This window comes from Chryseobacterium sp. OV279 (genome assembly GCF_900128945.1).
Classification (GTDB): domain Bacteria; phylum Bacteroidota; class Bacteroidia; order Flavobacteriales; family Weeksellaceae; genus Chryseobacterium.
This window is the reverse complement of record NZ_FQUD01000001.1, coordinates 1353450-1468792: the sequence shown is the minus strand read 5'-3', so window position 1 is coordinate 1468792 and position 115343 is coordinate 1353450. Positions and strand designations below refer to the sequence as shown.

At 38.1% G+C, this 115343-nt stretch carries 107 protein-coding genes (1 of these 107 only partly in view); 39 read left to right on the top strand and 68 right to left on the bottom strand.

The annotated features are described in order from the left end of the window. The 4 genes from BUA72_RS06630 to BUA72_RS06615 all read left to right on the top strand — a co-directional run. A protein-coding gene (locus BUA72_RS06630) for a LysM peptidoglycan-binding domain-containing protein (protein WP_072922266.1) crosses the window boundary here: on the top strand, positions 1 to 1097 show its end. The gene continues 9802 nt to the left of window position 1, outside the view; only the last 1097 of its 10899 coding nucleotides appear in the window; the start codon falls outside the window, past its left edge; its stop codon occupies positions 1095 to 1097. Between the two features lie 1204 nt (positions 1098 to 2301). Next, the gene (locus BUA72_RS06625; RefSeq protein WP_072922265.1) at positions 2302 to 2775 is read left to right on the top strand and encodes a hypothetical protein; all 474 of its coding nucleotides are present in this window, start codon (positions 2302 to 2304) and stop codon (positions 2773 to 2775) included. A gap of 182 nt (positions 2776 to 2957) precedes the next feature. Further along, positions 2958 to 3584, top strand: coding sequence for a hypothetical protein (locus tag BUA72_RS06620; protein ID WP_072922264.1), 627 nt, complete (start codon positions 2958 to 2960; stop codon positions 3582 to 3584). A gap of 288 nt (positions 3585 to 3872) precedes the next feature. Next, positions 3873 to 4319: a GNAT family N-acetyltransferase gene (locus tag BUA72_RS06615; RefSeq protein ID WP_072922263.1), complete on the top strand. Its 447-nt coding sequence runs from the start codon at positions 3873 to 3875 to the stop codon at positions 4317 to 4319. 770 nt (positions 4320 to 5089) lie between these two features. Here the strand turns inward: BUA72_RS06615 and BUA72_RS06605 are convergent. From BUA72_RS06605 to BUA72_RS06590, 4 genes are all read right to left on the bottom strand, one after another. After that, complete coding sequence (locus BUA72_RS06605; protein WP_072922261.1) at positions 5090 to 5674, bottom strand: hypothetical protein; 585 nt, start codon at positions 5672 to 5674, stop codon at positions 5090 to 5092. A 524-nt stretch (positions 5675 to 6198) separates the two neighbouring features. Continuing rightward, a complete protein-coding gene (locus tag BUA72_RS06600; RefSeq protein ID WP_072922260.1) occupies positions 6199 to 7737 on the bottom strand; it encodes a toxin-antitoxin system YwqK family antitoxin in 1539 nt (512 codons plus the stop codon). A gap of 253 nt (positions 7738 to 7990) precedes the next feature. Beyond that, positions 7991 to 8596: a hypothetical protein gene (locus BUA72_RS06595; protein WP_072922259.1), complete on the bottom strand. Its 606-nt coding sequence runs from the start codon at positions 8594 to 8596 to the stop codon at positions 7991 to 7993. A 28-nt stretch (positions 8597 to 8624) separates the two neighbouring features. After that, positions 8625 to 9023 carry a hypothetical protein gene (locus BUA72_RS06590; RefSeq protein WP_139259551.1) on the bottom strand — a complete coding sequence of 133 codons (399 nt, stop codon included), beginning with the start codon at positions 9021 to 9023 and terminating at the stop codon, positions 8625 to 8627. 767 nt (positions 9024 to 9790) lie between these two features. Here BUA72_RS06590 and BUA72_RS06580 point away from each other — a divergent pair. The 3 genes from BUA72_RS06580 (at position 9791) to BUA72_RS06570 (ending at position 13278) form a co-directional block, all read left to right on the top strand. Next, positions 9791 to 12028: a sensor histidine kinase gene (locus BUA72_RS06580; RefSeq protein WP_072922256.1), complete on the top strand. Its 2238-nt coding sequence runs from the start codon at positions 9791 to 9793 to the stop codon at positions 12026 to 12028. 9 nt (positions 12029 to 12037) lie between these two features. Next, a complete protein-coding gene (locus BUA72_RS06575; protein WP_072922255.1) occupies positions 12038 to 12667 on the top strand; it encodes a response regulator transcription factor in 630 nt (209 codons plus the stop codon). A 125-nt stretch (positions 12668 to 12792) separates the two neighbouring features. Next, positions 12793 to 13278: a hypothetical protein gene (locus BUA72_RS06570; protein WP_072922254.1), complete on the top strand. Its 486-nt coding sequence runs from the start codon at positions 12793 to 12795 to the stop codon at positions 13276 to 13278. 99 nt (positions 13279 to 13377) lie between these two features. Here the strand turns inward: BUA72_RS06570 and BUA72_RS06565 are convergent, their stop codons facing one another. From BUA72_RS06565 to BUA72_RS06550, 4 genes are all read right to left on the bottom strand, one after another. After that, positions 13378 to 13884, bottom strand: a complete 507-nt coding sequence (locus tag BUA72_RS06565) for a hypothetical protein (protein ID WP_072922253.1) — start codon at positions 13882 to 13884, stop codon at positions 13378 to 13380. A gap of 210 nt (positions 13885 to 14094) precedes the next feature. After that, positions 14095 to 14943, bottom strand: a complete 849-nt coding sequence (locus tag BUA72_RS06560; RefSeq protein ID WP_072922252.1) for a helix-turn-helix domain-containing protein — start codon at positions 14941 to 14943, stop codon at positions 14095 to 14097. A gap of 82 nt (positions 14944 to 15025) precedes the next feature. Then, positions 15026 to 16531, bottom strand: coding sequence for an amidohydrolase family protein (locus BUA72_RS06555; RefSeq protein WP_072922511.1), 1506 nt, complete (start codon positions 16529 to 16531; stop codon positions 15026 to 15028). Positions 16532 to 16685: 154 nt separating this feature from the next. Further along, on the bottom strand, positions 16686 to 17813 hold the full coding sequence (locus BUA72_RS06550) for an alpha/beta hydrolase-fold protein (RefSeq protein ID WP_072922251.1): 1128 nt from the start codon (positions 17811 to 17813) through the stop codon (positions 16686 to 16688). Between the two features lie 315 nt (positions 17814 to 18128). Between BUA72_RS06550 and BUA72_RS06545 the strand changes: the two genes are divergently transcribed. Continuing rightward, entirely contained in the window at positions 18129 to 18569 is a 441-nt protein-coding gene (locus BUA72_RS06545; RefSeq protein WP_072922250.1) for a hypothetical protein, read from the top strand. 190 nt (positions 18570 to 18759) lie between these two features. Here BUA72_RS06545 and BUA72_RS06540 read toward each other — a convergent pair whose 3' ends face one another. Next, positions 18760 to 19917: an acyltransferase family protein gene (locus tag BUA72_RS06540; RefSeq protein ID WP_228407842.1), complete on the bottom strand. Its 1158-nt coding sequence runs from the start codon at positions 19915 to 19917 to the stop codon at positions 18760 to 18762. Positions 19918 to 20088: 171 nt separating this feature from the next. Between BUA72_RS06540 and BUA72_RS06535 the strand changes: the two genes are divergently transcribed. Both BUA72_RS06535 and BUA72_RS06530 read left to right on the top strand, forming a co-directional pair. Further along, complete coding sequence (locus BUA72_RS06535) at positions 20089 to 21147, top strand: sensor histidine kinase (protein ID WP_072922248.1); 1059 nt, start codon at positions 20089 to 20091, stop codon at positions 21145 to 21147. After that, positions 21144 to 21842 carry a LytR/AlgR family response regulator transcription factor gene (locus BUA72_RS06530; RefSeq protein WP_072922247.1) on the top strand — a complete coding sequence of 233 codons (699 nt, stop codon included), beginning with the start codon at positions 21144 to 21146 and terminating at the stop codon, positions 21840 to 21842. Before BUA72_RS06535 ends, BUA72_RS06530 begins: the two co-directional genes overlap by 4 nt. Before the next feature lie 135 nt (positions 21843 to 21977). Here the strand turns inward: BUA72_RS06530 and BUA72_RS06525 are convergent, their stop codons facing one another. Together BUA72_RS06525 and BUA72_RS06520 are read right to left on the bottom strand one after the other, a co-directional pair. Then, positions 21978 to 22478 (bottom strand): GNAT family N-acetyltransferase, encoded by a 501-nt coding sequence (locus BUA72_RS06525; protein WP_072922246.1) that lies wholly within the window; start codon positions 22476 to 22478, stop codon positions 21978 to 21980. Between the two features lie 23 nt (positions 22479 to 22501). Further along, positions 22502 to 23065, bottom strand: a complete 564-nt coding sequence (locus tag BUA72_RS06520; RefSeq protein WP_072922245.1) for a hypothetical protein — start codon at positions 23063 to 23065, stop codon at positions 22502 to 22504. A 415-nt stretch (positions 23066 to 23480) separates the two neighbouring features. On the opposite strand from BUA72_RS06520, the gene BUA72_RS06515 reads away from it, so the two are divergent. The 5 genes from BUA72_RS06515 (at position 23481) to BUA72_RS06495 (ending at position 26915) form a co-directional block, all read left to right on the top strand. Further along, positions 23481 to 24041 carry a hypothetical protein gene (locus BUA72_RS06515; protein ID WP_047451887.1) on the top strand — a complete coding sequence of 187 codons (561 nt, stop codon included), beginning with the start codon at positions 23481 to 23483 and terminating at the stop codon, positions 24039 to 24041. An 81-nt stretch (positions 24042 to 24122) separates the two neighbouring features. Continuing rightward, positions 24123 to 24824 (top strand): ABC transporter ATP-binding protein, encoded by a 702-nt coding sequence (locus tag BUA72_RS06510; protein WP_072922244.1) that lies wholly within the window; start codon positions 24123 to 24125, stop codon positions 24822 to 24824. Between the two features lie 9 nt (positions 24825 to 24833). After that, the gene (locus BUA72_RS06505) at positions 24834 to 25871 is read left to right on the top strand and encodes a hypothetical protein (protein ID WP_072922243.1); all 1038 of its coding nucleotides are present in this window, start codon (positions 24834 to 24836) and stop codon (positions 25869 to 25871) included. A gap of 91 nt (positions 25872 to 25962) precedes the next feature. Beyond that, entirely contained in the window at positions 25963 to 26409 is a 447-nt protein-coding gene (locus tag BUA72_RS06500) for a hypothetical protein (protein ID WP_072922242.1), read from the top strand. Between the two features lie 86 nt (positions 26410 to 26495). After that, the gene (locus BUA72_RS06495) at positions 26496 to 26915 is read left to right on the top strand and encodes a toxin-antitoxin system YwqK family antitoxin (RefSeq protein WP_072922241.1); all 420 of its coding nucleotides are present in this window, start codon (positions 26496 to 26498) and stop codon (positions 26913 to 26915) included. 114 nt (positions 26916 to 27029) lie between these two features. On the opposite strand, the gene BUA72_RS06490 is transcribed toward BUA72_RS06495, so the two are convergent. The 4 genes from BUA72_RS06490 to lpdA all read right to left on the bottom strand — a co-directional run bounded on the left by BUA72_RS06490 (position 27030) and on the right by lpdA (position 32173). Further along, the gene (locus BUA72_RS06490; RefSeq protein WP_072922240.1) at positions 27030 to 27830 is read right to left on the bottom strand and encodes a patatin-like phospholipase family protein; all 801 of its coding nucleotides are present in this window, start codon (positions 27828 to 27830) and stop codon (positions 27030 to 27032) included. A 291-nt stretch (positions 27831 to 28121) separates the two neighbouring features. Beyond that, positions 28122 to 30062, bottom strand: a complete 1941-nt coding sequence (locus tag BUA72_RS06485) for a S9 family peptidase (protein ID WP_083544125.1) — start codon at positions 30060 to 30062, stop codon at positions 28122 to 28124. Positions 30063 to 30140: 78 nt separating this feature from the next. Then, positions 30141 to 30755 (bottom strand): PH domain-containing protein, encoded by a 615-nt coding sequence (locus BUA72_RS06480; protein WP_034732120.1) that lies wholly within the window; start codon positions 30753 to 30755, stop codon positions 30141 to 30143. Positions 30756 to 30784: 29 nt separating this feature from the next. Beyond that, positions 30785 to 32173: a dihydrolipoyl dehydrogenase gene (gene lpdA, locus BUA72_RS06475; RefSeq protein ID WP_034750188.1), complete on the bottom strand. Its 1389-nt coding sequence runs from the start codon at positions 32171 to 32173 to the stop codon at positions 30785 to 30787. Between the two features lie 278 nt (positions 32174 to 32451). On the opposite strand from lpdA, the gene BUA72_RS06470 reads away from it, so the two are divergent. Next, positions 32452 to 33336 carry a hypothetical protein gene (locus tag BUA72_RS06470; RefSeq protein ID WP_047451895.1) on the top strand — a complete coding sequence of 295 codons (885 nt, stop codon included), beginning with the start codon at positions 32452 to 32454 and terminating at the stop codon, positions 33334 to 33336. Between the two features lie 134 nt (positions 33337 to 33470). Here BUA72_RS06470 and BUA72_RS06465 read toward each other — a convergent pair whose 3' ends face one another. The 13 genes from BUA72_RS06465 to BUA72_RS06405 all read right to left on the bottom strand — a co-directional run bounded on the left by BUA72_RS06465 (position 33471) and on the right by BUA72_RS06405 (position 47186). Next, entirely contained in the window at positions 33471 to 33725 is a 255-nt protein-coding gene (locus BUA72_RS06465; RefSeq protein ID WP_072922509.1) for a hypothetical protein, read from the bottom strand. A gap of 141 nt (positions 33726 to 33866) precedes the next feature. Continuing rightward, positions 33867 to 36530, bottom strand: coding sequence for a glycoside hydrolase family 3 N-terminal domain-containing protein (locus BUA72_RS06460; protein WP_072922239.1), 2664 nt, complete (start codon positions 36528 to 36530; stop codon positions 33867 to 33869). Then, positions 36530 to 37972: an alpha-L-fucosidase gene (locus BUA72_RS06455; protein ID WP_083544124.1), complete on the bottom strand. Its 1443-nt coding sequence runs from the start codon at positions 37970 to 37972 to the stop codon at positions 36530 to 36532. Before BUA72_RS06455 ends, BUA72_RS06460 begins: the two co-directional genes overlap by 1 nt. Before the next feature lie 379 nt (positions 37973 to 38351). Further along, entirely contained in the window at positions 38352 to 39056 is a 705-nt protein-coding gene (locus tag BUA72_RS06450) for a YqjF family protein (protein WP_072922238.1), read from the bottom strand. A gap of 168 nt (positions 39057 to 39224) precedes the next feature. Beyond that, on the bottom strand, positions 39225 to 39689 hold the full coding sequence (locus tag BUA72_RS06445; RefSeq protein WP_072922237.1) for an SRPBCC family protein: 465 nt from the start codon (positions 39687 to 39689) through the stop codon (positions 39225 to 39227). 26 nt (positions 39690 to 39715) lie between these two features. Then, on the bottom strand, positions 39716 to 40075 hold the full coding sequence (locus BUA72_RS06440) for a hypothetical protein (RefSeq protein ID WP_139259549.1): 360 nt from the start codon (positions 40073 to 40075) through the stop codon (positions 39716 to 39718). Between the two features lie 78 nt (positions 40076 to 40153). After that, on the bottom strand, positions 40154 to 40555 hold the full coding sequence (locus BUA72_RS06435) for a hypothetical protein (protein WP_034727946.1): 402 nt from the start codon (positions 40553 to 40555) through the stop codon (positions 40154 to 40156). A 7-nt stretch (positions 40556 to 40562) separates the two neighbouring features. Beyond that, a complete protein-coding gene (locus BUA72_RS06430) occupies positions 40563 to 40907 on the bottom strand; it encodes a hypothetical protein (RefSeq protein ID WP_072922235.1) in 345 nt (114 codons plus the stop codon). A gap of 68 nt (positions 40908 to 40975) precedes the next feature. After that, positions 40976 to 41479 carry a GbsR/MarR family transcriptional regulator gene (locus BUA72_RS06425; protein ID WP_072922234.1) on the bottom strand — a complete coding sequence of 168 codons (504 nt, stop codon included), beginning with the start codon at positions 41477 to 41479 and terminating at the stop codon, positions 40976 to 40978. A gap of 140 nt (positions 41480 to 41619) precedes the next feature. Then, a complete protein-coding gene (locus BUA72_RS06420; protein WP_072922233.1) occupies positions 41620 to 42540 on the bottom strand; it encodes a hypothetical protein in 921 nt (306 codons plus the stop codon). Next, on the bottom strand, positions 42540 to 43973 hold the full coding sequence (locus BUA72_RS06415; RefSeq protein WP_072922232.1) for an MBOAT family O-acyltransferase: 1434 nt from the start codon (positions 43971 to 43973) through the stop codon (positions 42540 to 42542). The genes BUA72_RS06420 and BUA72_RS06415 overlap by 1 nt, the downstream gene beginning before the upstream one ends. 404 nt (positions 43974 to 44377) lie before the next feature. Beyond that, positions 44378 to 46657 carry a TonB-dependent receptor plug domain-containing protein gene (locus BUA72_RS06410; RefSeq protein ID WP_072922231.1) on the bottom strand — a complete coding sequence of 760 codons (2280 nt, stop codon included), beginning with the start codon at positions 46655 to 46657 and terminating at the stop codon, positions 44378 to 44380. 10 nt (positions 46658 to 46667) lie between these two features. After that, entirely contained in the window at positions 46668 to 47186 is a 519-nt protein-coding gene (locus BUA72_RS06405; RefSeq protein WP_034727966.1) for an RNA polymerase sigma factor, read from the bottom strand. A gap of 220 nt (positions 47187 to 47406) precedes the next feature. On the opposite strand from BUA72_RS06405, the gene BUA72_RS06400 reads away from it, so the two are divergent. The 3 genes from BUA72_RS06400 (at position 47407) to BUA72_RS24385 (ending at position 49135) form a co-directional block, all read left to right on the top strand. Further along, positions 47407 to 48609 (top strand): C1 family peptidase, encoded by a 1203-nt coding sequence (locus tag BUA72_RS06400; RefSeq protein ID WP_047451914.1) that lies wholly within the window; start codon positions 47407 to 47409, stop codon positions 48607 to 48609. A gap of 175 nt (positions 48610 to 48784) precedes the next feature. Then, on the top strand, positions 48785 to 48943 hold the full coding sequence (locus tag BUA72_RS24390) for a bacteriocin-like protein (RefSeq protein ID WP_156122744.1): 159 nt from the start codon (positions 48785 to 48787) through the stop codon (positions 48941 to 48943). Between the two features lie 30 nt (positions 48944 to 48973). Beyond that, complete coding sequence (locus BUA72_RS24385) at positions 48974 to 49135, top strand: bacteriocin-like protein (protein ID WP_175548859.1); 162 nt, start codon at positions 48974 to 48976, stop codon at positions 49133 to 49135. A gap of 211 nt (positions 49136 to 49346) precedes the next feature. On the opposite strand, the gene BUA72_RS06395 is transcribed toward BUA72_RS24385, so the two are convergent. Then, entirely contained in the window at positions 49347 to 50408 is a 1062-nt protein-coding gene (locus BUA72_RS06395) for an NADH:flavin oxidoreductase (RefSeq protein ID WP_072922230.1), read from the bottom strand. Between the two features lie 124 nt (positions 50409 to 50532). Between BUA72_RS06395 and BUA72_RS06390 the strand changes: the two genes are divergently transcribed. After that, complete coding sequence (locus tag BUA72_RS06390) at positions 50533 to 50919, top strand: winged helix-turn-helix transcriptional regulator (RefSeq protein WP_072922229.1); 387 nt, start codon at positions 50533 to 50535, stop codon at positions 50917 to 50919. Positions 50920 to 50928: 9 nt separating this feature from the next. On the opposite strand, the gene BUA72_RS06385 is transcribed toward BUA72_RS06390, so the two are convergent. Together BUA72_RS06385 and BUA72_RS06380 are read right to left on the bottom strand one after the other, a co-directional pair. Further along, a complete protein-coding gene (locus BUA72_RS06385) occupies positions 50929 to 51204 on the bottom strand; it encodes a hypothetical protein (RefSeq protein WP_139259547.1) in 276 nt (91 codons plus the stop codon). Between the two features lie 157 nt (positions 51205 to 51361). Further along, a complete protein-coding gene (locus BUA72_RS06380; RefSeq protein WP_072922227.1) occupies positions 51362 to 53794 on the bottom strand; it encodes an alpha-ketoacid dehydrogenase subunit alpha/beta in 2433 nt (810 codons plus the stop codon). Between the two features lie 134 nt (positions 53795 to 53928). On the opposite strand from BUA72_RS06380, the gene BUA72_RS06375 reads away from it, so the two are divergent. Then, positions 53929 to 54225: a hypothetical protein gene (locus BUA72_RS06375; RefSeq protein WP_228407841.1), complete on the top strand. Its 297-nt coding sequence runs from the start codon at positions 53929 to 53931 to the stop codon at positions 54223 to 54225. Positions 54226 to 54408: 183 nt separating this feature from the next. After that, a complete protein-coding gene (locus BUA72_RS06370; protein WP_139259545.1) occupies positions 54409 to 55200 on the top strand; it encodes a hypothetical protein in 792 nt (263 codons plus the stop codon). 74 nt (positions 55201 to 55274) lie between these two features. Here BUA72_RS06370 and BUA72_RS06365 read toward each other — a convergent pair whose 3' ends face one another. The 6 genes from BUA72_RS06365 to queA all read right to left on the bottom strand — a co-directional run bounded on the left by BUA72_RS06365 (position 55275) and on the right by queA (position 61341). Next, positions 55275 to 56207 carry a polyprenyl synthetase family protein gene (locus tag BUA72_RS06365; RefSeq protein WP_072922507.1) on the bottom strand — a complete coding sequence of 311 codons (933 nt, stop codon included), beginning with the start codon at positions 56205 to 56207 and terminating at the stop codon, positions 55275 to 55277. Between the two features lie 298 nt (positions 56208 to 56505). Further along, positions 56506 to 56667: a bacteriocin-like protein gene (locus BUA72_RS24380; RefSeq protein ID WP_175548858.1), complete on the bottom strand. Its 162-nt coding sequence runs from the start codon at positions 56665 to 56667 to the stop codon at positions 56506 to 56508. A gap of 146 nt (positions 56668 to 56813) precedes the next feature. Then, on the bottom strand, positions 56814 to 57692 hold the full coding sequence (locus BUA72_RS06360) for a hypothetical protein (protein ID WP_072922225.1): 879 nt from the start codon (positions 57690 to 57692) through the stop codon (positions 56814 to 56816). Between the two features lie 471 nt (positions 57693 to 58163). Beyond that, complete coding sequence (locus BUA72_RS06355; protein WP_139259543.1) at positions 58164 to 59102, bottom strand: sterol desaturase family protein; 939 nt, start codon at positions 59100 to 59102, stop codon at positions 58164 to 58166. 77 nt (positions 59103 to 59179) lie between these two features. After that, positions 59180 to 60214, bottom strand: coding sequence for a dual-specificity RNA methyltransferase RlmN (rlmN, locus tag BUA72_RS06350; RefSeq protein ID WP_072922223.1), 1035 nt, complete (start codon positions 60212 to 60214; stop codon positions 59180 to 59182). Positions 60215 to 60291: 77 nt separating this feature from the next. Next, positions 60292 to 61341 carry a tRNA preQ1(34) S-adenosylmethionine ribosyltransferase-isomerase QueA gene (gene queA / locus BUA72_RS06345; RefSeq protein ID WP_034727984.1) on the bottom strand — a complete coding sequence of 350 codons (1050 nt, stop codon included), beginning with the start codon at positions 61339 to 61341 and terminating at the stop codon, positions 60292 to 60294. A gap of 182 nt (positions 61342 to 61523) precedes the next feature. Here queA and BUA72_RS06340 point away from each other — a divergent pair, with 182 nt between their 5' ends. From BUA72_RS06340 to BUA72_RS06325, 4 genes are all read left to right on the top strand, one after another. Continuing rightward, positions 61524 to 62216 (top strand): AIM24 family protein, encoded by a 693-nt coding sequence (locus BUA72_RS06340; RefSeq protein WP_034727986.1) that lies wholly within the window; start codon positions 61524 to 61526, stop codon positions 62214 to 62216. A gap of 177 nt (positions 62217 to 62393) precedes the next feature. Further along, positions 62394 to 63791, top strand: coding sequence for a Gfo/Idh/MocA family protein (locus BUA72_RS06335; RefSeq protein ID WP_072922222.1), 1398 nt, complete (start codon positions 62394 to 62396; stop codon positions 63789 to 63791). Continuing rightward, positions 63781 to 64686 carry a sugar phosphate nucleotidyltransferase gene (locus BUA72_RS06330; protein WP_072922221.1) on the top strand — a complete coding sequence of 302 codons (906 nt, stop codon included), beginning with the start codon at positions 63781 to 63783 and terminating at the stop codon, positions 64684 to 64686. Before BUA72_RS06335 ends, BUA72_RS06330 begins: the two co-directional genes overlap by 11 nt. After that, complete coding sequence (locus BUA72_RS06325; RefSeq protein ID WP_072922220.1) at positions 64677 to 65711, top strand: phosphotransferase enzyme family protein; 1035 nt, start codon at positions 64677 to 64679, stop codon at positions 65709 to 65711. Before BUA72_RS06330 ends, BUA72_RS06325 begins: the two co-directional genes overlap by 10 nt. Positions 65712 to 65993: 282 nt before the next feature. Here the strand turns inward: BUA72_RS06325 and BUA72_RS06320 are convergent, their stop codons facing one another. The 4 genes from BUA72_RS06320 to BUA72_RS06305 form a co-directional block, all read right to left on the bottom strand. After that, positions 65994 to 66485, bottom strand: a complete 492-nt coding sequence (locus tag BUA72_RS06320; protein WP_072922219.1) for a DNA-deoxyinosine glycosylase — start codon at positions 66483 to 66485, stop codon at positions 65994 to 65996. Positions 66486 to 66728: 243 nt separating this feature from the next. Further along, positions 66729 to 68723, bottom strand: coding sequence for a S9 family peptidase (locus BUA72_RS06315; protein ID WP_072922506.1), 1995 nt, complete (start codon positions 68721 to 68723; stop codon positions 66729 to 66731). Between the two features lie 256 nt (positions 68724 to 68979). Continuing rightward, a complete protein-coding gene (locus BUA72_RS06310; protein ID WP_047451937.1) occupies positions 68980 to 69324 on the bottom strand; it encodes a phage holin family protein in 345 nt (114 codons plus the stop codon). Positions 69325 to 69436: 112 nt separating this feature from the next. Further along, positions 69437 to 69859 carry a PaaI family thioesterase gene (locus BUA72_RS06305; RefSeq protein ID WP_034728002.1) on the bottom strand — a complete coding sequence of 141 codons (423 nt, stop codon included), beginning with the start codon at positions 69857 to 69859 and terminating at the stop codon, positions 69437 to 69439. A 250-nt stretch (positions 69860 to 70109) separates the two neighbouring features. Between BUA72_RS06305 and BUA72_RS06300 the strand changes: the two genes are divergently transcribed. After that, positions 70110 to 70553, top strand: coding sequence for a hypothetical protein (locus tag BUA72_RS06300; RefSeq protein WP_228407840.1), 444 nt, complete (start codon positions 70110 to 70112; stop codon positions 70551 to 70553). Positions 70554 to 70660: 107 nt separating this feature from the next. On the opposite strand, the gene BUA72_RS24810 is transcribed toward BUA72_RS06300, so the two are convergent. After that, complete coding sequence (locus BUA72_RS24810; protein WP_410493283.1) at positions 70661 to 70819, bottom strand: bacteriocin-like protein; 159 nt, start codon at positions 70817 to 70819, stop codon at positions 70661 to 70663. A gap of 125 nt (positions 70820 to 70944) precedes the next feature. Further along, positions 70945 to 73071, bottom strand: a complete 2127-nt coding sequence (locus BUA72_RS06295) for a type IA DNA topoisomerase (RefSeq protein WP_072922217.1) — start codon at positions 73069 to 73071, stop codon at positions 70945 to 70947. Between the two features lie 345 nt (positions 73072 to 73416). Here BUA72_RS06295 and BUA72_RS06290 point away from each other — a divergent pair, with 345 nt between their 5' ends. Next, positions 73417 to 73965, top strand: a complete 549-nt coding sequence (locus tag BUA72_RS06290; protein WP_072922216.1) for an REP-associated tyrosine transposase — start codon at positions 73417 to 73419, stop codon at positions 73963 to 73965. A gap of 172 nt (positions 73966 to 74137) precedes the next feature. Here the strand turns inward: BUA72_RS06290 and BUA72_RS06285 are convergent, their stop codons facing one another. From BUA72_RS06285 to BUA72_RS06260, 6 genes are all read right to left on the bottom strand, one after another. Then, positions 74138 to 74836 carry a M17 family peptidase N-terminal domain-containing protein gene (locus BUA72_RS06285; RefSeq protein ID WP_072922215.1) on the bottom strand — a complete coding sequence of 233 codons (699 nt, stop codon included), beginning with the start codon at positions 74834 to 74836 and terminating at the stop codon, positions 74138 to 74140. A 25-nt stretch (positions 74837 to 74861) separates the two neighbouring features. Continuing rightward, positions 74862 to 75737: a pirin family protein gene (locus BUA72_RS06280; RefSeq protein WP_072922214.1), complete on the bottom strand. Its 876-nt coding sequence runs from the start codon at positions 75735 to 75737 to the stop codon at positions 74862 to 74864. Between the two features lie 836 nt (positions 75738 to 76573). Next, complete coding sequence (locus BUA72_RS06275; RefSeq protein WP_072922213.1) at positions 76574 to 77158, bottom strand: Crp/Fnr family transcriptional regulator; 585 nt, start codon at positions 77156 to 77158, stop codon at positions 76574 to 76576. Positions 77159 to 77167: 9 nt separating this feature from the next. Then, positions 77168 to 77479 carry a hypothetical protein gene (locus BUA72_RS06270; RefSeq protein ID WP_072922212.1) on the bottom strand — a complete coding sequence of 104 codons (312 nt, stop codon included), beginning with the start codon at positions 77477 to 77479 and terminating at the stop codon, positions 77168 to 77170. A 40-nt stretch (positions 77480 to 77519) separates the two neighbouring features. After that, positions 77520 to 79130: a Na+/H+ antiporter gene (locus BUA72_RS06265; protein WP_072922211.1), complete on the bottom strand. Its 1611-nt coding sequence runs from the start codon at positions 79128 to 79130 to the stop codon at positions 77520 to 77522. A 247-nt stretch (positions 79131 to 79377) separates the two neighbouring features. Next, positions 79378 to 79671 carry a GNAT family N-acetyltransferase gene (locus BUA72_RS06260; RefSeq protein ID WP_072922210.1) on the bottom strand — a complete coding sequence of 98 codons (294 nt, stop codon included), beginning with the start codon at positions 79669 to 79671 and terminating at the stop codon, positions 79378 to 79380. A gap of 617 nt (positions 79672 to 80288) precedes the next feature. Between BUA72_RS06260 and BUA72_RS06250 the strand changes: the two genes are divergently transcribed. The 5 genes from BUA72_RS06250 (at position 80289) to BUA72_RS06230 (ending at position 86573) form a co-directional block, all read left to right on the top strand. Then, a complete protein-coding gene (locus tag BUA72_RS06250) occupies positions 80289 to 81284 on the top strand; it encodes an EamA family transporter (RefSeq protein WP_072922209.1) in 996 nt (331 codons plus the stop codon). A gap of 21 nt (positions 81285 to 81305) precedes the next feature. Next, positions 81306 to 82334, top strand: a complete 1029-nt coding sequence (locus tag BUA72_RS06245; protein WP_072922208.1) for a methionine ABC transporter ATP-binding protein — start codon at positions 81306 to 81308, stop codon at positions 82332 to 82334. Then, a complete protein-coding gene (metI, locus tag BUA72_RS06240) occupies positions 82327 to 82983 on the top strand; it encodes a methionine ABC transporter permease MetI (RefSeq protein ID WP_034728027.1) in 657 nt (218 codons plus the stop codon). Before BUA72_RS06245 ends, metI begins: the two co-directional genes overlap by 8 nt. 87 nt (positions 82984 to 83070) lie before the next feature. Next, positions 83071 to 83889, top strand: a complete 819-nt coding sequence (gene metQ, locus BUA72_RS06235; RefSeq protein ID WP_072922207.1) for a methionine ABC transporter substrate-binding lipoprotein MetQ — start codon at positions 83071 to 83073, stop codon at positions 83887 to 83889. 422 nt (positions 83890 to 84311) lie between these two features. Beyond that, entirely contained in the window at positions 84312 to 86573 is a 2262-nt protein-coding gene (locus BUA72_RS06230; RefSeq protein ID WP_072922206.1) for a glycoside hydrolase family 3 C-terminal domain-containing protein, read from the top strand. Between the two features lie 310 nt (positions 86574 to 86883). Here the strand turns inward: BUA72_RS06230 and BUA72_RS24180 are convergent, their stop codons facing one another. Beyond that, on the bottom strand, positions 86884 to 87279 hold the full coding sequence (locus BUA72_RS24180; RefSeq protein WP_072922205.1) for a hypothetical protein: 396 nt from the start codon (positions 87277 to 87279) through the stop codon (positions 86884 to 86886). Positions 87280 to 87379: 100 nt separating this feature from the next. Between BUA72_RS24180 and BUA72_RS06220 the strand changes: the two genes are divergently transcribed. Further along, on the top strand, positions 87380 to 87718 hold the full coding sequence (locus BUA72_RS06220; RefSeq protein WP_072922505.1) for a cupin domain-containing protein: 339 nt from the start codon (positions 87380 to 87382) through the stop codon (positions 87716 to 87718). 190 nt (positions 87719 to 87908) lie between these two features. Here the strand turns inward: BUA72_RS06220 and BUA72_RS06215 are convergent, their stop codons facing one another. From BUA72_RS06215 to BUA72_RS06180, 8 genes are all read right to left on the bottom strand, one after another. Further along, entirely contained in the window at positions 87909 to 88097 is a 189-nt protein-coding gene (locus BUA72_RS06215) for a hypothetical protein (RefSeq protein ID WP_139259541.1), read from the bottom strand. A gap of 334 nt (positions 88098 to 88431) precedes the next feature. Next, positions 88432 to 88986 carry a DUF2652 domain-containing protein gene (locus BUA72_RS06210; RefSeq protein WP_072922203.1) on the bottom strand — a complete coding sequence of 185 codons (555 nt, stop codon included), beginning with the start codon at positions 88984 to 88986 and terminating at the stop codon, positions 88432 to 88434. Between the two features lie 58 nt (positions 88987 to 89044). After that, the gene (locus BUA72_RS06205) at positions 89045 to 90463 is read right to left on the bottom strand and encodes an efflux transporter outer membrane subunit (RefSeq protein WP_072922202.1); all 1419 of its coding nucleotides are present in this window, start codon (positions 90461 to 90463) and stop codon (positions 89045 to 89047) included. Positions 90464 to 90480: 17 nt separating this feature from the next. After that, on the bottom strand, positions 90481 to 93621 hold the full coding sequence (locus BUA72_RS06200; protein ID WP_072922201.1) for an efflux RND transporter permease subunit: 3141 nt from the start codon (positions 93619 to 93621) through the stop codon (positions 90481 to 90483). 9 nt (positions 93622 to 93630) lie between these two features. Continuing rightward, entirely contained in the window at positions 93631 to 94776 is a 1146-nt protein-coding gene (locus BUA72_RS06195) for an efflux RND transporter periplasmic adaptor subunit (protein WP_072922200.1), read from the bottom strand. Between the two features lie 240 nt (positions 94777 to 95016). Continuing rightward, positions 95017 to 95934, bottom strand: a complete 918-nt coding sequence (locus BUA72_RS06190; RefSeq protein ID WP_047453945.1) for a helix-turn-helix domain-containing protein — start codon at positions 95932 to 95934, stop codon at positions 95017 to 95019. A gap of 88 nt (positions 95935 to 96022) precedes the next feature. Next, a complete protein-coding gene (locus BUA72_RS06185) occupies positions 96023 to 96769 on the bottom strand; it encodes a metallophosphoesterase (protein WP_072922199.1) in 747 nt (248 codons plus the stop codon). Positions 96770 to 96842: 73 nt separating this feature from the next. Continuing rightward, the gene (locus BUA72_RS06180; protein ID WP_072922198.1) at positions 96843 to 98231 is read right to left on the bottom strand and encodes an MFS transporter; all 1389 of its coding nucleotides are present in this window, start codon (positions 98229 to 98231) and stop codon (positions 96843 to 96845) included. 142 nt (positions 98232 to 98373) lie between these two features. Here BUA72_RS06180 and BUA72_RS06175 point away from each other — a divergent pair, with 142 nt between their 5' ends. Both BUA72_RS06175 and BUA72_RS06170 read left to right on the top strand, forming a co-directional pair. Next, entirely contained in the window at positions 98374 to 98844 is a 471-nt protein-coding gene (locus tag BUA72_RS06175) for an Lrp/AsnC family transcriptional regulator (protein WP_072922197.1), read from the top strand. Between the two features lie 382 nt (positions 98845 to 99226). Next, positions 99227 to 99994 (top strand): methyltransferase domain-containing protein, encoded by a 768-nt coding sequence (locus tag BUA72_RS06170; RefSeq protein ID WP_072922504.1) that lies wholly within the window; start codon positions 99227 to 99229, stop codon positions 99992 to 99994. 54 nt (positions 99995 to 100048) lie between these two features. Here the strand turns inward: BUA72_RS06170 and BUA72_RS06165 are convergent, their stop codons facing one another. Next, complete coding sequence (locus BUA72_RS06165; RefSeq protein WP_083544122.1) at positions 100049 to 100564, bottom strand: hypothetical protein; 516 nt, start codon at positions 100562 to 100564, stop codon at positions 100049 to 100051. A 17-nt stretch (positions 100565 to 100581) separates the two neighbouring features. Continuing rightward, complete coding sequence (locus tag BUA72_RS06160) at positions 100582 to 101634, bottom strand: hypothetical protein (RefSeq protein ID WP_072922196.1); 1053 nt, start codon at positions 101632 to 101634, stop codon at positions 100582 to 100584. A 565-nt stretch (positions 101635 to 102199) separates the two neighbouring features. Between BUA72_RS06160 and BUA72_RS06155 the strand changes: the two genes are divergently transcribed. Then, on the top strand, positions 102200 to 103372 hold the full coding sequence (locus tag BUA72_RS06155) for a T9SS type A sorting domain-containing protein (RefSeq protein ID WP_139259539.1): 1173 nt from the start codon (positions 102200 to 102202) through the stop codon (positions 103370 to 103372). 82 nt (positions 103373 to 103454) lie between these two features. Here the strand turns inward: BUA72_RS06155 and BUA72_RS06150 are convergent, their stop codons facing one another. From BUA72_RS06150 to BUA72_RS06130, 5 genes are all read right to left on the bottom strand, one after another. Continuing rightward, complete coding sequence (locus tag BUA72_RS06150; RefSeq protein WP_072922194.1) at positions 103455 to 104519, bottom strand: PD-(D/E)XK nuclease family protein; 1065 nt, start codon at positions 104517 to 104519, stop codon at positions 103455 to 103457. Between the two features lie 148 nt (positions 104520 to 104667). After that, positions 104668 to 105390: a siderophore-interacting protein gene (locus tag BUA72_RS06145; RefSeq protein WP_072922193.1), complete on the bottom strand. Its 723-nt coding sequence runs from the start codon at positions 105388 to 105390 to the stop codon at positions 104668 to 104670. Positions 105391 to 105471: 81 nt separating this feature from the next. Next, a complete protein-coding gene (locus BUA72_RS06140; RefSeq protein WP_072922502.1) occupies positions 105472 to 106344 on the bottom strand; it encodes an AraC family transcriptional regulator in 873 nt (290 codons plus the stop codon). Between the two features lie 160 nt (positions 106345 to 106504). Continuing rightward, positions 106505 to 108043, bottom strand: coding sequence for a T9SS type A sorting domain-containing protein (locus BUA72_RS06135; RefSeq protein ID WP_072922192.1), 1539 nt, complete (start codon positions 108041 to 108043; stop codon positions 106505 to 106507). Between the two features lie 239 nt (positions 108044 to 108282). Beyond that, positions 108283 to 108918: a LysE family translocator gene (locus tag BUA72_RS06130; RefSeq protein WP_072922191.1), complete on the bottom strand. Its 636-nt coding sequence runs from the start codon at positions 108916 to 108918 to the stop codon at positions 108283 to 108285. Between the two features lie 715 nt (positions 108919 to 109633). On the opposite strand from BUA72_RS06130, the gene BUA72_RS06120 reads away from it, so the two are divergent. Together BUA72_RS06120 and BUA72_RS06115 are read left to right on the top strand one after the other, a co-directional pair. Continuing rightward, the gene (locus BUA72_RS06120) at positions 109634 to 111973 is read left to right on the top strand and encodes a TonB-dependent receptor (protein ID WP_072922189.1); all 2340 of its coding nucleotides are present in this window, start codon (positions 109634 to 109636) and stop codon (positions 111971 to 111973) included. Between the two features lie 3 nt (positions 111974 to 111976). Beyond that, a complete protein-coding gene (locus BUA72_RS06115; protein WP_072922188.1) occupies positions 111977 to 112786 on the top strand; it encodes a DUF4249 domain-containing protein in 810 nt (269 codons plus the stop codon). A gap of 116 nt (positions 112787 to 112902) precedes the next feature. Here BUA72_RS06115 and BUA72_RS06110 read toward each other — a convergent pair whose 3' ends face one another. From BUA72_RS06110 to BUA72_RS06100, 3 genes are all read right to left on the bottom strand, one after another. Continuing rightward, positions 112903 to 113847, bottom strand: coding sequence for a hypothetical protein (locus tag BUA72_RS06110; RefSeq protein ID WP_072922187.1), 945 nt, complete (start codon positions 113845 to 113847; stop codon positions 112903 to 112905). Positions 113848 to 113923: 76 nt separating this feature from the next. Next, positions 113924 to 114388, bottom strand: a complete 465-nt coding sequence (locus BUA72_RS06105; protein WP_072922186.1) for a hypothetical protein — start codon at positions 114386 to 114388, stop codon at positions 113924 to 113926. Further along, positions 114315 to 115280, bottom strand: a complete 966-nt coding sequence (locus tag BUA72_RS06100; protein WP_072922185.1) for a glycoside hydrolase family 19 protein — start codon at positions 115278 to 115280, stop codon at positions 114315 to 114317. Before BUA72_RS06100 ends, BUA72_RS06105 begins: the two co-directional genes overlap by 74 nt. Positions 115281 to 115343 lie beyond the last annotated feature (63 nt).

Here is a 115343-nt window from a genome sequence, read left to right as displayed (position 1 = left end):
ACCGTTATCTGAAACTGATTAATGCTCAATCAGATAACAGCGATACTAATCTGGCGAATGCTTATTATGCATTACAAACGATGGTTACTTTATCCAATAACCTTGCTATTGCCTGGAGTGAATTCAACAGTCTGCTTTTCGGTAACCCTAACAGCAATGGTACTGCCCGGGCCTACGATTTCATCATCCGTCAGACAGATGATACTGATTTCGACAACCGCCTGCTGGTGACCATTGTACCTTCTGTGGATATGTCTGCCAGTGATCTGTTGTTATATCGTGGTACTAAAGCTGTACTGGAAGCAGAACTGCCGCAAACCCCTTACGTAACGATTGACAACTATACAAAAGTGAATGCCACCGATAAGAAAGGCGTGCCTATTCCTAATGCGTATTGGTATCAGGCCGCAGATAAAACCTATCTGTCATGGGAAGAGTCCTTCAATATTCCATCGCGCAATGTCAATGTAGATGCGCTGAATGTTCTACAGTTCCAGTATGCCTGGGCAGGTCTGTCTATTATACGTAACGAGGACCTAGTGCCTTATAATCCGACAGTGAACGACTTTATTTACCGCACTCCGTTGGTAAGGTTCTCCAATAAGCTGATCCCACTGCTTAGCAGCGACGATACGTTTGATATTGCAAGGATTAATAATGATACAGGACTGAACCTACCACTTGCCCAGCAATTGGCCAACTTCTTCAGTACGTTCTTTACGTACGATGAACTGGCAGAGCAATTGGTGAAACTCAGCGTATCATGGAATTATCCTCTGCTGGCCTCATCAGGAGATCTGCTCCCTGCGATAGAACTGCCTGTGTTGCTGGCAGCACCGTTCACTTTCGAGATCCCAACGGATTATGAGATTCCTGCCGGAGGATGCCAGCCGTCTTTCAGCGACTCCGACCCGTTTGTGTGCCGTCTGGCCAATACGCTTAAAACATGGTATAGTCAGCATCAGCCTGTCAACAACGGGGCCTGGCTGCAGATCGATATAGCTGTTTTCTCATCGCTCAGCGAAAGCAAGCTGCCGCTGATAGAGCTTAAAGACGTTATCCTCTATTATAAGAATATTACAGATATGAATGCTTAATAAAGCTTTAATTTCAATATATGAAGTATACCAAAAACCCTTGCTATTGTGAGGGTTTTGGTTTTTATTTACTGATTCTCATGATTTAATACTGAGTAAAAAGTGTGTAGAATGCTTATTTTGTTTGTAGTTATGTTATTTTATTCGAAGTAAAAATTTTAAAGATGAAACGCTTTTAAACACGAATTTCACGAATGGGTTCACAAATAACACTACTTATGCTATGCAAATAAATTTGTGTAATCAGCGGGATCTGTGGGAGATTTTGACGCAAAGTTCTTTTGAAGGTTCTTGATAATTTTAAGGAAAGCAAAGATCGTGGCTAGGCCAGTGATTAAGTTAAGGTTACAACATCTGCTTAGGTTTTAGCATTTTAATAATCGCAAAGAAAAACAAAGGTTTTTTGAAATGAAGCTATTTTAATAAAGAGAAACAAAGGCATTTCATTTAAAAAAGTAAAACAATACCATACTTCAACCAATTCATTCCTTTTAAAACAGAGTGGAACAAAAGTTCAGAATAGAATCTTTGTATTTCGGAAATAAGTGAAACGCCTTTGTTTATCTTACTGAAGGAAATTTAATCACCTCTTTGTTTTTCTTTGCGTGAAAAAAAATTCTATATGGTTTAGCTACATTTTATCACCTTGGAACTAGAGGGAAATTGGACAGTATGTAAAGTTTTTTTTAGACGCAAAGGTCTATTATAACTCTTATCATTTTAAGAGGAGCAAAGGAGAGGATTTCATCGCTGATTAAGCGGACGGATAAAACATACGCTTAATTGAATCAATCAAAGATTGATTCTCTCTTTGCCTCCTAAACTATACGGTATTGAAATAAACCTTTGCGTGAATAAAAATTCTATATGGCTTAGCTACATTTTACCAACTTTGAAACTTAGAGAAAATTGGACATTACATAAAGCTTATTTTTTTAGACGCAAAGGTCTTATTATAATTCTTATGATTGTAAAGGGGAGCAAAGAGGGGCGATTTCATCGCTGATTAAGCGGACGGATAAAAACGTGCGTTTCATCGAATTAATTAAGGATTGATGATTTCTTCGTCTATTGGACTATAAAGTAGTGTTTAAATAAACTTTTTGAGGCAGAAGTGAGGCGCTTGCGCCATTGGAGGGATTTTTTTAACAGGATCTTACAAAAGAAAATGCCAAATATTCCGTTTAATTCTTAAATTTGGCCCATGCGAAAGAATTTTTATCTCATCATCATATCATTTTGTCTTAGCAGCTGCTACACGTACCAGGTTAAAAAGCCAGCGGATCCGGCGACCGACAATAAGCAGGACTCTAAAAGGAATGCAACTCTTGCTAATAATGCTTCTTCTGAGCAAATGAAAAGTTCAATAGCGGAATCCCAAAGCCAGAGTTCACAACCAGCACCTGTTCCGATCAATGTTCAGGAGAAACTTGCTCCTAATAAGAAATTTAAAATTGACGTTGATGGCAAGAGCTATAAAATCATCGTTGACAAGTGGGAAAGCGACAGTCTGGTGGCCCACCCGATTAGTAATCCTAAAAAAATTCTGAAATTCCATAAGAACCAGATCAATAGTGAGAAAATTGCAGAAAAACGTTTTTCACAACCTATCGCTGATATTATTACGGTGACTGCTTATGCAGGAATTGGGGTTTTAATCTGGTCGCTTCTAAAATAGGTTTCAAAAACAATATATATCATAAATCCTGACGAGAATTAGGATTTTTTGTTATTTCACACACTATTGCAAGAATCTGGTTCGTACCGATTATAGTTCATGGACACAAGCGGGACACTTGAGTCAGCAGTGGCTTAATCAAGATTGATGGGCTTTATATACTAGAAAATAATTAAGATTTTATGACAACAATACATTCTATTAAAGAAACAATATTTCATGAATTTGGTCACCTATTAGTATACATTGTCGCAAATAAAAATTCTGAAACTCATATTGGCAATGTTAAGACTGTACAAATAGGATTAAACAAAAACAAAATAACACCAGACATAAATCTTTATTATTTTGATCCTATGCAACAAAACCTCCATATTTTCAATAACTCTAAAAATATAAATAGAACAATATATTGGGTCATATTACAATTTTCAGGGTGTTTATTTGAAAGTATTTATGATGACATTGATTTCAATAAACTCTTTTGTTCTAGAGTTGAATGCCATGGAAAAACCGACTTCGATAACATATACTATTTTAATATAAAATCTTTTTTTAAAATAACTGATACTGATATTGAAAGAATAAAATCTAATTATTTAGAAATTCTGTACAGACACAATATTTTTGAGAAAACAGAAAAATATTTAGAACATTTTTTAACAATACATGGTAGTAACCCACAATTAGGTTTTGATTCTGATGATATTGAAACATTACTAGAAGAAATGGAACAGTGGATAATTTCAAACGAATTTATATCTGATTTCAATTGGTTAGTAGACAATGAAAGCAAAAACTTCCTATAGCTAATAAATATTTAATCAATAGTAATATATATAGCTATAAAAGCCCAATTTGATAAATACTATTATTCATCAAATAGATAAATAGCTAAAAATCTCCCCGATCCGCCGTCTTTGCTTAAATAAAAAAGAACAAAACAATACCTAAAAACCTCACCAATTTATTCACTTCTGTTTAGCAGAATATTATAATTCCTAGCTCAGAACTATTCATACGATAATCTCTAATGTAATATCCCAAAACCACAATTCCAAAATTTCCCGTATCTTCCCACTACCCAACACCTATTTATGAAAATCATCAATTACACCAAAATTTTCAGAGAAGATTGTATTCAAATCTTTAAGAGTAATCAACCTAAATTTTTTGCGAGCGAAGAATTGCCGCTCTTTGAAAGCTTTCTGGATGATGATACCGAAGAGAACTACTTTGTGGTAAAAATCGATGGTCAGATAGTAGGATGTGGTGGCTTTTTCCTGGATACAAGGGATCATCTTGGAGGATTATCCTGGGGAATGGTTCACGCCGATTACCATGGAAAAGGAATTGGAAAAGCCTTTACCCAATATAGAATTGACTTGTTAAAAAAAACCTACCCTTCTATTCCCTACAAAATTGAAACCTCTCAACATACCGCTGAATTTTATGAAAAGAATGGGTTTAAAACGGTAGAGATTGTCCCGGACGGATTTAGTAAAGGGATTGATAAATACACGATGATCATGGACGTGATTTAGCCTTACTGTATTCCAACCATTCTGCAAAGTTCAGGTACATACGGTGATTAATAGTTTCAGTCACAAAAACAAAAATCCCTCAACTCATCGAGGGATTCTAAATATATCAATTACTAAATCCTTTACTTCAAATTCAGAAAGTAAAACTCTTACTCCTTCTTTACTTCATCCGTTTATCTAATCTTTTGTGCCAAAATTTCCCTATCATAAAACCAATCGACGGAAATAGAAAAGAACTGCACATTCCAATCAATAAGAAGGTAAAATCATCATCGAACAATGGAAGATTTAAAAAGCCTAAATAAGTCCAATGCATATTTAGCCAATAATGCATCAGAAAAAAGCCTAATGTCCAATTGTCGCCACCGAATATAGAAGCATTTCCAGTGCCTCCATTTGAAATGATATACCCCAATATTAAAAGCAGATTGACGAAAAATATCCAAAGAACAGACCGGTATTTCATTTGATGTTTCGCATTAAGAAATCCTCCATAAATGGTCATCAATAAGGCTATCATGAAACATACTGTCCGTGAAGCAGACAAATTTTCAACACCGGACAAGGCAAAATTCCATCCTAAAGGAATGCATAAAAGATACAGCAGCATTGAATAATTGATCTTCATCGTTTTTATATGGCTTTAAATTCTTTACAATAGGAATTTGGTTTTGGATACCTACTCTTACTTCTTCCAATAATACTTAAAAGTTTTTAAGTTTTTGGGGTTCCCCTGAACACTTATTAAAACTTGTATACATCCGGCTATTCTACTCCTGCTGTATCCATTCAAATTTCCCGTCTTTCAAATAGATGATGCCGCCGCCACAGGCTTCTTCCTGATGGATAAAAATCCCGTCATTGGGCAGTTTGATTTTATCGGATTCCTTTACCTCTTCATCGCTCATGATGTCTCCATTTTCATTGACGTTATTCCAGTAGATTTCACCTTTGGGCGCTTTTTCAAACACGCCGACCCAATCGATATCATCAAATCCCTGACCCAAAATCTCTTTTCCCATTCCGAGATATTCCACTTTTTTGTTGCCGAACATAATTTCCAGGCCGTATTTTTTATTGTCTGTGTTTTGAACGATTTTCACCGTGTCCGGTAAATGGTCTCCATCCAAATCGCAGGAAATTGTATTTGGACTGTGTTTTTTTGATAAAACGATGTGGTCCTTTGTATTGAGATTTGATTTTGGTGAATGACTTTCCTGCGATTGGCTGGATGGTTTATGATTGGTGGGTTTTCGGGTTATTTCGTTTTTGGGTTGTTCTTTTTTATCGTTCTGACAGCTTGAAATGGTCATGGCAGCGAGAAGGGATAGGGTTAAAAGTCTTTTATTGATCATGGTATCTGGTTTATGGCGTGGTTTCAAAAAGGTACTTTAATATGAGTTCGGGTTAAGATTTTTTTTAGATCTCAGATTTCAGACATCAGATTTCAGATATGGAAGTAGAGATTTGAGATTTTTTTTTTGAATTTTAGCAGTTCATTATGTTTCGGGATGCGGGGTTTAAACCAGGAACGGCCTTTCAAATCCGTATATTGGATCAACTTCAAAATTTGTGGAACTGATAAGCTTTTTTTGACGCAAAGAAACTGATGATCCTGTTAATAAAGGGAAGCAAAGGCGGAATCAATTTCATTGATTCGATTAAGCGGATTTTGTATACCGATAGCTTCATCAGTGACGCAGTCACATTCTTTGCCTTCCTCAAAACTAAACGTTAAGAAGACGAAGCTTTGCGTTTAAAAAAGCTTATCGGCTCACCAGTTTTGCAATTGATCCCAAATTCCTTACCTCTTGCCTCTGAAACTCATCACTCATCATTTATAACTTATAACCTATAACTCTCTTAAAATCAGTTTACTTTATAAAGATTCATAAAATTCATACTGAAGATCAGCTTCTGTGATCAATGTGTTGAGCGGGCTGTAAAGATCTGTCTCTTCCATTTCTGCAAGGACTTTAGACTCCTGAATTAATTTCCCTTCAGGGTTAGAAATTTTGATCAGAACCCACTTTCCGCTGCGCTCCAATTCTTTAAAACCGTATTCAGATTTGTATTTGATTTTTCCGCTTTGAAGGATGCCATCTTTTACCACCGATTTATTGGCTGCCTTTCCTTTCACATACTGAACAATCTGCCCTGTGAAACCATCCTCCTGTTCCAGCGGCTGGCTGTAGGTGTATGCAATAGCGCCGTTTTCATCATAAATCGTAGAATTATATACGGTCTGATTTGCATTAATCTTTGTTTCCACTTTTAATTTCCCCTCCTCTCTGAAAGATTTTAAGTATATTAAAAGACCATCTTTATACTGCTGTTCAGCAAGTTCCTCGTACAAAGTTCCATCATAAGGCATACCCTCTTTATAAGTCACTGCCCCTTTTAACTTTCCGTCCGGATGATAATATCTGATCTCCTGGGGCATCTCATCTTTTATAACCTGTTCGGTAGATAATTTTCCATTTTCATCAAAAAATTTACTCAGGACTAAAGATCCGTTTTTATAAACATCGATAGCCGAGAATCCGGAAAATTCATAATTAAACTCATAATCCTCGCCGTCCTGTGGCTTGTAATACTCAATTTCCTTATCATAAATGTAAGTAAGGTTACCGATCTGCTTACCCGTTTCATCATAGGTTTTCTGATAGCCTCCTTTTTTGTTTTTCTTTTCTTCCTGAAGAATTCCACCGTTTTTGGAGTAGATGGTCGTTTCCGTTACGATTCCGTCTTTGTTCTGCTTTTCAATTTTGGAAACTTTCATTGGGTCCTGATAATACTCCACCATCACCTTATCACTGGAATTCCCGGTGCTGTTTGATCCAATATATTTCCCTTTATCGCCATAGTATTTAGTTTCAAACAGTTCTTCTTTACTGTTGCTGATGGTTTCATAGCGGATTCCTTTAATATCTTCATCATATACAACCGATTTGAAACTGTCGGGAGTATCATACGTGGTAATCGTATTGTTATAAGACATTTCTTCCGGGTTTTTATAGTTGTAGATGGTCCCTGTAAAAGTACCGTCTGCTTTATAAACCAAATCCTCCTGCACTCTTCCCTGATGATCAAAAGTCTTAGCCGGTCCTACCTGGTTACCTCCGGAGAATGTCCCTGTACTCAATACTTTGCCTTCCGCAGTGTACCAGGTTATTTTACCTTCATAGACTTCATTTCCCGGTGTAGCATCAGAAACAAGGCCTTCCATCTGAAGTGTTCCGTTCTTATAAAAGTCTCTGATTAAAGTAAGTTTTCCTTTACGTTCTGTTTCCCGGTAATACTGCATTTTGCTCTGAGTGGTTTTCTCCCAGTTTTCATCAAAGTACAGTTTTTCCTGTGCACTGACGTGGATGCTTATGATCAGGGCAAAAACCGCTGATGTAAATAATTTTTTCATATTTTTTTAATGGTTTAGACAGGGAATTTCACCTCCTCTCATTATAGTTCTGCATCATCTTTTCCGGATCCATAGAAAAATTTCATCATTGTGTTTTGGTCCGAAATAATTATAAACAAAGATCTGTAAAAGCATCATCGTATAAAATCCCTGCTTTCAGCTAATTTGTGTCCTTACCTGTTTCGAAATAAAATGATAAAGGGGAAATCGATGGATGAGTTTTACAGATCTTATTTGTTTTCATGGTTTATTTTTACCGCTTTTCAAATTTACCGGTTTCCCTGATGAGGTATGACGAGTTTATGATTTCTGATCGTCTCGATGCTCTATAAACGTTGCGCACCGAGATGTTAGAACTGGAAATCGAGCTTGTGGTCGAATTCGAAAACCTTGGACTTCCATCATAAGCAACCAGCAGTTCATCAATTTTTTTATAGTTTCTATCAAACGTTACCATGAGCGTTTTAAGTTCACTGTCCCTGTCCAGATAAGTCAATACAAAAGTTTTGAAGTTTCCGGGAAAGGACAGCTGGTAATTTACTGTAACGTTTTTACCGAATTTCAACCACTTCTGCAAACCCAGCTTTTCTACCTGTTCATTGGACAGTTTAGTATACACTCTTTCTGAAGGATGTTTTTTTCTGTATGCTTCATCAAAAGTCTCAAACCTGGTGGTTTCCGATACCGGTAATTCTTCCATTGGAACGTTCATAAAAGAAAACTGAGCATTTACTGAATCATTACGAGCAGCCTGAGCTTCATTGATGTATTGATTTTCTTTGTTCTCTGAATTCTTTATTTTTTCCTGGCAGGAAATCACTGTTCCTAATAACAAAAAATTAAAAACGGTCTTTCTCATTGTTTTACTGTTTTCTCTTGCGACGGTTTTAACAATCAAACTGAATGGCTATTTCTGCTGCTTTTTTAATCAACTTTCCTTTTTTCGCCTGGGAAGAAAGATAGAGAATCACCCGTTCTTCCTCATAATCTCTGTTGGCCCCGAAAATAAAATCTGGTTTTCCATCCTTGTCAATATCTCCTATGAAAAGCAGTTCAACAAAAGTATCATTGAATGATTCTTCCTGTAAGAACAAGGTTTCCGGAGCATTATTGGCTGACAGATAAAGCTTATAATCCTTTACATTCTGATAGAGCTCCTCTCCTTCATCCGTGTGTACTTTTTCTGATGACAGCACTTTTCCTTCTGCACGCAATGTATATTCTTCATTTCCAAAGCGGAATTTCAGTTTTTCTGTTGGCCAAATTTTATTTTTTGTAATTTTCACTGTCTTTATTTCACCCAATGTCAATTGTGAATGGCCTATGAGTAAAAGACTGTTATTTTTAGAATGAATGATTTTCGTAGAATCTCCTGAACATTCAGAAAACCCTTTTGTGACGGTATAATCAGCTTTACCCAAATAAAATTTTCCGTCCTTTTGATATAAGTCCAGCCAATCCTTTGCAAGCCCGTTGACTTCATTGTCTTTTCCAAAGTCCCGGTACTCTTTAGGGAAAAGAATACTGATAGGTTCCGTTGGTTCTTCAACCGGATTTTGTTTCAGATCTGTTGAATCTTTACTAAGCTGAACCTGTTCCTGAGGCGGTGCTGTTTTATTTTTTGTTTCCTGCTTTTATCTTTACAGGAAATCGTCATGAATAAGGGTAAAAAAATCAAAATTGTTTTCTTCATTGTTTTGCTCTTTATTGATGATAGGCTTCCAACGATGGGCACACCTTCCGAATCAAAATTACATTTATTCATCTCCATTTTGATTATACTATTTGTCTTCACAAATACTAAAGGCAAATTTGTGCAAAAAAATGATGATAAAACATCCCTGTTTTCAGCCAATTTGTTCAGTTTGGTTTCATTCCTGAAATTAGCTGAAAACAGGGATTGAAAAAACGCAGAAGAATAACGAGTTTTGGCTTTATCTATGAAGGGGCTCATCTATGACGGTATTCACTGTCATTTTATTTAAATTGAATATGAAATATAACCCGTGAGAAACCGCAAAGTAATAACTTTGCCTTCTCTATATCCTGAACAATGCTGATTAATTTTTTTTCCTTTTTACGCTTCCCCATTCTCTTTCTATGTCTTGTCTTGGCGGGTCATGCTGCATCAGCTCAGGAAGTTTCCAACAGCCCGGAACAGCTGTACAAAAAGTACAAACCGGGAAGTACCCAGCGAATGATGATGACCGGCAAATATGCACAGGCTCTATTTTTCAATAAACAGGAAGATAAAGCGATTGCCATTTTAAATGAAAATATTTCTTATGCTAAAAAGGAACCGGATGGAAAATATGCGGCTTATTTATACATTATTTCAGCAATCAACTACAGACTGCTGGACAATGTTAAAGCCTATGAAAATGCATCCAGACTCGCCCAATTTTATGAAGCAAAAACAAAAGATCAGGAAGCAAAAGGCTATGTAGCCTATGGATTGGGCTGGATCCGTGCCCGCAATAATAAAGAAGCTGAGGCGGTCCGCTATTTTTTAAAAGCCCTCTCGCTGTATGAAAAAGCGCCCAATTCTGAAAGTTTAAACAATAGAAAAGCATCGGTATACCGTGAATTGAACAGTATTTATGCCGACTGGAATGAATACCAGCTGCAGGAGAAATACAGTAAGCTATCCCTGGAAATTGCCTTACAGCAGAAAGATCCCATGAACTTGTTCGATTCTTATATGGCGATGGGCTATATGTATGAAAAACGCTATGAATCTACCGACAATAAAGCTTTTATCAACCTGGCAGAATCGTATTATCTCAAAGCAATAGAGACGTATAAAACCAATAAGGCGCGTATGCCTATTCCGTCTACCCTTTCTTTTGTAGCGATCAATCTGGCTAATCTGTATTTAAATTATTTCCCTGAATCCTACAGAGACAAAGTGCTGTATTACGCTAATTTAGCTAAAACCCAAGGTACCGCAACAGGAAATCATGACCACGCAGCGTCCGCAAATGGTATTCTGGCAGAATTAGCTTTGCAGAATGGCCATCAGGAAGATGCGAAAAACTATCTGATGACGGCATTGGCAGAATCGGAGTATAATAATATCGAAGATCCGCAGATCAAGCTTTCTATTTTTGAAAATCTTTCCCAACTTTTTCAAAATGAAAATAATTTTAAAGAAGCCATATTTTACCAAAAGAAATATATAGAAACCTTTAAGCAGATTTATGATCAGAAAAATACAGCCTTGGGTAAAAGATTGGAAATCCAGTATGAAAGGGAAAAGCAAAAGCAACAGTTGCTCCGTCTGCAATTAGCCTCTGAAAAGCAGGAACAGCGTCTCAAGGAAATGAGCTGGCACAGTCTGCAGCAGGCTCAGAAACTGGAAAACCTGGAATTAACGAAAGAAAATCAGTTTAGAAAACTGGAATTAACTGAAATAGAAAACAGCAAAAAAGCTCAGGAACTTCGTTTATCACAGCTGGAATCCTCTAATAGAAAACGGGAAGTGGATCTGTATAAAGCCCGGGTGGATTATAAGGAGAAGATCAATACCTTTTATATCGGACTGATTGCTTCTGTTTCTTTACTGCTCATTTTGCTGCTGTATGCGTATTTTCAGAGGACAAAAAGCATTAAGCAGAAAGAAAAATTACATCTTCTTGAAATGGATAAGGTGATACAAGACTCAAAAATATCCAATCTTACACTGATGCTGGAAGGTCAGGAACAGGAAAGAGGAAGAATAGCCCGGGATCTGCACGACGGCCTCGGAAGTTTACTGTCCGGGACCAAAATGAATCTGTTTTTATTAAAGGATAAATCCAGCGATCACCATCAGCCACACATAGAGCGGTCCATGGCGCAAATCGATATCGCAGTGGACGAACTTCGCCGTGTTGCGCATAATCTGATGCCGGATCTGCTGCTGAAATATGGTCTTCAGGAAACCTTGATGGAATATGTTTCCCGAATGGCGACTCCGACACTGGATGTTGATGTTCAGTTTCTACATTATTCAAATCAGCTGCCATTGGAAAGTCAGCTGCTGGTGTACAGGATTATTCAGGAATTGGTCAATAATGCCGTAAAACATGCCACTGCAGAGCAGATCATTATTCAGTTTATCGAAAATGAATCCGATTATGTGATTATCGTGGAAGATGATGGAGAAGGTTTTGACACCAAGATCCTGAATCACGCTCATTCCGCAGGATTTCACAATATCCGTTCACGCGTTGAGTTCCTGAAAGGCACTCTGCAGATAGAATCCCAGATCCATATTGGAACCAATATTGAAATTAAATTTCCAAAATAAAAACAAACCATGATTAAAATTGCTATAACCGATGATCACCCATTATTGCTGGAAGGCTTAAAAAATATTCTCTCTCAACAGGAGAACTTTACGGTCGTCGGATGCTACTCTTCAGCAAGTGAACTCCTTACAGGACTGGACAACCAGATTATAGATGTTTTATTACTGGATATTAACCTTTCCGATAGTAACAGTATAGATTTAATTAAACCTATATTGAAAAAATATCCGGCTACCCAGATCATGATGCTGAGTGTACATAATGAATTTGCCGTCATCAACAGTACTCTGGAAGAAGGCGCTATGGGCTACATCCAGAAAAATGCGCTGGTCACGGAAATCATTTTGGGCATACAAACGATCCTTAAGGGTGAGAAGTTCCTGTGCAATCAGACCCAAAAAATTGTAGAGATGAAAACGAATTCCGGATTGAATGCAGTCCCCAAATTAACCCGCAGAGAAAAGGAAATCTTACTGGAAGCATCTTTAGGCCTTACCACCATTCAGATAGCCGATAAGCTGTTTATAAGCCCACACACGGTAGAAAGCCACCGCAAAAACCTGATCGTTAAATTCAAAACCACCAACTTAAGTACGGCCATAAAATTAGCCATGGAATACGGATTGGTTCGTCCGTAAGGAGTTAATCATGTTATGATTCAATTCAACTTCTTATTTTCTTTATTTTAATCTGGATTAATTAAAAATAACTTTCCGATGTGACCTTTTTTGACTATTTTTACGTGATAATATGTAAACAATATATGAGAAGAATCGTATTTGCAGGAATAGTGACTTTAGGAGGATTTCTAACAGCAAAAGCACAATGCACTACCGTATCCGCCATTACAGAAAATTTTGATGCGTGGAAAGAGATGAACAAATGCTGGACTGCCCAACAGGGAAAAGCAATGCTTTACGCCGGAGACAAAAAAATCATATTTTATTCGATGACCAACCCGGGAGAAAATATGTATTTAGTAACTCCTAAAATTAAAGGAGGAAATTATACACTGACTCTTGATGTTTCAGATAACGGAGGAGAAACTACTCTGGAACTTTTCTCTGTAAGCAATGCATCCGATGCAAAATCGTTTGTTTCAATTGCTAAGCCATCCAAGATAACAGGAGATAAAAAAACATTTGAAATTACTTTACAAAAAGACACTCATTTGGGTCTGAAAGTAATGCTGAATGGAATACATCAGGCCGTTTATGTAGATAACTTTTCTTTGAAACCTAAAAAATAAGTCGCTTAAGATTTATTCTTTAGAGATACATAAGAGGCTGCTTCAATTTTGAGACAGCCTCTTTTCGGTTTTTATCAACTGCATTGGATTTCAATTCTACTAACCTTCCAAATACACCGAAGTCTCTTTATTAACCTTTTTTTGTCTGAAGTACTGGTAAACAGACCCGGCGATAAAAAGGATGAAAAGAAACAGAAGCGTTTTACCAATAATCGGATCTGTGATATCTTTTGCTAAAGGATGTCCAACCGGTACGCGGGTAAAAGTTTCATTCACTGTTGGCACCAGCGAAAGAAAAAAGCTGAAGGAAAGAAGGAAATTCTCAAAATAACGGGCTCTCTTACTGCTCTCCTTTTTTGAAAACAGAAAATACGCAACAGCTATTAACAGAATAATAAATACCGAAAAAGCATGTCCCGCATTAAAGCCTCCATGTTTCGAGATCCCCAATGCGGTGACTGAAGTAATCAGTGTTCCGTAAAAGTAAATCTTCCCTGATAATTCCTTTAAACTGATTTTCCCATATCTGATAAATCCCACTAATGCTCCTGCAATAGAAGCAACGCCAATGACCGTATGGAAAATTCCTAAACCTGATAGTCCCATTTTTATAATTTTTTTAATATTAATTCCTTTATTTTCCCTTTATCCTGTATATTGAAGCTCAAGGGAACACTGCAAAATTGCGACAGAAAAAAGGAAAGGGTTTTGTGATTCCGTTCAATTATTTGGCATTTTAGTCCATAAAAAAAGCAACCTCAAATACATTTTAAGATTGCTTTTATATAAGCTTTGAAGAGCTATACTCTGTTCTTTTTATCTGTTTTCCTGACGGTAACTGGATGGACTGGTATTGTATTTATCACTAAAGCTTTTCGTGAAATTCGCGAGATCATTGAACCCGCAATCAAACGCAATATCAGTGATTCGCTGGTCAGAAACCACCAGGAGCTCGGCCGCTTTTTCCAGTTTTTTATTTTTAATGTAGCTCGCAGGAGTGTCATTATACAGTTTCGCGAATTCCCTTTTGAAAGAGGATACACTCAGGTTATTTCGCTCGGCCAGTTCTTCTATGGTGAGCTGCGAAAACAGATTGGCTTCAATAATCTGCTTAAAAGTATACGTCGCAGGAGAAAATAACTGTGATAATATCAGCTGCACGGCTTCAGCATTTTTCGTTTGTGACAGCAGTAAAATAATCTCCTTTAATTTTAAAACAAGAATATCTTCATTGACCAGAGACGGGTTTTCAAAATAAAATAATAAGCCCTCCACATATTTCTGGATCAGAAAATCATTATTTATTTTTTCATTGGATTGGTTGGAAACCCTGTTTTTTGGAGATTGCAGCAGTAAGGGTAATTCTCTGTCATAAATTTTCTTCAGGATTTCAGGATAGAATGTTACAATGACAATTTCACAGTTTTCCTGAATGGCCGGGTTATGGATCTGCTTTCCTGAAGTGATACAGTTCAAAAACAAAGAATAACTGGCAGGGAAATTAATTTCCTCGCTGTCAAGCTTATATTGAAATTCTCCCTGTAAAACATAGAGAAAACAGGCCTGCTCATTCACAGGAAAATCAAAATGGAAGGGTGAAGTCAACGCCACCTTTTGCATGAAAGTCTTCCCAAAAAGGTCGTACTTTTTATAGTCATTTACCATAAGTATTCTTTTTGAGTTTAAAAGTTTACCCTGAGTAGCAGATCAGATTTCCAACTGAGAATCCGAAGCCCGTTTTGATGCATTATTTGAGTTTCTGATTCGTTTTTTGAACAAAATTGTCCCATTGCTGATTCAGGTGCGTTAAAGCTTTCTTTTTTTCACTTTCATTCAGCGAAGAATAGTTGATTGAGTTGAAAACGAGTTTTTTCAGCGCTTTTACATCAAGTTCCCAATAAACAAAAGCCACCCAGAAATCATAGCCAAGGCCTTCGTATCCGTAAACACTCGGGTCATCGCTGTTGATGGAGCACTGGATTCCATTACTCAACAAAACTCTTGCAGGATGATTTCTCATATCACTGACATATCCTAAAACCTGGTTACTGATCGGACTTACCTCAACCAGTTTGTTTTGTTTTTTGATCAACTCCATTGTCTTTGGAAAATAGATCAGGTTTAAACCATGTCCAATCCTTGGGTTGTTCAATACAGACATATCCAGAATATTTTTATTAAACACTGAATTACTTTCACCTGCATGAAGGAAAAGAGGCATTTTTACGCCATACTTTTTACTCAGTTCATCCAGTTTCACCCAGTTTTCTCTGAAAGAATAAACACTGTTCCCGGCAGCCTCATCCGCCACAAGGTCAAAGCCGGAAATCATATCCGGAAATTCCTTTTTAAGTTGAAAGGCTGTTTCAAGCTGCTTTTCAATACTTTTCGGATCTAAAAATTTAAAACTTGAATAAATTAATTTTAAACTGAATTCCGGATGTACTTTCTGTATTTCTTTAACGACATCCTGTAAATCCGTAATAGAAGTTTTCAACGGATACTTTCCATGTTTAAAATCATAAAGTTCTTCAAAAATATACCTGATTTCTACATGCTGGACATTGTTTTGCATCAAATCCATAAAGCCTTTTTTATAGTATTCCTTAAAAAAAGGACGGTAAGGCAGGAGCAGGCTGATTCGTTTAAACCGTTTCTCAAATTCAATCCAGTAATCGGTATACGTACATAGCTGATCCCGCTTCAGGATAAGGAGCTCCGCCAGTTTCTTTTCAAAATCAGGATCTGAACTGAGTTTTTTATCAAGACTCACAAATCCTTCCGGAATTTTTCCCTCAAAAAAACCTAATTGACCGAAGATAAACTGATCATTATCCGCCTGATCATACACATACGCTTCTTTATACTTTCTGGCCGTTGCAATCACCCATTTCACATCGGTGAACCCTCCGCTGTGCGTATGCAGCAGACCTCCTTTGGGCATTGACTGGAAGATTTCGAATAGTGTACTTCTTTCGATCAATGGTTTTAGCTCCTCAAAGGAACTGTTAAACAGAGATATCTTCTGTTTATTTGTATCGGTAAGAAGCTGTTTTCTCAGCTGAAATAATTTTTTATCCAGTGCTGTTTCAGCATCAGACAGGTGTATATCGGCATCAAAGGCTAATGCTTCATTTTGCTGTTTCAATGCCATCCATTCCTGCTGGTAAGTGGATTGTCCGTTCACTTTATGCTGGCATCCAAACAAAGGAAATCCAAAAAGTAAAATATAAGTGAGATACCTTCTCTTCATAATATTGAGATTTGCTGTGCACCGTTGACTGTGCTTAACAATTAAAAAAAAATAGAGGTCTGATAAAACTCTATTCAAAAATATAATAAATTTTTCGAGTACAGGAAGTTCCATCCAGCCGTATGCAGATTAATCTTAAGTATTTTGTTTTTTTTTACTTAAAAATCTTTTGTGTAAACTGATACAGGGATCTTCTCCATGTGAGCCATTCATGATAGGTTTCGGGAGATTCATAAAAGAAATAGGGATACTTATTCTTATTTAAAAAAGTGGTCAGTTCCTTATTAAACTGAAAAAACCGCTTATCTTCCTTCTCCCCGATTCCGATAAAGAAATAAGGCTTTTTGCCTGACTTCAATAAATTACCGATAGGAAGTTCTTTGAAAGGTTCACTCTCTGTCCCTTCATAAATAACTGGACTGAACACCCCGATCGCAGAAAACATTTCCGGATGACTGCTTCCGATCAGCATGGCCTGATAACTTCCGCGGGAGAGCCCGGCGATTGCTTTTTGAGTAGTCGTTTTGTATTTTTTTTCGATGTATGGAATCAGTTCCCCGACAACGATTTTGTCTAAGTTTTTGGAAGAAAGAACCGTTCTGGGAAAATCATCCGGCATTTTTTCCTGGTCCGGATTCAGTGCCACTCCATAATCCATCACCACGATCATTTCCTTCGCCCTTTTCTCCGCAAAAAGATTGTCCAGAACATTTACAATATAACCTTGTTTTTCCCATCCCGTACTATCTTCGCCGGTTCCGTGATACAGATATAAAACGGGGAATTTCCTAGACCCGTAGCCGGGAGGAAGATATACTTTAAAATTCCTGTTGCCCTGTGTAATTTTCGAATGTAAACTGTCATTAACGATTTTTCCGTGCTTTACATTTTTCTCAAAGAAAAAATCTTCTCCGGATGGCACTTCGATACCGCTGGTTGGCTGGCCGTATCCAAAATATAATTGTGTATTCGGGTCATTTGTGCGCTGCCCATCCACATTAAACCAATAATAATGGAATCCGATGTCCATAGCCGAAGTGGAAACATTCCAAAAGCCGTTCTTCCCTTTTGAAACCGAAGATTGTATACTTTGCATTCCGTCACCACCCTCTAAAGCTACAGATTTTGCATCCGGAAAATACACCTGAAATTCTGCTTTTCTCTGTGCATCTATTTTCGGAAATTCTTTCCCCGGTAAAGCTGTTAAAGAGGTTTTATACGTTTGAGAAAAAACGACAGAAGAAAATAAAATGAGGAGTAAGGATATTTTTGGATACTGCATTATTTAAGTTTTAAGAGATCAGAAAAACAGGTAGCTTTCATAGCTGGAAAGAGTCATTGCCTGGGAAGAATCCCCCTACTGCCGATGTAATTTCTGTTATCTTATTCAATTTAAGAAAAATATTTATTTTTTGCAGCATATTCTGTGAAAATACGGCTATTTCCCACTGTAAAAGGTTGATTCATTCCTTACTTGCAGAGGTGAAAAATATATCCTATTTTTCCATTACACTAAGAATGAACAAATTGTAGGCTTACGATTGTTTATTCCAATGCTGCAGCTATGATCAACAGGAATAATTTAAATTGATTAGAGATGAGTTTAAAAATATGTTTGGCAAAAAAAGTGCTGATCTTTTATGCGGTTCTTGCTCCGTTCATTATGATCGGATCACTATACAATTTAATCGACGGCATTATTTTACAGAAAACTCCAACCTATCGCGTTGGTCTTTTCAGCTTATTTGGATTTGTCATCATGCCGCTGCTGCTGATCGTGACCTACATCAAAAACAAATGTGAGATTTCAGGAAATGGTATAAGGATTGGTAAAATTGATTATCCATTTTCCGACTATCATTTCAGTATCAGAGAAAAGGAACTCGCTTTTAAGGACAGGCCACTTACTTCCCTGCTCAAAAAAAAGTATCAGGTACTCGTTATACAAGCAAAAAACACCCATGAGATCATTCTCGAAAAAGACCTTGATGTTTTCGAGAAGGATATTGAAAACATTAGAAAGGCACTGCCGGGATAATTTGAGTTGCGGGGTGCGGGTTTCGAGTTTGAGCGTCGGAGGGTTTGAGGGTTTTGGAGTTGGGTAGCTTTGTTAGTTGTTGGTTGTTGGTTGCTAGTTTCTAGTTGCTGGTTATAGTAATTAAGTTAATGAATCATAGTCTGATGTCTGATGTCTGAAATCTGATGTCTAGCATCTTGGCTCTTGATTCTTAAATCTCCCTGCTTTGTTTTTCAACTACCTTACTCAAACATAGACGCTTAAGCTTTGAAGACGGCTTTTCAATGACAAATCTATATAAAAGTCCTACGGCGATACATCCTGCCAGACATACCAAAAGACTGATATTGTCAGAGGTTTCCAATCCCAATTTTTCAAGCGCATACTGAATCATATGAATAATGCCTTTATGGGAAAGATAGATGGCATAAGACAGTCCCGCCAACTCTTCTGTGATGTATGATTTCGATCTGAACATAAAAGAAGATCTGGAAATAGCTGACATTAAGATAATTCCGTAGCTGAGGGCCACCAACGTGAACCCGAAGACAGAAGCCTCCTTAGAAACCTGATCATTACAAATCCAGAATGCCAAGCCGAGCAGGATAATTCCAAGAATAAAAAGTCTGTTCCCGTTGTCATGAACTAAACTTTTAAACCCAGCTGAATACTGCATCAAAAACCCGATTATCACTCCAACGGCAAGACCATCCAGACGCATGTGCGTCGGATAATACATTTTCATATACCATATCTTCCAAAAATGATCAGTGTTAAATATAGGAACAATGGAATTTTCCCAAATGAACCATCTGGCCGTTAAGGAAAAGATAATGAGTGCGCCTGCAAAAATCGCTGTATATCGGAAAACTTTTGTTTTTATCGCTGTCAGAAGCAGCAAGGGAAGAAAAAGATAGAACTGCTCTTCAATACATAAGGACCACGCATGTGAAAACGTTCCCCGATTAATCACATCCAGCCCGTAATTTTGGGTAAATGTGATAAATTTCCACCATGAACCCAGCGACTCCCGTTCCCTGAAAAACGGAAATGCAAAATACAGGAAAAGCGTAAAAGCATAAGGCGGAATGATCCTGAAAAACCGCTTGGTGAAGAAGCTCTTTAAACTGATCCCACCACTCTTTTCAATTTCTTTAAACAACTGTCCTGAAATTAAAAATCCACTCAGCACAAAAAATAGATCCACTCCGGTCCATCCGAATCTGCCTATCGTATCAATCCAGACAGGATGTTTAAATGCGCGGTAGTGATACATTAAAACCAATACAATAGCTAAAGCTCGTAAGTGATCCAGTCCGTAAAGTCTTTCGGAGGAGTGAAGGTCTGCAGGCATTATTTTTTCTTGCAAATATTGTCAATTACACTACCTATTTTAACCAATAATGACAGAAAACATTGGTCCGGATGCCAACTGTACGATTTGCTGTCTGAACTGCAATTACAACTTTCCGTCATCAATTCTATTCATTTTATCAAATAATCAGCACTTGTAGCGCCGGATTTTATATTTTTGAAGGCTATGAAATTTGGACAGCAACATCACCTAAGGCAGAATGTCTATTTTCAGCTGTTCTTTTGGACGGCTTTATTCTTATTCGGAATTGTGAGAGATTACGGAGAATATGACGGCAGTATGTCTTCAACGACTCTTATTTACAATTTCTGCCACTGGATATTTCAGATCGCCGGAGCCAATTTCATCTATTACATTCTGATCCGAAACTTCTTTGACCAGAAAAAACATATTACCTTTTCTTTGTATCTCGTTCTCAGTTTATATCTTATTTCAGTGATGAACAGGATCTTTATTGTCTATGGGGCAGAACCTTTTTTCATTGATGAACCTCAGGACAGTTTCTACAGCATTTTCACGGATATCCGGTATCTTTTGACCCATTATACTTTTTCCCTCATTAGCGCAGCCTTTATTTTTATCTCAGTGATGTTTGTGATCCGCTACAGAGATGAAAAAGAAAACACAGCACAGCTGCTGAAGGAAAAGGCAGAACTCGAATTAAAATCCCTGAAATCCCAGCTGAACCCACACTTTCTGTTCAATACTTTGAACAATATTTATGCGCTGTCACTCAACAATTCGGAGAAAACTTCAGAGTCGATCAGTCGGCTTTCGGATATTCTGGATTATATTCTGTACAAAGGTCCTAAAAATGAAATTCCGGTCTCAGAAGAGCTCGCTGTTATTGATCATTATATCGAGCTGGAAAGTCTCAGATACAATAAAGAAAGGCTGAAGATCAGTAAAGAAATCAATCTCAATTCTGCAGCCACAATTCCTCCGCTTTTGTATCTGACATTGGTGGAAAATGCTTTTAAGCATGGAGCAGGAAAAAGCAAAGATCGGACAGAAATTAAAATTGATGTTTCCTCAGATGAATCGTATTTAATTTTTAAAATTGAAAACACCTGTAGTAACGATGAAACCAATGATCCCGAAGGAATTGGACTTAAAAATATTGAAAAACAGCTCAAACTTCATTATCAGGATCATTTTGTATTCAATGTTTCAAGAGAAAATCATACTTTTAAAGTAGAAATAAAAACGCCGGCAGCTTTATGATCAACTGTATTATTGTAGACGATGAACCTCTGGCAGCCACATTGCTGGAGAAACACATTTCCAGGATCGGCCATTTAAAACTGGTGGGAACTGCTGAAAATGCTATGGATGCCTACCAACTTCTGCAGACAAAATCTGTCGGGCTTATGTTTATGGATATCCAGATGCCTCATTTAACCGGAATTGATTTTTTGAGATCGCTGTCGCAGAAACCGCCTACTATTTTTACGACGGCTTACCGGGATTTTGCGATTGAAGGTTTCGAACTGGAAGCCGTGGATTATCTTCTGAAACCTATTACTTTTGAACGCTTCTTTAAATCGGTGGAACGGGTTTTAAGGCACAAAAATGATACTCAGGAAGATTTCATTATGCTTAAAACCGAAGGTATGACCCGGAAAGTTCCCATTCGTGATATTGTCTATTTTGAAAGTCAGGGCAATGATATTAAAACGGTTCTGGTAAACAATGAAAGTATTATTTCAAAGGCTACAATGACCGATCTGGAATCTGTTTTATCAGGAAAAGGATTGGTAAGGATTCACCGTTCATTTATGATCAATACTCAGTTCGTTACTGCTTTTAACACGAATGAAATTGTTCTCGGCACGTATCATATTCCCGTTGGAAGAAGCTATAAAAATGAATTTGATGCTTTTGTAATCTCAATTTCTAAAGGTTCTGTTAATCAGTAAGAAATTTCATGAATTTAATTAACCATGTCAAGGTTTTCAACCTTGACATGGTTAGCAGGACGGTCAGGAACTAAGTAGGTTCAGGTTTCCTGAATATCACAAATAAATAGCTTTAATCTCGCACTCAGGTTACATTTAATTGCGCTGGATGACGTAGTAAGCCAGTTCACCATCCGGTCTCTTCAGGTTATCTATACGTATGAAACCCGCCTTTTCCAATACTTTTTGTGAACCTATATTGTCCAGATCAGTCACGGCTACGATATCGCCTCCTTCGGTATTTAAAAGAGAATATTTGACTAAAGCACGGCTCACTTCCGTTGCGATACCTTTTCCCCAGTATTTTTTTCCTAACGTATATCCAATTTCAATCTGTCCTGTTGCATCTGCAAAATTTCTCACCAGACACATTCCGATAAAATCATTATTTTCGGAACTGAAGATTCCAAAACGTCCAAAGGGGCCTTTCGTATAATCTTCCAATGCTATTTCAAACATTTCCGCATACTGTTCAGGTGAACGGTAAGGAAGATACCGGGTCACCTCTTCATCTTCAAAAAGATCACAAAAAAGGTTTTGTTCTTCCGGTAAAAACTGACGGATCGTAAAATTCTGATCCTGATGTAAAATATTCATATTTCTTGTTGTTTTTTTGATATTCAGTATTTAAAATATTGCCCGAACCATTGTTCAAAATGTTCTTTGTTCTTGTCCTGAGCAGCTTTGATCAGCTCATCCGGTTCTTCAATCTGAGCTAAACCGTAATCCCCAGCCATCCATTTCAGGTATTCACTGAGGTCTTCGCTTTCCTCGTAATCTTCTTCATCCCTGTAAAAATAAGCGCTGTCAAAATCAACGGTAATTTCGGTATCATAAGTAAGCAAATGAAGCAGCTGAAGGATATTTTCGGCAACAATATGCACACCACCTTCATCTCCGAAAATAACAACGGGCATTTGGTTTAAAGCTTTATCTGTTCCATCATTCCAGATAGCATAAAATGAACCGGAGCCATTCGCCTGGGCGAAAGGAAATAAGCTCGCTAAAAAATGGTCATCTTCGCTCCAGCTCTTCAGTCCGGACTTATCATCGATCAAAACACCAAAACCCTGGCTGTAATTTTCTCCGGAAGAGATATGGTTTTGGAAGTAGACCAGTTTTTCGAGTTCAACGGGGATTTCTTTTAATCCTAAGTTTTCTTTAAATTCTGCGATATCGATCATGGTGAATGAATATTAATGATGAAACAAAAATAATGGTAATTTCATTCTATTTCGTAGCCCTATAAAAAATATTTTCTGCTCCCGTAAGTATTCAAAGACTTATTCCGTGTTCATTATCAGGATAATATGGAGCATTCCACTCTTTCAAATTGATTTAAAACCTACATCATTTCATTTATTTCAATACAATAAATCAATTACAAAACATTTAATATTATTCTTGTAAATCATCTCTATTAGCTTAAATTTTATATTTGTATCTGAACAAAAACACCTTTATGACATGCATAATATGGAAAAGCGATCACACCATGATATTAAAAAAAAGTATTACTTTTGCTTAAGAATAAATGTTTTTAGCATTTTTATTATTAGTTTTAATCCACCAATTTATAAAACATTAAAATCCCTCCACATGAGAAAAATAATTCTACTCATTACATGTATGTTCGGCGTTTCAGTTTTCTCACAGATCAAAGTGTTGAAAAACGAAAGCCTGGTGGAAATTGGCAAAGATAATTCCGTAGGTTTATATAAAAAAGAGGATAAATTTACCATCAACTATCAGGATCTCAACACCAGTAACCTGAACACCATCAGATCTTTTTCATTTCAGAATCTGGACGGTGACGTATCCGGTCTTTATAAACTGATCATGGATGGCTTTATCACTACTCCGGACGAAAACATTATCCTGGAACTTCCCAATGACATCATTGAACTGCATTACGAAAAAAACTATGGTCAGCCGACCGTTCAGTTTATCCAGTATATCAATAAAAACCGTAAATACGTTGGAAAATCCCAGTTTTTAAATAAAAAACAGGTGGAAAAAGTATTCGGAAAAGTCAATGGAAAATCTGCCATGTATGAAAAGCCTGGAACCATCAATGGTACAAAGACAGGTTCCAATCAGGCATCTACTGCTGCTCCGTCTTCAAATGGCAACAGCAAGAACAAAAAATCAAAGAAATAAACGTATTTTTTTCAATATTACTGAACTCATTCATCCGAATGAGTTTTTTATTTTTACTTTTGCAGAAAGACATTAAGAATTATGCCGCTTCAGATAATCAATTTAACCAAAAAGTTTGGAGAACAGACTGCACTAGACAACATCAATATTTCTATTGATCAAAATGAGATCATCGGTCTTCTGGGTCCAAACGGAGCCGGAAAATCCACGCTGATGAAATCCATTGTCGGGGCACTGAAAATTGATCAGGGCGAAATCATCTTTAACGAAATGAATATTTCCGAAAACGAGATTGAAAGCAAGAAGAAAATAGGTTTCCTTCCCGAAAACAATCCACTGTATCTGGAAATGTACGTCAGAGAATATCTTCAGTTTGTGGCCAACATTCATAAAATATCGGCAGCCAGAGTAGATGAAGTGATCGAACTGGTGGGAATCACACCTGAAAAATCGAAAAAAATCAGTCAGCTGTCGAAAGGATACAAACAGAGAGTTGGTCTTGCACAAGCCATCATTCATCAGCCAGACCTCTTAATTCTGGACGAACCTACCAACGGACTGGATCCGAACCAGATCATTGAGATCAGAAATGTTGTGAAAGAGATCGGTCAGCAGAAAACGGTTCTTCTGTCTACCCACATTATGCAGGAGGTGGAAGCGTTGTGCTCCCGAGTTATTCTGATTCATAAAGGAAACATTCTTCAGGACTGCCCTATTGATGAATTTAAAGGCCGATTCAACAGCCTGGAAGAAGCTTTTGCCAGCTACACCGCCGTTTCTTAAGTTCATTCCATGGAAATACACATCACTCACGGACAGGGCATTATCAAAGCTCTGTACGATGGCTTTGCCAGCTGCTTAATCATCCGACGTCCTGTGGCCGTCAACTGGCCGGACTCCCGTGGAAGTGTGGGTGAATATTATGCCGTGTCTGAACTTTCTGAAAAGGAAAAGATAACCTTTGCTGATGGTCTTAATCAGGCACTTGTTGATGGAACAGAAGCCGAAATCATGATGGGTATTGAAGATTTTCTTAAACTTTTTGAAAATGGTATCTATCAGGTCAATCTGGGTAAAATTCCGTACGATAATTCCAATTTTTACATGAGCAGATCTTTACCTGTTGATGAGCATACGAATGATCAGAAATTTTCCGGATGGTTCTACCCTTTTGATGATTTTAACTATCTGTATACGCTGGAAAGTAAAAGCATTGATCCTGAAAGAACGGAATACTACATCGATCTGATCAGAAAAGGAGGCCGCCCAAAACCAGTTATATTTTACAGCCTCTACCATCTGGATCCGATGCTGAGCTGTGCTTTTGTACTGGACGGCCATCATAAAATAGAAGCTTATACCCGTCTAAAAATGGACATCCCTGCTGTTTTTATGGTAAAGGATAATAATGACTACAGTTCTGCTTCAGAAATTATGCATGGAGCCTATCATCTGCTTCAGGATGTAGAGTTTGAACACCTTTTTCAGAATAATGAGGATAATCTTCCTCATATCAATTTCCTTAACGATGAAGTCCTGACTGATGCTTTGGATAAAATATTAAAAGAATCGGAAAGAATTGACATCCCTGTCATTGAAGTGCTGATCAGGCATCATACATCCGGTCTGCCGGAGGATAAGATATGGCTTAACCAACGTCTTGAGTCTTTAGCAGAAAATATACACCTCAGCTTTTTTAATTTCAGAAAAGGTCTCAACGTCTACTTTCCTCAGTATATCGAAGACTATAAAGCCAATACCTGGTTTCTGAAAACCCTAAGAAACACCATGGAACTGAATACATGGATCAATGATACCATTTTACGATAACCAAAGTGATTTGCTGATTAGAACTGCGAACACATCATCAAATGGCTTCATATTTGATTGGGTTTAAACCTAACCAATAACCCACCATCCAATGATCAAACCGATTTTATTAGGAGCCTTCTGCATTACTCAGTTTTCTTTAGCTTATGCAGCAGAAAAACCAGCGATAACCACTCAACCTCTTCATCTTTCCAATGAGGTACAGCCTTTCCAGAAAGTACCCAAAACATTGATCATCAAAACGAAAAAGTTTAAGATCAGAATTGACAAACAGCCTAACGGAAAATACCTTTACCAATCCTGGGCAGCCAATGCCAAAATCACTTCAAAGCCAAGTATGATCATCAGTGACGGGGAATTGATTCCTGACGGTTCGGGAGGAAATTACTATTTCAGCTTTGTGAATGAAGGCTACAGCTATCAGGTCTGGAGGAATTATCTTACCGATTCAGCTTCCAAAGCACCTTATACTTTGGTTGTAAGTGACGAAAATGACCGTGAAGTGGTACGTCAGGATGCGGTTGTTGTTAAACAGTAATGAGCTGGACAACAATTCTCAGATCCTAAATAATATATCGTAGTTTTATTACCATTTTTCAAATTCACAAAATGATATAAAAAACTATGAAAACATTTATTTATCTACTCTTTATTCTATGTTCTTTTTTAAATTCTTGTGCACAACAAAGATTTGAGAAACCGCCAAAACCTGGAAAAGGAAAGGTATACAAAAATATATTGCCTTCTAAGCGAAAAATGTCATATTATTTTAGTTCAGGAGCACTTAAGAAAAATTCTGATAGTTTATATTGTTGGCAAATAGATCATGAATGTCACATAATTGATGGAAAAACGAAACTTTTCACCTACTATCAAACCTCAGGTGACGACAATCCTATGCTTGTCCCTTATGATTATGCAGAAGGAGAATTTTTAGAAGGAAAATATCAAGGAATCTGGAAGTATTATGATGAAAAAAGAAAGGTTATAAAAAAAGAAAAATGGGATAACGGAAAATTGATATATAGAAAAGAGTTTAAATAAAATTTACCCAAGAACTTCGAACCAGCAACTGGCAACTAGCAACTAGCAACTAGCAACTAGCAACTAGCAAATCTACCCAACTCTCGAACCCGCAGTCCGTAACAACCCTCAACCTCAACTCCCCGATTGGCGCAATTCAGATCGGAAACCGCTTGTGTCATAGCTTTCTTCTGCCGCCTGGTATCCTACATTGAAAATCTCTTCCAAGCGATCTTTTCTACGCTCAAAAGTTCCATAACTGGACAGTTTTTGGGAGGAAATAAACCAGTCGCAATAATCGAATTTTCCTTTTTCTATTCTGTAAGAAAGAAGGTCATAGGAACGGGAAACAATGGCTTTGATTGATTTTAAGTCGTTGATATCAATGTTATGGGGAGGAGAAACAAAAACACCGATCAGTTTGTCACATTCTTCTCTGATGATATCTGCGGGAAAATTATTAAGAACACCTCCATCACAGTACATTTCATCGCCGATGATGTAAGGTGTCGTCACTCCGGGAATGGAACATGACGCAATAATAGCATCTACGACTTTGAAGTTTTCGTCAAATATTTTTTGGGTTCCGGAAACCAGTTCTGTGGCAACAATTTTCACTTCCTTATTCAGATCACCCAGTTTCATATCATGGAAAATAGGTTTAAGATAATTCCTGAAAATAACCGAAGAAACAAGCCCCGGCTGATTAAACGTAAAATGTTTCCAGTTGAAAAAGTACACTGAATTGAAGAACTCTAAAATTTCGTCCGGCGTTTTTCCGACCGCATACAAACATCCTACAATAGATCCCGCACTACAGCAGGACAGCACATCTACATCGATTTTCTTTTCGTTCAAGAATTTCAACACTCCTGCATGGGCAATCCCTTTGGTACCGCCTCCAGACAAAACCAGTCCTGTTCTCTCAAAATTCATAGAATAAATGTAAGGAATCGGGGTGAGAAAATGAGGTTAAATTTTAGAAATCTCATATTTTAGAACTATTCTAACAGATAGCTTCTGTTAAACTCTGCTTAAAATTAATATCGGAGCTGGAAGAGGGAAGAGGGAAGAGGGAAGAGGGAAGCTGGAAGTTACTATTGGACATTCATTTTAAAACTTTCCATAAATTCAATGAAACATTCTTAAAAATTGATAAAACTCAATTCGAGTTATATTTTAGCCGTTCAATAACTTCCCTCTTCCAGCTTCAGACCTCCTACCCTTTTATTTCAACAAATATTCCTGCATAAAACGAATCACCGCAAGTCGCTGGAAATCTACATTTTCTTTTTTTCTGAATCCGTGTCCTTCGTTTTTAGCCTCGAGATACCAGACTGTTTTGCCCTGAGCTTTCAGCTTGTCTCTCATCTGAACAGCTTCCGTCACCGGAACTCTCGGGTCATTGGTTCCCTGGATGATAAACATCGGTTTTTTGATCTTGTCAATATTGTTCAGAGGAGCAATTTTAGTAAAGAATTCAGCCATTTTAGGGATTCTTTCGTCACCATACTCTACCCTTCTCAGATCTCTTCTGTATTCTTCTGTATTTTTAAGGAAAGTATTGAAATCAGAGATTCCAACGATGTCTACAGAACATCTGATTTTATCGGCATATTCGTAAGCGGTAGCGAGGGTCATAAAACCACCGTAACTTCCACCCATGATCATAATTCTGTCTTTGTCCAGTTCAGGCTGTTTTGCGATCCAGTCCAGAAGGCTTCCGATATCTTTTACGGAATTCATTCTCAGATCCCAGTTATCTGCTGCAATGAATGTTTTTCCGAAGCCTGAAGATCCTCTTACATTAGGATAAATCATGGCCACGCCCATTTCATTGGTGAAATAGTTGGAAGAACCTATAGATGATGCCATAGACTGCCCTTCCGGACCACCATGGATGTTAATAATCACCGGTCTCTTTCCTGTAAATTTAGAAGGTGCAGGATAATAGAATCCAGAGATTTTCATATTATCAAAGCTTTTCCATTCGATCAGTTTGGGAACGGACATATCTGCCGGCTGCATTTCACCCTGTTCACTTTCTGTCCATCTTTCAATATTCTGGCTGGCCATATCCATTTTATAAACATCCGATCCGGAATTGGCTGCAGATCTGGAAAAATAAAGCGATTTCCCGTCATTCGAAAACTTAACTCCACCAATCAATCCAACCGGAAGCTGGCTTACCGGCGCATATTTTTTGGTTGCCGTATCAAGAATATATAATTTATTGATTCCGCTCTCATTTGTGACAAAAGCAATCTTAGACTGATCTTCAGACAAATCATAATCTTCAACGTTCCATGGGATGGATGACGTCAGATATTCGGTCTTTTTTGTTTTTAAATTTAAAACGGCCAGTCTGCTGAATTCATTATTCCGGTCTGTCACATAAAAAATTTCATCCGCATTTTTACTGAAAGAAGCACCACCCTGCACCACTCCTTTTTCTTTCCGGTCGGTAATAGGTTCCAGCTTTTTGGTTTCCAGATCATAGATGTACAGGTAAGAATCGTTGGCAGAAACATATTCTCCAATCAAAAGCTTTTTACCGTCCTCGGACAGATCGGAGATTCCCCAGCCGCCACCTTTTACTTCAAGGATAAGCTGTGTATCTTCAGGTTTTAAAGGATTCATATAATAAATATCCCTGTCGCCACCGTTTCTTTTCGTAGATGAAAAATAGAATCCTGAACCGTCTTTTTTCCACTTCATACCGCCATTCTGGGATCTTCCGCCATCGGTAAGCAGTTTGGACTCCAAGGTTTTAAGATCAAGCTTAAAAAGCTGTCCGAATTCATTTCCTCCCGTATCTTTCGTATAAATAAGGTATTCCCCTTTTACAGGCTCGTAAGATGCTGAATTGACAGGTTCATCAAAGAACGTGATCTGTTTTCTCGCTCCCATTGGAACAGAGATTTTATGAAGCTGGTTGGTAGAAGCAAAACGGGTCACTGCAATGATTTCTTTCCCATTGGGATGAACGCTTGCAACCCCTGCATTTCTGCTTTCGGAATATTTTTTAATCGCCTGATTCAGATTTTTAGGAATCGGCAGAATATTCTCGGCAATGAGGTTTTCATTGGGACTTACAAACTCATTTTTCGTCTGTGCAGAGAGTATTCCGGCCAATGACAGAGCAAGAATGATATAGTTGTTCTTCATTTTTAAAATTTTTCCTGAATTTACAAAAAAACCACAGACGAAATGTCTGTGGCTGGTATATTAAGAGGTAAGATCTTCTTAATTATTGATATACTTTTCAAAGATGGCCGAGAAATCTTTCTGATTGTATTTCTCATAGCTGCTCCTAGACCAGTTGAAAACATATTCATTTACATGCTGCAATTCCTGGCTTTTGGATACATTTTCCTGCTTTCCGGCCGCAACTGTTGTAATTGCTTTCTGAAGGCTGTCTACAGAGAACCCTAAAATCGACTGATTATGGTGTACTTCCTGCTGAATCGCCAAAAGAGCTTTGTAAAGATCTTTTAACTGATCGATCTGACCTTTGCTTACACTGATCATCAACGGAACATTTCCGATATGGAATGAAATTTCCACGTCAAGATCAATCGTTCCCGCAGTCTGTAACGCTATATTGGAGAAAGGAAACTGATAATATTCGTACCTTCTTAAAATTCTCTTTTTGTCCAGAGCACTGGCTCCGTCGATATGAATTAATGCTCTGTTGGTAAAGCAGTATTCATCTCTTTTAGATTTGATTAAGAAGAAAATTCTTTCATTATCTTCCGATAAAATATAGTCGTCCGAGTCTACTTTGTCATAGTCCTGAGAAGGGATAATTTTCCCGATATCACCAAGACCCAGTGCTTCTGCAGCAAGTTTTTTAAACATCTTTGAATACGTTATTAGTTATGTTTGAATTAGATGTGGATCACTTCACCGTAAGCCGCTGCTGCTGCTTCCATAATGGCTTCAGAAACTGTTGGGTGCGGGTGGATCGATTTAATGATTTCATGACCTGTAGTTTCCAGTTTTCTGGCAACCACTGCTTCTGCAACCATATCTGTAACGCCTTCTCCGATCATGTGGCATCCTAACCATTCACCGTATTTAGCATCAAAAATTACTTTAATGAAACCATCTGTGTTTCCGTTAGCAGTAGCTTTACCACTTGCAGAAAGAGGGAATTTACCTACTTTGATCTCATATCCTTTTTCTTTAGCCTGCTTTTCTGTAAGACCTACAGAAGCTACTTCAGGGTGACAGTAAGTACATCCAGGGATATTGCCATAGTCGATTTTCTCAACGTGCATTCCTTTGATTTTTTCTACACAAGTGATTCCTTCAGCAGAAGCGACGTGTGCTAAAGCCTGAGTAGGAATAATATCACCGATTGCATAGTAACCAGGAACTGAAGTTTCGTACCATTCGTTAACCAAAACTCTTCCTTTATCTGTCTGGATTCCCACTTCTTCCAATCCGATATTTTCGATATTGGCAGCGATTCCTACAGCAGAAAGTAAAATATCAGCTTCAAGGGTAATGGTTCCGTTAGCAGTTTTTACAGTAGCTTTTACGCCTTCACCGCTGGTGTCAACGCTTTCTACAGATGCATTGGTCATGATCTCGATTCCTGTCTTCTTAAGAGATTTTTCTAAGTGCTTAGAAATTTCTTCATCTTCTACAGGAACGATGTTTGGCATAAATTCTACAACGGTTACTTTAGTTCCCATTGTATTATAGAAATCAGCAAATTCTACCCCGATAGCTCCGGAACCTACCACAATCATAGATTTCGGCTGCTCAGGAAGAGATAATGCCTGTCTGTATCCGATTACTTTTTTACCATCCTGAGGAAGGTTTGGAAGTTCTCTTGAACGTGCACCTGTTGCGATAATGATATTTTCTCCTGCATATTCAGTTACTTTACCATCTTTATCTGTAACAGACACTTTTTTACCTTTCTGAACTGTAGCTGTACCAAGAATCACATCGATCTTGTTCTTCTTCATCAGGAATTCAATTCCTTTGCTCATTTTGCTGGCTACCCCACGGCTTCTCTGGATTACGTTTGGAAATTCAAAACTAGCTTCCACCTTATTCAGACCATAGTCTTCAGCGTGGTTGATATAATGAAAAACCTGCGCAGACTTCAATAAAGCTTTCGTAGGAATACATCCCCAGTTAAGGCAGATACCTCCTAAGTTTTCTTTCTCGATAATTGCAGTTTTGAAACCCAATTGTGCTGCTCTGATGGCTGTAACATAACCGCCAGGACCGCTTCCGATGACAATGATATCGTAGTTCATTATTTTAAAAATTTTTATGCGAATTTAAGGAAAAATATTGGATGTTTTATGTTCTGGCATTTCATATTTCACTGAACACTAACTTGATTTCGCCGGCTGCCGGTGAACCCATTTTCCATAAACGCATTTTTTTTATCAAATATTAATTACTATTCTAAAATTTAAATTCACACAAAAACATCACATTACAGTGATGTACTATCACAAGAAGTAAAATAATCATTTGTAAATGAATACAGTATAATATTTTTCTTTATTTTTGCAGAAAATCCAAACAAATGAAAACAAAGAATTTAATTTTCGCTTTTCTTTTATGCAGTTTATTCTTCAATGCACAAGTTGGCATTAGAACCACGACTCCTAACAGTACTTTAGCTGTTGCCGGATCTCTGGGCGCCGACTATAAGCAAATCACTGCTACTGCGTACAATATTACGGCTACAGACCACTACATCACGTATGACGGAGCGGCCAATGCTACATTTACCCTTCCTGTCATCGGAACCGGAACGAGCAGCTATACGGGAAGAATTTATAAAATAAAGAATATCTCTGCGTCCGGCATTACGCTTCAGGCATCCAGCGGGAATACTCTGAGAATCGATAATACGCCTGTGACCTCTTTTGTAATCCCTACAGGTGCTTATGCTGAAGTAGTGAACAACAGCAATACAACGGGAGGAACCTGGGATCTTTCCTTTACCGTGCTTCCGAAACCCAGCAATGTAGACATTTACGGGGTACAGCTTTCTATTCCTCCTCACGGGAATGGTAGTCCGGGAGTCAGTGACTGGACTAACCATACGGTAACATCTTACGATACAGGAACCGGAACAGATGCGTGGTGGGTGATCAGCAAAGCTTCCACAACTTATGGTCACACAGCCTCCTTTTCGAATACCAGCCGAATGACCATCGTGTATGAATACCAAGGTCCGGCTTTCAATGTCACCAATATGTACCCGATTTTAACCGCGGGAAACAACTCCAGTTTTCCTGATGTTTTTACCGCTTCTTTTGTCAGTCTAGCCAATGTATCAGGAAAAACAAGACTTACAGTCTCTGTTGCCCGTATTGACTTTATAGGTCTTAACGGAGGTAATAACAGTAACTGGACGGGGACTTTCCTTCTGAATTTACTGTTGGCGAGGAAATTATATTAAAGTTGAGGTAAGACTAAAGCTAAGATTGACTTAATATCATATAAAAGCCGTTTCATTTTGTGTGAAACGGCTTTTTATATTGTGTCTGCTTTCCGTTTTTAAACGGATTTTGTATCATTTTTTGAGATTGAATATTACATTTTTCTCAGCAATTTTTTCTGGCTCTGGTATTTTTCATTCAAAGCTTTTAGCTGATCACGTTTCATCTTTTTAGTGGCAAGCGGGTGATTCAAAATGAGTTTTTTCTCTGTATTGTATCTTTTGTCCAGCTCTCTTGATTTGATATTAATCAATTCACTTTTAGTTGGTGGGGCCGGAGGACTTTTTTGGGCATTAACATTCATTGATAAGCCTAATAACACGACTGTTGATATCAAAAACTTTCTCATGAGATTTATTTTTTTTGAGTGGTTTAAATAATCAATTTTTATCATTTAAATTCATTCAGGTTTCAACAAATATTACATATATCGTACCATAGCGATCATTTGAATTAAAATTCCACACTTTTTTGTGTCAAAAAGGAGAAATTATTCCACTTCAATATTCCTTTTCAAAGGCAGGTTTTTAGAAGAATTTCCAACCATAATCCGGTAGGTGCCTTTTTCTACGATCCACTTCATCTTTTCATCCAAAAACTGAAGGTCTTTTACGGGAACTTCAATTGTCACCTGTTTGGATTCTCCCGGATTCAGATGAACCTTTTTTAATCCTTTCAATTCGATAACAGGTCTGGAAACTGATGCCAGCAGATCTTTTACATACAACTGAATCACTTCACTTCCGGCTTTTGATCCAGTATTTTTAACCCAAACTTTTGCTGTGATGGTTTCATTCTCTGAATATTTTGTTTTGTCTAACTGCAAGTCAGACATTTCGAAAGCAGTATAGCTCAGTCCAAAACCGAACGGATATAATGGCTCTCCACTCAAATCATGGTAGTCATTTCCTCTTCCTGTTGGATGATGATTGTACGTCAACGGCAATTGTCCCTCTTCCACCGGAAATGTGATGGGAAGTTTTCCGGATGGGTTTTCTGCTCCAAACAATACTTTTGCCACCGCATTTCCCCCTTCTTCACCCGGATACCAGACATCCAGAATTGCTCCTACTTTATCCTTCCATGCCGTTGTTTTTATAGCAGAACCACCTACCAAAATTACAGTGACAGGTTTGTTTAATTTAGCAACCTCTTGAATCATTTTTTCCTGATTTCCCGGAAGACTCAGTGAAGAACGGTCCTGAAATTCGCCTTCATGAATGCCTGCCGTGATGATGATATGATCTGCATTCTGCGCCATTTTTAATGCCTCATCAAAGTCTTTCTGATCATTTTCAATGCCATAATTCCAGATCAGTTCAATATTTGCTTCGCCCCTGTTTTCATGGAACTCGATGACGATATCATACTGTTGGTCTTTAACAAAATCCAGAGATATTGTTTTAGTAGAATAACCCAGTTTTTCCCATTGGTCAATCACCGGTTTTCCGTTTAAATACAATCTGAAACCATCATTTCCATGCAGTCCCAACTGATATTTTCCATTTTCTGGAGCTTTCAGTTTTCCTGTCCACCGAATACTATAATTGTCAGGTTGCAGTTTTTCAGGGTCCGGAGAATATAGTGTCCATTTAAAGTTGATCTGTTCATCCTGCCTTTCAAAAGCCGGTGTATCTTTTAAAACGCTGTTGGAAAAATAACTTCCGTGTAATCCTTTTTTGTTCCCGAATGATAAAAGGTCGGCGGGAACTGTTTTAAAGTCCTTCAAATCCCACGTAATCCCTTTTGCATATAGGATTTCTATATTTTTATCTTTGGTGAAATTTTTAATGCCCTGCAGAATACTTACTTTATTATTTCCCGGTCCGGAATATCCGCCCAACCTTGCATCAGCGGCATCTGTTCCGATAATAGCTATCCTCTTTACAGTTCCGGAAACGGGAAGCGTTCCATTATTGTTTTGTAGCAGAACAAAAGACTCAAGTGCAGCCTTTTCGGCTAATGGTTTATGATTGATCTTTTTTAATTCCTGTATTTCTTTGACCGAGACATAAGGATTTTCAAAAAGTCCCAGTTCAAATTTTGCCCTAAGCACTCTTGTTACAGCATCATTTATTCTGTTTTGTGAAATTCTTCCGTCTAAAAATGGTGGTATAAAAAGTTTGTAATGCTGATAGTCTGTCTGAAATATCACATCCAATCCTGCATTGATGGCCTGTGCTGAAGCATCATCATAATCCTTTGCTGTAAAATGCAGTACATTCGCTCCTCCTACCGCACTGGCATCACTGATCACAAAACCTTTAAAGTTCCATTCTTTCTTTAATTTATCTGTGAGCAACCAATGATTGGCCGTTGAAGGTCTTCCGTCCAACAGGTTATAAGAAGTCATGACCGATCTGCTTTTTCCCATTGCAAATGCTTTATCAAAAGGAACGAGGTGATTTTCTTCAAGATACCGCTTACTCCAGTGGATCGGATAAGAATCTCTGCCGCCCTCTCCTACATTGGCTAAAAAGTGTTTTGGAGTGGTAATGATTCCCTGATTTTCAAAAGAACTTACAAAACTAACGCCCATCAATGAAGTTAAAAAAGGATCTTCGCCATAAGTTTCCTCTGTACGCCCCCATCTGACATCGCTGGCAAGATTGACCACAGGTGTCAGAATCTGGCGAATTCCTCTAAGTTTCGACTCTTTTGCTATGGCTGAGGATACTTCCTTCATCAGATCCGGATTGAAAGAAGCAGCCAAACCGATAGCCTGCGGAAAAGCAGTGGCTCCTTCCCGAACCAGTCCGTGTAAAGCTTCATCAAAAGGAATGATTGGAATTCCGAGCCTGGATTCTTCAACGAAGTATTTTTGGATGGCATTGATTTTTATCGCCAGTTTTTCAGCATCTTCATTCGCATTATATTTCAGCATCTGTCCGGCTACACCTCCGCCCTGGTTTCCGGCACTCACCTGCAATCCAAAGATTCCGTGTCTGTACTGGTGTTTGGGAACATTATCCAGATCTCCTGGAATCATAAAACACTGCCAGAATTTTTCTTCCGGTGTCATTCTTTTCAACAAATCCTGAACCCTGATTTCAATGGACTGTTTCGAATCTTTGTATAATGGTTTTTCTTTTTGGGCATGCAAGTAAACAGAACTGAAAGACAATACAATGACCATAATTTTAATCAACTTCATTATTTTGTCATTTGAATTACAGTGGCCAACTTCAGTTTTGTTCTTTCCTCAGGAAGTTTTATTTCAATCCTGTTTCCGGTTTGTTTCCACTGAATTTTTGAACTCAGACCGAGAATTTTCAATGATTTTGGCTGAAAACCGTCCGGAAGCTGAAAATTGAGTTCTGATGGAGTTTTGTACTCTGTTATATCATCGATATGGAAAACATTCAATGTTTTAGCATCTTTTGATTGGGTATAATAAAAATTTCCGTCGTGATAAGGCTCTGCACTTCTGGTTGCAAAAACCGCTGACTGATTTTTATCCATCCAATTGGAAATTTCTTTTAATCTTTCATACACAATCGGATCATAATCTCCATTGGGACCTGGAGCAATATTCATCAGGTAGTTTCCACCTCTTGAGATAATTTTTATAAGGGTTTCTATGATTTTCTGGGAAGATTTATAGTTATCATTGGGAACATAGGAAAAAGAGTCTCCCATTGTGATGCAACTCTCCCAGGGAATAGAAAGGGCATGTTCCGGAACTGCCTGTTCAGGAGTTACATAGTTCTCCCACTTTCCAGGTACGGTACGGTCTACCACAATAATTCCCGGTTGGTTCTTTCTGGCCATGGTCCCTATTTTATCCATATCAATATCCTGTTCCACTTTGATGGTTCTCTGCCATTCCACAGAAGGATCGATGGTTTTAAAAGGACGTACCCAACCCCCATCCAGCCAAAGAATATCGATTTTCCCATAATTGGACGTGATCTCGTTCAGCTGATTAAAAGTGAATTTTTTAAAGTTATTCCATCTTTCAGGGTATTTCTTCGGGTCATAGTTGACATTCCTATCTTTTGGTGGAAAGTACGGCCACCAGTAATTTTCAGAATGCCAGTCAGGCTTTGAAAAATAGGCTCCGATTTTAAACCCATCTTTTCTAAAAGTATTGAAGATTTCTCTGGTAACATCCGCTTTCGGATTTTTTGAGAAAGGAGTTTTGGGAGAAGTAATTTTATAATCAGATTCTTTGGTATCGAACATCGTGAAACCGTCATGATGCTTCGTGGTGAAAACCACATACTTCATTCCGGCTTTCTTAGTAGCATCAGCCCATTTCTGAGGATTAAATTCTACCGGATTGAAAGTTGTCTGAAGATTTTCATAGTTCTTTACATATTCATTGTAAGATTTCCCATGTTCCGGTTTTCTCTGTGTCCAGGATTCATCTTCCGGACAAAGGCTCCAGCTTTCCACAATTCCCCACTGGCTGTAGGTTCCCCAATGCATAAACAGTCCGAATTTAAGGTCCTGCCACTCTTCCAGATTCTGAACGACGAGCGGATCGTCCGGCTTTTGATAGCCTGCAGAAACATTATGCGCCTGCGAAAAACAGGCTGAGGATATAAAAAAAGTGGACAGGAAAAGGTTTTTCGTTTTCTGTTTAATGAGCATACAAGGTTCGTTTTTGCTAATTTAAACATCCTTTCTTTAATCGGCAAACCTTAATTTTAATCTGACAGGACTGCATCCTATCTTGGGGTAAATCACCTGGTTGTACTTGGTTGTCTAGCAGATTTATGATATACTTCTGATAGGACTGCATCCTATCTTTGGCTAAATCGCCCGGTTGTGCCTGGTTGTCTAGCAGATTTTATGATATACTTTTGATAGGACTGCATCCTATCTTTGGCTAAATCGCCACGTTGTGGCTGGGTTGTCTCGTGCCAATTTCATTTATAATTTCTTCAAATTATATGAACTTTAATGGATTCAGTTTTCAGCTTTAATTAAAACGTGTTTAAAAACTTTTGTCCCTTTTGTGGTGAAAAGATCACATGAGGTATTTCTTTGTTTTCACTTCAATTTCAGACCCTTCTGCCAGCATGACAGAGATTGGTTTCTGCTCATTAAGGAACTGAAATTCTTTCCCGTAGAGGGCATTGAATTCAATATCCAGCTGGTAATCTTTAACCGGATAATGTTCCCATTTCGGGTGGCAGACTTCATATTCAGAAGTTTTATGTTCTCTTTTGGTGAATCCAAAATAATGTTCGGTAATGAATTCAAATTCTGAATCATCTTCCATCGGCAAAGCTTTACTATCAGCCGTTATTTGGATGGAATGCCAGCTTTTATCTTTCCATTCGTATTTTACCGTCAGTTCATCCCCATTCAATCTGATCTCATTATTCATAGGCATTGTTATATAATTTTCCTTATAAAATGAATTGGCTACAAAACTAAGCGCATATTTAGGAACGATCTCTTTAATAAAAACAACACCTCTTTTCCATGTATTTTTTTCTTTCTTTTTAACGTAAAATCTTAGATTAACCTCTTCAAAATTCCGGTAAAACGGAATAGAAAGTCCAAGTAATTTCGTGTTTAAAAACATAAATCCAACCAGACTTACATAGCACTTTCCTTGATAGAAATCCAGCTCAGTTCCTTCAGGGAGATATTTCAATAAAATCTCAGGGTCTATGTCGTAATTGATTATGGCTAGTTTTCGCCATTCGGCTTGCAGGAAGTTCATTTTGTTGTTTTTTTGGTGGGGTTCTGAGTTTGAGAGTTGGAGCGTTTTAGAGTTTTAGAGTTTGGGATGCGTACGGATTTATGGGTTATTGGTTTTGAATGTTTGGATTCGGCAGCCTTTTATTATCACCTTTTAATCTTAGCCTTAACTTCATTGAAAGGTATGAGTTTACTGCGTATTATTAACTGATTCCGCGGTTTTCTTTATGAGTTCGTTTCTTTCTATTAAGAATTTTCTCATATAATCTTTAAGGAAAATATGATTGAAAAACGTTCCGATTATTCCAAAAGGAGATTCGAATTCAAATAGATCAATCATGACTGTATTTCCGTCTCTTTCTTTAAAAATATGCTGATGTTTCATTGTTTTAAATGCCCCTTTAAGCATTACATCTGTGAACTGGACCGCTTTCTCCATACTTATAATTTTTGTTGTCAGTGTCTGATAAACGCCTAAATGTCTGGCCCGCCAGGTCACCGTTTCATTTTCTTCAATAAGTCCGGAAGTTCTTCCTGCTATTGCTTTTTCATTGGTTTTCCCAGTTGATTTTTGATGAAGATCAATATCTCTTGCCAAATCAAAAACTTTATGAATATCTGCTTTGATTGGTGTTTCTAAATAAATTGTAGTCATTCTGTTGTTTTTAGATGTATCTAGGTTTATGGATAAGATTTGTAAACTTTATAATAATCATAGATGTAGATCATGGCCATCACCGGGCTGTAAAATAGAGAAGCAAATAAAACAGGCATCAAAATTTGAGTAATATCATAATCTGCATCAGATGCATAGGTTAAAAGTACAGAAGTCCAAACAGGTATAATCAATATTCCGTAGATGATATAGAAGACTGACTTCTTTATAGGCAGAAACAGTCTGATCAGAAAACTTATCAACTGGGCGCCACCCGTCACATAGTAGAATAAAAGGAAATTATATCCGCCAAAACCTGCCAGGACCATTCCAATCATCAGCATGATCAGCTGAATATAAAAGTCGATTATTACAAATGTTCTCATGATCATTTATTTTAAAAGGTTAAGAAATCTCCCCGGGTTCTTTTATTCTTGGATCTGAAAGTGATATACATCCAGATTTTAAAGATGAGTGTTTTCATTTTCGATGAGTTTTTCTTTGTTCATAGCATGTTTACGGCCTTTCAGAAACAGAAGAAGGTTAAGAAGCATCATCAGTCCCAGATAGATAGAAAAGCCTCCGATCTTTTTACTTAAAGCGACAACCAGTCTTTCTATGGTTTCAATCTGAAAAAATTCAATAATGCATAAAGCAAATCCGATATTCAGGAGATAAAAACCAATCTTAAAGAGGGAATTCGTTGCCATTGCAATGTCTTTTTTCTGATGAAAAATATCAATCATGAATGTTTTTGAGTTTTTGAACAAAAACTGTGACACCAATACGGTAAGAGCGATTACAATAGGAAGATAAATCATGTACGCTGAGAAATTGTACGTTGTGGTTAAAACTGTTGTGGTCATAGCTGTATTATTTTAATGTTAATTTGTTTCTTAAAAAGTAAAGTGTGAAAATGTTCATAAAATGCAGTATACAAAGGATCAAAGCAATATATCCGATACGGATGGCAGTCACCGCAATGACTTCTTCCATAGAGCTAACTTGGTCCCAGAATGCCAGGTTGACCGCTATATATCCCAGATTCAGCAGGTAGTAGCACCCAAGAAGAATCCTGTTGATGGTAAGGCACATCTCACTATCATGAATCAGATACTCCAGATAAATCTTTCCGGCCTGAAAGCACCTCCTTCCGACATCTATGGTGATGTAAGAACTCACCGTAAGAAAAATGATATATGAGACTACATTAAACATCTTGTAAATATTATATTTTCAGTAATTTTTGAAAATTAAATTCAAATAAAAAAGGATAACATCCTCTTCTATTTTAGCAGGTTAGTGATTTTTCCCACCAGCCAGTGATCATCGCTTTTGATCGCCAGATCCATAATATTGTTAATCTTTCCCGTTACAGAGCTGAAATCATCCATCAGCTTTACAAATTCTTTCGCTTCATCGGAATCTTTGTCTTCTATATTCTTTAATTCTTCCAGAAAAGAAATGACAGGTTCTATTTCCCTTTTTCTCCGTTCTTTCGTGATTTGCTTAAACAGATACCAGACATCTTTTTCTGCAACGAAATACTCTTTCCGGTCTCCTTTTACAAATTCCTTTTTTACAATTCCCCAGTCTATCAATGCACGGAGATTCATATTGGCATTTCCCCTTGAAATCTCCAGCTGCTCCATTACCTCATCGGTAGAAAGCGGTTTTCCAGTGGCCAGAAGCAATGCATGAACCTGCGCCATCGTACGGTTAATTCCCCAGTTGGTGGCGAAGGTTCCCCACGTTTGGATGTACTTTTCTTTTGCTTCTGAGAGTTTCATTTTTGCCTGCTTTAATTTCTATAACAAATGTAATTATAATTTTTGAATTTTCAATAATTTTTGAAAACTAATTTTTTTTCGATTTGATAGGATGGTGTCCTCTCCTAGGGTAAATCGTCACTTCGTGACTGAATGTTTTATTATTTGGAGAGTTTATTTTCTACCAGTTTAGTTAGTTTTTCTGCTCCGATATTATTCAGATGATCTCCGTCGTAGAAGTCATTGTTGTTAAAATAAGGACTTTGCACAAAATCAATATGAGAGCATATTTCCGGGTATTTTTTTAATAAATCATCATATACCTTCATGGTACGGGCAAGTTGGGTGGGTTCACAATTCTGGAAATATTTAGAACTGACAGGACTTGAAAGAAAAACAACCTTGATCTGCTTTTCTTTAGCAAAACTTACAATCTTATTCAATGCCTTCTTATTAATTTCAAAATTATTTAAGTGCTTTTCTGAATGAATATCAAATGTATGCAACTTGGCTGCTTTTTCTGCTGTTTCATTGATATCAAACGGTGACGGTGACTGGTATGCAGTGCCAAATCCCAGTTCAGTACTCAATATGCTGTATTTATTTTGACTATAATAATGTTCAATCCTTTTTATCTGATCCTGAATCTTTCCGTTAAAAATCTCGGTATAATTGATCGGGTTATATCCTATACCGAAATGATAGTATAAGTTGTAGTTTTTAATTCTCCATTTATCGTTCGCTGTCTCCAGGGTATAATACATGGAAACATAATCTGCAGGAATCACGATATATTTCAGATTTTTCCAATGGTATTTATCCAGAATCATCTGATCCAGATCAAGTGACTGCGATATATAGGATGCATTATAAGATTGATGTAATGCGTAGTCCGGATTAATTCCAAAGTAAACATGAGAATTTCCCAGATATAGTACCTCTACCCTGTCGGAATTTTTATCTAAATAATCATTTTTGACACTGTACTCATTGGGTATTCTTTCAGCCATATACTCTATTGTAACCAAAAGAGCGACAACCGGAATCATGAAGTAAACGAGATTTTTCAGCAGCTTTTTCATTAGAATTGGAAATAAATAAAAATTTGTTCTTCACCCGAGAAATAAATAATACCACCGATAAGGATATAATAAAATCCCCATCTCACCCATCGGTTATGGTCCAAATGAATCTTTTCAATGGCAAAATTATCTTTTCTTCCAAACCACTCTACCGCCATAAAAAAAAGGATGATTGCCACCAGCCATTTTACTTCTTTCTGCGGGTATTTTAAAAGTGAATAACTGCAGATTCTCCGAATGTATTTCAAGGCATCCATCACACTGTCAGCTCTGAAGAATATCCATGCGAAAACGGTAAGTCCAAACGTAAAGCCCATCATCAGGATTTCTTTTACATTGGGAAATAAGGAGCTTTCAGCAACGACATTTAAATTATTCCTGTTGGTTTTGAAGATGATTGAAGGCATAATAAATAAAGCATTTAGAAATCCCCAAACGATAAATGTCCAATTGGCTCCATGCCAGAAACCGGAGACAAGGAAAATAATGAATGTATTCCTTATTCTCATCCAATTACCTCCACTGCTCCCTCCTAAGGGAATATAAAGATAGTCCCGGAACCATGATGAAAGTGAAATATGCCAGCGTCTCCAAAACTCTGCAATATCACGTGAAAAATAAGGATAATTGAAGTTTTTCAATAAATCAAATCCCAAAAGCCTCGCCGTTCCCAATGCAATGTCTGAATATCCCGAAAAATCCCCATAGATCTGAAATGCAAAAAGAACAGCACCAATAGCCAACGTACTGCCATACAGTTCCTGATGATGACCAAAAATATCATTTACATAAATGGCGCACTGATCAGCAATCACAATTTTTTTAAACAGTCCCCAAAGGATTTGCCGCAATCCGCTTACTGCATTTTCATAGCTAAATCTTCTCTGAACTTTGATCTGGGGTAATAAGTGTGTTGCTCTTTCAATAGGACCGGCTACCAGCAAGGGAAAAAAACTTACAAATAAGCTATAGTCTACAAAATTGCGCTCAGCCTTTATCCTTTTCTTATAAATATCAATCACATATGAAAGACCATGAAAAGTATAAAATGAAATCCCTACAGGAAGTATGATGTTAAGCAACCAGATATTCACTTTGAATCCGAAATTTGACAGAAACTCTGCAAAGCTTTCAATAAAGAAATTGTAATATTTAAAAAAGCCCAGAAATCCTAAATTAATGACAATACTTAAAGTCAGCCAAAACTTGGCTTCCCTATTATTTTTACTATTTTCAATCTTAATTCCTGAAAAATAATCCAATCCGATGGAAAACATCAAAAGAAACAAAAACCGCCAGTCCCAACATGAATAAAAATAAAAGCTTGCAATAAGAAGTAGAATATTTTGCCATCTCAAACTTTTATTTATCATCCAGTAAAGGCAGAATATAACAGGGAAAAACAGGGCAAATGAAAGGGAATTAAATAACATTTATATTTTCAAATTTGTTTCGCAAATATAAAAAAGAAATAATACATATTTATTAACAATATTATTAATTTAATTAAACAAACATTAAATAATATAAAATATTTTATGAAAAATAAAATACTCCATTAAACAATATATTGATGAATTTATTCAATAACAAATAGCCACTTCATTCAATTTTCACGTATAAATGTTTATTTTATCTTATAAAATTGATAGAAATTACGGGTATGTGTATTCATCTTAATACACTTTGTTTTTTTGGTAGAATAAATCGTCACTTTCTGATTGGGTAAAATTTATAAAAACAAAAGAGGCACTGCTTAAAAACAATACCTCTATCTTCTATTTTTATTTAATAACATTCTAATGGAATTTCCGGAGAAATTTCTTTTTCCAATACGTTAATTTTTGATCACTTTAAAGGTTTCCCATTGCTCTCCAGATCTCAATCTTAAGAGATAAATACTCTGTGGATAGGAAGTAATGTCGATTGTGTTTTTACCTTCTTCAAGTTTCTCTTTTCTCATAATGATCTTTCCTGCCAGATCATAAACGAACAGTTCGTCTATGGCATATCTGGATTTGATATTGATGATCCCTTTAGTGGGATTCGGGAAGATCACCGTTTTGGATTCCTGCTGGTTATTAACTTCTGTTTCAAGTTTTTTGTTCAGATGATCATTTGAAATTCCGTCATTGCATTCCGGAAGTGTTGCTCTCTGAAGAATCAATCTTAATAACAATGCATTCAGCTTTTCTACTTCATAGGAATCAATGGTAGGTTTTATATGGTCATTACCAATACCACTGTCGTTGGTTAGAAAAGTATAGGTCCCGTTCGTCAGTAAAGCAAATGTTCTCATCAAATATTCCGTCTGTTTATCAGTATCGCTGGCTGCCAGAGGAATTACAGTAATCCCTTTTTTGGAGGCCAGTTTTATTTTCTCATAAAGTTTACTGATATTCTCCTCTGAATGATGCGGAGGTGCATCAAGAATCAAAAACATGATTTTGGCTGAATTTTCATTGCTCCATTTCAGTTCATCGATAGACACCTGCATGGCTTCCACAACCGCTTCAGGTGTATCTCCACCTCCCCCTGCATTTTGTTTTTTAATGAAACTGACTAGTTCTTCAGCTTTATCCGAAAAGTCAAATTTTCTGGTCACATAATCGTCACCCTGGTCTCTGTAAAAGACGGATCCGTACCGCACCGTTGTATTTTTAAGATTGCTTTCCACCTTTTTTAAGACATCAAGGAGTTCAGACTGCAGATATGAAATTTCGTCTCCCATAGAGCCTGTAGCATCCACTACAAATGCAAGATCCAGATTCCGTTTGGTAACACAGGCTCTGTCCATCATCACCAGATTCTGTCCATTTTTAAAATCTCTGATATTCGTACTGATAATTTGTCCTGAGCCATCAGCTAAATAATATTTTCCGAAAATTGGATTACTGCCTTTCATAGGTTCTATCCACAATTCTGCATTTCCTAAATTATTGGAAACCGCTTCCCAGATGACCTCTTTTTTATCGTTGAGAAGTTTTACTTTTTCTCCTATTACTGGTTTTCTGCCTTTATTGACTAACTGCACGGAAACCCTTCTGTCAGGAAAGAACTTCCATATGTTTTTATATTCGTCAAGCGTAGGAACTGCGATGTCTTTCCAGTACTCCCATTTTGAGAAATCATTGACTTCCCCGGCGGTTAGTAGTCCTGCTTTCGGAAGATCTTTATCTTCTTCTTTAATGACTTCTTCCGTTTTTTTTAAGGCTTCTTCTTTAAGTTTTTCAAGGTCGGATTTTGACAGGCCGCGGGTGGTCACTATAATGACTCCATTGCTGGCTTTACTGCCATATAAAGCCGTAGCTGCCGATCCTTTTAAGACTTTTATTTCCTTAATATTGCTGGGATCCAATGAGTTCAGCACTTTTGATTCTCCGCCAAATACCACTCCATCTACCACGAATAATGCTTTATCGACGCTCATACTTTTAGCCCCTCTTATACGAATTTCTGAATGTTTTCCTGACGAAACAGATATTCCGGCTACTTTACCACTTAAAGAAGCCAGTACCGATGGTCTTCCAGCTCCATTATCTATAGAAGCAACCATCGTGCTTGATGAAGTTACTGAGCTCACCTTTTTTTTCAGCCCCATAGAACCAGTCATCACGACTTCTTCTATCCTTGTTTCTCTTAAAGTATCTCTTTTTCCTTGTCTGGAATATTTATATTCCTCTGGCGGTTCAGGGAGTTCGCAAGAAATGGTTCTTGGCTTGTCTAAACTTATGGGCGCTACGGGTTCATAAGCAAGTACGGGCTGCACAGGTTTTAGTTCTATTTCTTTTTCTATATTGGCTTTTACTGTACTGTCTACTGTCTGGATATTATTCTTTTCAGAACGATTTTCAGTCCTGTTTTCTACGATTACAGGTTTCGGGTTTTCAGTAGTTTTATCTTTACTGATAAAATAAAATGCCCCCAATCCAATGATTAAACTTGCCGCGATTCCATAAGGAAACCACACCGGCAGTACTCTTTTTTTCTCTACTTTTTCATCTAATTTTTCTTCAACTTTTGCCCAGACTTTATCAAAACCCGGAAAAACGGTGGGTTCTTCTGAAAGCTTAGAAGCATCATTGAATTTTTTATCTATGTCGTGATTGTTTTCCATTGCCTAAAATTTAAATGTTCTGATTAACCAAAAGTTCCTGTAGTTTTTTCCTTGCAAAATTGAGCTGGGATTTAGAAGTTCCCTCGCTTATAGAAAGCATGGAAGCAATTTCCTTATGTGGATATCCTTCAATCGCAAACAGGTTGAATATGGCTCTGCAGCCTTCCGGAAGAAAGTTCAGCAGGCTCAGGATATCTTTCTCAAACGAAATGCTTTCGGATAAGGTTCCGGATGTTTCTGCAAAACTGTCATCCATAGAGACGAACTGTGTTTTGGTGGCCCTTAATTTCTGAAGGCATTCATTGACAGCAATTTTTCTGGCCCAACCTTCGAAAGTGTCCACATTCTGGAGTTGGCTGATCTTCGTGAATATTTTGTAGAACGTATCGGCCAATACTTCTTCAATATCTTCATCATTTTTCAGGTAGCGTCTGCAGACTGAGTACAGCTTGCCCGCCATTTTCTCGTAGACCTTCCGCTGTGCACTGCGGCTGTTACGTTGGCATTCTATTAGTAATTCTCTTTCCATAGTCAGGCTTTATACTCTTATAGATGCATCAACTTTGAGACAGGTTGGAAACATTTTAAATATTTTTTTGTAAAAAGGCAAAATAGTGAATAAACTGATACCCAAACAGCTTCGTTTAATTTCTTTTTTTTCAACTTTTTTCACTTTCAAATTTAACTTTTCCCTTTGTAACAAATCTTTAATAGGAACGACTATTCGTATAAATAATCTTTTTATAGTAATGAAAAATACCAAAATTGCCTCATTACTTTTTGTTTTGTCTGCAGGAAGTATGATGTTTGCCCAAGATGACTTGATCAACAAATTAAAGAACAATCAATCACAAAATGCTAATTTTCAGTTCACCGCGTTAAAAGACGTAGGAGCGACTTCAGTAAAAAACCAGGGATCATCCGGAACCTGCTGGAGCTATTCAGGGAATTCTTTCCTTGAATCTGAAATGCAGAGAATGGGTAAAAAACCTGTAGATCTGGCTGAAATTTTCACGGCAAGAAATTCTTACCACGATAAAGCTAAATTATTTGTCCTTAACGGCGGAGCGATCAGCTGGGGTGACGGAGGCGAACTGCACGACGTGATTAATATGTACAAAAAATACGGAGCGGTACCTCAGGATGTGTATACAGGATTAAAATCCGGACAGAGCCTTAATAATTTTAAGGAAATGCAGGGGAAATTAAAAACAGTTCTGGACAGTCTTGTTCAGGCAAGTTCAAAAGGAAAGCTTTCAGATAACTGGATGGATTCCGTAGATTCAATTCTGGATGAATATCTAGGAAAAGTGCCTGCTAATTTTACCTACGAAGGAAAAAATTATACGCCTAAAACATTCGCTAAAGAAGTGGTAGGAATCAATCCTGAAGATTATATAGAAATTTCTTCATACAAAGATTACCCGTACTACCAAAAATTTGTAGTTCCGATTCCTGATAACTGGAGCCATGATTCTGACTGGAATGTTCCAATGAAAGATTTAACAGCAATCATTGACAATGCTGTAAACAAAGGATACTCCGTAGGATGGGCTACAGACGTTTCTGAGCCTTATTTCTCATACAAAAACGGGGTAGCTTATGTTCCTGATGTGGATTTGAATGGGATCACTGCTGAAAACAAGCAAACGCTGTTCACTGAGCCGAAGAAAGATAAAACTATTACCGAAGATATGCGTCAGAAAGCGCTTAACAACCTTTCTACCACGGATGATCACGGTATGCATATCGTAGGATTGGCGAAAGACCAGACCGGAAAAGAATATTATATGGTTAAAAACTCCTGGGGCGTAACCAATGATTTCGAGGGTTATCTTTACGTAACAAGACCTTATGTAGAATACAAATCAACCGCGATCCTTATCCATAAGAATGCGGTTCCAAAAAGTATTCTTAAACAGTTGAAGCCTACTAAAAATATTGGTTTATAATACAAAATCACTGTTACCGTTCACTGCGGTAATTTTAGATATTTAAATCTGTTAAAACCGCGCTCCAAAAATTTTTGGAGCGCGGTTGTTTTTTCTAGTAATCATATTTTTTCATGCAAATATTTCGCTGTGTGGTGAAAATATTTTACTTTTAATATTCAACAAATTATTACGTATGAAAAATTTAAAAAAATTAGCCAAGTCAGAATTGAAGAAAATTAATGGTGGAAATGCACCAGAATGCCCGGAAGGAACAACAGCATGTTATCATCGTCGTAACGGTGATATTCCAAGTTACTGGTCATGTGAGCCAGGGGTAGGATGTCCTAAATAGTACACACGTAAAGAATCAACAAATTAAAGTATGAAAAATCTAAAGAAATTAAAAAAATCAGATTTAAAGGAAATTAATGGCGGAAATGCACCGGAATGTCCGGACGGAACTATTGCGTGCCTTATACCCCCTAAAAATGGATCTCCAGTGCGTTGGAGATGCACTCCTGTTACTGAGGAATGTCCTGATTAACACCAATCAAAACCCGCTTCCAGAAGTTCTGAAAGCGGGTTTCTTTTAAATAAATAGGTGAAAATTAAATATAAATTAAAGAAAATTTGTATTGTTTAAAAGTGAGTGGTCAATGGTCAATTTTGCTACGCAAGTGAATGATACCCCCGCCAATTCTTTTATAAAATTAAAAATTGACAGCGAAGCGAATTCACAATTGACCATTCACCTTTTAATACAGTTTCGCCATGCTTTCCGCTGAAAAGTCTAAAAGCTCTTCTGTATTTCCGGTTTTTATTTTGTGAACCCATTGTGGATCCTGTAAAAGTGCACGTCCTACCGCTACCAGATCAAATTCCTGATTATCCAGTCTTCTGATCAGTTCCGTAAGGTCTGCTTTCTCTGTTCCCTGACCTGCAAAGGCACTCATGAAATCTCCTTTCAATCCTACAGAACCTACCGTGATTGTTGGCTGTCCTGTAATTTTTTTAGCCCAACCTGCAAAATTTAAATCAGAACCTTCAAATTCCGGTTCCCAGAAACGACGCTGTGAACAGTGGAAAATATCTACTCCGGCTTCTTTTAACGGCAATAACCACTCTTCCATTTCCGCTGGATTGGCAGTTAATCTGCTGCTGTAATCCTGCTGCTTCCATTGGGATAGACGAAGAATAATCGTGAAATCCTCTCCTACTGCAGCTCTTATGGCTTTAACCACATCCACTGCGAAACGGTTTCTTTCTTTGATGGTTTTTCCGCCATATTCATCAGTTCTGGTATTGGTTACTTCCCAAAAGAACTGATCGATAAGGTAACCGTGCGCGCCATGAATTTCAAGGCAGTCGAAACCAAGATCTTTTGCAGATTTTGCAGAAGCTGCGAACTGGGCGATCGTATCCTGAATATCTTCTAAAGTCATGGTAGAGGCTTTCTCCATTGGAGCTAACGGATAGTCTTCGGATGATCTGGTATCTCCTACGTGCCAGATCTGAGGTCCCATTTTTCCGCCATGCTGATGAACGGCATTGATCACGTTTTTCCAGCCGGCCAAAGCTTCATTTCCATAGAAGTCCGGGATATTCTGCATATTTTTAGAGGCGGTTCTGTTGATTACGGTTCCTTCAGAAAGAATTAATCCAACATCAGAAGCGGCTCTTCTTGCATAATATTCTGCGATATTTTGAGTAGGAACTCCATTATCAGACTGTGCTCTGGTCATAGGCGCCATTACGATTCTGTTTTTAAGTTCCAGATTTTTGTAAACAAAAGGTTTAAATAATGATTCTGTGCTCATTTTTAAATGGGTATTTTATAATTGTTACACAAAGTAACTAATAATAGTTCGTATTTGTATCTCTTGTCAGAAAAAAGTGGTAACTTCGCAGTAACTTACATTAGTAACTTAAAAGTAACAACGTATGGTAAAGAGTGAATTGATGAAATACAGCTGTCCTCTGGGCAAAGCAATGTCTGCGTTAGGAAGCAAGTGGAAACCAATCATTGTATTGGTGATTAAAGACCGTAAACTTCGATTTGGAGAACTTGCCGTACGGATTAATGTAATCTCAAGGAAAGTACTGACTGATCAGTTAAAAGAAATGCAGAATGACGGATTGATCATAAGAGAAGAGTTCAAAGAACTTCCTCCGAGGGTTGAATATTCGTTGACAGAAAAGGGATTGGCATTGTTGCCGATTTTATATTTGCTGGAAGAATGGGAAGCGAAGTTTGATAATAAGGAGGTGCAGTATGATAAGGATTGCAATGTGCTTGATAGTAAAATGAAAAAAGCTGCTGAAGTTTGATTTTAGCCTTTATTTACTAACCGGAAGATTATTTAATTTAACGTGAAGACTTTCTGAATAATTTCCATTCAGATAATTAACAAATCCTTTTTGTATGATCGCTTTTGAGCCTACTTTAGGAATTGAATCTTTATACTTAAAATAAAGAGTATCATGCTTTAATTTATAATTTCCCACATAAATATCTTTATCCCGCATCATTCCCTGGGAGATAAATTCAAAACTTTCATCATCATACATTTTTAAGTAGATCCAACCTAGAGGAGCTTCTCTATCGGCTGACAAAATTTCTTTTTTATCATTTTTACAATTTATCAATACCCATATAAAAAAGAAATATAAAAATCTGAATTTCATTAATTTACAATTATGTTGTTTTAATAAAAATGAACAAAAAAACCGCTTCCCAAAGAAAGCGGTTTCATTTTATCTAAAATCCCAATTAGAATATCGCAGGATATTTCTGAGGGTTTGTTTCATTGAACATGGCGTAGATTCTTTCTACCATATCATCTGAAGATGGCTTGCTGAAATAATCTCCGTCACTTGCATAAGCAGGTCTGTGATCGTTGGCTGCAATCGTCAACGGATCTGAATCCAGGTATCTGAATGCTTTCTGCTTCTCAAGAATCTGCTGAAGAATAAACGCTGAAGTACCGCCTTCCACATCTTCGTCGATCACGACTAATCTGTTCGTTCTCTTCACGCTTTCAGCAATTTCGTTGGTTAAATCGAATGGAATTAAAGACTGAACGTCAATAACTTCTGCAGAGATTCCTAATTTTTCAAGTTCTTCCGCTGCATCCATTACAATTCTCCATGTAGAACCGTAAGTCACTAGAGTAACATCTTTTCCTTCTTTTGTCACTTCAATTTTTCCGACAGGAACAGTGAACTCACCTAAGTTATCAGGCTGCTTTTCTTTTAATCTGTATCCGTTCAGACACTCAACAATCACGGCAGGATCATCACTCTGAAGCATTGTATTGTAGAATCCGGCAGCTTTCGTTAAGTTTCTCGGTACCAATACCAAGATCCCTTTAGAAAGGTTCAGGATTCCCGCCATTGGAGAACCTGAATGCCATACACCTTCCAGTCTGTGACCTCTTGTTCTGATGATTACAGGTGCTTTCTGGCCTCCTTTTGTTCTGTATTGAACAGTTGCTAAGTCATCACTCATTCCCTGTAAACAGTATAAAATATAATCTAAGTACTGGATCTCAGCGATAGGTCTCAAACCTCTCATCGCCATACCAATACCCTGGCCAAGAATGGTAGCTTCACGGATTCCGGTATCTGCTACACGTACTTCACCATATTTTTCCTGCATTCCTTCAAGCCCTTGGTTAACGTCACCGATATTACCGGCATCTTCACCAAATACTAAAGTTTCAGGATATTTTTCGAAAATTTTGTCAAAATTATTTCTTACCACCACTCTTCCGTCTACTTCTTCAGAATTTTCTGAGAAAACAGGAGCGATCTCTTTTACGTTTTCAGCTTTCCACTGAGACTGAGAATATAAGTGGGAAGAATAGTTGTCTTTTTCTATTTCAAAAACTTCATTGTATTTCTGCATCAATTGGGTTCTTTCCGCAGAATTCGTTCCTCTTGTGGCCAATAAAGCTTTTCTAATCAGGTGGAAAACATCTTTTTTGGCTTTGGAAACCAATTTATTGAACTGACTGATATATCCTTCAATTTCAGCATTCTGACCTTTAAGGTTTTCCACTAACGGAAGAACAGACTGAATCAAATCGGTAATAGTCTTCTGATAATTTTCCCAGGCATTTTTCTGCCCTGCTTTTACTATTTTTTTTGCTTCTTCATCAATGGCATCCAATTCTTCAACTGAAGCAATAATTTCTTCTTTTCCTTCAATTTCGATTGAATAATTTAAAACCCATTCTCTGAATTTTACCAATCCGTCAAACTGAGATTCCCATGAAAGACGCTCTTCATTTTTATATCGTTCGTGAGATCCTGAAGTAGAGTGACCTTGAGGTTGTGTCACTTCAATCACATGAACCACCACAGGAACGCTCTCCATTCTTGCAAACTGCTCTGCTCTTGCATAAGCATCCAATAATGCAGGATAATCCCATGCTTTCACCTGAATGATTTCACATCCCTGGTTCTCACCTTCTTTTCTTTGGAAACCGCTTAACATTTCTGCAATGTCAGCTTTTGCTCTCTGATTTTTAGTAGGAACAGAAATTCCGTACCCGTCATCCCAGATAGAAACGATCATAGGAACCTGAAGCGCACACGCTGCATTCAATGTTTCCCAGAAATGTCCTTCTGCGGTAGACGCATCCCCAATGGTTCCGAAAGCTATTTCATTACCTTCTTTGGAGAACTTTTCAGAACCTTCGAATTTTACACTTTTATACACTTTAGAAGCCTGAGCCAATCCTAATAATCTAGGCATCTGTCCGGCAGTAGGAGAAATATCTGAAGAGATATTTTTCTGTGCCATAAGATCTTTCCAGCTTCCGTCTTCATTTAAACTTCTGGTAGCGAAGTGTCCGTTCATCTGTCTTCCTGCGGATGCCGGCTCTCTTTCCACGCTTGTATCTGCATAAAGCTGCGCGAAAAAGCTCTCAACCGTTAACGCATCTGCTGCCAATGCAAAAGTCTGATCCCTGTAATATCCTGAACGGAAGTCTCCATTTCTGAAAACTTTCGCCATCGCAAGCTGAGGAAGTTCTTTACCGTCCCCAAAAATTCCGAATTTAGCTTTTCCTGTAAGCACTTCTCTTCTTCCAAGATAAGACATCTCGCGCGATATCCTTCCTAATCTATAATCCTCAAGTATCTGATTTTTAAAATCCTGGAAAGAAATTTGCTGTGTTTCAATATAGGTTGTCTGCATAGCTAGATATAAAAGTTTTTTATTCTTCAAGTATGGCGCTAATATACAATTTTTAAATTAATTTTAATTTTCAATAATCTTTTTTAAAAATTTGATAATAAAAAAAATGTGTTTTATATTGTAAAAAATTGTAAATGATGGAAAAAAAGTCGCCCCATATCCTCAATGCATCAAGCAACCTTTTAGGTTTTTCCCTGATTATCATTACATCACTGAAAATTACTAAAATGAGTGAGCATACTCATTTAGATGAATTCGCGGGACTTGCGTGTATTCTTTTTGCCTGCAGCTGTTTTTTTTCTTTTCTGGCTATCAGAACCCAAAATGAAAAGCGGGAAACCAAATATGAGACTATTGCGGATTATTTATTTTTAATCGCTTTATTTTGCGTCGTCTTAGCGGTTATTATTGTCACTATAAAAATATTGTAGCCTAAATTTTTCTAGATTATTTTTTATTGGCCAGAATGAAATTCAGTGTCACACAGCAAAAAAGTGATGAATTACGTTTTACATAATAAATTAGCTTAAAATTTTTCAATATTTACAATTTTGTGGTATGCTATTTGAGAATTGAAATCCCTGAAAATTATTTCATAAAAAAAACAAATTCAAATGACTACAAAATTACTTACGGCTGTTAGTGTTTTCACACTATCAGTCGCTACTTTCGCGCAGGTGGGTATCAACACCTCCAATCCTCAAACCAGTTTCCATGTAGACGCAGCAAAAGACAACCCTACTTCCGGAGTTCCTTCCGCTACTCAACAGGCTAATGATTTTACCGTGACCAATACCGGCAATGTAGGGATTGGAACTACTGCTCCTACTGAAAAACTGGATATCATTACCGGAAATGCCCGTATCCGAAACATCAATACCAACGTAGGGATCGGTGGTACGGACAGAGTTGTAGTAGCTGATGCTACAGGTGTTTTAAAGACCATTAACTTTAATTCGTATTCTTTATTTCATGCCCGTCTTGCAGCGAGCCAAAGTTTAGCAACGACTACCATTGCCACTTTAGTATTCTCCGGACCGCTGGCTACTTCTCCTTACTACAGTTACAATACTTCAACAGGTGTTTTAACATTTAATCAGGCAGGAAATTATCTGGTAACCCTACAGGCCAGTTTCACGAATATGGCAGCAGGAACCCAATTAGTGTTGGGAATAAGACCTGTTCCGGACGCAGATTATCTGGGAAGGGGCAGCCATTATAATGCCTCTGCTAACTCGGGAAATATTGGAGAATTAATGAACTATACCACATTACTGATCATACCAACAGCAGGTTATCAGGTTCGTTTCACTGCAGCTCCCAATCAAAATGCCACTGTTTTGGCTACTGAAACAGGAAGTACGGGAAGCGGAAATGTTACGAATGTTACGGTACAGAAAATATAGATTTACCGTTTATATCAAAAAAAATCTGAGTGCTTTGAGGCGCTCAGATTTTTTATTTATGGTAATTTGTCGTTTTAAAATTTTCGTTCAATCACATAATCCAGCATACTATGGAGTGATTTTTTGGCTTCCGAGTCTGGAAATTCATTAAGAATGTCTTTAGCCTTCTGTTGGAAGTCTTTCATCACCTGAATCGCGTAATCCATGCCTCCCGAATTTTTAACGAAGTCTATAAGCTCCTTCACACGTTTCGGATCGTTATTGTGACGCTTAATCGTGTTGAAATAGTATTTTCTTTCTTTTTCGCCGGCCATTTTTAAAGTATGGATCAGAGGAAGCGTCATTTTCTGCTCCTTGATATCAATGCCTACAGGTTTTCCGATGACATTGGAACTTAAGTAATCGAAAAGGTCATCCTTGATCTGGAAGGCCATTCCGGTGTAGGTTCCGAAGTTCATCATCTTGTTGGCCAGATCTTCATCGGCATTATTGGAAAGAACACCTATTTCACAACACGCTGCAATCAGTGTTGCTGTTTTCTGACGGATGATTTCATAGTATACATCTTCCGTGATATCCAGTTTTCTGGCCTTTTCAAGTTGAAGAAGTTCACCTTCGGACATTTCACGGATTGTTCTTGAGATCACACCCAAAAGGTCATAATCTTTATGATCTGTAGAAAGTAATACTGATTTTGACAGAAGATAATCCCCTACCAATACCGCAATTTTATTTTTCCACAAAGCATTGATTGAAAAGAAATTACGGCGTTTAAAGCTTTCATCTACGACATCGTCATGCACCAGAGTGGCAGTATGGATCAGTTCGATCATGGAAGCTCCACGGTACGTTTTTTCAGTGACCTCTCCTACCAGTTTTGCGCAGAGAAATACGAACATGGGACGCATCTGCTTACCTTTGGTTGTAACTATAAAACGGGTTACTTTATCCAATAAAGGCACTTTACTCTGCATCGATTCATAAAACTTCTGCTCGAAAAGTTTCATTTCCTCATTGATCGGTCGTTTGATTTCTTCTACGATGTTCACTACTATTTAATAAAGTATTTATTTTCAACCTTACAGACCCCTACAGAATGTATTATTTAAATCTATATGGTGTACTTTCAGGACATTTTTCGATTAGCAAATATATGGAAAACTAATCAATTATTGTTTGATGCATGCCTTTGTTAAATTAACATTTATTCCCTGTATTACCAGTATTTTTAATCTGAATGTATTTTTAAAACAAAAAATAGCCCCTGTCATAGGCAGGGGCTTTATCTTGAAAGCAAATAATTTCTTACTCGATTATTAGGTCTGCACAGTAAGGAGAAGTGATAGGTCTGCAGCTACTTCCTGCACAACACCAGCCTTTTCCACATGGTTCTCCACCACCACAGTATTTAAGTCCTCCTTTGATTGTTTTCAAATTTTCTCTTGACACTTTCTTTAAATTTTTCATAAGTATTAATTTTATATTTGTGTCACTAATATATGAATAATTCTAAACAACCATCATTTAAGGTACTGTTTTTTCATTAAAATCAAATATTTAATAACTATTATCAGCCAAATATATGATCTAGGTTCATTTTACCATAAAAATATTTAATCTTTCAGTTCTTCTTTCGGAATAAAATACAGTGCTGGCTTTGAACTTCCCAGTGCCGATTTGAATTTCTCCCCTGAAATATAGATTCCCTTTTCATTCACGACAATACCTTCAATCTGCCCTACTGTCAGAGCACTTCCCAAATAATAGTGTTTCGGAGTTTCTGTAAAAAATATTCCAGGTTCTGTTTCTGTAAAAATATTCAGAAAAACCTCTGTTCTCTTCGTGTACCCTACCAGATATAATTTCTTTTCAAAATAAGCAGCATCTGTTACCACGAAATTCGTTTTATACGATTCGATTTTCTCTGCTTTTTGTTTTTCAGCGATTGTTGGGTCAATGATATAGTGAGAGGTTGATTTTGATTTCCATTCTTTGGAAAACAGATGCAGTTTTCCGTTGAGATAGATCATGGCTTCGGCATCAAAATCATTATTCGTGTATTGTGGGATAAATTCCGTCTGTTCCGGGTAGTAGAAGGAAATTTTTGTGATGGAATCATTATTTGCTTCGTTGTTTTCAAAAGGAAGTGTATAGATCTCCAGATCTCTTCTTGTTCCTCCATTATTACCGAAATCACCGATGTAGAAATTCTTCCCGTCATTGGTTAAAGCTTCCCAGTCTTTATTTTTAGCATTGATGGTCAATGTATTTTTGATCATGCCGGAAGTTTCATCCAATTCAAAAAGTTCCGGAGCATTTCCGCTGTCATTGAACGTATACAATTTACCATTCAAAATACTCAGTCCTGAGGTCTCTTGAATCTTATCATCCAAATAGCCTATCCTGAATTTTCTTATCTTCAAAGACTCCGTTCTTTGTGAGAATGACGATTGAAAAATAATAATGGCAGCTAGAAGAATGAGTTTTTTCATAGAGCAAAAATAAGGGTTTAAGGGGAATTGAGAAAAGTTAGAAGCGTTTTGTTTTTGGGAACCACTTTGAATCTTCGCCACCCTTCAGAGGATAGGAATGATCATCCATTCAATAGTATTCATCACGAAAATCAGATTTAGAAAATTTATTTTTTTTAACCATTAAAAGTAGTGAAGATGATAAGAATAGTTAAGAAAAATCAAATGTTTTTTTAGCCGTATCTCTTAAAAAAGCGAAGCTCTCCTTAATATTCTTAAAAACTTAAAGCAACCTTAATGGTTCAATCTCTTTATCTCACGCAGATTTCACAGATGGCGCAGATTTTCATTAATATATTCTGGATAAAATCTTTGATTTTTTTTTAAAAACTTAAGTGCACTTTTTTGCAGTATGAATTTAAACTTCAAATAAATTTAAGTGTTTAAAAACTTTTGCATCTTTTGTGGTTGACTAAAAAAAACATTTATTGATCATGCAGATTTCATTTTTTGCTTCTGCTCCTGTCTTTTAGCCTGCTTCTTTAAATGGTCTTTCTGATATTGTCTCACCGTTTTTCCGGTTCCATCATGTCTCCAGCCCGGGGAATTGAAGATATAATTAATCCTGTCAGAAATTTTTAAGCCTGGCTGTTTGATATCTTTCCATATCTTTCTCCATTCGTACAGAAGAACGGTGTCCGGTTTATTGTCAGGCATTTTGGGATATATTCCATATTTAACGGGTACATTTGGGTCTTCTTTTTCAAAGGTTCCAAAGATTTTATCCCAAATGATCAGACACATTCCCATATTTCTGTCCAGATACTTGATATTGCAGGCGTGATGCACCCTGTGATGGGAAGGGGTTACCAGAATATATTCCAGAATGCCCATGGTTTTCACGGTCTGCGTATGCACCCATGTTCCATATACCTGCCCTATCGCATAAACCACCATAATATGCCACGGATTGAAGCCTAAAAAAGCAAGCGGGGAAAAATAAAGATATCTGTACAAAGGTTGAAGTACGGGACTTCTGAACCCTGTTGTTAAATTAAAATATTCTGAATTGTGATGGGTAATATGAACCGCCCAGAACGCCCGGGAATGATGATCTACATAATGCAGCACATAATAGGCAAAATCTGTAATTACAAAGCAAATGAGCCAGTACCACACTGTAAAATCCCAGGAGAAAAGCCTATGGTTGTAGAAGAAAAACATCACTCCCATAGCAAAAGCCTTCATGATCAGATCCAAACCGAAGTTCATTAGAGCGAGATAAATGCTGGTTGCTACATCTTTTCCGTTGTACAGTTTAGCTTCAGAAACGTGACTGTAAATCATTTCTGCCAATATAACGGCAGCATGAACCGGAATAGACCATGCATAAACGTTTTCCAGCCCGTCCTCGCCCATAAAGAAGTCCATAATAAACTTTTTTGCTTTATGTAAAGGTAGGGTTTTAGGAAAATTTTAAGGAAAATTTTGAGTTTTTTAAGGAAATTTTAATCAGTTGCTTTATTGGCCAGCTGTCCGCAAGCGGCATCGATATCTCCACCACGGCTTTTTCTGATCATTACGGTAATTCCAGCGTTTTCCAGCTGACGTACATAATTGTCTTCCGCCTGCTTGTTACACTGGTCATACTTTCCGTCTCCGATAGGATTATACTGGATAAGATTTACTTTGGAAGGAACCTGTTTGCAATATCTGATTAAAGCTTTGATGTCTTCATCACCGTCATTGATTCCTTTCCATACACAGTATTCAAAAGTAATCACTGAACCAGTTTTCTGATACCAATATTGAAGGGCCTCCATAATATCCGTCAACGGGAATTTATCAGAGAAAGGCATGATCTCATTACGTTTAGACTCAATGGCTGAGTGAAGTGAAAGGGCCAGTTTTACACGAAGTTCGTCGTCTGCCAGCATTTTGATCATCTTCGGAATTCCGGATGTAGAAACGGTAATTCTTCTCGGTGACATTCCCAAACCTTCCGGCTGGGTGATTTTTCTGATGGCTTCCACTACATTTTTGTAATTCATCATCGGCTCTCCCATTCCCATAAAAACGATATTGGAAAGCGGTCTGTTAAAGTACATTTTACTTTGGCTGTCGATCAGGGCCACCTGGTCTACGATTTCGGCTACTTCAAGATTTCTCATTCTTTTGAGTCTTGCCGTTGCACAGAATTCGCAGTTTAATGAACATCCCACCTGTGAGGAAACGCAGGCTGTAGTTCTTGTTTCTGTAGGAATAAGAACAGACTCTACCAACAATCCGTCGTGAAGTTTCACACCGTTTTTGATGGTTCCGTCCGTACTTTTCTGAAGCTGATCCACAGAAACGGGATTGATGGTGTACTCTTCGGAAATTCTTTCGCGGAGAGATTTCGAAAGATTCGTCATTTCATCAATCGAATGGAGATTTTTACTCCATAACCAGTCATAAACCTGCTTCGCACGAAACGGTTTTTCCCCTAAAGTCAAAAAATAGTCTTTAAGCTGGTCTAGTGATAAAACTCGGATATCTTTCATTATAGATAATAGGTTGCAGATCTTAGGTGGCAGGTTGCAGATACCTAATACCTGCAACCTGTTACCTATTATCTTTTTTATAGGATTAACATTGCGTCACCGTAAGAATAGAATTTGTACTGTTCTTTTACGGCTTCTTCGTAAGCATGCATGATGAATTCTCTTCCTGCAAATGCAGCGATCATCATCAGCAATGTAGATTTCGGTGTGTGGAAGTTCGTGATCATTGAATTCGCTACTCCAAAATCGTGAGGCGGATAAATGAACTTGTTTGTCCAACCGTTGAATGCAGAGATCTTTTTGTTTGAAGAAACAGAAGTTTCCAATGCTCTCATCGTTGTAGTTCCTACTGCACAAACTCTTCTGTGAGCATCTACTGCTTTATTGATGATATCAGCATTTTTTTCATCGATGATGATTTCTTCAGACTCCATTTTGTGCTTGGAAAGATCTTCTACCTCAATTGGGTTGAAAGTTCCTAAACCAACGTGAAGGGTTACTTCAGCAAAATCGATTCCTTTAATCTCTAATTTTTTCATTAAGTGCTTAGAGAAGTGAAGACCTGCTGTAGGGGCTGCTACTGCTCCTTCAATTTTTGCATAGATCGTCTGATATCTTTCGGCATCTTCCGGTTCTACTGCTCTTTTGATATATTTTGGAAGTGGAGTTTCTCCTAATTCCTTCAGTTTTGTTCTGAATTCGTCGTAAGAACCATCGAAAAGGAATCTTAATGTTCTTCCTCTCGAAGTAGTGTTATCAATAACTTCAGCTACCAAAGATTCATCTTCAGTAAAGAATAATTTGTTACCGATTCTGATCTTTCTTGCAGGGTCTACAAGAACGTCCCATACTCTGGTCTCTTTGTCAAGTTCTCTTAAAAGGAAAACTTCAATTTTAGCACCTGTTTTTTCTTTATTTCCGTAAAGACGTGCAGGGAAAACCTTAGTATTGTTGAAAATGAATAAATCTTTCTCATCGAAATAATCCACAACATCTTTAAACAGTTTATGCTCAATGGTTTCTGTTTTTCTGTTTAGAACCATTAATCTAGCTTCGTCTCTGTGTTCAGATGGGTGTTCTGCCAATAATTCCGCAGGAAGATCAAAATTAAAATCTGATGTTTTCATTTTTTTAAATTACGGTTTAAAAATTATAAAAATTACTAGTGTAATTTTCGGAGTGCAAATATACGACATTGAACACCCCTTTGTCAAGTATTATTTAAAATCAAATTTAAAACCGTGATTCTACGGTGATTTATGAAGGAAAAAAAGATTATTTTTGAAAAAAATTAATAATTTTTACACGTATGAGCAAATATTCATTGGAAGCTTTCGTCAACGAAACAAAAGAAAATCCACAACAAAGAGATTACTTTGAGCTTGAAACGCCACATCTTTTGGAAATCAACCTTAACAATCAGGCCGTATGGACCAAAAGAGGAAGTATGGTAGGCTATGTAGGTGGCATCAACTTCGAAAGACAGGGAATGCTGGCCGGAGGTATTGGTAACCTTTTAAAGAAAGCCATCAGTGGTGAAGGAACAAAGCTGATGAAAGCAGAGGGAACCGGCAAACTGTATGTAGCCGATTCCGGGAAGAAAGTACGTATTCTTTATCTGAACAATGAATCAGTATGTGTCAACGGAAATGATGTATTGGCTCATGAACAGAGTGTAAAAAGTGATATTACCATGCTTAAAAGCGTTGCAGGAATGATGGCCGGCGGTCTTTTTCAGGTAAAGCTTTCCGGAACGGGACATATTGCTATCACAACACACGGTGAACCATTAACACTGATGGTCACTCCCGACAGTCCGGTTTTCACGGATCCGAATGCAACAGTAGCATGGTCAGGAAATCTAAGCCCGGATCTGAAAACGAATGTTTCTTTCAAAAGCTTGATCGGAAGAGGAAGCGGTGAAGAATTCCAGATGAAGTTCTCAGGAAACGGATGGGTACTTATTCAACCTTACGAAGAAGTATATTTTACAGAAAAATAATATATAGAAACAGATGATTGTAAAACGGCTGCTCTTCCTATCAGGGGCTGCCGTTTTTTTTTATTTCCCTCAGTACCCCATATTCCGTACCTCAAAACTCTACTACTACCAAGCTCCGAAACCCGCACTCATCCCCTGCATCTCGCAACTTTTTAATATATTTAAGAAAAAATTTCGATGGACAACACCTCTTCACGCAGAAATTTCATTAAAACTGCAGCCCTGGCAAGCTTTGGTGCATTGGTTTTACCCAATTCCCTGTTTGCCTATTCCAGTGATTTTAAATCAAATAAAAAAGTACGCGTCGGTTTTATCGGCGTAGGACTCCGCGGACAGGAACATGTAAAACTACTAGCCAAGCGTAATGACGTGGAGATCGTGGCTTTTGCAGATCCGGACAAAAGAATGCTGGCTGCCTCACAGAAAATACTGAAAGACAATAATAAATCTGCTGCTCAGGAATTTTCAAACGGAGATTATGATTACCGGAATCTTTTAAAATTAAAAACCATTGACGCCGTGGTGATTGCTACTCCATGGGAATGGCATCTTCCACAGGGAACAGAAGCCATGCGGGCGAAAAAGATCGTAGGTATGGAGGTTTCCGGAGCGATAAAACTGCAGGACTGCTGGGAATTTGTGAAAGTATATGAGGAAACCAAAGTTCCTATTTTCATGATGGAAAATGTCTGTTACCGCAGAGATATCATGGCTGTTCTGAATATGGTCCGCAAAGGAATGTTTGGAGAACTGGTTCATGGAAGAGGCGGTTATCAGCACGATCTGAGAGGGGTTCTTTTCAATGATGGGGTTACGCCGTACAATTCGGGTGCTGAGTTCGGAGAAAAAGGATTCAGCGAGGCGCACTGGAGAACGGAACATTACGTAAAACGCAACGGTGAGCTTTATCCTACACATGGATTAGGCCCGGTAGCTGTAATGATGGACATCAACCGTGGAAACCGTCTGACAAGGCTTTCCTCATTCTCTTCAAAGTCTGTGGGACTTCATAAATATATTGTGGAACATGCGAAGGGCGGGGAAAATCATCCTAACGCCAAAGTAAAATTCAATCAGGGAGATATTGTCACCACACAGATTGCCTGTGCCAATGGGGAGACGATTCTTTTAACCCATGATACGAGTTTACAGCGTCCTTATGACCTTGGATTCAGGGTGCAGGGAACGGAAGGTCTGTGGCAGGATTTCGGCTGGGGAGATTTTAACCAAGGACATATTTATTTTGAAAAAACAATGAATCACAGTCACCGTTGGGAAAATACGGAAAAGTGGATGAAAGATTATGATCATCCTATCTGGAAGAAATTTGAAAATACAGCTGCAGGCGCAGGCCACGGCGGAATGGATTTCTTTGTCATGAATACCTTCATCGAATGTATCAAGCGAAATATAGAGTTTCCGATGGATGTGTATGATCTGGCCTTATGGTATTCTATTACACCATTAAGCGAAGAATCTATTGCTAAAGGCGGTCAGGCGGTAGACATCCCTGATTTCACGAACGGAAAATGGAAAACCCGTAAACCTGTATTTGGAATGACGGATGAATTCTAAAAAAACATTACTCATATTAGCAGGAGGTTTGGGAAGCCGCTACAAAGGTCTGAAACAGATAGACGGAATTCTGGATAACGGTTCACCGATTCTGGAATACTCTATTTACGATGCACTGGAAGCAGGCTTCACAAAGGTTGTCATTATTGTGAACAGGCTGATTCCTCAAAGCTATATGGAAAGATTAAATACAATATCCGGGGAAAAGAATTTTGAACTTCATTGGGTATATCAGGAAAAAGAAAGCTTTCTGCCAAAGGATTACGACTTCTCACAGCGGGAAAAGCCATGGGGAACCGGTCATGCTGTCCTTTGTGCTAAAAATGCTGTACAGGAACCTTTTGTCATGATCAATGCTGATGATTTTTATGGAAAAGAAGCGTATCAACTGGCTTCTGAAGAAATCGATCTTCACATTTCAGGAACACAGTTTGGAATGGCTGCCTATCCCGTAGGCTCTACTTTGAGTGGAAACGGAAATGTTGCCCGCGGAATATGTACCTTAGATACAAAAAATTATCTGATAAAAGTAGAAGAACAGACTTCGATCCACAAAAAAGGAGATTCAATTGTTTATACCGAAAACGGAAATGATATTGAACTTACTCCTGATGCGTTGGTGTCTATGAATTTCTTTATTTTTCATCCGAACGTTTTCGATGCGCTTGAAGTGTATTTTAATGATTTCCTGCAATCGGAACCGAAGCCATCACAGGAGTTTTATATTCCTTCTGCCGTACAGAGAATGATTGACGAGAAAAAGGCAAAGGTATTGGTGAAAGCCTCTCCTTCGCAATGGATGGGTGTTACCTATGCAGATGATAAAAGCAGTATAAAAGATTTCCTGACATCGGAGATCAAACAAAACAGATATCCCGAGGATCTATGGAATTAAAAACAATCGTTACCGGATTTACCGGAACTGAAAATTGCACGATCACTCCTATTACCAACGGGCTGATCAATACAACCTATCTGGTGGAGGACTATAATGCTGATGAAAAATTTATTCTTCAGAAGATCAATACTCAGGTTTTTCCGTTTCCGGAGATTATTACCAATAATCACATTCTGATCAACAGGTTACTGGAAGACGGGAATTATCCGCTCGAACTGGTAAAACCTAAGGAAAACTTATCCGGGAATTTCATTATTAAAGATGAACATGGAGCATCCTGGAGAATGCTCAGCTTTATTGAGGACACAAAAACCTTCTTTAAAATCCCTGACATAAAAACTGCCTATGAATCAGCAAAAGCTGTCGGATCTTTTTTGAATACAGTCAATCCGGAATATCTCCCCTACATTCAGGCCCCGATTCCTGATTTTATTAATTTTGAAAAAAGAATTACAGATTATCAGATTTCTTTACAATCTGCAAGTCCGGATCTGCTGGACAATGCTGAGCCGGAAATCGAAGCAATGAACGAACTTCTCTTCCTTCCCCAAAAATGGATTGAGATGGAAAAGGAAGGTCTTCTGCCTAAAAGAATCATCCATGGAGATCCCAATGTCAGAAATATTCTTTTTGACCAAACTTCACGACCTCTTGCCGTTATCGATCTTGATACTGTAACCATTTCTACCATCCTCTATGACTTCGGTGATATGGCAAGGTCCTACACCAATACTTTGGATGAGGACAATGGAAATGCTGACCATAATTTCAACCCCCAGATTTACAGAACTGTGAAAGACGGATTTCTGCTCTCTTTAAAGAAAAAACTGACTTTTGAAGAACTGGAAAACCTTGATTACGCGGCACAGACAGTGATTTACATTCAGGCAGTTCGTTTCCTGACTGATTATCTGAATGGAAATACTTACTATTCGACGAAATATGCTGAACATAATCTGGATAGAACCAGGAATCAGTTGGAGCTGCTGAAAGGTTTGAGAGACTATTTGCGTGTGGATTAGGTTTCGACCTACGGATTTAAAATCTGCCTGATCTGTTCCATCTGCGTGAGATTTTTTGATTTTTTTAAACACAAATGACACGAATTTTTTCACAAATTAACACAATACTGTCATTGCGAGGAGAGTAACGACGAAGCAATCTCAATTGACACAAGTTTTAATGGCAGAGACGCAATGCAACTCTTTCGGGAGATTGCTTCGCTACGCTCGCAATGACTGGGGGTAGTTTCGGGGCGGGGAGCGAAGCTCCCGCCCCGAAACCCACAATTAAGTTTTTATTCCCTACACCAGGAATTCCAGAATCTTCTTCCATTCTTCCAGTTTAACATCAAAAGATACCGTATGTAGAGGACTGGTAGAAGGAATCTGAATGATCGGTAACCTGTAATTTTTTCCTAAAAGCTTTTGCAGATTTTTGTACGATTTTCCTCCATTACAGAAAACCGCTTTGATATTGGGATGTTCCTCCAGAAGTTCGGCAATTTGGTTGGCTTCTTCATTTTTGATTTCAGAATCCAGACTTCCTTTTCTTTCACAGGAATCGATGACGTCCCAGACTGCTATATGATGTTTCTTTAAAATATCTAAACGCTCAGTATAATCATCTGTAAATTCTTCATTGAACAGATGGAAAATAATCGTCCAGAATTTATTTTGCGGATGAGCATAATACTGCTGTTTCTCCAAAGATTTGACACCGGGAATTGAACCTAAAATTAAAATTTCAGACTGAGCATCAATTAAGGGTGGAAACGAGGAAATTCTGTTTTGCATACTCAAATATATAAAAATTGAGGTCAAACGGGAAAGGTTTTAGATTCTAGATTTCAGATTTCAGACACGAGACAGGAGACTTTAAGGTCAAGACTGAGATTGAGAAATGTCAGAAAATTTATAATTTGGCTAAAGACTTTGGATGACTGCATAAAAAAACGGGCTAAAGCCCGTTCCTATTGATATTTTCAGGAATCATTAAAAGAAATTCAATTCATTTTAATCATTCATTCTTAGTTTACATTACAAAGTTTCTTTCAACCAGTCGAAGAATTCTCTCTGCCATACCAATCCGTTTTGAGGATGAAGTACCCAGTGGTTTTCGTTCGGGAAATAGACTAATTTAGATTTCAGTCCTCTTAATTTAGCTGCCTGGAAAGCTTCCTGACCCTGCTCGTAAGGCACTCGGAAATCGATTCCTCCCTGGAAAATCATGATCGGCTTGTTCCATTTTTCAACAAAATTGCTTGGGTTGAATTCTGTGTATGCTTTTGGAAGTGGCTTTTCCCATGGAGAACCCAGATCCCAGTTGGCAAACCACAGTTCTTCCGTGGTAAGATACCATGATTTCATATCAAATAATCCATCGTGTGCAATGAACGTTTTGAATCTGTTTTCGTGGATTCCGGCTAACATAAATACACTGTATCCTCCGTAGCTTGCTCCTACTGCCGCTACTCTTTCTCCATCTACATATGGTAATGTTTTTGCGAAATCGGTTGCAGCCAGATAATCTCTCATTGGCTGTCCGCCCCAGTCTTTAGAAATTTCCTCGTTCCATTTTGTTCCCCAGCCCGGCATTCCTCTTCTGTTTGGAGCCACTACGATATATCCGTTAGCCGCCATCAGAGAGAAGTTCCATCTTGTACTGAAAAACTGAGTTAATGCAGATTGTGGACCTCCCTGGCAATATACCAGTGTAGGGTATTTTTTATTCGGGTCAAAGTTCGGTGGATAGTGGAACCATACGCCCATTTCTTTTCCGTCTGTTGTTTTCACCATCTTCAGTTCAGATTTCCCTTGTGCCAGTTTTGCATAAGCATCTTTGTTGGCTTCGGTTACCTGCTTCATTTCTCCGTTTTTCACATTGACAGAGAATAATTCCGTTGCATGGTTGACATCTGTTCTTCCTACTAAAAGTAAAGATTTATTGTCAGTAAAGATTTCATTAACATCAAAATCACCTTTTGTGATCTGCTGAACTTTTGCCGCTTTAGGATCTAAAGAGAAAAGCTGTTTCGTGCCTCTGAACGCTGCTGTAAAATAGATCGCTTTGGAATCTCCGCTCCAGAATACATCTCCGGAAACGCTTTCATCCCAGCCAGCCGTAAGGTTTGTAGTTTTACCAGACTTCCAATCCATGATTTTTACATCATTTTTATCCGCTTCATAACCATCTCTGGCCATACTCTGCCAGATCAGGGATTTTCCGTCAGGACTGAATTTTGGATTAACATCGTATCCTTTATTGGCTTCTGTTAAATTTTTTGTTGTTCCTGAAGCAAGATCGTAGGCAAAAATGTCTGTGTTGGTGCTTGTAGAATATTCTTTTCCGCTTTTAGGTTTTGTAACGTATAAAAGCTGAGTAGAATCCGGGCTCCAGATGAAGTCTTCTGCTCCACCGAAAGGTCTTTGAGGGGAATCCCAAGTTTTACCTTCCAATAAATCTTTTGCAGACTCTGCTTTGTCTGTGGTATTGACAACAAATACGTGGTTGTATTTTCCTTCATTGAAATAGTCCCAGTGTCTGTGGTTCAGATCAGTATACACCTGAGCTGTAGTTTTAGGCGTATCACTGTATTTGTCTTTCCCCATTAATTTCTCTACCAGAACCTGCTTACTGAACGCGATCTTCTTACCGTCCGGAGAGATCACGATATTGTCAGCTTCCCCGATGGTATAAAATTCAGACCATGTTTTTCCGCTGTCTTTTGAAAGATAGATTTTATCTCCTTCCTGCGCATAAATTCCGTTTTTATCCCACTGAATAAGGGCTTTTTTACCAAAATCTATTTTGGAAGACTGGTTATTAAGAACATTGAGAAAGTAGTTCTCACTTTTGGTTTTTTCTGTTTTTAGATCTACCTGCCCCACTTTATAGATAAGTGAAGACTGATCCGGTGAAACTGCCTGTACTCCCACTTTTTTTAAAGTCCAAAGGATTTCAGGTGTCATTAACTGTTGTGCATTCATTAAGAGAGGAGCTGCCAGAGCCAGCAGACTGTACTTAAGCTTCATATGTTGATATTCATTTTTAACGGAAATATGAAATCGCGCCGATTTCATTAATTCCTTTTATTTAATTCAAAGATCCCCAAAGTTAGTACTTAAAATAAAAATGAACGAAAGAATTAACATTAAAGTTTCAGTTTGTCCCGTATTCTTTACAATGATTTCAAAATAAATCAGTCTTTTTTAGACACCCTTCAATGCCACAAAAAAAGTCTGCCGTAAAAACAGCAGACTCATTATATGAAGTTTTATTCCTGATCTATTATTCTCCATCTGAAAACATGGAATTGGCCAGTGAAGTCACAAAGGACAGCAGCACACTAAAGATCAGCGCCCACCAGAAGCCATCTACGACCATACTGTCTATAAAATAATCTGCAATCAGAATAATCACAGCATTGATCACCAGGGCAAATAATCCCAATGTGATAATCGTAAGCGGCAGCCCTAAAAGTCCCAAAATAGGTTTTACAAAAATATTTAATACCCCCAGTACGATGGCAAAAATAATAGCCGAAGAAAATCCTTCGAAATGTACACCCGGAAGCACCTTAGTCAAAAGGTAAGCAACGATTGCTGTAATGAACAGCCTGATAATTAAGTTCATATTATTATTTTTTAATGTTATGGTGTTTACGTTGCAAATCCTGTTCCATTTCATCCGGAAAAAGACCCGTAATCGCTCTATTTACCGAATATTTTGATTGATGGAGTTCTATTTATTTGATCCTCATCATGGTGACCAGTGAAGTCGCTACATGACTTTCCGAACCGGTACTTTCATCAATGACATAGATTTCAGTTCTTACCACAATGATTTTTGCACCGCCTTTGATAACGTAAGACCTCGATATCAGGGCATCTCCCAGTGCAGGACGAAGATAATTAACCTTCAGTTCAACAGTTACTACATAGCAATCGTCTTTGTAATGACTTACCGAAGCATATCCTGAAGAAACATCCACCAGGGAAGCAATCATAGCCCCATTGAACATGCCGGCTTTCCGGGTCATCATTTCCATTTTAGGAATTTTAATGGAGACGAAATCGGTGTCTACTTCCAACAGTTCGGCGTTGTAAAATTTTAATGTTTCTGAACGGCCGAAGCTGTCCGTCATGAGTTTCTTTTTTTCCGGAGTCATGAATATGTATTTTAATCTGAATGTAAATACAAAGTACATCAATGTTTTTCAGAAATACCAGAAAATTGGGAACAAGTTTACTTACTGATGCTGAAATTTTAAATAATATGGTTAGTCTTTCAACCACAAAAGATACAAAAGCTTTTGAACACTTAAGTTTATTTGAAGTTTAAATTCATACTGCCAAAAAGTACACTTAGGTCTTGAAAAAATCATAGATTTTTATTAGCCATGATAAAAAATACTAGCTTTGCAGGAAACAACCATCCATATGCCCTTGAAAAAGATTTTCACATTCCTAAGCCTGCTTCTGTACTGTATGTTTCAGGCGCAGACGCTACATCTGTACGGCGGTTCCAATGAGGACCAATACTTGGGCTGCATCAACTGTGATACTTTTGATAAAAACTCGATCTGGAATCCTTACGGTGATTATGGAAATCTGCTCAGTTCAAAATCTATCTGGAATGGTTCCGGAAACTATGGAAGTTCGTACAGTACCTATTCGCCGTGGAGCGATTATGCTTCCTATCCTCCCGTAATTCTGGATCAGGACGGTAATTTTTTCGGTTACCTGACTTTAAATCCTTACAAATCTGAAAGATCACAACTGCAGCTGGCCCAGATCTTATGCAAAAACCACGATAGCATTAAGAAAGATCTCAGTGGATGGTATGATAAATTATTCCGCTAAAATGTAATGAAGATATCTAGAAATTCTGATTTGTATGAACTTCTGTGTTATCACTAAAGGTATATAAAACAAAAAAATCCCTCTGCACGAGGGATTTATATTTTATCTTATACTATTGGAATACATGTACACATGCAAGGCTCACCTATATTGGGATCACATATGCTCATGTCTTCACAAACCAACATATATCTCGGCTTGCAAAAAGTGATTCCGCCTTTAATTGATTTTAAACCCTCTCTGGAAATTTTTTTGAAATTTTTCATGCTTAAATTTTAATTTGTTAAGCTCTAAATATAAAAAATATTCTCCAAATAGAGATTTAATTTAAAAAAACAAATTAACTGTTACGGAGATCCATAACAAAACTAAACATATATGATTGAATTGATTAACTAAGCTGTACCTGAAAACCTTCTTCAAGTGTCAGAACTCCTTCCGTCAAAGCTTCTGAGTGAGTCGTGAATCCTTTCAGTTTTGAAGTTTTCCCTTTTAAAACCAAATCTAAAAGCTGTTTATCTGAAAGCTTCTTACCGAAAATATCGAACGTAATTTTAAAACCGCAATTCTTGAAATCAGAACAACCCACCGCGGTTTTCCCTTTGATCAGATTGTGTTCTTTACATTTCGGACATTTTGTTTCTTCCCACGATTGAAGTTCTTTTTTTACAGCAGGTTCACGCTTTTTCTTTTCTTTGACCTCTTCTTTTTCTTCTTCCTGCAGCATGATCACCTTTCCTTTTCCGTCCACCACTTTTCGGGTAAGCTCGGAAACCATCTGGATCAGTTCTTCTTTAAACTGATTGGCTTCATATTCGCCTTTTTCAATTTTACGCAGTTTCTGTTCCCATTCTCCGGTCAGTTCGGGACTTTTCAGAAGTTCGTCTTCAATGGTATCAATTAGCTGAATTCCGGTTTGAGTAGCGATAAGATTTTTTCTTTTCTTCTCGATATACTTCCTTTTGAAAAGGGTCTCGATGATATTCGCGCGGGTGGAAGGTCTTCCGATCCCGTTATTTTTAAGCAGTTCGCGAAGCTCATCATCTTCTACCTGTTTTCCGGCAGTTTCCATGGCTCTCAGCAGCGTCGCTTCCGTATAAGGCTTTGGTGGAGTCGTTTTCCCCTGGTGAATCATTGGATCGTGCGGTCCGCTTTCTCCCACGGTAAATTCAGGAATGGTCTGTTCTTCCTCCTTTTCTTTTTCTTTATCAGTAGATTCTTCTTTCGGTTCTTTTGCATACACAGCTCTCCATCCCGGTTCCAGAACCTGTCTTCCGCTTGTTTTAAAAGGAATCGTTCCTACTTTTCCTTCCACTAATGTATTTGAAATTTTACATTCTGGATAAAAAGCAGAAATAAAACGTTTTGCCACCAGATCATAAATCAGTTTCTCTTCCCTGCTCAGATTCTGAGAAGGTGGAACTTCTGTAGGGATAATCGCGTGGTGATCAGTCACTTTCGCATCATCGAAAACAGCTTTTGATTTAGGAATAGGCGCTTCCAGTAATGGAGCAACCAGATCCTTATAAAAATGCATTTTCCGGAGAATACCGTCAATTTTAGGATACAGACTTTCGGATAGATAAGTGGTATCTACACGCGGATAAGTCACATGCTTTTTTTCGTACAGACTCTGGATATAATGTAAGGTATTTTCTGCGGAATAACCATATTTTTTGTTGGCTTCCACCTGAAGTCCTGTCAAATCGAAAAGTCTGAGGTTTTTTTCTTTTCCTTCTTTAATCTCAAAAGAAACAATTTCAAAAGGGTTGAGCTTAAGATATTCAAGTCCCTTTTCAGCGCGGTCTAGAGTTTTTAAACGGTCAATCGCAGCATTGAAAATAACGTCACGGTATTTGGTTTTAAGTTCCCAATATTCTTCGGTATTAAAGGCATCGATTTCTTTCTGCCGCTGAACCAGCATGGCCAAAGTAGGCGTCTGTACTCTTCCGATGGAAAGAACCGCTTTGTTTCCTCCAAATTTTTTGGTGAATAATCTTGTCGCATTGATTCCCAACAACCAATCACCGATTGCTCTTGCATTGCCAGCCAGATACAAATTTTTGTAATCTTCAGCCGGTTTCAGATTCTCAAAACCTTCTTTAATCGCTTCTTCGGTAAGGGACGAGATCCATAAACGCTGAACAGGTTTGTTGCATTTTGCTTTCTGTAAAACCCATCGCTGAATCAGCTCTCCCTCCTGCCCGGCATCACCACAGTTAATGACCTCATCACATTCCTCCACCAATCTTTCAATCACTTTAAACTGATTTTCAACGCCTTTATTTGGAATTAATTTGATCCCAAAACTGGCTGGAATGATCGGCAGTAAAAACAAATTCCAAGATTTGTACTGAGGACCATAATCATGAGGTTCTTTTAAGGTACAAAGGTGTCCGAACGTCCATGTCACACAGTATCCGTTGCCCTCCATATAGCCCTGTTTAGGCGTGGTAGCACCTAATACTTTGGCGATATCTCTGGCAACACTGGGCTTTTCGGCAATACAAAGTTTCATGAATTTCGGAATTATTGAAGGGGGACAAAAGTCGGGATTTTTTTTGGATTAAGCTAATTTAGTTGGGAGTTGATGTTTGAAAATTACAGGTATGAACATGGACGTTTACTCCGCTAAAATAAGTCTGATTATGTTGGTATCATTCTTTTGGATTAAAATTTAATGAATGGTAGCAGATATATTGCGGATTGAGTTTAGTAATGGGCACGAGCGGGACGCTCGCGCCAGCAGATGGATGTCCAGCAATGCAGCTCAACATGTAAACACAACGCTAGCGCGAGCGTCCCGCTCGTGCTATACTCTAATTTCATTCAATTTTAATTATCTTTTTATTATTTTTATTAAATGAGTAGAAAATATAAATTTAAAGAAAAAGACGGAGCTTATTTTATAAGCTTTGCAACTGTTTTTTGGATCGATATTTTTACACGAATAGAATATTTCGATATCATCATTAATTCATTAAGCTACTGCCGTAAAAATAAGGGAATGATTATTTTTGGATATTGCATTATGCCTAGTCATATTCACTTAATTTTTCGGGCTGCAAATGAAAATCCGTCAGACTTAATAAGAGATTTTAAAGGCTTTACATCAAAACAAATGATCAATGCTATCAAAGAAAACAGTCAGGAAAGTAGAAAAGACTGGCTTATGTGGATGTTTAAAAAAGCTGCGGGAAGAAATTCAAACATTCAGAATTATCAATTTTGGCAGCAAAATAATCAGCCTATAGAAATCTGGTCTTTAAAAGTTTTCGAGGAAAAACTCAATTATATGCATCAAAACCCTGTAAAAAGTGGTTTTGTTTTTCAACCATATGAATGGAAATACAGTAGTGCAAGGAATTATTATGAAAATGAAGAGACTGTAATGAATATTGATATGAATTAAAGATGACGGACACGAGCGGGACGCTCGCGCCAGCAGATGGGGACACCAGCGGATACACGTTAGACATGTAAATACGTTGCTAGCGCGAGCGTCCCGCTCGTGCTAATAATTATAACAAAAAAACTCCCCTTAAAAAAGGAGAGCCTTCACAATATTAATGAAAACGGGTTCATTATTTTCTATTTACTTCGGCAATTGCAGCCTGAATTCCGCCACCTGCTACTTCAAAGAAAGATGGGCCTGCCAGAAGGTATACTTTTTTCAATTTCTTTGTATGGGAAAGTTGATGCTCTTTTAGATAGGTTTCAGAACGGTTGGCCAGCACAATCCCTTTCACTACATTCCCGGCTATCAAAGCAGTTGGAGAATCTATTCCGGCGTCTTTCAGATCACTGGCAAACGCGAAATTGGTTACGTTTAATCTCATTGCTTCACGGGCTGCCACTTCACCTACGGAAGTCATCAGTTCGGGCGAGAAATTATTTCGGTCCCCCAAGCCAATTAGCAATAGCTTTTTAGCAGACATGGAACCAGCCAGAGGTGTGATTAAAATGGTTTCCAACGAATGTCCTTTAAACTGTCCGGACTGTCTGATTTTTGTAAATTCACCTTTTAACGCGTCATCCAAATGCACTAAACCGTTCAAATTGGCAGGTAAAGCCTGAGCACTGTGGATATCATTTTGCGTGTATTCAAAAACACAGGCCACCTGTAATTGGGTATCTGCAGAAGAAGGTCCCTGAACCAGGCCGATCATTGAAATTCCATCTACGGATCCCCAGTTTTTCGAAGTGCCAACAGGGGTTATATTTTGAGCAGTCAGGGTTAAGGATAATAAAACTGCTGCGAATGATAGCATAAACTTTCTCATGGTTTCTCAGTTTTTCTATTAATTATTACATCGCCATCGGAGCTTCCATTAGCAGGATTTCCGTATGTTCTGCCGTAGATTTCATATTCAGGTTTTTAATATCCCAAACTCCGAATCCATCCCGTTCTTCCAATTTCTGACCTTCAATTTCTGCGCTTCCTTTAAGGATAAAAGCATACACTCCATTTCCACTTTTTTTGATCTGATAACTCGTTTCCAAACCGTTTTCAAACCGTCCCAAATGAAACCAGGCATCCTGATGAATCCACACACCTTCATCATCAGCATTGGGAGAAAGGATTTGCTGGAATGCATTGTGACTTTTTGTTTTGTCTAAGGTGATCTGGTCGTATCTTGGTGTTACATTTCTCTTATTCGGATATACCCAGATCTGCAGGAATTTAACAAGCTTATCACTGTTCTTATTAAACTCACTGTGCATTACCCCGGTTCCTGCGCTCATCACCTGGACATCTCCACTTTTGATCACGGTAGTATTCCCCATATTGTCTTTGTGCTCAAGATCGCCATCCAGCGGAATACTGATGATTTCCATATTATCATGAGGATGCGTTCCAAAACCTCTGCCCGCTTCCACTTTGTCATCATTTAAAACTCTCAGCACTCCAAAATGCATTCTTTCAGGATTATGATAATTGGCAAAACTGAATGTATGCTGGCTCAGCAGCCAACCATGATCTGCCTTTCCTCTTGAATCCGCCTTATGAATTACGGAATTATCTTTAATTTTCGACTCAGGATTGGGTAAGTGATTGTATCCGATGGGTTCTAAGGGTTCGATCTCATCGATCTCATTTTTCATGGTATTTCCGAGAGAAGCAGATGCTACAAACATCCCTGTTCCCAATAAACCTTTCTTTAAAAAATCTTTTCTGTCCATATCTTGTCGTTATTTGTTTGATTTTGATAGAACAAATTTAGGAAGACGGAAATGGCTGTGCATTTAACTAGTTTAATAAATTGCTTTTTTAATTAAAATAATAAAGTCCTTTTGTCTTGAAATCAAAGATTCGACGTAGTCAAACAAAAGGACCAAAAATTCAAGACTGGGAAACTTCCACTAAAAATAAATCCTGTTCTCTAAAAATTCTAAAACTTGCGCGGTAGTAATCTATATTGAGAATCAAATTTTATCCCGCGCTTCAGACAGTAGAATTTTCTTAACGTTCACAGGATTTATTTTCTTAACGCTCCATTTTCCAATGTCAGTTTTATTGTAGTTTTTAAAACAAATTGTTGGGAATATGTATCAATGATTTTATAGGTAAATTTGTGTGTGCATGTAGGATTTATGTTAATGATAGAAATTATTTTCCTACTGGTGAGAAGATTACTTATTTATTTTTCCATGCAAAGATTTCAAAGATGAAACACTTTTAAACACAAATTTCACAAATAAGTTCACAAATAACACTACTATAATCAGCGTAATTTGTGGGATCTGCGGGAGATTATATTTCTGACCACTGATTTCACAGATTGACACAGATGATTACGCATATTTTATTCTTCCGGATATGTTGAGGGAAGCAAATGGACCTGACCGCATCGTTGATGAAGCTGGATGGATAAACTTGCGCTTAGTCGGGTCAATCGAAGATTGATCTCACCTTTGCAGACTTAAATAAACGGCTTTATGATCAATCTTTGCGTTAAAAAAATCACTAAAAGAATAGTTTTCAACAGCCTATCAAACAAAAAGTCAGATGACAAAATCTATTTTTCTTTCGAAGCAAGACGCTTTCTTATGGTGCTCACAAATTCCTTTGAAACTCCGAGATAAGAGGCAATATAGTACTGAGCCACTCTTTGTGGAATGGAAGGATATATTTTAATGAATTCAAGGTATCGGTCTGTTGCCGTTTTGGAAATGGTATCCACCAGACGATTCTGAAGAGTGGATAGATTTCTTTGCACCAACATTCTGAAAACCCTTTCGAATTTTGGAATTTCCAGCAGTAACTTTTCCTTAGTAGCCGGAGTCAGGACATAGATTTCGGAATCTTCCAGAGCTTCAATATATACTTTTGAAGGCTTCTGTTCCTGAAATGAAGCAATATCACTGATCCACCAGTCTTCAATGGCAAACAAAAGGGTAACTTCTGTACCGTTATCATCCAGACAGTACAGCCTTACACAGCCTTTATGAATATATCCTTCAAACTGGCAAATCTCTCCTTCCCTTAACAAAACGTCCTTTTTAGAAAATGTCTGGCAGCTCAATAAACCGGTAAAGGTTTTCTGTTCTTCTTCGGTAAGATCTATAAATCGGCTGACGTTCCTGATGATATTTTCAAACATACACAAAGTTTATCCCTGCAAATTAGGGAAAAGACAGTAAACTTCATTCTTTAAAAGTCCACTTCCGCCACCGTAATGATCGATTACTTTAGTCTCTTTATCTAAATTTTCGCAAAATATTTTAATATCTTTCTCGAACTGTTCTTCCAAACCTGAACTCAAAAGTACAATATCGACCTGATTTTCTCTGATATAATCGTAGGAAGCGGTTTCATCGCTTTGGATTTCAGCTTTCCAGCCTTCATTATTTTCGATGATTCTTTTCAATGTTTCAAGAATTTCCTGATTTTTTCCAATGACTAAAAATTGTAATGTTTTCATTGTATTCTGTATTAAAAGTGAAGAGTATTAAGCTTTAGAATTACAGATGCCTGTTTCCTGTTATCTTTAATTCATTTAAATCCAATTGAGATTCTGCTTTCCGGATCTCATCATCACTGAATAGTTTTTCTCTTTTGAGCCTGAATAATTCCTTCCGTTGTATGGCAAAAATATCCAACATGATTTCATGATATTCTTTGAGGTCATTCTGCCTGTTGGTGCACATTTCCAGAGAACTTAGGTGGTTCTCGTGAAGTTTGATATCGTTTTGCAGATTTTCTTTTAAATTCCCAACCAGACTATTACCGGTTAAGCTTTTTTCATATTTTTCATTCAATCTGTCGACAGCCAAATGATCCAGTCTGATCTGAATTCCTGTCTGCTGCTCATGAGACGGTAAAATAGGATCAATTTCTCCAATTTTGGTTAATTTAATAATCAAAGGAAGTGTTAACCCCTGAAAAACCAATGTCACAAAAATGACCACGAACGTTATGAAAATAATTAAGTTTCTCAACGGAAACTCAGCTTGGTCATTCATCATTACCGGAATTGACAGCGCTGTAGCCAAAGAAACCACGCCGCGCATCCCAGCCCAACCGATGATTAAAGGGTTTTTCCAGCCCGGACTTGGGTCCTGACGTACTTTTTTACTCAGCCATCTAGGAATATGAGCCACTGGATAAATCCAAAGCAAACGGACAACAATCACGATTAAACTGATGATTAAACCATACTTTATACCGTCCATCAAAGAAGTTTCACCCAGACCATTGATAATATCGGGAAGTTCCAATCCGATCAAGACAAACACTAAAGCATTCATCACGAAAATCAATGTGTTCCAGACTCCTGTCATATTGATTCTCGTGGTTCCCGTTTTAAAAATTTCGTGAGCACGGAACGACATGAATAATCCGCCACTCACTACCGCCATCACTCCGGAAAAGTGAAAATGCTCCGCTCCCAAAAACAAAATATAGGGTGTCATCACCGTCAATGCCGCATCAATCGCCGGAGTAGTCGGGAGAAAGCGATGAATGGCATAGAAAATATGGGCTCCCACGATACCTACCACAACTCCCATTCCTGCAACAAGAAAAAACTGTCCGGTGGCTTCCTGCATGGAAAAAACGCCCGTCATCACAGCCACTAAAGCAAATCTGAAAACAATTAATGATGATGCATCATTGATCAGACTTTCTCCTTCCAGCATAGCAATGGTTCTTTTCGGAACTTTTAAACCTTTTAAAACCGTAGTCGCGGCAACAGCATCCGGTGGTGAAACAATTCCACCCAACAGAAATCCTAGAGCCAGTGTGAATCCCGGAATGATAGACTGAGCAGCAAAAGCCACAACAATGGAGGTTAAAAATACTAACCCGAAAGCCATTAACGAAATGGTCCGTTTCCATTTCCAGAAATCATTCCAGGAAGTGTACCACGCCGCTTCGTATAAAAGTGGTGGTAAAAATATCAGAAAGATAATCTCCGGATCTAATTTTAAAACGGGAACTCCTGGAATAAAACTGATTCCCAATCCAGCCAATACCAGAAATATAGGATAGGCAATTTTGATGCGCTGTGCCAGCATAACCAATAGCATGACGACGAGTAGGAGTCCGAGTATTAAAAGTAGGTGTTCGTGCATTTTTTAGTTTAGATTTTAGAAGTTAGATATTAGATGCTAGATGTTAGAGCTTAGATCTGGTTGACGTTTGATAACTTTTGGGTACTCTAGGTTTTGGCTAAAGCCGATTTATTGCCGGGCTAATTTAAGCGGGCTGAAGCCCGCTCCTATTGAATAATGTATTCCTTTTTTTTAAGATACAGGTAATGTATTTTGTGTACACACAATCATATCTGTTGATTGTACGTATAATTAGCTGTACAATGTCTTAATCTTCTTTTAACCAGACATCATTGTATTCATCCGGATGACGCTTGAACTGTAAGTGAACATATGGACAAAGCGGTACGATTTTCAAATCATTTTCTCTTGCATAGGAAACCAGTCTTTCCAGTAATATTTTGGCAAAGCCTTTTCCTTCGTGTTCAGGATTGACTTCCGTGTGGTAAACGGTTAGTTTTTTTCCGATCACTGAAATATCCATTTTACCTGCTTTATGATCGTCTGAGAAAAGCTGGATCTCTCCTCTTACATTTCCTAAAACTATTTCTGTTCTTTCCATTTTTTTATTCTTTTAAATTAATATTTCAAAATTAGGTTCTTTGGTAAAACTGAGTAATGATCTATGATAATTTCGGTAAAGCTTTGTTATTTTATCATTCTGAAATTCTATTTTTTCTCTCGTTTTACTTTGATGTTAAACTATAAAGTCTGAAAATGCTACACATTTAACAGTTTTAATAAGTGACAATTTACCATCTTCTTTCTGTAGTAATATCAGGTTTAAAATAACAAAATTCAATTTTTCGTGATTTTGTTCTCTGTCAATAATAGAATTATATCTATTCCTGTTATTAATCAGTTAAAATTAAACAATTGAAAAACAACACATTAAATAGTTTTAAGATAAAAAATATCAAAAAGTCTATCTTTTTAGTGGACTAATAAAAATATATGCCCTATATTTGCAACCGTATTCAGGAAAAGAAAATAAAATGAAACAAGGATCTAAACATCAATCCATTAAGAAACAAAACATCAAAACTATGATGATGTGCAACTGTATGCCTATGCATCAGAAATTCCGTGGCTGACCTTACTTTTATATCACATATTTCAGAGGCCTTACCACGTTGTAGGGCCTTTTTATTTTTACCCATCACACAAAAAACATACAGAATGAGCACTTCTAAAAACAGCTGGCTGGTGCCGGTGGCATTTATCAATATTTACGTCATTTGGGGAATTACATTCCTCGCGATTTCATTTGGTCTGAAAGGATTTCCACCTTTTATCCTTTCCGGGTTCCGTTTTCTGGCGGCTGGACTGATGATGATCGGATGGCTGCTGGCTAAGGGTGAAAAAGCCAATTCCCTGATCAACTGGAAAAAAAATGCCATCACTGGAATATTGATTCTTACTGGTGGAACAGGTCTGGTAGCCTGGGGTGAACAGTATGTATCAGCTTCTGAAGCAGCAATTGCCATTGCAACAGGTCCTTTCTGGTTCATTGCAATTGATAAGAAAAACTGGAAGTATTATTTCTCAGATAAATTTATTCCAATAGGATTAATCATAGGTTTTGTGGGCTTAATATTATTCCTGAAAGGAAGTGTTTCCAGCGCACACCACACGGCAGTAGACGGAAACCTGAGAATCACAGCCTTTATTGTACTGGCATTAAGTTCAGTGGCCTGGGTTTTGGGATCTTTATATTCAAAGAAAAATCCGGCTTCGCAGTCTACCTTTATGAATATTGCACAACAGCTGATCACAGCGGGGGTTGCTGCATTTATTATTGCATCATTCAGACAAGAATGGCACGGTTTTTCATTCTCCAATGTTCCTGTATCGGCATGGGCTGGTGTACTGTTTCTGGTGTTCTTCGGATCGATCGTCGCTTATCTATCTTATATATGGCTGCTTTCTGTAAAACCTGCGGCTTTGGTAAGTACGCATACCTACATCAACCCTATCGTTACGGTATTTGCGGGCTGGATCGTAGCAGGACAAACCATTAACGGAAGCCAATTGTATGGATTATCTGTGATATTATTGGGCGTTTTATTAACCAACGTCACCAAATATTTCAGGCTTTCGAAACGCTCAAAAGTAAAAATAAGAAAACTGAAGCGATTGGTCAATAAGACGGTACGACCGTATCAGCCTATTTAAAATTAAAACTATACATTAAAAATGATAGAGATCAAAAACATTTCAAAGACATTTCATCAGAAAAAGCAGTCTTTCAAAGCACTGGATCAGGTGAGTCTCAGTATTGAAAAAGGAGATATTGTGGGGATCATAGGATTTTCCGGAGCCGGAAAAAGCACCCTGATCCGTACCGTCAATCTTCTGGAAAGACCTGACGAAGGCCAGATCATCATCAACGGAAAGGATTTTATTCAGTTAAACTCAAAACAGCTTGCTGCCGAACGAAAAAAAATCGGGATGATCTTCCAGCATTTCAATCTGCTTTCATCGAGAACGGTTTTTGATAATGTCGCACTTTCATTGGAACTGGATCATGTCAGTAAAGATGAGATTAACAGAAAAGTCAATGAACTACTGAAAATTGTAGGACTGGAAGACAAAGCCAACGATTATCCCAGAAGTCTTTCCGGAGGTCAAAAACAGAGAGTAGCCATCGCAAGGGCACTGGCCAATGATCCGTACCTTCTTCTCTGTGACGAAGCTACCAGCGCACTGGATCCAGCGACTACACAATCCATTCTGCAGCTTTTAAGGGATATCAATCAAAGACTTGGGATTACTATTCTGCTGATCACGCATGAAATGGAAGTTATCAAGGCTGTCTGCAATCACGTGGCTGTCATCGACAAAGGAAAATTATTAGCAAAAGGAACATTAAGCGAGATCATCTCGGATAAAGAAAATCCGGTGATCCGACAATTTATAAATTCAGATATCATGACGATTCCTCAGGAACTCAATAAAAAACTGCAGAAAGAACCACAGGATGGTTTATTTCCGCTGGTTGAAATAGAACTCAATGAACATATCAGTGTTGAAAAACTGCTTTCAACGCTTTATGACCAATATAAAATCCCTTACCGACTTCTGAAAGCTGATGTGGAATATCTCGGCAATTCCAACTTCGGGAAACTCCTGCTTCATTTGCAAGGTGAAACCGAGGAAAACCAGCAGGCGATCTATTATTTAAACCAGAATAAAATTCAAAATACAGTAAAAGGATATGCTTAGTGACTCGGTAATTGCTCTTTTGGGAAAGGGACTTTGGGAAACGGTTTACATGACGTTTGTTTCAGGATTTTTTGGATTTGTTTTAGGTCTTCCGGTAGGAATTTTACTGTTTTTAACAAGAAAAGGACAGCTGCTGGAGAATAAAATTTATTACAGGATTATTTCTATTCTGGTTAATATTTTCAGGTCTATTCCATTTATTATTTTAATTGTCTGGATGATTCCTTTCACCAGGGTAATCATTGGGACTTCCATCGGTATGAATGCCGCTTTGGTTCCGTTAAGTGTTGGGGCAGCTCCGTTTATCGCCAGACTGGTGGAAAACAGCCTTCTTGAAGTTCCGCATGGTCTGATAGAAACGGCCAGAGCTTTGGGTGCGTCTCCTTTACAGATTATTCAGAAAGTATTGCTTCCGGAAGCACTTCCTTCCCTGATCAACAATGCAGCGATCACCCTGATCACTTTGGTGGGGTATTCTGCAATGGGTGGAGCGCTAGGAGCCGGTGGATTGGGACAGATTGGCTATCAGTATGGTTATATCGGCTATGATGCTGTGATTATGAATGTGGTATTGGTCCTTTTGGTAGCACTGGTGTTTATCATACAGTTTGCAGGGGACAGGTTGGCGAAGAAATTTGATCACAGGTAAGTTAAAGATGGAAATTAAAAATATAAATCTAATAATAAAAAGGTGGCTGAGGCACTCGAAGCCACCTTTTCATCATAAAAAATTCTAATGAAAAAGATAAAAACCATAGCCGTTTTAGCGGCCGGACTCCTCCTATTCAATGCATGTTCAGGAAAGAAAGATGACCCAAATCACATCGTGGTAGGAATTACTTACGGTCCGGAACTTGAAATCGCTGAAGCTGCCAAAAAAGTAGCTAAAGAAAAATACAATCTTGATGTGGAACTGATTCCCTTCAATGATTATGTAGTCCCAAATGAGGCTTTGAACAACGGAGATATTGAAGCCAATGCTTTCCAGCATGTTCCTTATTTGAACGAACAGTCGAAGCAGAGAGGCTACAAACTGGCCGTAGTTGGAAATACTTTTGTCTATCCTATTGTTGCCTATTCAAAGAAGATCAAAACCATCAGCCAGCTTCAGAATGGAAGCACGATCGTTATTCCGAATGACCCCACCAATGAGGGACGCTCTCTCCTACTTCTGCAGAAAAACGGACTTTTAAAATTAAAAGAAGGCGTCGGACTTCTTCCAAAAGTCACTGACATCACCGAAAATCCAAAACAGTTGAAGATTCTCGAAATTGAGGCTCCGCAGCTTCCGAGAGTTCTGGATGATAAAGAAGTGGTTATCGCTATTATCAACAATAATTTTGCATCACAGGCAGGATTAGACCCAGCTAAACAGGGCGTTTTCAGCGAGGATAAAGATTCTCCCTACGTGAACGTCATCGTTGCTACCCATGACAATAAAAATTCCGCCAAAGTGAAAAACTTTGTTAAGGCTTATCAGTCTGATGAAGTGGCTAAAAAAGCTGAAGAGATCTTCAAAGGCGGTGCGGTGAAGGGATGGGAAAATCATGAGTAATGAGTAATTAGCAATGAGTAATAGGGGATGAGTTATAAATGATGATGGATGAGTTTGTTGCGGGTTTTGAGTTTTGGGGTAGATTCCATAATATAGATTTACTTTTTTTCAGATAAAGAGACAGGACTGGTGGCTTGGGAAGCCTCAGCTGCCAGATATTTGTCATTCAATGTTTTTTTCTCTCTTTACTACTTCAAACATTTACCTCAGAACCTGCAACCTACACCCCACAACGCTTAAACCCTAAAACCCTCCGATTCTCAAACTCACAAACCCGTAACACACATCCCGTACCCTAAAACCCTCCGACTCTCAAACTTCAGAACTCGGAATCAACTATTTATTGATTAAAATCCATTTTCTCAATTTGAGATAATAAAAATTTTACTTACTTTTGTTGTTAATCAATAAAAAGGCATTTTATGTTCAAGAAAACCGCCATTGTAAGTTTATTCACTTTTATTGCTGCTTCGTATATGGCTCAGACTCATACTCAACCCGTTTATTTAGATGAATCAAAACCTGTAGAGCAACGTATTCAGGATGCTCTTTCGAGAATGACCGTGGAAGAAAAAGTGGCTATGCTGCATGCACAGTCCAAGTTCAGTTCACCCGGTGTTCCAAGACTGGGAATTCCTGAATTCTGGACTACAGACGGACCTCACGGGGTACGTCCGGAAGTGATGTGGGACGAATGGGACCAGGCCGGATGGACGAATGACTCAATCATCGCCTACCCTGCCCTGACGGCACTTTCTGCAACATGGAACAAAAAAATGTCCTGGAATTACGGGAAAGCTCTGGGCGAAGAAGCCCGATACAGAAAAAAAGATATTCTTCTGGGACCTGGTGTCAATATCTACAGAACACCACTGAACGGTAGAAACTTCGAATATATGGGCGAAGACCCTTACTTAACTTCAAAAATGGTGGTTCCTTACATCAAAGGGGTACAATCCAATGGTGTGGCGACTTCTGTGAAGCATTTTGCATTGAACAATCAGGAAATGTTCCGTCATACGAGCAATGTCAATATTGATGACAGAACGCTTTATGAAATTTATCTCCCCCCTTTCAAAGCGGCGGTCACTGAAGGAGATTCATGGACGATCATGGGCGCCTATGACATGTACAAAAACCAATATGCCAGTCAAAATCAATATCTTTTAAATGACATTCTGAAAAAAGAATGGGGCTATAAAGGAGTTGTGGTTTCCGACTGGGGAGCGGTCAACAATACGGAGCAGGCCATTCACAACGGACTGGATCTTGAATTCGGGAGCTGGACGAACGGACTTTCTGCCGGTACTAAAAATGCTTACGACAATTATTATTTAGCAAAACCTTATTTAGACCTCATCAAAGCAGGAAAAGCAGGAACTCAGGAACTTGACGACAAAGTAACCAGACTCCTTCGTTTAGCCTATAAAACGACGATGAACAGGAACAAACCTTTCGGGAATATTGCTTCTGAAGAACATAAAGCGGTAGCCAAAGAGATTGGAGAAGAAGGAATTGTATTGCTAAAAAATCAGGGAAATGTACTTCCTATCGATATTAATAAAGCTAAAAAAATTGCCGTTATCGGTGAAAATGCCATCAAAATCATGACTGTTGGTGGTGGTTCTTCTTCTTTAAAAGTAAAATATGAAACGCTTCCATTAGACGGAATCAAATCCAGATTTGGAAAACAGGCGGATGTGCAGTATGCGAGAGGTTATGTAGGAGACATCGGCGGAGAATACAACGGGGTAAAATCCGGACAGAACTTAAAAGACGACCGTTCTGCAGCAGAATTACTGAACGAAGCTGTAGAATTAGCCAAAAAATCCGACTATGTTATTTTCGTGGGAGGCCTGAATAAAGCAGACTTCCAGGACAGTGAAGGTAATGATAGAAAAAGCTACGGACTTCCTTACAATCAGGATAACGTGATCTCAGCATTAGCAAAAGCGAATAAAAATCTTGCTGTAGTTTTGGTTTCCGGAAACGCGGTAGCAATGCCTTGGATTAAAGAGGTTCCTTCTGTTCTTCAGTCGTGGTATCTGGGTTCTGAGGCAGGAAATTCTATCGCTTCTGTTTTGGCAGGTGATGCGAATCCTTCCGGGAAGCTTCCGTTTACTTTCCCTGTGAAACTTGAAGATAATTCAGCACACCAATTGGGAGAATATCCAGGACAGAAAGACGAACTGGCTGCCGGAAAAGGAAAAGACCAGAAAAACCCAATCAATATTACGTATAACGAAGGTGTTTTTGTAGGATACCGTTGGCATGACACGAAGAAAATCAAACCTTTGTTCAGCTTCGGGCATGGTTTAAGTTATACAACCTTTGAGTTTGGAAAGGCTACTGCTGATAAAACGGTGATGTCTCCAGACGATAAGATCACTTTCACGGTGACTGTAAAAAATACAGGGAAGAAAGCCGGTGCGGAAGTTGCACAGTTATACATAAGCGATATCAAAGCTTCTGTACCACGTCCTGCAAAGGAACTGAAAGGTTTTGAAAAGGTATATTTAAATCCCGGTGAGCAGAAAGAAGTGACGTTCACGATTGATAAAACGGCATTGAGCTATTTTGATGCAGATAAGCATGAATGGACGGCTGAGCCTGGAGATTTTGAGGCGCAGATCGGGAATTCTTCTGATGCAGTTAAGACGAAAGTGAAGTTTACGTTGAAGTAGTTTTATTAATATATTTAAATATCTAAGCAGGTTCTATGGGATCTGCTTTTTTTTTATTCTATAATTTGTTCTTTTGCCTTGAAGCAAAATGAACCAAAAATTCAAGACTTAGAACCTTCCGCTAAAAATGAAATCTGTTCTCTAAAAACTCTAAACTCGTGCGGTAACACTATATATTGAGAATCAGGATTTGTCCCGCACTCAGACAGAAGCGTTTTTTTAACGTTCACAGAATTCATTTTCTTGACGCTCCAGTTTCTTAGGTCAATGATTCGTCGGTATTACAGGTTGAAAGAGCTACTTATAAAATTTATTTCTTTTCAGCTTCTTTTTTATATTCAATTCCTTCGTCAGCATTGATTTCAATGATAATCTCTTTACCCTTTTTATAAACAGGACAGGAAACGCGCATCAGAAATTTTTCAGCTGCTTCATTGGATAACGGTTCTTCTATCGGATCATTTTCATTATTGTAGAATTTCATCAGTGTGATTCTATTTGCGTCTAAATTCCAATTCCCGCTTCCTTCATACATCAATGAATCCTTATTGAATATTTTATGAATGTACAGATCATCCTTTAAGATCAACGAATCAGTAAGTTGATTACTATGATAGGAGTATCGTCCAATCAAATCTTCTTTGTCAGCCGTACAGCTTACAGTAATTAAAGAACACAATAAAAAATAAAATAGGGTTTGTCTCATCTTTTAAATCACAAGTTTAGTAAAAACATGGGTATAGATCATATAAAACTTCACTGATATTTTCCGTAAATTAATGGTATTAAATTCCAAAATACATATCATGGTATACACTGCATCATTTTACGAAGAATTACACTATGAAGACGGTCATAAACCTGCTATAAAAATAATGATCAAAACAGATCTTGCCAAAGAAATAAGAATCCTTTTCCGCAAAGGACAGGAAATGAAAGAACATAAAGCTCCCTATCCCATCGTAGTACAGATTCTGGAAGGAAGTATTGATTTTGGAACCGATGGTCAGCGCTATCCATTAAAGAAAGGAATGATGATCGCTCTGCCTGCCAACCAAATTCATGATCTTAGAGCCATGGAAGAAAGTATGGTGAGACTGAGTCTGAATCTACAGGATCAAACATCGAGAGTGGAAGGGATTTAAGCATGATTGCATCAAAACCTGATAGTATCATTTGATAGTATCAAATGATACTATCAAAGATAAGAAATGACTTGTTCATTTTCTGATTTCCCTATAAAACCAATAGTTTAAAAATGAGCAGATAGAGCGGGTCACTGTTCTTAAAGAATAGGAACAAAAAGCCCCCTTAAAAAAAGAGGGCAATATCTGATTACATACATGTAGATGTGCTGCAATAATTTCCGGCACGGTGATAACAACATCTGTAGCTGTCATCAGGACAGTGCGAACCTCCACATGCAACACCTGTTGGATCACCTGTTTCTATTCCCGTTTCTGGTTTAAGGGGTCCTGATCCCGTTGTGTTTTTCAATTCTTTTCTCGTTAGTTTTCTTTTCATAGTATAAATCTTTAATTTGACTGAATTGTAAACATAGCACTTTTTATTGAAAAAATAAATAAAAAAGTCAAAAAATAAGAACATTTTTAATTTAATTTTAATAAAATTAAATTAAAACACAAATAAGTGATTTATTATTACTAAAAAAACAACACCTTATTTATTTTAAAGGAAGCATTTTGATTCAGTATGAATTTTGGAGAGAGAATGAAGTTCAGATTTTCTTACCTCCTGTTTCTTTTAGCTGAAATCCGCCACTGCATAAGCCACAAAAAATGCCCGGATCTCACCCGGGCACGCATAGCAAATTTACAAGGATTAAAAAATAGATATGCTAGTTGACACTCTCAAAATAATGAATCATTCCACCTTCCGGAAGATGATATTTCTGTGTATGGGTTTCTGACTCCCTGTTTCCGCTGTTTTCTAAAAAAGAATGACTGAACAGGGCATACGACGGCTGTTCGGCAAATTCATTTTTCAGCATCTGATGGGCTTCCACTACCGTTTTTCCATAAAGCTTTTTAAAACTTCCGATCGTATACTGCGAAAATTTTCCATAGTGTACAATGAACTTCAGCGACATATCTATAGACATACTGAGCTCTTTACTCAGTTCCTTTATCTTTTGGTTAAAAGCATTCCGCATTTTCCAAAGTATCGTTGAAATACTCTCATAAGAAGGTTTGTCATCGTATCTGTAAAATAAAATGGCATCGCCCTCGATCTCTGAAATTTCAAAATACTGATCATTCATATCGATCAGCGTAGATAGTAGTTGTCTTACAATATATTCTCCTGTATAAAGTTTTGTATTGAACACAAATTCAGTAAACCCGCTGAAATCAGGAATAAGAATAATACCCTCATGTATATTTGTATTCTTCATAATGATTTAGTTTAAAAACCTGCTGCATCCTTATAGACGAAGCAGGTTTCATTTTACTTTACTGCCAGCCGCCGCCCACCGCTCTGTACAGAGAAGTAATGGCGTTTAAGCGCTGGGCTTTCAGGGAAGCCAGATCCAGTTCTGCCTGAAGCTTATTGCTTTGCGCGATAATCACCTCTACATAGGTTGCTGAATTGTATTTAAATAAAATATCAGCTTTTTTCACCGCTTCACCGGATTTTGCAGCTAATCCTTCTGCAATTTTCTGCTGTTCTTCCAACTTTTGGATCTGTACCAGTGCATCAGAAACTTCTCCAACCGCTTTTAAAACGGACTGTTTAAAATTAATTTCAGCCTGATCCGCCAGCACTTTAGACTGTTCGTATTGGGTCTTTAATTGTTTTCCGTTTAAAATAGGCTGTGCAATCATTCCTGCCGCCATTCCGAAAAGCGAACCGGGAACACTGAACCAATGACTTGCCTGAAAAGCATTCAATCCACCCTGAGCGGTAATATTCAGAGAAGGATACATACTCATTTTCGCCACATGAATCGCAGCGGCACTTTTTCTGACTTCGAGTTCAGCCGTTTTAATATCCGGTCTGTAGCTTAACAGTTCTGATGGAATTCCTGCTGCAATGCGGTCCGGCGACTGTACATTATTCAGACTTGCACTTCTTTCAATCTTATCTGGCATTGAACCTGTCAAAAGACTCAATGCGTTTTCCTGAACTGCGATAGAACTTTCAATAGCAGGAACTGTTTTTAAGATCTGATCTTTCACAATTTCCTGTTGCTGCACAGCAAGAGCCGTCGTTAAGCCTAGTTCCTGCTGCTTGGTTAAAAACTTCAACGTTGTATCGGAATATTCCAGATTCGATTTTGTAATCTGCAATTGGGTATCCAGCATCAGTAAGTTGTAATATCCCTGCACCACTGAAGCGACCAGCTGGGTTTTCACAGCTTTTGCTGCTTCCTGGGTTTTAAGATATTCTGTCAGAGCCTGCTCTTTTCTTCCTCTGATCTTCCCCCAGATATCTGCTTCCCATGAAATGTTGACAGACGTGGTATAATCTTCCGTATACTTTCTTCCCATGAACTGTCCGGCCATCATTCCGTTCATACTGTTGTCTGAAGGACGGCTGATGCTCGCATTCGCAACCGTAGCGCTGATCGTGGGAACATTCCCCCACTTGCTTTGGTTATAAGCAAGGGAGGCGTATTCTATCTGTTTTAATGCCACAAGAAAATTATTATTCTGTGCAATGGCTTTGTCGATAAGACCCACCAACACCGGATCTTTAAAAAAGTCCCTGTAGCTGGTCTTTGCTATATTTTCCTGAGCGTCCGCAATAATGCTGTCATTTCTGAAAGCTTCAGGCATTTTCACTTCGGGCTGTTCAAATTTCTGAACTTTGCACGAAACGGCAGCTCCTGAGATCAATGCGATATAGACTATATTTTTAATTGAATTCATTTTAATAATCATTTGGATTAATATTCCCAGTCGGCTTCCGTTATTACTTTTCCGCTCATTCTTTCATGTAAAGCCTGGAAGACCACAAAAAGCACCGGAACCACAAAGATTCCTAACACAGTTCCGAAGATCATTCCGGAAACCGCTGCATATCCGATCGAATGGTTTCCTAACGCTGATGGTCCTATAACAAACAGCAACGGAAGAAGTCCCGCAATAAATGCCAATGAAGTCATCAGAATCGGGCGCAGACGGGCTTTGGCTCCTTCTACCGCAGAAGCGATAAGACTTTTCCCTGCTCTTCTCCGCTGAATGGCAAATTCTACAATCAGAATCCCGTTTTTCGCTAAGAGCCCGATCAGCATCACCAAAGCAATCTGAACATAAATATTATTGGAAAGATCTGCCATCGTAATTCCTACAAATACCCCTGATAGACCTACAGGAATAGCGATCAGTACAGCAAACGGAAGCACATAACTTTCATACTGCGCCGATAGAAGGAAGAATACAAAGACAATACACAATCCGAAGATCATCACCGACTGTGAACCCGCACTTACTTCTTCACGGCTCATTCCTTTGTAATCGTAGGTATATCCCGGAGGAAGCACCTGCTTGCTCACCTCATCAATAGCGGCCATCGCCTGTCCCGTACTGAATCCCGGAGCCGGCATTACGGTTAAGTTCGAAGAGTTGAACAGGTTGAAACGGTCTACCACTTCTGCTCCTGTCACCTGCTTCAGGCTAACCAGCGTATTGATAGGAACCATTTCGCCTGAATTATTTTTAACGAAAATACCGTTCAGTGATTCTTTGTCTTGTCTCATTTCCGGAGTAGACTGAACCAGTACTCTGTAATATTTCCCGAATCTGTTGAAATCCGAAGACTGAATACTTCCGTAATAGCCCTGCATCACACCTAATACATCAGAAACATTTACACCAAGCTGAGCTGCTTTCACCTCATCTACCAATACTTCAAACTGTGGATAGGTTACATCAAACGTAGTAAATGCTACTGCCACTTCCGGTCTCTGCATCAATGCTCCCATCATTCCGTAAGAGATATTTCCAAGATTCTGAAGTTCTCCGTTTGTACGGTCCTGAAGCACAAGCTCCATACCGCTGGTATTTCCGAAACCATCTACGGTCGGTGTATTCAGGACAAGGAAATTCGCTCTTTTATCCTGGGAAAGTCCTCCCTGAACCTGGCCGATAATGTCATTGATATTTTTTACATTTCCTCTTTCCTCCGTTTTTTTCAGTTTAACGAAAATAGAAGCCGCTGAAGATGACATGGATCCGCTGAACAGATTCAGCCCGTCTACCGTAATTACTTTGTCAATGGCCGGATTTTTCATCAGCAGGTCTTCCGTATCGGAAACTACTTTGGTGGTTCTGTCTTTCGATGCTCCCGGCGCAAGATTGGCGGTTACAATGATAAAACTCTGGTCTTCATCAGGAATAAATCCTTTAGGTGTCGTCATAGACATCCATACAAACAGTCCACCAAATCCTAAGATGATGATTGCTGCCACCCATTTTCTCTTTAATAAAAAGAGAATAGCTTTTCCATAACGGAAGGTCAGTTTATTAAAATTTGCATTAAAACCGGCAAAGAAACGGTCTTTGAAATTCATTTTTTCATGTGTTCCCGGATGATGTTGCTTTAAAAATATAGCACACAAAGCCGGACTCAGCGTCAATGCATTAACCGCTGAAATGACAATCGCAATCGCCAGTGTTAATGCAAACTGCTGGTAAAACAATCCTGTGGAACCACTCATAAAGGCTACCGGAACGAATACCGCAGACATAATCAGCGTAATTGAAACAATAGCTCCCGTGATTTCACTCATCGCCGACATGGTCGCAGCCCTTGGGTTGAGCTTTTTATGTTCCATTTTAGCATGGACTGCTTCCACGACGACAATGGCGTCATCCACCACAATACCAATGGCCAGTACCAGGGCAAACAACGTCAGGATATTAATAGAAAACCCAAACAAATTCATAAAGAAGAACGTTCCCACAATAGACACCGGAACTGCAATGGCCGGAATTAGTGTTGAACGGAAATCCTGCAGGAAGATATATACCACGATGAATACCAGGATAAATGCCTCTATCAGCGTATGAATTACCTGATCTATAGACTGGTCCAAAGCTTCTTTCGTAGCATAAGGAATTTCATAACTCATTCCCGCCGGAAAAGATTTTTCAAGTTCCTTCATTCTGTCCTGAAGCGCGATCTGTACCTCATTGGCATTAGATCCTGCCATCTGGAAAATCGCCATCGTCACCGAAGGCTTTTTATTAAATGTAGAAGAAACCGTATAACTATAGGCTCCGAATTCTACTTTAGCAACATCTTTTAATTTTAAAACCGAACCGTCACTTAATGCTTTGATGGTAATATTTTCATACTGTTCGGGTTCTGTAAATTTTCCTTTGTAACGGAGAACATATTCCATTGCTTCCTTACTTCTTTCCCCGAATCTTCCCGGCGCCGCCTCAAGGTTCTGAGCCTGAATCGCCCGCGAAACATCTGAAGGGGTAAGGTTGTATGAGGTCAGTTTATTCGGATCAAGCCATACTCTCATGGAGTAATCCTTGTTTCCGTATACCATGGCATCTCCTACTCCTTTTACCCTTTTCAATTCGGGAACAACATTGATTTTTGCGTAGTTTTCAAGGAAGAGGTCATCCATTGCACCATCCTTGCTGGTCAATGAAATTATGGCCGTCATACTGTTCTGTCTCTTCACCGTTGTAATTCCGGCCTGGATAACTTCTGCAGGAAGCTGGTTGGTCACCTGCGCTACCCTGTTCTGAACATTGATGGCAGCCTGATCCGGATCTGTTCCCAGTTTAAAGATGACGGTAATATTTAAAGTACCATCGTTACTGGCTGTGGATGTAATATAATCCATATTTTCCACCCCGTTGATGGCGTTTTCCAAAGGCGGTGCTACGGATCTCGCGATTGTTTCTGCATTGGCCCCCGGATACACTGCGGTTACCATTACGGTAGGCGGAGCAATATCAGGGAATTTAGTGATCGGCAGACTGATCATACCGACGATACCCAAAATGACGAGCAATACGGAGATAACCGTTGCCAGTACGGGTCTTTTTATAATGGTCTTTAACATGATTTTTTCTTACGATTTTTTCGGTTGAGCATTTTTTTTCTGAGCAACGACCGGAGTTCCCGGCTGCAGTCTGTCGAAACCTGTTACAATGTACTCGTCACCGGCCTTTAATCCTTTTGATACGATGAAATCAGTACCAGCTTTTCCAGTGACTTCTACCGGAAGCATCACTGCTTTTCCTCCTTTGATAGAGAACACAAAGATCTTATCCTGAATGGTTCTTGTAGAAGCTATTGGCAGAAGAACGACGTTGCTGTAAAACTGATCCATTACGATTTTCCCGGTATTTCCGCTTCTCAAAAGATTATCCGGGTTGTTGAATTTTGCTCTCAACGTGATGGAACCTGTGGTTTTGTTGAACTGTCCTTCCACCGCATCTATTTTTCCGGTCTGTGCATATTTTTCGCCTCCTGAAAGCAGAAGGGAAACTGCCGGTGTGTTTTTGATGATCTCATTGATATTACTTCCTGCCTGCTGCTTCTGGAAGCTGTTAAAATCATTTTCACTCATGCTGAAATAGGTATAGACCTCATGAATGTCAGACAAAAGCGTGATCGGATCCTGGTTGGAAGGCGTCATCAAACTTCCCAGACGGTAATTGAATCTTCCTATAAATCCACTTACCGGTGCTTTGATCGTAGAAAAATTAAGATTGATCTTTGCGGATTCAATGGCAGAAACCGACTGGCTTACCGCTCCTCTTGCAGCGTTATAACTGGCTTCCGCTTCTTTCACCTGGATATCAGAAACCATTTTGTTTCTTAATAATTCCTTTTTTCTGTCGAGATCAATTTTGGAAGTGGAAAGATTGGCCTGAGCAGTGATCAGGGCTGCCTGAGCACTTTTCATCTGCTCGCGGAAGATCTGGTCTTCTATTTTGAACAGAGGCTGTCCCGCTCTCACATAATCTCCTTCATCTACGAAGATCTTGCTTAAATATCCCGTAACCTGCGGTCTGATCTCCACATTGGAGATTCCTTCCACGGAGGCTGCATATTCTCTGGAAACAGAAGCGTCTCCCTGCTTCACTTTTTCTACCGGAAGTTCGGGGGCCTGCTGTTGAAAAGCCTGGTTTTGATTGTTTTTCCTGCATCCCGCCAAGACAATCAGCGAGAGGAAAAGTATAGTTGATTTTTGGATAAAAAATCTCTGCATAACAATATTCCTTTTAAATTTACGGGGCAAAATTCGCCCTAAAAAAATTCAATCGAAATACTCAAAAAACTCCTTGTTTTGTCAAAAAGACTCCTTATTTCTTAAAACATGAGAAATGTCATTATTTACCTTCAATAGAATATGTAAATAACATAATTCCATTTTTTGTATCAGAAAACCGTGTTAATTTAGCAAAAAGACATCAATATCCAAATCAACAAAAACACAAAGTATTGATTATCAATACAAATCATCTTTTTTATACTCTAAAGGTGACTTGCCAACATGCTTTTTAAAGAATTTGCTGAAAGACGCCTGATCGGAGAACTTCAGCTGTACGGCTACATTATTGACATTCAGGTTGGGATTCCTGAGAAGAAGTCGTGCTTCTATGGCCAGTACCTGGTGAATAATATCTCTCGGTGATTTGAACATGGTCTTATTAATCACTTTAGTCAGGTATTTCCGGCTGATACAGAGCTTGTCGGCATAGAACTGTACATTATGCTCTTCTTTGAAATGTTCACGAACCAAAGTAAAGAAACTGGTCGTCAATTCATCCTCGCGGTGAGTGACCTGATGGGGTTTTTCAATCTTTTTGAAATAGTTGTCAATTTCATAAATCACCAGCGAAAAGTGATGCCAGATCATTTCATTGAAGTAATAATCTTCCTTTTCCGTGTTATTCAGGGATTTCAGCTCATCAAGGTGGAAATTCATTCTCCGGTACAGATCAGGTTCATTTCTGATAATGTGGGTAGGATCTGATGAAAGACTTTTCAGGACATTATTTGATTTATAATTAAATCCGGCATCAGAAATAAAATCCAGGGAAAAAAAAATGTATTTTGCTCTGTAGTCCTCTGAGATCATATCTACCCAGAATATTTCTGAAAAAGGACAAAAAATAACATCCCCTTCAGACACATCATAGCTTTTGTCATCCAGCCTGAACCGGATACTTCCCTCCTGCACCATAAAAATACAGAAATAGTCTGAGCGGTACGGTGTATTAAGCTTGATGAGATAATTCGCCTTATCAATTTCCATGACCACAAATTCTTTTACCCTGAGATCAAACTCTACGTCCCGAAGAAGTTCTTCAAAGGTAAACAGGGAGACAAATTCTGAGGGGTCTGCGGTGGACTTTTTCGCCATGGAGGATGGATTAGATTACGAAATTAGGGTATTTGAGTGAAAAGGGCAAAACCCGGAAGATTAACGGACAGATAAAATGTTTCGATTTTTACAATTCAATAATCAGCTCTTTTTCAAAACCATTATATTTTTCATCGATATAGCCATGTGGATTACAGATCACCTCGGTTTTCCCAATAGTGTATCTGCATGGCGTATGTATGTGCCCATGAATCCAATACATCGGCTGATGTTCTGTAATAAAATCTTCCAGATTGGATGCATAGGCGGAAGTTACAGGATCTTCTTTATACTGCTCCGGAACAGACTGAATACTGGGTGCGTGGTGGGTAACGACAATATTTTGTAAGCCCTCAGAGCTTTCCAGACTTTCTTTTAACCAAAGCTTTGAAAACTGATGAATTTTAAATGTATCAATGGTCCTCATCTTTGAATAGGAAGGATCCCGTCTGATCTTTTTGTAATCATTCATTACCGGCTGGCAAACCAATCCGTGGTATAAGGGATCTCCAAAAATAGAAAAATCAGTCCACAGTGTTGCTCCGTGAAAACGAACGCCGTCAATATCCACAGATTCATTTTCAAGAACAAATATGGTTGAATCTACCGCAGCGTGCTTGATTTTATCGAGCGTTTTTGGATAAGAACCTTTATAATATTCATGGTTCCCCAGAACATAGATGACAGGTTTATCTTTTATTTTTGATTTGATCCATTCAATACCTTTGGTCCCAAGATTAATATCTCCGGCCAATACGACAACATCTGCATGATCAAAACATAAATCAGTCGATCCGAATTCCTGATGAAGGTCGCTGATGATCTGTATTTTCATTCTGCAAAAATAAAAAGAACCGGCACAATAATGCCGATCCTTTCTCATATAGTTTGTATATTTTTAATCCGTTTTACGAAACTGCAATTTCCGTTTCTCTGATTTTTAAACTTTTAAAGATAAAAAACAAGAGCATCCCAAGAGCCAGCAATGCATAGCCTACCAGAATGATTAAACTCAAATCTCCAACCGCATATTTCGACGGAAAGATCTGACTCATCAAAGTCATAAATGAAAGTCCGATACCCGCTCCCAGAAAGTAACTGGTAGAACTCAAGCTTGATGCCACCCCATAATGAGAAGGTTCTACATCCTGAATTCCCATCACCGAAAGCGCCGTAAAACAGAAGGTCATTCCGATTCCTGAAATGCATGCTGCTCCCAGTAAAACGACGGCCAGCGGATGTCCTGTATACACCGCAATCAGTAAGGATAAAGCTCCTGCCAGCATAAAACTCCAACCGAATACACCCATTTGGGAAGAACTCAGTCTTTTAGAAACAGAAGGCAGTATAAATTTCGCTGCCAATGCAGACATAATACTGAACGGCACCAGCATCAGTCCTGCCGAAGCCGCACTGTGTCCCATATCTTTCTGAAGCATTAATGAAATAAGAAACAGAAATCCTATGAAAAACGCTCCTAATGTGAGGAAAACCGCATTAGAAATCACTAAAGACCGGTGCTTAAATATCTTCAGATCAATCAGTGGCTGAGCTACAGACTTCAATCGGATGAATACCGCTACCAAAAGCAGAACAGAAAGTATCAGAGAACCAACGATCATTATTGGATTCTCTTTGATATGGATCAATTCATGCGTTCCGTAGGTAAGGCTTAACAGTCCGAAAACCAGCAGCATTCCTGAAACGAAATCTGTTTTTTGTCCTGCCTCGTTTTTTTCATCCGCAGGCAGATACTGATAAGCAAAAATCAGAGTCAGTAAAAGAATAGGAACATTGATCAGGAAAACCCAATGCCAGCTCAGATACGTACTGATAATTCCTCCCACTGAAAGTCCGCTTCCCGAACCGATGGCAGCAAACGAACTGAAAACTCCAATTGCCCGGTTACGCTCCTGCTCACCTCTGAAAGTATTGGTCACAATAGATAAAGCAGAAGGCATGATCAAAGCTGCTCCCAATCCCTGAAGGGCACGGAATATGGCTAAAGCTTCAAAGCTCTGCGAAAGCCCTGCTCCCAAAGAAGTCAGCATAAAAATCAGGCCTCCTATTAGGAATACTTTTTTACGCCCGATCTGATCGGAAAGTTTTCCGCCAATGATCAGAAAACCTCCAAAAAACAATACATACAGGGTTTGTAGCCACTGTACCGTTTCTGCTCCAATATTGAACTGCTCCTGAATAGAAGGAATGGTTAAATTAATAATGGCAATATCCAAAGCTTCCACAAAAGTTCCTACCGATGCTAAAATTAATATTAAATTTTTCCTTGTACTCATAGATTCAAATTTCCTGCAAAATTAATTTTAAAAGAACATACGTCAAAATTATGTGTTAAATTTGGAACGTATTTTTAATTTAAACAACTTAAAAAGAACAAATACACTATAACCACTCATAACAAGCTTAAAAACAGAACAAATGACCGCAGAACAATATACCCCCGACGAAAAAGACCTTTCCATCCTGCGTTTGCTACAGAAAGACGCTAAAATGAGTGTCCGTGATGTTTCGGCAAGGATTAATTTAAGCCCAACACCAACCCACGAACGGATTAAGCGGATGGAAAAGCTCGGAATCATCAAAGAATACACTGCCGTAGTTGACCGTAAAAAAGTGAATAAAGACATGATGGTGATCTGCATGATCGCTTTAAATGTTCACAATAAAAAAACAGCCGGGAAATTCATTGAAGAAGTCAGTAAGCTAAAGGAAGTAGTAGAATTTTACAACATCAGCGGAGATTTTGATTTTATGCTTAAGATTCTTGCCCCGAATATGGATGACTTCCATGAGTTTTTCGTCAATAAGCTTTCTGAAATTGAGGGTATCGGGCAGACGAAGAGTATTTTTGTGATGAATAGTATTAAGGAAAGTGTACAGATTTTGTAAGAGTTTGAGGATGGAAGTGGGAAGATGGGAGATGGAAGTTACTTTCAGCCTGTGAATTGATTCAGATCTTTTGCATGTAAATTATTTAACTTAATAAGAATGTCGGGCTAACTTACGTTTTCTACCCTTGTCAAGGTTTTGAACCTTGACAAGGATTCAAGCTCCAAGACCATTATTAAGACCAGAGTGTCTTAACCAAAATTCAGGTTAATTTAATAAACATTAAATATTCAATAAAAACAGGATTGATTGCCCTTTCTCCTTCCAGTAACTCCCTGCTCCGATCCTCCCGCTTCCTTTCTTTTAAGATTCTTTTAATACTTAAAATTCTTTGTTCTATTCAGTAATTGCTAAATTGAAGATCCATTTAAAATCACTGAATATGCCCTGGAATCCTGACATTTACAATCAATTTAAAGATATCCGTTTTAAACCGTTTTATGATCTTGCCGAGTTGATCACCAATGAGAAAGACATGAAAGCAGTAGATCTGGGCTGCGGAACGGGTGAACAAACTTCTATACTTACGGACAAGCTGACTCATGCTACCTTTACGGGAATTGATTCGTCTCCTGAAATGCTGGAAAAATCTAAGGCACTGGAAAATGAACGCCTCCATTTCAGGATGGCAACAACAGAAGACATATTAGAAGCTGATGAAAACTGGGATCTTATCTTCAGCAATGCGGCTCTGCAATGGTCCGACAACCATCATGAGCTTTTCCCAAAACTGATTTCCAAACTGAATACCGGCGGTCAGCTGGCTGTACAGATGCCTTATCAACCGGGAAACACCCTGAATATTATTCTTTCCGAACTGGCAACTGAAGAGCCTTTTCGCACACAGCTCAATGGCTGGAACCGCCCGTCTGCCGTACTTACCATCGATGAATATGCGCAGATTTTGTTTGAGAATGGTATTGAAGATCTGAATTTATCACAGAAGGTGTATCCTATCATCGCGGAGGATCATGAAACTTTGTTCAAATTTATCTCCGGATCCGCTTTGATTCCATATCTGGAAAGACTTGATGAGGAACAGCAGACCATCTTTACGACAGAATTTAAACAGCGTATTGAGAAGAGTTTCCCGAAACTTCCTGCCATTTATGCTTTTAAAAGAATTCTTTTGTATGGAAGAAAAAAATAAAAAAAGCCCTGCGTATCATTCATGCAGGGCTTTTTTGAACAGTTGACACTGTAATTATTTCCAGTAATTCCAAACGGTTCCGTCAAAAACAGCAAATGTTTTACTGGCTGTATCATAACAGATCATTCCGGGATACGGATTTTTCACGTTGAGATGGGGTGCCGATATTTTAGGAAGAATCATTGCTTTATCCGGTGACTCGAGAACGAGTACACCATCTGCGCTGCCAGCCTGAGTGCCAATCACTACTCCATTACCAGTTTCATCCGAAGTATTAACGATAACTGCAGATGAATTCCCAGTATCACTTAGGGGTTTCCAGGTATCATTTTCATACACCTTTATTTTATCGTCGGATTTGTCGAAAACAAAGGTTCCGTTTGCCGGACTACCGGTTGGAAGTCCCTGTGTAGCGGGAAGAATAATACCTTTTGTATTGGTCGGGGTATTATTGAAATCCAATACTGTACTGTTGCCGTCAACAGTTTCTTTTTCTATAGCTACCTGGGCGTAAAAAGTATTAAAAACTACTAATGACAGGGCTATACTTATGTTTTTTATAGGTTTCATATTATTCACAGATTAAGTTAATCATTACAGCTTCTTTCGATACATTTCCACTGGGATCCATTGTACAGTTTGACACAATGGTCCTGAATATCATACACCAGCATTCCTTCTTTTGGCTCTGCAACGGCATCTCCCAACTGAGGTGTCTGGCTTACATGCTGTACCCGGGTAATAACGAAACCTTTCGTTTTTGATTCCAATGCGAGAAAACCATTTGGAACATTTTCAGGCCAACTGGTCGTTTTCTGTTGTACGGTGATTCCCATTTTGGTAAAACCGTCCGGCGTTCCCAAAGTTGCAGGTTTGGTACAGTAATCGTCTAACTCATGAACAATCTCATCTGCGAAACCACAGGCAAACTTATCTTCTGGAAGTCCGTCAGGCCACAGAGTCGGACATGAGGCTTTGGTAGCATTTGGTCCACAGAAGCTGGCATTTCCAGGCAGCAATCCTGTTACGGTATCCATGGCGATGGCTACGATCTGACTGTCATTACTGAATATGGACGTTCCTCCTCCACTCACCTGTGCTTTTGCAATACAGTAGGCTTTCCCCAAAGGAGCTCCCACATAATTCACAAAAGGATAAGTGGTGGACTGCTGGCTGAATGTTCCGCATATTTCCACAACACTGTAGGTTCCCATGTCAATCGTTGACATAGACCCCGGAAATGTTCCTAAAAATGTAGGATCACCCTGTGATACCGATCCTGTAAGTGAAAGATAGGCTTTTGTTCCCAGCTTTATTTTTGAGTTTTTCTGACTTCCGAAAACCCCTATCAGAATCGAGCCTTCGGATTTTACACTTCCTGTATCACCAATTTCCAAACTACCGTTCACCGTAATCCCTTTTACGATAAGGGAAGCTCCCGGCTGAATGATCAGGAGGGCATCCTGAGGAATCATGATATCGTTAACCAAAGTAAGGTTCCCGGTAAGGCAATAGGTCTGTCCGGGATTCATGGCCTGGCCGGTATAAGCTGTACATTGTGCTCCCACAATGCCGTAAAAAAGAGCCATTAACAAGAAAATGAATTTCTTATTAATGGCACCAAAATTTAAATTATCCATATGATTTTATAATAAATTAATATATTTTACATAATATAAAGAAGGGAAAATAAAATTCTACATCAGAGGATCAGTGAACAAGATACATACCAAAGTTCGTTTTCACATCCCTATCTGCTTTCTTATTTTTTGAATTAAACAGACTTATTTGGCGGCATAGAAGGGACTTAAATGGTAGCGAAAAAAAATGATTTTATTTTTGAAAACAACATCATTGAGTTGAATAATTCATTCTAAATCTTAAATTATTGAAGAAGAAAAATCAAGGAATTTCATTTTAGAGCATTTAGTATGAAGAGTAAAAAACAAGACCATGATTTTCAATTCATTATTACCAATATCCCCTTATATTTTTAAATAATCCTTTATTGAAAAGCCTTTCCAATTAATTAGATTTTACAAATAAAAGTCATAGAAATTACAAATAATATAAATTATTCCTTTTATCATTGAATTTTAATCACTAAACAATCAATTTAAACTCACATTGAAGTGATTAATAAATTTTCAGGTTATAATATTTCATACATTAGTGATAACTAAAAACCATCAAAATTCAAAATTTATGAAAACACCACTATTATCCATGAAAAATGGTCTGACAGCTGCTATGCTGCTTTTAACAGGAATTGCAAGCGCACAACAGTGGCAGGTTACCGGAAATGGAGGAATCACTCCAGCCAACTATGCCGGCACGGTAGATCCAAGGCCATTTTTTCTCAGAACTAACGGGGCTTCGTCCAATCCGGGGCAGGCTATTTTAAACGAGGCAGGTTCATTCATCGTTGACGCAGTCAATAACTCTAATGTTGCTAAAGTAAAAGGAAGCATCGTGAATGGTATTTCCAATGTCTTGGGCTCACAGGCTGGAAGTTCACTGGTGAGCGGCTGGGAAAATGATCTTAGTAATGGCGGGGGAGCCAATATTATTGGCGGACAGGCTAATGTGGTGATGAATAATGCCGGAAAGTCTGTAGCATTAGGCTGGAAAAACATTATCCGAAATTCCAATCAATTTGCATTAGGCGTAGGCATTGATCTTAAAGATGTGTATTCCGGCGGATTCGGAATTGATCTTGCGGCTACGGGAAACCGTTCTTTTGTAATCGGATCCGGAACAGGAAGTGCAAAACTGACGAATAATATTCCATTATCCATCATGTTTGGCTTATCTCCTACTGCCACTATGCTGATCAAGGATAAAAGTGTGGGTATCCTCACTCTCAATCCAACAGCCACTTTCCATACGGTAGGAACGGTAAGATTTGAAAGTCTGCCAACCGGAAGTGGAAATGCTCTGGTTGTTGATGCCAGTGGAAATATAATGGTTTCAACCACCCCACTCAGCAAAATGGCAACTTCCGATGAAACGATTCAAGCGCTGGAAGACCGCATTAAAAATCTTGAAAACACGGTAGAAGAACTAAAACAACTGCTTTTGAATAACGGAACTTCAACAAGTCTTACTTCTTCAGATGTCGCTCAGCTTTCTCAAAACGTTCCCAATCCTACCAGAAACGGAACAAGCATCAGCTATTATCTGCCCGATAATGCAAAAACAGCATCCATTGAAGTCTACAATATTTCCGGTCAGCTGGTGAAATCTCTTCCTCTTCGTGAGAAAGGAAACGGTAGCATAAAGCTTTCAGGTTCTGACCTGCCATCCGGAACGTACGTTTATAAAATGACAACAGATGGAAAAGTGACAGGTTCTAAAAAAATGGTTATCCGGGATTAGATTCTTGATATATTATTTTCAAAAAAAGACGATCAATGGAAGATTCCATTGATCGTTTTGAAATTTAATATTAGATAAATATTTATACTTTCCCAGGTTTCTTTTCGCGATAATATTCCCGCATAATTTGAATTTGTACAATCACTTCAGACGTGGCTTCTTCTATTGTAGAATATCTTAAATCTTCATTTATTCTCAGATAACAAATATTACCTTCTTCCCACAATTGATATCTATCTTCACCTAATCTTTTGTGAATATCCTGACTATTTTCCTTAAAATCTACATAATAATATGGCGATACATTTAGCTTCCCATTATCCGTAAAAATCAACGTTACATTGTTTTCAGTTTTATTATTTTCAGCTGCACTGTTTTCATCTGAAAAAGGATAAAACCTGATTGCAATTTCATTTTTAGCCCAGTTTTTATTATTGATACGATATGTGGAATCCGTTTCATTTTTAATCCGTTCAGCCAAACCCTGAATATAGCTATCTAACTTGTCTCTTGCATCTAAAATCTTCGAAAAGTTATTTTCGATAAACTCTGTAATATCCTGTTCCATTTTTAATTTTTGTTTATCTGAGAATTGTAATAAAAAATCTTTGACAAAATAATCCCACTTATCATTTAATGATGTAGAAGGATCTTTTAGTATTTTATAAAATATTTTCTGGATATTGATATACTTCCAGTCTTGAGGTACATGTTCATTTTTGTAAGACATAATTACAAAAAACTTTTCCAGATGCGGGTACTTTGAAGTTATATCATCCTTATAATCCTCCAGAGGATTATTCAATGTATGGTATATTTTATTTTCAAAAAGTATTAAATAGCGGTTATTGTAGAGTAATAAATCAATACGGTTCCCCATGTTCGTTTTATGCTGAGTAGTCGTACTGCATCTATCCATAAAGCTATTGACAACCTCCTCCGGAAAATGATCCTGCAAAAGATATTTAATAAATAAATTGCGCCCTTTATATTCCGACTTTGAATCCAGAATATAAGCCAAAACATCAGTAAAAGGATTTTCATAAAAGCCTCTTGTACCAACATCAAATATATTTTTCTCTTTTTCAAAAATAAATTGGGGAACAGAGCTCAATGCCCCTTCCAATTCCTTTAATGAATAATGCATCTACTAAATCAATTTAAAATTATTACTCGGTCCATTTATTTGTTATAACTCAAAGGTAGAAAAAGAATAATCAATTACAACCGCCCGCTTAAGTTCAAATTCTCAATTAAAATCAACTGATCTAACACTCATATATCCATAAAAGCTTCTACAGCCCCCTCTTCCCCTCCATCCAATACGCCTGCGATCTCAAACACTTCCCATCCACGCCCTTTGCTTTAAGGAATTTCCGGATGACGGACATGGTACTTCCGTTTCCGGTAAGGTAGAAAACCACTTCGTTGTTGTAAATGGCTTCTTTTTCTTCTTTTAAAAAGTCGTTGATGGCTTCCATAATGTTTTGGATATCATTTTTGGGAGCATGATAGCCGTATAATTCCAGATCTTTTAATGCGGAAGAATCTTCCAGCTCGTGGAGGCATACAAATGAGCCACCGATTTCTTCAGCTGCTTCTTTGATGGAAAGGGAACTTCCCAGAGAAGTTTCATCACCGATAGAGAAATGAATTTCTGCATTAATTTCAAAAAATCGTTTTCCCCGGGGCATTAAAATTTTTGTAGTATCTCCTTCTGAAAGGTTATTGGCAAAGCGGCCGCCCACTGAGTCTGTGTCATGAAGATGAAACAGTACATCGAAAGTTCCGGCGTGTTTATTAAAATTGAATGGTGAATAATTACGGTAATCCCTTTCGTTCACTCTTATTCCTATGGCATACGCCGGTTCAAAAGGAACATCTTCCAGATCGGAAGCAAAACGGACAAGGCGAAGATCATTGGAAACGGGTTCTGTATGGATAACGGTGCATTCTTTAAACTTGGAGGACATGACATTTTCTAACGTATCATTGATCCATTTTGGTAAGCTTGGCATAAATTATTTTAATACAAAGGAAAGCGCAAAACGAGTGCGGACCGATAGCTGTTTCAGGGAATTGATTGGACTATTCGCGGTTTACTTCTTCCTGCGGTTTTTGTCCCGGAATTCCGATGGCGGAAAACCTTCCGTTCTGGAAAACAAACGTGAAAAATAGGTATGATCGCTGTATCCCAATTCATAAGCAATTTCTTTAACCGTAAGCTGAGTGAAGGACAGTAACCTTTTAGCTTCTATTAAAATTTCCTGTTGAATCCAGTGTTGGGCAGATTTTCCGGTCACTTCACGGATGACTTCAGAAAGATAACCCGGGGAGATATTCAAAAGTCCGGCGTAGACTGATGGGCTTTTCATGGTTTTAAATTCTTTCCTTATCAGAATCCTGAACTTTCTGGTCAGTTGGACAGCACGGCTTTCAGTGGATATTTCACATTTATTTTCGCTTAAAAAAACCATCGCATACATTCCTGTAAAAGCATTTATTAAAGATCTGACAACTAAAAACCCTTCTTTTGAGTTCAGCATTTCTTCTGTACAGGATCTTTTCAGTATTTCCGCGCATGAATTCAGTTTTTCAAGCCAATCGTCATCAATTGAAACAGGCTGAATATCTACCAATGATTCTTCAAAAACAGATCTCACGGTATCGGACAGCAGATCTGCTTTAACCGCAATAAACCATCCGCTAACCTCTTCCATTAAAATGCCTTCATGAACCTGCCCGGGAAGCAGAAAGAAAACAGCAGAACCGTGAGCTTCAATTGTTTTAAAATCGACCATCATTTTAGCACGTCCACTTTCAAGAAATGTAAAAATATAATGACTGTCACGGTGAATTCCTTTATCAAAAAGATTATCTTCCGTACTCATCTTGCGTTTTTCAATCCTTTCAATCAGAATACCATGCTGCGTAATGCCGGTCAGATCGTAGGTTGGAATGCTTTGTTTCATCTTTAAAAGTGGAGTAAAATTAGAAATATTCATTAGAACAGACGAAACTGAAAGCAATTATCCTTTAAATAAAATATAAAATTGTGGCAATGAACCAGCGAATGACTGCAAATAAAACGCTCAGATAAGTGTATTACCTGAGCGCTTTATTCTAATATGATTATTCTTTTATAATCTTCTGGGTGCTTTCTTTATCCTTCTGTTTAATATTCAGATAGTAGACTCCACTGGTGAGCATAGAAAAATCAATCTCTCTTTTATTTCTGAAGGTCTGGTTTCTGAAAATAAGCTTTCCGCTGGAATCAGAGAGACTGAAGGTAGCTTCGCTGTTATCCTTTACTGTTAACGTACCCACTGACTTCACAGGATTCGGATGGAAACTGAAAGTATATGATTTACTGACTTCATCTGAAGACAATGTACTGTAATTAAAATTGACCCTACAGGTAGCAAGACCTGTCCCCATATATGACCTGCTGGCCGTTACCATTAAATACTCAGGCTTTAAAGTGAAAGAAGTATTATATCCGTAGTAACCAATAAGACCAAAAAATCCAGGAATTGGTATTCCGTTATTAGGAATATTTCCACCAAAACTGCTGTTGATCTCTCCGTTACTTTTTACATAAATCAAAGCGTTGCGCCTGTTTCCTGAACTTGCTGTAGAGACGTAAGCAATGCCCACAATAAAATCTCCGTTAGGAAGCCCCTGTATTTTGGAAAAATTAAGTGAAATCCAAGGATACCCTAAGCTGAGTTCGCCATTGGTTCCGAAGGAAGTATCAACTGTACCGTCTGCCCGGTATTTTTTCAGTTTTAAATCTGTTCTTGATGAACTTACGGACGTGCTGTTTCCTACAACGGCTTTACCGTCTGGGAAAATATAGGTATTGTTGAAAGAAATATTCAGATTAGGATTATAGACATAGGCGTTGTCCTGAATTCCGGATGCTGCTTCTATTCTGCTGATCCGGCTATTTGGTGTAGAGCCAATGTATCCGACTCCCTGGACATACAGATAAGATCCTGAAACCACCATACTCTGGATCTGGGTATAAGCATAGGTACTCCCATAATCGATCTGTTTAAGTCCCTGATCAAACATTCCTGTCTGTAGCTCTCCGGATTCGTTAAAGCATCCGATCTCTCCCCTAGGCTTGTCCTGAAGATCCGAATAATTATGTGAAATAAAATACTGTGTTCCTACTTTGTATAAACCTGATCTATAATGTTTGCTGTATTTCAAAGGATCTGTAAAAATCTGTTTAGTCCCGGCAGTCCCATAACTCTGGTCTACCGTACCGTCTCCATTCAGTCGTAAAAGCTTTGGACTACCGTTATTGGGTGTTCCCATAAGCAGTAAAACTTTGTTACTTTCCGTCACCTCAAAAGAAAATACAGGCGGCTCTTCAGAAGACGAATATCCCAGCAGCGTATTAAGATTCAGAACGCCATTGGCTCCAAAACTGGAATCACGAGCCCCCTGCGGCGTATATTTTTCTATATAGACTGTATAACTTCTAAACCTTTCGGGAGTGGCCGAATATAGCAGATAAACGTTACCATTACCATCTACCCTGTTGATCCCCAAGGAATAAGAGTACATATTCTGAAGTGAGTCATAATTCCACCATGCAAGTGACTGAGCAAAGCCCTGAAGAAAAAACAGGCAGGCTAAAAAGGATATAATTTTTTTCATTAAATAATGATTATTGTTTTTTTATAATTGGTGTCATTTCTAACACGGCGCAAAAGTAAACAATCCTTTCTATAGATTGATCAGAAGCAGACTGACTCTAATCAGTTTTTTTTATAAATCAATAGGATAAAGTTACCTCCCCTTCAAAATGGAAAGGCTTAAAAGAAGACAGCAAAATTCTTTAGAAATCATTCCGTCCCTGTGAAAAGCTGATAGGAAAAAACTTATGATTATTCTGTTTATTTAGCTTTTGAAAACGCCATTTTCACAGCTAAAAAGGTTAAGACACTCGCCATAAACCATTTCTGAATCTTTACCCAGAAAGGATTTCCTGCGAAAAATACGGCTACTTTTGCGGCGGTTAGGACAATGATAAAATTAACACTGAAGCTTATAAAAGTCTGTATCACGCCCAGTTCCAAGCTCTGAGTGAGGACGGAACCGTATTCTGGCTTGATGAACTGTGGAAAAAAAGACAAATAGAATATGGCTACTTTTGGATTGAGGACATTGGTCAGGAAGCCAATGGTGAACAGCTTTTTAGGACCATCATGTCTGCCGGTGCTGTCTACCTCAAATATATTCTTACTTTTTGGTTTAATTGCCTGATAAGCCAGATATAAAAGATACACCGTTCCAAGTGTTTTCAGAATTGTGTAAGCCACCGGAACTGCCAGCAATACTGCCGTGAGACCAAAAGAAACCATCACAATGTGAAACAGAAAACCGCAAACTACGCCGGCCAGTGAAATAAGTCCTGATTTTTTTCCCTGGGTAATTGATTTTGAAATTAAATAAATCATGTTAGGTCCGGGACTTATGACTAAAATAAGGGCTGCCAGAACAAAAAACAGAAGGTCGTGAAGTGGAATCATCTTTTACCTGTCATTTATTTGTGTGGAACGTAACCGGGAAAATGCTACCCCGGCATTAAAAAAAATTCATTTACAAATATACATCATTTCGTAATTATTTGCTCTGGAGAACCCTATCAAGGTTTAAAATCCTGAAATGGATAAAAAAATACGTTCGTCTCGATAATTCCGAACATCTGTAGACTCTTTTAAGCATAGTTTTGCGCCATACAATGACCCTATGCCTATCGAGAATGAAAAGTTAAATTCTGCAAAACCATCGGGCTATCCCGTTTATTACCAAAAGATAATAATTAATTATAAGCTTGGTAAAGGTATTTTGCTATTTTTGTATTCCCGAAAGAGGGAATTTTCCACTTTTTTCAGAATAACCACCAAAACTATGAACCAGATGACCACATGCAGCCTATTTATTCTACACAAAAACGGAAAGCCGGCGCGTATCAATACGATCTCAAAAAAACACTCTTTTTCCAGCACAACCTTCCCACAACAGGCCTCCACACAAAGCACTGAAGAACAAATATTTCGCTTCAAGGTGTATAATACCACATTTTTTTTTCAAAGACAGTAATATCGGTTGCTTTTTTACGTTTGACAGTAAACTGAGAACCTATATCTAACATTTAAAGTTTCATTATTCTAATTTTCTGTAACATCCACCCCATTAAATAGACTATTTGATAGACTTCTACTACATTAAAATTTAAACTCAATGCAAAAATTGTTTTTTAAAACTGCCGCTACGGCTGCTGTCCTCTGTTTCAGCTCCCTGGCCTTTGCGCAGCAAAAATACTCCGTAAGCGGTACCGTGAAAGATCACAAAAATGGGGAACTGCTGATCGGGGTTACCGTAAAAGTGAGTGAAGACCCGTCTATTGCGGTGGTTGCCAATGAATATGGCTTTTACTCATTATCCCTTCCTGAGGGAAGTTATACCCTGATTGTTTCGTATCCCGGTTATAAGGATTTTGAACTGCCTGTAAAGGTGGAACAGAATACCAAACTGGATCTTCCGCTAAATCAGGAGGAAAAAGGGAGCGAAAAAGTAGGAAAAATTGATGAAGTGATTATTTCAGGGGTTAAAAAGGATAAAAACCTTTCTACAGCCCAGATGGGAACTGAAACGTTAAGCATCAAGAATATAGAAAAACTACCTGTTTTATTCGGGGAAAAGGATGTGATGAAGACGATTCAGCTTTTACCGGGTATCAAAAGCAACGGTGAAGGAAGCAGCGGATTCAGTGTAAGAGGCGGTGCTACGGATCAGAACCTGATCTTACTGGATGAGGCGCCTGTTTATAATGCTTCGCACTTACTTGGTTTCTTCAGTACGTTCAACAGTGATGCCTTGAAAGATGCCAGTATCATTAAAGGAAACAGCCCTGCCCAATACGGAGGGCGTCTTTCTTCTGTGATGGATGTTAAAATGAAAGACGGAAACAATAAGGACTACAATGTGAATGGAGGGATCGGACTGATCAGCAGCAGACTGAGCGTGGAAGGTCCTCTTCAAAAGGAAAAGTCATCATTCATTGTATCAGGAAGAAGAACTTATGCTGACCTTTTTCTTAAAGGAAGTGAGGATTTCAAAGACAGTAAGCTTTATTTCTATGATTTAAATTTAAAAGCCAATTATCAGATTAATGAAAACAACCGTCTTTATCTGTCGGGATATTTTGGAAGGGATGTTTTGGGCTTAGGAGACACATTCTCTACAGACTGGGGGAATACAACCGCTACATTGAGATGGAACAGTATTATCAACAGTAAATTGTTCTCCAATACGTCATTTATTTACAGCAATTACAATTATAAAATAAGCCTTAAAAGTAATGACAATACTTTTGGTTTAGATTCACAGATTGAGGACTGGAACCTTAAGCAAGATTTCACATGGTTTGCCGGAAATAAGCATTCTGTACGTTTCGGACTACAGTCTATTTACCACACCATTACGCCAAGCAGCGCTTCGGGAACGAGTGTGAGCAGCTTTCCAAGAAACCCTAGAAAATCGTGGGAGAATGCGGTGTATATTAATGATGATTTTAAAGCCAATGATAAACTTACGGTTAATTATGGTTTAAGACTTTCTACGTTCAGTGTTTTAGGAGGTGATACTTATAATACCTACGAAGGCGATGTGATTACGGAAAGCAGGTTTCTAGAGAAAGGAAAATTCGGAAAAACGTATTTCAATCTTGAGCCTAGAGTGACAGCCAATTACCGTATCAATGAGGTAAGCAGCATCAAGGCAGGATATTCCCGAAATACGCAGAATTTACACCTTCTGAGCAACAGCAGCAGCGGAAATCCTACCGACCAATGGATCGGAAGCAGCTACAGTGTAAAGCCGGAAATAGCAGATCAAATCAGTGCGGGATACAGCCGGAATTTCAAGAACAATAATTATGAAGTGAATGCTGAGATTTATTACAAATCTATGCAGAATCAGATCGACTTTAAAAACGGTGCTCAGATCTCGTTTGACACGGCAGCTGATGTAGAAAGTGAATTACTGTACGGTAAAGGAAGAGCCTATGGTTTAGAGCTTATCGCCAAGAAGAAAAGCGGAAGACTGACTGGATGGATTTCTTACACCCTGTCTAAAACGGAAAGAAAAATAAACGGCATCAATGATAATGACTGGTACAATGCAAGAATGGACAAGACCCATGATCTTTCTATCGTGGCGACCTATGAACTGAGTAAGAAATGGTCTCTATCAGGATTATTCCTTTACAGCACAGGAAATGCGGTGACTTTCCCTACTGCGAAATACGAACTGAACGGACAGACTATTTTCCAGTACAGCAGCAGAAATGCGGACCGTATGCCAGCCTACCACAGAATGGACCTGAGTGCTACGTATGAGCCGGAATCCACTAAACGTTTCAAAGGATCGTGGTCATTTGGTATTTATAACCTCTACGGCCGTGAAAATGCCTACACCATTACGTTTGAAGACAATCCGAACAACCCGGGAACCACCCGCGCTATGCAGACTTCCCTGTTCCGTTGGGTACCGAACATCACTTATAATTTCAAATTTTAGATCATGAAGAATATTATTTTTATCATATTGTCCCTGTTTATAGTAACTTCTTGTGAAAAGGAGATTGATCTGGACCTGGACGACAAGAGCGGAAACATCGTCATAGAAGGTAATATCACGAATCAGGCCGGACCTTATTTTGTCAGAATAACGAAGTCGGTGGCATTTACACAAAACAACCAATATCCGGCTGTTACCGGAGCTCAGGTTGTTTTAAGCGATAATACCGGACAAACGGAAACTTTACAGTACGTAGGTGACGGAAAGTATAAAACCACGAATTTTACAGGTGTAACAGGGCGTACCTATACGCTGAAAATTCAGGCTGAAGGAAAAGAATACACCGCTCAAAGCACGATGCCTGAAGTGGTGAATTTTGACGGTCTGACTCAGGATTCGTTTAATTTTGGAGGTGAAACTACGTATACTCTTTTACCTGTTTTTACGGATCCGATTGCATTGGGAAACCGTTACCTCTTCAATTTTACGGTCAATAATATGACGAAAAAGACCTTTGAAGTATTTTCAGATAATATCAATAACGGAATGGTGAATCAGAGACCTCTTTTCCTTCCGAATGAGGATGATGACAAAGATCCTACTGACCACAAAGTAGTTCCGGGAGATACGATTTATGTAGAAATGCAGTCTATCGATCATAATATCTTCACCTATTATTCTGCTTTACTGCAGATCACAGACGACGGAGGAGCAGGTGTTACGCCTTCCAATCCTCCAAGTAATATCAACAATGGTGCTTTGGGATATTTCTCAGCGCATACGACACAGAAAAAGACATTTGTAATTCAATAGATTGCGATGACTTAAGTATAATAAAGGCTATTCCAGATTTGGGATGGCCTTTTTCGTACGTTCTTTCAGAGTAATTCACTGTAGCAACTTATCTGAACTTTTTCTATAATCTTAATTTATTTTGCTGACTTTAATTTTGAAATACTGCCTGAGGTTAGAATAAATTCTTTTGAAAGAAAACTTTTATAGGAGATCGGTTTAGCTTCAAATCTAGTTTCTTTGCCAAGTCCCACCTGAAGTGATGTTACTTTTTCTTCGTAAGTCTTTTTGTTAGTATCTATCAGAATTTCATGGTCAGTTATAAGTCTGCTTTCGATATTGGTATGCTTTGTATATTTAAAAATTCCTTTAGATGAAGAAACCAGTTTTTTCTCTATTTCCTGATCTCCCTCTTTAGATTCTTTTAAGGTATATTTCGGAATCCCTGCTTCATTATATAAAAACTTTATATTCCATTGATCCAGATAGTCACTTGCCTGCGTTCTGTAAGATTCCATATATCCTTTTAGTATTTTAAAATCTTTATGTTTATATTTTTCGTAGGATGAAATATATTTTAAATCATCAAGATTATAGCCTGGCAAAAAGTCTTCTAAAAAGTCAATCAGATCGGGAATATTTAAATTGTCACCAATGCTTTTACGGATATATTTATAATAAGAATCATTTAAGTAAAAGATATCTTTATCCTCAATTAACACTGCCTTATCATCATCTTTGAATGCAATATTAAGTTTTGTAGTGTAACTTTCGTTTTTATAATTTAACGAAAGGACATTCTGATTCTTGGTTAAAGTACATAAATTGGGAACTTTCTTTTCTGATACCTGAGAGTCATTGAAATCATAAAAAGATATACTGTCTTTTTTTGTATTGAATATGTAAATTAAGGTATTGGTACTTATTTTATCTTTCTTATCTATTCTCCGGTCATCCACATATTCTCTCTTATCAATGGTTTTATTAACGATGTAAGTTATGGTATATGGTTTGGGTGCCTGTGCAAAAAAAAATGCAGGAACGGTCAACAGAATAAGTAATAAATAGGTTAAGTTTTTCATTAATTAAACTTTTATTTTTTTCCAAAATATGGTGTATCCGGCGACCCAACCATAAATCCAGATTGCTGCTAAAAATTTATTCAATATTTTTTTTTGAACATCTTATCAGATATTTTTTATTAACCAATACCTTATTTTTCTTAACCAGATGAATATACATATCGTTACATTCCTTAAAATGTACATATGGATTCATGGAATTACCTGAATTTTGGATAGAAATTGTATCATTAGAAAACATAGCGCCTATACCATCGCTGAAATCCAAATAAATAACCTTATCTTCCTTAGAAATATTGACAATTCCCTTCTTATTTTTTATTTTACCTATACTAAAAACAAAGCTATTATCATTGTCTATTTTTAGATTGAGTTTGCATTTAGGCTCAATAGAATTGTATATCCCCCTTATGTTTTGAGAATAGCTAAAATTAGAGGTTAAAAAAAATATAAGTAACAACAACAGCCTAATCATCAAGTTTTTTGATTTTGGCTTTATTATTTTTACCCCATTTAAGATTTTTAATTCCGCTTGTTTCATATGTATAGGTACCTATAGGTTTTAATTTATTGGTTTTGCATTTCTCTTCGATTTTCATTAATTTAATAATCGATTTTACATTAGTTTTTCTGTGATCAAAACCATTTAATCCTCCATTTATTCTAACAGAAATAAAAATGAGATCATCTTTATCAGCATAATTTCCAAGTTGTCTATCATCCCAAAACCAGGCCGCCGAATCACAGGTGTAAGTTAAATCGTTTGCCACAACTTCAGGTGTATCAATCAATTCTTTCTTACCAATATGCTTAAAATATTTTTCATAAGTGTCTTTCCATGTCAATTGTATCAAGCCTTTCCCTTTATACTTTGGCCCATAACCCTTAAAATTATGTCCATGTTTTATACATTCATTATATCTGTTGTAGGCTCTTTGAATTTGTTTTATTTCCTGAGCATTAAATTTTTTATGAAACTCAGCACTTAGTTTTTTATCTTTTTTATAGTTTACATAAGGTTTAAAGCTTTCATACCCTTCCTGATGGGTGGAATGATCATAATCCCATCCTGAAGCATATTCCATTGTTGTATTAAGTCTATCAGATTCAGTTTCAATCTGTGCAAGAAAGTGGGCTTTTCTAAGGCATGTATTGATATTATTATCTTTCATCGCTTTATTTAAAGCATCCGTAAAAGCCTTATATGTTTTCATTCCATCCGGTAATGGGCAGTTTTTAGCAGTAAATAATTTTTTAGAGTTGTAGAAAGACTTAATATCCTCCTCTGTAAAATCTTTTTCACAGAAACATTTTTTATCATCTTTCTCCTCCGGCACGGGCGCGCCCTTCGCATCAACACTTTCAGGCTCGTTGATCTGTCCTGAAGTTACAAACTCTATCTTTCCGGTTTCAGGAGGTATATTACCCGGCATTTTGCCTATTCCCGGTAAGGTTGATTTTTTTAACAGTACATAATTGTCCTGTACTTTAGCCGT

Bases quoted from the DNA above. Each gene is read 5' to 3' on its own strand.
- BUA72_RS06525 (WP_072922246.1), bottom strand. From the start codon at position 22,478: ATGAATATTTTACATCAGGATCAGAATTTTACGATCCGTCAGTTTTTA.
- BUA72_RS06260 (WP_072922210.1), bottom strand. From the start codon at position 79,671: ATGGAAAGAACAGAAATAGTTTTAGGAAATGTAAGAGGAGAGATCCAG.
- BUA72_RS06575 (WP_072922255.1), top strand. From the start codon at position 12,038: ATGATTAAAATTGCTATAACCGATGATCACCCATTATTGCTGGAAGGC.
- BUA72_RS06265 (WP_072922211.1), bottom strand. From the start codon at position 79,130: ATGCACGAACACCTACTTTTAATACTCGGACTCCTACTCGTCGTCATG.
- BUA72_RS06470 (WP_047451895.1), top strand. From the start codon at position 32,452: ATGAAAACAAAGAATTTAATTTTCGCTTTTCTTTTATGCAGTTTATTC.
- BUA72_RS06500 (WP_072922242.1), top strand. From the start codon at position 25,963: ATGATCAAACCGATTTTATTAGGAGCCTTCTGCATTACTCAGTTTTCT.
- BUA72_RS06440 (WP_139259549.1), bottom strand. From the start codon at position 40,075: ATGAGAACATTTGTAATAATCGACTTTTATATTCAGCTGATCATGCTG.
- BUA72_RS06490 (WP_072922240.1), bottom strand. From the start codon at position 27,830: ATGAATTTTGAGAGAACAGGACTGGTTTTGTCTGGAGGCGGTACCAAA.
- BUA72_RS06395 (WP_072922230.1), bottom strand. From the start codon at position 50,408: ATGAGCACAGAATCATTATTTAAACCTTTTGTTTACAAAAATCTGGAA.
- BUA72_RS06270 (WP_072922212.1), bottom strand. From the start codon at position 77,479: ATGAAAACATTACAATTTTTAGTCATTGGAAAAAATCAGGAAATTCTT.
- BUA72_RS06210 (WP_072922203.1), bottom strand. From the start codon at position 88,986: ATGAAGAATACAAATATACATGAGGGTATTATTCTTATTCCTGATTTC.
- BUA72_RS06480 (WP_034732120.1), bottom strand. From the start codon at position 30,755: ATGTTTAAAAAACTTGCTGCAGAAGCACTGGGTCTTGGTGATATCGGG.
- BUA72_RS06405 (WP_034727966.1), bottom strand. From the start codon at position 47,186: ATGGAAAGAGAATTACTAATAGAATGCCAACGTAACAGCCGCAGTGCA.
- BUA72_RS06335 (WP_072922222.1), top strand. From the start codon at position 62,394: ATGGACAACACCTCTTCACGCAGAAATTTCATTAAAACTGCAGCCCTG.
- BUA72_RS06600 (WP_072922260.1), bottom strand. From the start codon at position 7,737: ATGAAAAAATTATTTACATCAGCGGTTTTTGCCCTGATCATAAGCATC.
- BUA72_RS06430 (WP_072922235.1), bottom strand. From the start codon at position 40,907: ATGTTTAATGTAGTCTCATATATCATTTTTCTTACGGTGAGTTCTTAC.
- queA (WP_034727984.1), bottom strand. From the start codon at position 61,341: ATGAAAACATCAGATTTTAATTTTGATCTTCCTGCGGAATTATTGGCA.
- BUA72_RS06460 (WP_072922239.1), bottom strand. From the start codon at position 36,530: ATGAAGTTGATTAAAATTATGGTCATTGTATTGTCTTTCAGTTCTGTT.
- BUA72_RS06410 (WP_072922231.1), bottom strand. From the start codon at position 46,657: ATGGAAAACAATCACGACATAGATAAAAAATTCAATGATGCTTCTAAG.
- BUA72_RS06120 (WP_072922189.1), top strand. From the start codon at position 109,634: ATGCAAAAATTGTTTTTTAAAACTGCCGCTACGGCTGCTGTCCTCTGT.
- BUA72_RS06625 (WP_072922265.1), top strand. From the start codon at position 2,302: ATGCGAAAGAATTTTTATCTCATCATCATATCATTTTGTCTTAGCAGC.
- BUA72_RS06195 (WP_072922200.1), bottom strand. From the start codon at position 94,776: ATGCAGAGATTTTTTATCCAAAAATCAACTATACTTTTCCTCTCGCTG.
- BUA72_RS24810 (WP_410493283.1), bottom strand. From the start codon at position 70,819: ATGAAAAATTTCAAAAAAATTTCCAGAGAGGGTTTAAAATCAATTAAA.
- BUA72_RS06375 (WP_228407841.1), top strand. From the start codon at position 53,929: ATGATGGAAAAAAAGTCGCCCCATATCCTCAATGCATCAAGCAACCTT.
- BUA72_RS06180 (WP_072922198.1), bottom strand. From the start codon at position 98,231: ATGAGTACAAGGAAAAATTTAATATTAATTTTAGCATCGGTAGGAACT.
- BUA72_RS06400 (WP_047451914.1), top strand. From the start codon at position 47,407: ATGAAAAATACCAAAATTGCCTCATTACTTTTTGTTTTGTCTGCAGGA.
- BUA72_RS06215 (WP_139259541.1), bottom strand. From the start codon at position 88,097: ATGAAAAGAAAACTAACGAGAAAAGAATTGAAAAACACAACGGGATCA.
- BUA72_RS06465 (WP_072922509.1), bottom strand. From the start codon at position 33,725: ATGAGAAAGTTTTTGATATCAACAGTCGTGTTATTAGGCTTATCAATG.
- BUA72_RS06140 (WP_072922502.1), bottom strand. From the start codon at position 106,344: ATGAAACAAAGCATTCCAACCTACGATCTGACCGGCATTACGCAGCAT.
- BUA72_RS06435 (WP_034727946.1), bottom strand. From the start codon at position 40,555: ATGACCACAACAGTTTTAACCACAACGTACAATTTCTCAGCGTACATG.
- BUA72_RS06505 (WP_072922243.1), top strand. From the start codon at position 24,834: ATGGAAATACACATCACTCACGGACAGGGCATTATCAAAGCTCTGTAC.
- metQ (WP_072922207.1), top strand. From the start codon at position 83,071: ATGAAAAAGATAAAAACCATAGCCGTTTTAGCGGCCGGACTCCTCCTA.
- BUA72_RS06145 (WP_072922193.1), bottom strand. From the start codon at position 105,390: ATGCCAAGCTTACCAAAATGGATCAATGATACGTTAGAAAATGTCATG.
- BUA72_RS06415 (WP_072922232.1), bottom strand. From the start codon at position 43,973: ATGTTATTTAATTCCCTTTCATTTGCCCTGTTTTTCCCTGTTATATTC.
- BUA72_RS06550 (WP_072922251.1), bottom strand. From the start codon at position 17,813: ATGCAGTATCCAAAAATATCCTTACTCCTCATTTTATTTTCTTCTGTC.
- BUA72_RS06360 (WP_072922225.1), bottom strand. From the start codon at position 57,692: ATGAAAAAACTCATTCTTCTAGCTGCCATTATTATTTTTCAATCGTCA.
- BUA72_RS06520 (WP_072922245.1), bottom strand. From the start codon at position 23,065: ATGATCGATATCGCAGAATTTAAAGAAAACTTAGGATTAAAAGAAATC.
- BUA72_RS06510 (WP_072922244.1), top strand. From the start codon at position 24,123: ATGCCGCTTCAGATAATCAATTTAACCAAAAAGTTTGGAGAACAGACT.
- BUA72_RS06170 (WP_072922504.1), top strand. From the start codon at position 99,227: ATGCCCTGGAATCCTGACATTTACAATCAATTTAAAGATATCCGTTTT.
- BUA72_RS06285 (WP_072922215.1), bottom strand. From the start codon at position 74,836: ATGAGAAAGTTTATGCTATCATTCGCAGCAGTTTTATTATCCTTAACC.
- BUA72_RS06370 (WP_139259545.1), top strand. From the start codon at position 54,409: ATGACTACAAAATTACTTACGGCTGTTAGTGTTTTCACACTATCAGTC.
- BUA72_RS06220 (WP_072922505.1), top strand. From the start codon at position 87,380: ATGGTATACACTGCATCATTTTACGAAGAATTACACTATGAAGACGGT.
- BUA72_RS06275 (WP_072922213.1), bottom strand. From the start codon at position 77,158: ATGTTTGAAAATATCATCAGGAACGTCAGCCGATTTATAGATCTTACC.
- BUA72_RS06100 (WP_072922185.1), bottom strand. From the start codon at position 115,280: ATGCCGGGTAATATACCTCCTGAAACCGGAAAGATAGAGTTTGTAACT.
- BUA72_RS06175 (WP_072922197.1), top strand. From the start codon at position 98,374: ATGACCGCAGAACAATATACCCCCGACGAAAAAGACCTTTCCATCCTG.
- BUA72_RS06320 (WP_072922219.1), bottom strand. From the start codon at position 66,485: ATGCAAAACAGAATTTCCTCGTTTCCACCCTTAATTGATGCTCAGTCT.
- BUA72_RS06200 (WP_072922201.1), bottom strand. From the start codon at position 93,621: ATGTTAAAGACCATTATAAAAAGACCCGTACTGGCAACGGTTATCTCC.
- BUA72_RS06450 (WP_072922238.1), bottom strand. From the start codon at position 39,056: ATGAACTTCCTGCAAGCCGAATGGCGAAAACTAGCCATAATCAATTAC.
- BUA72_RS06155 (WP_139259539.1), top strand. From the start codon at position 102,200: ATGAAAACACCACTATTATCCATGAAAAATGGTCTGACAGCTGCTATG.
- BUA72_RS06485 (WP_083544125.1), bottom strand. From the start codon at position 30,062: ATGAAGAACAACTATATCATTCTTGCTCTGTCATTGGCCGGAATACTC.
- BUA72_RS06595 (WP_072922259.1), bottom strand. From the start codon at position 8,596: ATGAGAAAGACCGTTTTTAATTTTTTGTTATTAGGAACAGTGATTTCC.
- BUA72_RS06280 (WP_072922214.1), bottom strand. From the start codon at position 75,737: ATGGACAGAAAAGATTTTTTAAAGAAAGGTTTATTGGGAACAGGGATG.
- BUA72_RS24380 (WP_175548858.1), bottom strand. From the start codon at position 56,667: ATGAAAAATTTAAAGAAAGTGTCAAGAGAAAATTTGAAAACAATCAAA.
- BUA72_RS06355 (WP_139259543.1), bottom strand. From the start codon at position 59,102: ATGGACTTCTTTATGGGCGAGGACGGGCTGGAAAACGTTTATGCATGG.
- BUA72_RS06515 (WP_047451887.1), top strand. From the start codon at position 23,481: ATGAGAAAAATAATTCTACTCATTACATGTATGTTCGGCGTTTCAGTT.
- BUA72_RS06245 (WP_072922208.1), top strand. From the start codon at position 81,306: ATGATAGAGATCAAAAACATTTCAAAGACATTTCATCAGAAAAAGCAG.
- BUA72_RS06495 (WP_072922241.1), top strand. From the start codon at position 26,496: ATGAAAACATTTATTTATCTACTCTTTATTCTATGTTCTTTTTTAAAT.
- BUA72_RS06105 (WP_072922186.1), bottom strand. From the start codon at position 114,388: ATGAAACAAGCGGAATTAAAAATCTTAAATGGGGTAAAAATAATAAAG.
- BUA72_RS06295 (WP_072922217.1), bottom strand. From the start codon at position 73,071: ATGAAACTTTGTATTGCCGAAAAGCCCAGTGTTGCCAGAGATATCGCC.
- BUA72_RS06545 (WP_072922250.1), top strand. From the start codon at position 18,129: ATGAGTTTAAAAATATGTTTGGCAAAAAAAGTGCTGATCTTTTATGCG.
- BUA72_RS06325 (WP_072922220.1), top strand. From the start codon at position 64,677: ATGGAATTAAAAACAATCGTTACCGGATTTACCGGAACTGAAAATTGC.
- BUA72_RS06205 (WP_072922202.1), bottom strand. From the start codon at position 90,463: ATGAATTCAATTAAAAATATAGTCTATATCGCATTGATCTCAGGAGCT.
- BUA72_RS06615 (WP_072922263.1), top strand. From the start codon at position 3,873: ATGAAAATCATCAATTACACCAAAATTTTCAGAGAAGATTGTATTCAA.
- BUA72_RS06425 (WP_072922234.1), bottom strand. From the start codon at position 41,479: ATGAAACTCTCAGAAGCAAAAGAAAAGTACATCCAAACGTGGGGAACC.
- BUA72_RS06185 (WP_072922199.1), bottom strand. From the start codon at position 96,769: ATGAAAATACAGATCATCAGCGACCTTCATCAGGAATTCGGATCGACT.
- BUA72_RS06390 (WP_072922229.1), top strand. From the start codon at position 50,533: ATGGTAAAGAGTGAATTGATGAAATACAGCTGTCCTCTGGGCAAAGCA.
- BUA72_RS06570 (WP_072922254.1), top strand. From the start codon at position 12,793: ATGAGAAGAATCGTATTTGCAGGAATAGTGACTTTAGGAGGATTTCTA.
- BUA72_RS06555 (WP_072922511.1), bottom strand. From the start codon at position 16,531: ATGAAGAGAAGGTATCTCACTTATATTTTACTTTTTGGATTTCCTTTG.
- BUA72_RS06580 (WP_072922256.1), top strand. From the start codon at position 9,791: ATGCTGATTAATTTTTTTTCCTTTTTACGCTTCCCCATTCTCTTTCTA.
- BUA72_RS06455 (WP_083544124.1), bottom strand. From the start codon at position 37,972: ATGCTCATTAAACAGAAAACGAAAAACCTTTTCCTGTCCACTTTTTTT.
- BUA72_RS06310 (WP_047451937.1), bottom strand. From the start codon at position 69,324: ATGAACTTAATTATCAGGCTGTTCATTACAGCAATCGTTGCTTACCTT.
- BUA72_RS06305 (WP_034728002.1), bottom strand. From the start codon at position 69,859: ATGACTCCGGAAAAAAAGAAACTCATGACGGACAGCTTCGGCCGTTCA.
- BUA72_RS06560 (WP_072922252.1), bottom strand. From the start codon at position 14,943: ATGGTAAATGACTATAAAAAGTACGACCTTTTTGGGAAGACTTTCATG.
- BUA72_RS06620 (WP_072922264.1), top strand. From the start codon at position 2,958: ATGACAACAATACATTCTATTAAAGAAACAATATTTCATGAATTTGGT.
- BUA72_RS06115 (WP_072922188.1), top strand. From the start codon at position 111,977: ATGAAGAATATTATTTTTATCATATTGTCCCTGTTTATAGTAACTTCT.
- BUA72_RS06290 (WP_072922216.1), top strand. From the start codon at position 73,417: ATGAGTAGAAAATATAAATTTAAAGAAAAAGACGGAGCTTATTTTATA.
- BUA72_RS06380 (WP_072922227.1), bottom strand. From the start codon at position 53,794: ATGCAGACAACCTATATTGAAACACAGCAAATTTCTTTCCAGGATTTT.
- BUA72_RS06330 (WP_072922221.1), top strand. From the start codon at position 63,781: ATGAATTCTAAAAAAACATTACTCATATTAGCAGGAGGTTTGGGAAGC.
- BUA72_RS24180 (WP_072922205.1), bottom strand. From the start codon at position 87,279: ATGAGACAAACCCTATTTTATTTTTTATTGTGTTCTTTAATTACTGTA.
- BUA72_RS06565 (WP_072922253.1), bottom strand. From the start codon at position 13,884: ATGGGACTATCAGGTTTAGGAATTTTCCATACGGTCATTGGCGTTGCT.
- BUA72_RS06340 (WP_034727986.1), top strand. From the start codon at position 61,524: ATGAGCAAATATTCATTGGAAGCTTTCGTCAACGAAACAAAAGAAAAT.
- BUA72_RS06530 (WP_072922247.1), top strand. From the start codon at position 21,144: ATGATCAACTGTATTATTGTAGACGATGAACCTCTGGCAGCCACATTG.
- BUA72_RS24385 (WP_175548859.1), top strand. From the start codon at position 48,974: ATGAAAAATCTAAAGAAATTAAAAAAATCAGATTTAAAGGAAATTAAT.
- BUA72_RS06315 (WP_072922506.1), bottom strand. From the start codon at position 68,723: ATGAAGCTTAAGTACAGTCTGCTGGCTCTGGCAGCTCCTCTCTTAATG.
- BUA72_RS06250 (WP_072922209.1), top strand. From the start codon at position 80,289: ATGAGCACTTCTAAAAACAGCTGGCTGGTGCCGGTGGCATTTATCAAT.
- BUA72_RS06135 (WP_072922192.1), bottom strand. From the start codon at position 108,043: ATGAAAAAAATTATATCCTTTTTAGCCTGCCTGTTTTTTCTTCAGGGC.
- BUA72_RS06365 (WP_072922507.1), bottom strand. From the start codon at position 56,207: ATGAAACTTTTCGAGCAGAAGTTTTATGAATCGATGCAGAGTAAAGTG.
- BUA72_RS06445 (WP_072922237.1), bottom strand. From the start codon at position 39,689: ATGACTACAATTTATTTAGAAACACCAATCAAAGCAGATATTCATAAA.
- BUA72_RS06160 (WP_072922196.1), bottom strand. From the start codon at position 101,634: ATGGATAATTTAAATTTTGGTGCCATTAATAAGAAATTCATTTTCTTG.
- BUA72_RS06110 (WP_072922187.1), bottom strand. From the start codon at position 113,847: ATGAAAAACTTAACCTATTTATTACTTATTCTGTTGACCGTTCCTGCA.
- rlmN (WP_072922223.1), bottom strand. From the start codon at position 60,214: ATGAAAGATATCCGAGTTTTATCACTAGACCAGCTTAAAGACTATTTT.
- BUA72_RS06605 (WP_072922261.1), bottom strand. From the start codon at position 5,674: ATGATCAATAAAAGACTTTTAACCCTATCCCTTCTCGCTGCCATGACC.
- metI (WP_034728027.1), top strand. From the start codon at position 82,327: ATGCTTAGTGACTCGGTAATTGCTCTTTTGGGAAAGGGACTTTGGGAA.
- BUA72_RS06165 (WP_083544122.1), bottom strand. From the start codon at position 100,564: ATGAAACCTATAAAAAACATAAGTATAGCCCTGTCATTAGTAGTTTTT.
- BUA72_RS06130 (WP_072922191.1), bottom strand. From the start codon at position 108,918: ATGATTCCACTTCACGACCTTCTGTTTTTTGTTCTGGCAGCCCTTATT.
- BUA72_RS24390 (WP_156122744.1), top strand. From the start codon at position 48,785: ATGAAAAATTTAAAAAAATTAGCCAAGTCAGAATTGAAGAAAATTAAT.
- BUA72_RS06420 (WP_072922233.1), bottom strand. From the start codon at position 42,540: ATGAAAAAGCTGCTGAAAAATCTCGTTTACTTCATGATTCCGGTTGTC.
- BUA72_RS06535 (WP_072922248.1), top strand. From the start codon at position 20,089: ATGAAATTTGGACAGCAACATCACCTAAGGCAGAATGTCTATTTTCAG.
- BUA72_RS06230 (WP_072922206.1), top strand. From the start codon at position 84,312: ATGTTCAAGAAAACCGCCATTGTAAGTTTATTCACTTTTATTGCTGCT.
- BUA72_RS06190 (WP_047453945.1), bottom strand. From the start codon at position 95,934: ATGGCGAAAAAGTCCACCGCAGACCCCTCAGAATTTGTCTCCCTGTTT.
- lpdA (WP_034750188.1), bottom strand. From the start codon at position 32,173: ATGAACTACGATATCATTGTCATCGGAAGCGGTCCTGGCGGTTATGTT.
- BUA72_RS06150 (WP_072922194.1), bottom strand. From the start codon at position 104,519: ATGCATTATTCATTAAAGGAATTGGAAGGGGCATTGAGCTCTGTTCCC.